General features: G+C 40.7%; 90 protein-coding genes and 1 pseudogene. 28 read left to right on the top strand and 63 right to left on the bottom strand.

The window, feature by feature from the left end; all coding sequences use genetic code 11:
• Positions 1–331 precede the first annotated feature (331 nt).
• From Q0R88_RS10080 to Q0R88_RS10060, 5 genes are all read right to left on the bottom strand, one after another.
• Positions 332–1,240, bottom strand: coding sequence for an ATP-binding protein (locus Q0R88_RS10080; RefSeq protein WP_295715655.1), 909 nt, complete (start codon positions 1,238–1,240; stop codon positions 332–334).
• Positions 1,241–1,297: 57 nt separating this feature from the next.
• Positions 1,298–3,310: a Mu transposase C-terminal domain-containing protein gene (locus Q0R88_RS10075; RefSeq protein ID WP_295715653.1), complete on the bottom strand. Its 2,013-nt coding sequence runs from the start codon at positions 3,308–3,310 to the stop codon at positions 1,298–1,300.
• A gap of 66 nt (positions 3,311–3,376) precedes the next feature.
• Positions 3,377–3,526 (bottom strand): hypothetical protein, encoded by a 150-nt coding sequence (locus Q0R88_RS10070; RefSeq protein WP_295715651.1) that lies wholly within the window; start codon positions 3,524–3,526, stop codon positions 3,377–3,379.
• Between the two features lie 18 nt (positions 3,527–3,544).
• Entirely contained in the window at positions 3,545–3,793 is a 249-nt protein-coding gene (locus Q0R88_RS10065) for a hypothetical protein (RefSeq protein WP_295715649.1), read from the bottom strand.
• Positions 3,794–3,804: 11 nt separating this feature from the next.
• On the bottom strand, positions 3,805–4,071 hold the full coding sequence (locus Q0R88_RS10060) for a hypothetical protein (protein WP_295715647.1): 267 nt from the start codon (positions 4,069–4,071) through the stop codon (positions 3,805–3,807).
• Positions 4,072–4,157: 86 nt separating this feature from the next.
• Between Q0R88_RS10060 and Q0R88_RS10055 the strand changes: the two genes are divergently transcribed.
• The 3 genes from Q0R88_RS10055 to Q0R88_RS10045 all read left to right on the top strand — a co-directional run bounded on the left by Q0R88_RS10055 (position 4,158) and on the right by Q0R88_RS10045 (position 6,556).
• On the top strand, positions 4,158–5,084 hold the full coding sequence (locus Q0R88_RS10055) for a S24 family peptidase (protein WP_295715645.1): 927 nt from the start codon (positions 4,158–4,160) through the stop codon (positions 5,082–5,084).
• A 136-nt stretch (positions 5,085–5,220) separates the two neighbouring features.
• Positions 5,221–6,030, top strand: a complete 810-nt coding sequence (locus tag Q0R88_RS10050) for a hypothetical protein (RefSeq protein WP_295715643.1) — start codon at positions 5,221–5,223, stop codon at positions 6,028–6,030.
• 226 nt (positions 6,031–6,256) lie between these two features.
• Entirely contained in the window at positions 6,257–6,556 is a 300-nt protein-coding gene (locus Q0R88_RS10045; RefSeq protein WP_295715641.1) for a hypothetical protein, read from the top strand.
• 222 nt (positions 6,557–6,778) lie between these two features.
• Here Q0R88_RS10045 and Q0R88_RS10040 read toward each other — a convergent pair whose 3' ends face one another.
• From Q0R88_RS10040 to Q0R88_RS10030, 3 genes are read right to left on the bottom strand one after another with little or no spacing between them, the layout of a single operon-like run.
• Positions 6,779–7,327 carry a hypothetical protein gene (locus Q0R88_RS10040; protein WP_295715639.1) on the bottom strand — a complete coding sequence of 183 codons (549 nt, stop codon included), beginning with the start codon at positions 7,325–7,327 and terminating at the stop codon, positions 6,779–6,781.
• Positions 7,308–8,054, bottom strand: coding sequence for an ImmA/IrrE family metallo-endopeptidase (locus Q0R88_RS10035; RefSeq protein WP_295715638.1), 747 nt, complete (start codon positions 8,052–8,054; stop codon positions 7,308–7,310). The genes Q0R88_RS10040 and Q0R88_RS10035 overlap by 20 nt, the downstream gene beginning before the upstream one ends.
• A complete protein-coding gene (locus tag Q0R88_RS10030) occupies positions 8,047–8,391 on the bottom strand; it encodes a helix-turn-helix transcriptional regulator (protein ID WP_295715636.1) in 345 nt (114 codons plus the stop codon). Before Q0R88_RS10030 ends, Q0R88_RS10035 begins: the two co-directional genes overlap by 8 nt.
• A 103-nt stretch (positions 8,392–8,494) precedes the next feature.
• Here Q0R88_RS10030 and Q0R88_RS10025 point away from each other — a divergent pair, with 103 nt between their 5' ends.
• Positions 8,495–8,641 carry a hypothetical protein gene (locus Q0R88_RS10025; RefSeq protein WP_295715634.1) on the top strand — a complete coding sequence of 49 codons (147 nt, stop codon included), beginning with the start codon at positions 8,495–8,497 and terminating at the stop codon, positions 8,639–8,641.
• 627 nt (positions 8,642–9,268) lie between these two features.
• Here Q0R88_RS10025 and Q0R88_RS10020 read toward each other — a convergent pair.
• From Q0R88_RS10020 to Q0R88_RS09950, 15 genes are all read right to left on the bottom strand, one after another.
• The gene (locus tag Q0R88_RS10020; RefSeq protein ID WP_295715632.1) at positions 9,269–10,123 is read right to left on the bottom strand and encodes a hypothetical protein; all 855 of its coding nucleotides are present in this window, start codon (positions 10,121–10,123) and stop codon (positions 9,269–9,271) included.
• A 7-nt stretch (positions 10,124–10,130) separates the two neighbouring features.
• Positions 10,131–11,219, bottom strand: coding sequence for a glycosyltransferase family A protein (locus Q0R88_RS10015; RefSeq protein ID WP_295715630.1), 1,089 nt, complete (start codon positions 11,217–11,219; stop codon positions 10,131–10,133).
• Between the two features lie 49 nt (positions 11,220–11,268).
• Positions 11,269–12,327 (bottom strand): glycosyltransferase family 61 protein, encoded by a 1,059-nt coding sequence (locus Q0R88_RS10010; RefSeq protein WP_295715627.1) that lies wholly within the window; start codon positions 12,325–12,327, stop codon positions 11,269–11,271.
• Positions 12,328–12,464: 137 nt separating this feature from the next.
• Entirely contained in the window at positions 12,465–13,460 is a 996-nt protein-coding gene (locus Q0R88_RS10005; RefSeq protein ID WP_295715625.1) for an NAD-dependent epimerase/dehydratase family protein, read from the bottom strand.
• A 51-nt stretch (positions 13,461–13,511) separates the two neighbouring features.
• Entirely contained in the window at positions 13,512–14,060 is a 549-nt protein-coding gene (locus Q0R88_RS10000; RefSeq protein ID WP_295715623.1) for a hypothetical protein, read from the bottom strand.
• Positions 14,061–14,067: 7 nt separating this feature from the next.
• Complete coding sequence (locus tag Q0R88_RS09995) at positions 14,068–16,251, bottom strand: peptidase domain-containing ABC transporter (protein WP_295715620.1); 2,184 nt, start codon at positions 16,249–16,251, stop codon at positions 14,068–14,070.
• A gap of 6 nt (positions 16,252–16,257) precedes the next feature.
• Complete coding sequence (locus Q0R88_RS09990) at positions 16,258–17,229, bottom strand: LLM class flavin-dependent oxidoreductase (protein ID WP_295715618.1); 972 nt, start codon at positions 17,227–17,229, stop codon at positions 16,258–16,260.
• Entirely contained in the window at positions 17,226–20,399 is a 3,174-nt protein-coding gene (locus Q0R88_RS09985; protein ID WP_295715616.1) for a lantibiotic dehydratase, read from the bottom strand. The genes Q0R88_RS09990 and Q0R88_RS09985 overlap by 4 nt, the downstream gene beginning before the upstream one ends.
• 17 nt (positions 20,400–20,416) lie before the next feature.
• On the bottom strand, positions 20,417–21,373 hold the full coding sequence (locus tag Q0R88_RS09980) for an LLM class flavin-dependent oxidoreductase (protein ID WP_295715614.1): 957 nt from the start codon (positions 21,371–21,373) through the stop codon (positions 20,417–20,419).
• Between the two features lie 3 nt (positions 21,374–21,376).
• Positions 21,377–22,555: a lanthionine synthetase LanC family protein gene (locus Q0R88_RS09975; RefSeq protein ID WP_295715611.1), complete on the bottom strand. Its 1,179-nt coding sequence runs from the start codon at positions 22,553–22,555 to the stop codon at positions 21,377–21,379.
• A gap of 2 nt (positions 22,556–22,557) precedes the next feature.
• Positions 22,558–23,742 carry a lanthionine synthetase LanC family protein gene (locus Q0R88_RS09970; RefSeq protein ID WP_295715609.1) on the bottom strand — a complete coding sequence of 395 codons (1,185 nt, stop codon included), beginning with the start codon at positions 23,740–23,742 and terminating at the stop codon, positions 22,558–22,560.
• A 211-nt stretch (positions 23,743–23,953) separates the two neighbouring features.
• Positions 23,954–24,145 (bottom strand): class I lanthipeptide, encoded by a 192-nt coding sequence (locus Q0R88_RS09965; protein WP_295715607.1) that lies wholly within the window; start codon positions 24,143–24,145, stop codon positions 23,954–23,956.
• Between the two features lie 458 nt (positions 24,146–24,603).
• Entirely contained in the window at positions 24,604–25,686 is a 1,083-nt protein-coding gene (locus Q0R88_RS09960; RefSeq protein WP_295715660.1) for a glycosyltransferase, read from the bottom strand.
• Positions 25,686–26,450 carry a LytTR family DNA-binding domain-containing protein gene (locus tag Q0R88_RS09955; protein WP_295715605.1) on the bottom strand — a complete coding sequence of 255 codons (765 nt, stop codon included), beginning with the start codon at positions 26,448–26,450 and terminating at the stop codon, positions 25,686–25,688. Before Q0R88_RS09955 ends, Q0R88_RS09960 begins: the two co-directional genes overlap by 1 nt.
• Positions 26,451–26,461: 11 nt before the next feature.
• Positions 26,462–27,394: a histidine kinase gene (locus Q0R88_RS09950; RefSeq protein ID WP_295715603.1), complete on the bottom strand. Its 933-nt coding sequence runs from the start codon at positions 27,392–27,394 to the stop codon at positions 26,462–26,464.
• Positions 27,395–27,677: 283 nt separating this feature from the next.
• Between Q0R88_RS09950 and Q0R88_RS09945 the strand changes: the two genes are divergently transcribed.
• A complete protein-coding gene (locus Q0R88_RS09945) occupies positions 27,678–30,086 on the top strand; it encodes an outer membrane beta-barrel family protein (RefSeq protein WP_295715601.1) in 2,409 nt (802 codons plus the stop codon).
• Between the two features lie 290 nt (positions 30,087–30,376).
• Here the strand turns inward: Q0R88_RS09945 and Q0R88_RS09940 are convergent, their stop codons facing one another.
• A complete protein-coding gene (locus Q0R88_RS09940) occupies positions 30,377–30,499 on the bottom strand; it encodes a hypothetical protein (RefSeq protein ID WP_295715600.1) in 123 nt (40 codons plus the stop codon).
• A gap of 396 nt (positions 30,500–30,895) precedes the next feature.
• Between Q0R88_RS09940 and Q0R88_RS09935 the strand changes: the two genes are divergently transcribed.
• Positions 30,896–31,354, top strand: a complete 459-nt coding sequence (locus Q0R88_RS09935; RefSeq protein ID WP_295715598.1) for a hypothetical protein — start codon at positions 30,896–30,898, stop codon at positions 31,352–31,354.
• A gap of 163 nt (positions 31,355–31,517) precedes the next feature.
• Here Q0R88_RS09935 and Q0R88_RS09930 read toward each other — a convergent pair whose 3' ends face one another.
• Positions 31,518–31,838, bottom strand: coding sequence for a hypothetical protein (locus tag Q0R88_RS09930; RefSeq protein WP_295715596.1), 321 nt, complete (start codon positions 31,836–31,838; stop codon positions 31,518–31,520).
• Between the two features lie 1,268 nt (positions 31,839–33,106).
• Here Q0R88_RS09930 and Q0R88_RS09925 point away from each other — a divergent pair.
• Together Q0R88_RS09925 and Q0R88_RS09920 are read left to right on the top strand one after the other, a co-directional pair.
• Positions 33,107–33,433, top strand: a complete 327-nt coding sequence (locus Q0R88_RS09925) for a hypothetical protein (RefSeq protein WP_295715594.1) — start codon at positions 33,107–33,109, stop codon at positions 33,431–33,433.
• A 3-nt stretch (positions 33,434–33,436) separates the two neighbouring features.
• Complete coding sequence (locus tag Q0R88_RS09920; RefSeq protein ID WP_295715592.1) at positions 33,437–33,874, top strand: hypothetical protein; 438 nt, start codon at positions 33,437–33,439, stop codon at positions 33,872–33,874.
• A gap of 808 nt (positions 33,875–34,682) precedes the next feature.
• Here the strand turns inward: Q0R88_RS09920 and Q0R88_RS09915 are convergent.
• From Q0R88_RS09915 to Q0R88_RS09905, 3 genes are all read right to left on the bottom strand, one after another.
• Entirely contained in the window at positions 34,683–35,588 is a 906-nt protein-coding gene (locus tag Q0R88_RS09915; RefSeq protein ID WP_295715590.1) for a helix-turn-helix domain-containing protein, read from the bottom strand.
• 63 nt (positions 35,589–35,651) lie between these two features.
• Positions 35,652–35,822: a hypothetical protein gene (locus Q0R88_RS09910; RefSeq protein WP_295715588.1), complete on the bottom strand. Its 171-nt coding sequence runs from the start codon at positions 35,820–35,822 to the stop codon at positions 35,652–35,654.
• Positions 35,823–35,884: 62 nt separating this feature from the next.
• Positions 35,885–36,463, bottom strand: coding sequence for an SDR family oxidoreductase (locus Q0R88_RS09905; RefSeq protein WP_295715586.1), 579 nt, complete (start codon positions 36,461–36,463; stop codon positions 35,885–35,887).
• 719 nt (positions 36,464–37,182) lie between these two features.
• On the opposite strand from Q0R88_RS09905, the gene Q0R88_RS09900 reads away from it, so the two are divergent.
• From Q0R88_RS09900 to Q0R88_RS09875, 6 genes are all read left to right on the top strand, one after another.
• On the top strand, positions 37,183–38,274 hold the full coding sequence (locus Q0R88_RS09900) for a PAS domain-containing sensor histidine kinase (RefSeq protein ID WP_295715584.1): 1,092 nt from the start codon (positions 37,183–37,185) through the stop codon (positions 38,272–38,274).
• A gap of 18 nt (positions 38,275–38,292) precedes the next feature.
• The gene (locus Q0R88_RS09895) at positions 38,293–39,759 is read left to right on the top strand and encodes a tetratricopeptide repeat protein (RefSeq protein WP_295715582.1); all 1,467 of its coding nucleotides are present in this window, start codon (positions 38,293–38,295) and stop codon (positions 39,757–39,759) included.
• Positions 39,760–40,171: 412 nt separating this feature from the next.
• Complete coding sequence (locus Q0R88_RS09890; protein WP_295715580.1) at positions 40,172–41,245, top strand: hypothetical protein; 1,074 nt, start codon at positions 40,172–40,174, stop codon at positions 41,243–41,245.
• Positions 41,235–43,382 carry a hybrid sensor histidine kinase/response regulator gene (locus Q0R88_RS09885; RefSeq protein ID WP_295715577.1) on the top strand — a complete coding sequence of 716 codons (2,148 nt, stop codon included), beginning with the start codon at positions 41,235–41,237 and terminating at the stop codon, positions 43,380–43,382. The genes Q0R88_RS09890 and Q0R88_RS09885 overlap by 11 nt, the downstream gene beginning before the upstream one ends.
• Before the next feature lie 229 nt (positions 43,383–43,611).
• Positions 43,612–44,346 carry a LytTR family DNA-binding domain-containing protein gene (locus tag Q0R88_RS09880; protein WP_295715575.1) on the top strand — a complete coding sequence of 245 codons (735 nt, stop codon included), beginning with the start codon at positions 43,612–43,614 and terminating at the stop codon, positions 44,344–44,346.
• A gap of 181 nt (positions 44,347–44,527) precedes the next feature.
• Positions 44,528–45,283 (top strand): HAMP domain-containing sensor histidine kinase, encoded by a 756-nt coding sequence (locus Q0R88_RS09875; protein ID WP_295715573.1) that lies wholly within the window; start codon positions 44,528–44,530, stop codon positions 45,281–45,283.
• 73 nt (positions 45,284–45,356) lie between these two features.
• On the opposite strand, the gene Q0R88_RS09870 is transcribed toward Q0R88_RS09875, so the two are convergent.
• The 18 genes from Q0R88_RS09870 to Q0R88_RS09785 all read right to left on the bottom strand — a co-directional run bounded on the left by Q0R88_RS09870 (position 45,357) and on the right by Q0R88_RS09785 (position 61,457).
• A complete protein-coding gene (locus Q0R88_RS09870) occupies positions 45,357–46,262 on the bottom strand; it encodes a hypothetical protein (RefSeq protein WP_295715571.1) in 906 nt (301 codons plus the stop codon).
• A gap of 1 nt (position 46,263) precedes the next feature.
• Positions 46,264–47,628 carry an MBOAT family O-acyltransferase gene (locus Q0R88_RS09865; protein ID WP_295715569.1) on the bottom strand — a complete coding sequence of 455 codons (1,365 nt, stop codon included), beginning with the start codon at positions 47,626–47,628 and terminating at the stop codon, positions 46,264–46,266.
• 91 nt (positions 47,629–47,719) lie between these two features.
• On the bottom strand, positions 47,720–48,100 hold the full coding sequence (locus Q0R88_RS09860; protein ID WP_295715567.1) for a VOC family protein: 381 nt from the start codon (positions 48,098–48,100) through the stop codon (positions 47,720–47,722).
• Between the two features lie 6 nt (positions 48,101–48,106).
• Complete coding sequence (locus Q0R88_RS09855) at positions 48,107–48,349, bottom strand: acyl carrier protein (protein WP_295715565.1); 243 nt, start codon at positions 48,347–48,349, stop codon at positions 48,107–48,109.
• Positions 48,350–48,370: 21 nt separating this feature from the next.
• Positions 48,371–50,095, bottom strand: a complete 1,725-nt coding sequence (locus Q0R88_RS09850; RefSeq protein ID WP_295715563.1) for an HAD-IIIC family phosphatase — start codon at positions 50,093–50,095, stop codon at positions 48,371–48,373.
• Positions 50,096–50,301: 206 nt separating this feature from the next.
• Positions 50,302–50,703, bottom strand: coding sequence for a nucleoside deaminase (locus tag Q0R88_RS09845; protein ID WP_295715561.1), 402 nt, complete (start codon positions 50,701–50,703; stop codon positions 50,302–50,304).
• A gap of 134 nt (positions 50,704–50,837) precedes the next feature.
• Entirely contained in the window at positions 50,838–51,716 is an 879-nt protein-coding gene (locus Q0R88_RS09840) for an alpha/beta hydrolase (protein WP_295715559.1), read from the bottom strand.
• Between the two features lie 141 nt (positions 51,717–51,857).
• Entirely contained in the window at positions 51,858–52,418 is a 561-nt protein-coding gene (locus Q0R88_RS09835) for a TetR/AcrR family transcriptional regulator (RefSeq protein WP_295715557.1), read from the bottom strand.
• Positions 52,419–53,021: 603 nt separating this feature from the next.
• Positions 53,022–54,095: an acyltransferase family protein gene (locus Q0R88_RS09830; protein WP_295715555.1), complete on the bottom strand. Its 1,074-nt coding sequence runs from the start codon at positions 54,093–54,095 to the stop codon at positions 53,022–53,024.
• A 413-nt stretch (positions 54,096–54,508) separates the two neighbouring features.
• A complete protein-coding gene (locus Q0R88_RS09825) occupies positions 54,509–54,667 on the bottom strand; it encodes a hypothetical protein (protein ID WP_366087044.1) in 159 nt (52 codons plus the stop codon).
• Positions 54,668–54,882: 215 nt separating this feature from the next.
• The gene (locus Q0R88_RS09820; RefSeq protein WP_295715553.1) at positions 54,883–55,479 is read right to left on the bottom strand and encodes a short chain dehydrogenase; all 597 of its coding nucleotides are present in this window, start codon (positions 55,477–55,479) and stop codon (positions 54,883–54,885) included.
• Between the two features lie 88 nt (positions 55,480–55,567).
• Positions 55,568–56,476 (bottom strand): NAD(P)/FAD-dependent oxidoreductase, encoded by a 909-nt coding sequence (locus Q0R88_RS09815; protein ID WP_295715551.1) that lies wholly within the window; start codon positions 56,474–56,476, stop codon positions 55,568–55,570.
• A gap of 73 nt (positions 56,477–56,549) precedes the next feature.
• Positions 56,550–56,774 carry a hypothetical protein gene (locus Q0R88_RS09810; protein ID WP_295715549.1) on the bottom strand — a complete coding sequence of 75 codons (225 nt, stop codon included), beginning with the start codon at positions 56,772–56,774 and terminating at the stop codon, positions 56,550–56,552.
• A gap of 96 nt (positions 56,775–56,870) precedes the next feature.
• Complete coding sequence (locus Q0R88_RS09805; RefSeq protein ID WP_295715547.1) at positions 56,871–57,728, bottom strand: AraC family transcriptional regulator; 858 nt, start codon at positions 57,726–57,728, stop codon at positions 56,871–56,873.
• Between the two features lie 357 nt (positions 57,729–58,085).
• Positions 58,086–58,907 carry an isocitrate lyase/phosphoenolpyruvate mutase family protein gene (locus tag Q0R88_RS09800; protein ID WP_295715545.1) on the bottom strand — a complete coding sequence of 274 codons (822 nt, stop codon included), beginning with the start codon at positions 58,905–58,907 and terminating at the stop codon, positions 58,086–58,088.
• 52 nt (positions 58,908–58,959) lie between these two features.
• Positions 58,960–59,388 carry a DoxX family protein gene (locus Q0R88_RS09795; RefSeq protein WP_295715543.1) on the bottom strand — a complete coding sequence of 143 codons (429 nt, stop codon included), beginning with the start codon at positions 59,386–59,388 and terminating at the stop codon, positions 58,960–58,962.
• A gap of 31 nt (positions 59,389–59,419) precedes the next feature.
• Positions 59,420–60,709 carry an NAD(P)/FAD-dependent oxidoreductase gene (locus Q0R88_RS09790; RefSeq protein WP_295715541.1) on the bottom strand — a complete coding sequence of 430 codons (1,290 nt, stop codon included), beginning with the start codon at positions 60,707–60,709 and terminating at the stop codon, positions 59,420–59,422.
• Positions 60,710–60,932: 223 nt separating this feature from the next.
• Positions 60,933–61,457 (bottom strand): Rrf2 family transcriptional regulator, encoded by a 525-nt coding sequence (locus Q0R88_RS09785; RefSeq protein ID WP_295715539.1) that lies wholly within the window; start codon positions 61,455–61,457, stop codon positions 60,933–60,935.
• Positions 61,458–61,882: 425 nt separating this feature from the next.
• On the opposite strand from Q0R88_RS09785, the gene Q0R88_RS09780 reads away from it, so the two are divergent.
• Together Q0R88_RS09780 and Q0R88_RS09775 are read left to right on the top strand one after the other, a co-directional pair.
• The gene (locus Q0R88_RS09780; RefSeq protein WP_295715537.1) at positions 61,883–62,374 is read left to right on the top strand and encodes a cupin domain-containing protein; all 492 of its coding nucleotides are present in this window, start codon (positions 61,883–61,885) and stop codon (positions 62,372–62,374) included.
• A 390-nt stretch (positions 62,375–62,764) separates the two neighbouring features.
• Positions 62,765–63,406 (top strand): response regulator transcription factor, encoded by a 642-nt coding sequence (locus Q0R88_RS09775; RefSeq protein WP_295715535.1) that lies wholly within the window; start codon positions 62,765–62,767, stop codon positions 63,404–63,406.
• Here the strand turns inward: Q0R88_RS09775 and Q0R88_RS09770 are convergent.
• Positions 63,401–65,188 (bottom strand): sensor histidine kinase, encoded by a 1,788-nt coding sequence (locus Q0R88_RS09770; protein ID WP_295715533.1) that lies wholly within the window; start codon positions 65,186–65,188, stop codon positions 63,401–63,403. The genes Q0R88_RS09775 and Q0R88_RS09770 overlap by 6 nt on opposite strands.
• Positions 65,189–66,014: 826 nt before the next feature.
• Between Q0R88_RS09770 and Q0R88_RS09765 the strand changes: the two genes are divergently transcribed.
• Entirely contained in the window at positions 66,015–66,626 is a 612-nt protein-coding gene (locus Q0R88_RS09765) for a hypothetical protein (RefSeq protein WP_295715531.1), read from the top strand.
• A 58-nt stretch (positions 66,627–66,684) separates the two neighbouring features.
• Positions 66,685–67,485 carry a hypothetical protein gene (locus Q0R88_RS09760; RefSeq protein ID WP_295715529.1) on the top strand — a complete coding sequence of 267 codons (801 nt, stop codon included), beginning with the start codon at positions 66,685–66,687 and terminating at the stop codon, positions 67,483–67,485.
• A 339-nt stretch (positions 67,486–67,824) separates the two neighbouring features.
• On the opposite strand, the gene Q0R88_RS09755 is transcribed toward Q0R88_RS09760, so the two are convergent.
• The 3 genes from Q0R88_RS09755 to Q0R88_RS09745 form a co-directional block, all read right to left on the bottom strand.
• Entirely contained in the window at positions 67,825–68,706 is an 882-nt protein-coding gene (locus tag Q0R88_RS09755) for an SMP-30/gluconolactonase/LRE family protein (RefSeq protein WP_295715527.1), read from the bottom strand.
• A gap of 64 nt (positions 68,707–68,770) precedes the next feature.
• Complete coding sequence (locus tag Q0R88_RS09750) at positions 68,771–69,541, bottom strand: SDR family oxidoreductase (protein WP_295715525.1); 771 nt, start codon at positions 69,539–69,541, stop codon at positions 68,771–68,773.
• Positions 69,542–69,550: 9 nt separating this feature from the next.
• On the bottom strand, positions 69,551–71,266 hold the full coding sequence (locus tag Q0R88_RS09745; protein ID WP_295715523.1) for an IlvD/Edd family dehydratase: 1,716 nt from the start codon (positions 71,264–71,266) through the stop codon (positions 69,551–69,553).
• A 124-nt stretch (positions 71,267–71,390) separates the two neighbouring features.
• Here Q0R88_RS09745 and Q0R88_RS09740 point away from each other — a divergent pair, with 124 nt between their 5' ends.
• Positions 71,391–72,254 (top strand): AraC family transcriptional regulator, encoded by an 864-nt coding sequence (locus Q0R88_RS09740; protein ID WP_295715521.1) that lies wholly within the window; start codon positions 71,391–71,393, stop codon positions 72,252–72,254.
• 208 nt (positions 72,255–72,462) lie between these two features.
• Here Q0R88_RS09740 and Q0R88_RS09735 read toward each other — a convergent pair whose 3' ends face one another.
• Positions 72,463–75,294: an FAD-binding and (Fe-S)-binding domain-containing protein gene (locus Q0R88_RS09735; RefSeq protein WP_295715519.1), complete on the bottom strand. Its 2,832-nt coding sequence runs from the start codon at positions 75,292–75,294 to the stop codon at positions 72,463–72,465.
• A gap of 327 nt (positions 75,295–75,621) precedes the next feature.
• Here Q0R88_RS09735 and hemA point away from each other — a divergent pair, with 327 nt between their 5' ends.
• The 4 genes and pseudogenes from hemA (at position 75,622) to Q0R88_RS09710 (ending at position 79,673) form a co-directional block, all read left to right on the top strand.
• Entirely contained in the window at positions 75,622–76,881 is a 1,260-nt protein-coding gene (gene hemA / locus Q0R88_RS09730) for a glutamyl-tRNA reductase (protein ID WP_295715517.1), read from the top strand.
• A 163-nt stretch (positions 76,882–77,044) separates the two neighbouring features.
• Positions 77,045–78,120, top strand: a pseudogene (locus Q0R88_RS27195) (alkene reductase).
• A gap of 36 nt (positions 78,121–78,156) precedes the next feature.
• Positions 78,157–78,660 carry a cupin domain-containing protein gene (locus Q0R88_RS09715; protein ID WP_295715515.1) on the top strand — a complete coding sequence of 168 codons (504 nt, stop codon included), beginning with the start codon at positions 78,157–78,159 and terminating at the stop codon, positions 78,658–78,660.
• Positions 78,661–78,686: 26 nt separating this feature from the next.
• Entirely contained in the window at positions 78,687–79,673 is a 987-nt protein-coding gene (locus Q0R88_RS09710) for an AraC family transcriptional regulator (protein WP_295715513.1), read from the top strand.
• A gap of 89 nt (positions 79,674–79,762) precedes the next feature.
• Here Q0R88_RS09710 and Q0R88_RS09705 read toward each other — a convergent pair whose 3' ends face one another.
• The 3 genes from Q0R88_RS09705 to Q0R88_RS09695 all read right to left on the bottom strand — a co-directional run bounded on the left by Q0R88_RS09705 (position 79,763) and on the right by Q0R88_RS09695 (position 83,331).
• Positions 79,763–82,351 carry a TonB-dependent receptor gene (locus Q0R88_RS09705; protein ID WP_295715511.1) on the bottom strand — a complete coding sequence of 863 codons (2,589 nt, stop codon included), beginning with the start codon at positions 82,349–82,351 and terminating at the stop codon, positions 79,763–79,765.
• Positions 82,352–82,453: 102 nt separating this feature from the next.
• The gene (locus tag Q0R88_RS09700; RefSeq protein WP_295715509.1) at positions 82,454–82,798 is read right to left on the bottom strand and encodes a winged helix-turn-helix domain-containing protein; all 345 of its coding nucleotides are present in this window, start codon (positions 82,796–82,798) and stop codon (positions 82,454–82,456) included.
• Positions 82,799–82,998: 200 nt separating this feature from the next.
• On the bottom strand, positions 82,999–83,331 hold the full coding sequence (locus tag Q0R88_RS09695) for a hypothetical protein (RefSeq protein WP_295715507.1): 333 nt from the start codon (positions 83,329–83,331) through the stop codon (positions 82,999–83,001).
• A gap of 685 nt (positions 83,332–84,016) precedes the next feature.
• Here Q0R88_RS09695 and Q0R88_RS09690 point away from each other — a divergent pair.
• Positions 84,017–85,501: an aldehyde dehydrogenase (NADP(+)) gene (locus Q0R88_RS09690; RefSeq protein WP_295715505.1), complete on the top strand. Its 1,485-nt coding sequence runs from the start codon at positions 84,017–84,019 to the stop codon at positions 85,499–85,501.
• A gap of 152 nt (positions 85,502–85,653) precedes the next feature.
• Here Q0R88_RS09690 and Q0R88_RS09685 read toward each other — a convergent pair whose 3' ends face one another.
• The gene (locus Q0R88_RS09685; protein ID WP_295715503.1) at positions 85,654–86,184 is read right to left on the bottom strand and encodes a hypothetical protein; all 531 of its coding nucleotides are present in this window, start codon (positions 86,182–86,184) and stop codon (positions 85,654–85,656) included.
• Between the two features lie 369 nt (positions 86,185–86,553).
• Positions 86,554–87,366: a hypothetical protein gene (locus tag Q0R88_RS09680; RefSeq protein ID WP_295715501.1), complete on the bottom strand. Its 813-nt coding sequence runs from the start codon at positions 87,364–87,366 to the stop codon at positions 86,554–86,556.
• Between the two features lie 238 nt (positions 87,367–87,604).
• Between Q0R88_RS09680 and Q0R88_RS09675 the strand changes: the two genes are divergently transcribed.
• Positions 87,605–88,624 (top strand): sensor histidine kinase, encoded by a 1,020-nt coding sequence (locus Q0R88_RS09675; RefSeq protein WP_295715499.1) that lies wholly within the window; start codon positions 87,605–87,607, stop codon positions 88,622–88,624.
• Positions 88,621–89,331, top strand: a complete 711-nt coding sequence (locus Q0R88_RS09670) for a LytTR family DNA-binding domain-containing protein (protein WP_295715497.1) — start codon at positions 88,621–88,623, stop codon at positions 89,329–89,331. The genes Q0R88_RS09675 and Q0R88_RS09670 overlap by 4 nt, the downstream gene beginning before the upstream one ends.
• A gap of 238 nt (positions 89,332–89,569) precedes the next feature.
• Here Q0R88_RS09670 and Q0R88_RS09665 read toward each other — a convergent pair whose 3' ends face one another.
• The 5 genes from Q0R88_RS09665 to Q0R88_RS09645 form a co-directional block, all read right to left on the bottom strand.
• On the bottom strand, positions 89,570–90,592 hold the full coding sequence (locus Q0R88_RS09665) for an asparaginase (protein WP_295715496.1): 1,023 nt from the start codon (positions 90,590–90,592) through the stop codon (positions 89,570–89,572).
• Between the two features lie 37 nt (positions 90,593–90,629).
• Entirely contained in the window at positions 90,630–91,397 is a 768-nt protein-coding gene (locus Q0R88_RS09660) for a TatD family hydrolase (protein WP_295715494.1), read from the bottom strand.
• A 48-nt stretch (positions 91,398–91,445) separates the two neighbouring features.
• Positions 91,446–92,435, bottom strand: coding sequence for an FKBP-type peptidyl-prolyl cis-trans isomerase (locus tag Q0R88_RS09655; RefSeq protein ID WP_295715492.1), 990 nt, complete (start codon positions 92,433–92,435; stop codon positions 91,446–91,448).
• A 61-nt stretch (positions 92,436–92,496) separates the two neighbouring features.
• Positions 92,497–93,462, bottom strand: a complete 966-nt coding sequence (locus tag Q0R88_RS09650) for an FKBP-type peptidyl-prolyl cis-trans isomerase (protein ID WP_295715490.1) — start codon at positions 93,460–93,462, stop codon at positions 92,497–92,499.
• A gap of 1 nt (position 93,463) precedes the next feature.
• Positions 93,464–94,474: a DHH family phosphoesterase gene (locus Q0R88_RS09645; RefSeq protein ID WP_295715489.1), complete on the bottom strand. Its 1,011-nt coding sequence runs from the start codon at positions 94,472–94,474 to the stop codon at positions 93,464–93,466.
• Positions 94,475–94,674: 200 nt separating this feature from the next.
• Between Q0R88_RS09645 and Q0R88_RS09640 the strand changes: the two genes are divergently transcribed.
• Together Q0R88_RS09640 and Q0R88_RS09635 are read left to right on the top strand one after the other, a co-directional pair.
• Positions 94,675–95,094: a nucleoside-diphosphate kinase gene (locus Q0R88_RS09640; protein ID WP_295715487.1), complete on the top strand. Its 420-nt coding sequence runs from the start codon at positions 94,675–94,677 to the stop codon at positions 95,092–95,094.
• A gap of 160 nt (positions 95,095–95,254) precedes the next feature.
• Positions 95,255–95,464 (top strand): hypothetical protein, encoded by a 210-nt coding sequence (locus Q0R88_RS09635; RefSeq protein ID WP_295715485.1) that lies wholly within the window; start codon positions 95,255–95,257, stop codon positions 95,462–95,464.
• 76 nt (positions 95,465–95,540) lie between these two features.
• Here Q0R88_RS09635 and Q0R88_RS09630 read toward each other — a convergent pair whose 3' ends face one another.
• Both Q0R88_RS09630 and Q0R88_RS09625 read right to left on the bottom strand, forming a co-directional pair.
• Positions 95,541–95,831, bottom strand: coding sequence for a DUF721 domain-containing protein (locus Q0R88_RS09630; RefSeq protein ID WP_295715483.1), 291 nt, complete (start codon positions 95,829–95,831; stop codon positions 95,541–95,543).
• The gene (locus Q0R88_RS09625) at positions 95,824–96,924 is read right to left on the bottom strand and encodes a DNA replication/repair protein RecF (protein ID WP_295715480.1); all 1,101 of its coding nucleotides are present in this window, start codon (positions 96,922–96,924) and stop codon (positions 95,824–95,826) included. Before Q0R88_RS09625 ends, Q0R88_RS09630 begins: the two co-directional genes overlap by 8 nt.
• Positions 96,925–97,194 lie beyond the last annotated feature (270 nt).

Below are 97,194 nucleotides of genomic sequence, written 5' to 3'. Positions count from 1 at the left end.
ATCGCCCATGTGCTGATGCAGGTAGGCAAAGGCCGCATCCATTACCAAACTGCCGTATTGCAGTTCGGTAATATCAAGCAGTTGCATAACCTTTTGGCGCGTTACCTGCTGTATGGTTAGTTGGCGTTTAACGTGGCTCATTTTTTAGTAATTAGTAGTTAGTATCAAGACGGGTTACATAATTTAACTGGCGGGTCCCAATTAGGCGCTATTTCGCACTGTTTGGCAATAGCTATGCTATAGATGTAATGCATTTGATACATTTTAGTCCATTGCTTTTTTAGCTTCCTCGATAGTCTGAAATTTCTATCGGGATAAACGGTTATATCTCTCACGCTGCTTCCTCCTGATCTTCTGCCTCCAATAGAGTGGCTTTTTTCTTTTGGGCCTTAACGCTGCTTTTAACCCGGCGCATGGTGTAGTTACCGTCGGTAGTTATACTGTCGTTTATGATGGCGTAGGCTTGGTTAAGGCCGGTTATACCGTTAGCCTTAATAACATCTAATAAGTCCTGTTCATTAGGCGCGGTGAGCAGTACCCATTTGATATTAAAGCGGTCAAAAAAGGTATTCCAGTTGGCTGTTTGTCGGACTATGCAGCCATCAGATATTTTTTTGAGTACCGAGGTGCCTAACACCACAAAAGGGCATATATCTTCAAGGCGGTTAAACATGTCAACTATCTGCGATACGATAGCGGTTAAAAACTTGCTGTGTACTCGCTCTATCTCGTCAATAATCATCACCGGGCTTTCCAGGCGTGAAACCACATCAACCACCTGCAAAAAAATGTCGTGCAAATTGTAACTGCTGGGTTCGTGGCCCAATGATTTTAGGATATCGCCATAAAACGAACGTACAGTCATCACCTCCACACATTTAACCACAATTACATTTTGATGCGTGGCTGCATAACGGTTTAGCGTATGCGTTTTTCCGCTACCTGGGTGGCATAGTATAGCCCGGCAGTTAACACCCAAACGGGCATTATCAAACAGCGCTGTTAATTCGATGGTTGGGCGTGTGTCAACATGATTCCAAACATCGTCAAGCCTTAAGCCTACGCCTGCCGCTATTTTGCGCCATGTGGCATCGCTTACTTTGTCAGCTTTATTATTAAGTATTTGGCTGATGTAAGCATGTGATACACCCAATGGCTTTTCGGCCTTTTTACCGCTGCCAATGTGCTTTACATATTTGGCTAACTCGGTTCTAATTTGTTCTTTTGTACTTAATTCCATTTTAATTAGCTTTTAATTGGTTTTTGAGCCGGGTACTGTGAGGGTCCCGGCTTTTTGTTATACTTTGTCGTAAATAGTTGCTTTTGTTGACTGCGGCTTGCGGGTAGTTTTCTCAATCGTTACCGCCTCAATCTCAACATCGTTATATCCGCTGATAACCTTTTGTGCCTGGTGATTAACCGCTTTAGTTAGCACACCGGCCTGCATCAGGCTTTGCGCGTCAATATCTGCACGTTGCTGGCGTTCGCTTCTTTCGGTTACCGCATCAATAAGCTTTTTGGTAATGGTGCGTTTCTCTTCCAGTCGTTCGTGCAGGCGTTCACCGTCGCCGGGTTTCATATCTGCTATGGCCGATGGCTGGTACTTGTAGGCATCGGCCACAAAGCGGATACCTTTATGATCTGTTACAAGCACCTGGCTCATATCGGCAGGGTCGTACATGATTTCTACCGATTTATTGTTGTGCTGCGGGAATAAGCTGGCCGGTATATCAAAACTGTATTTGATATTATTAAGCTGAAAGTTTAAGCCATTAACCTTTAAGCGGGCAGGCTCTTTGGGTTGATGCTTAACGCCCATTATTTCGAGTTTGCGCTCGTTGGTAATAGCACGACCCTTGCAAAACACACTGCTGTTGAATAATTGAAGCCATTGTTGTTGGCGGGTGCTGCCGTCGTCCATAACCGTGTGCCTTAAGGCATTTATAGCCATTTCAATTACGGCGGGTATATGCTTTTTGTCGGGGAAATATGCACTCCTTTTCTGTAATGCGTCGGGGTTTGGCCTTGCATTAGCGCCACGGGCCGTAATATTGGCACCGCTATAGTTAGGGAACACTTTGAGTATTTTATGCAGTGGCTTACCAAAAACACGCTCTATATACTTGCTTTGTGCTACAGATGCCGTAAAGTGCGTGGTTTCGCCACCCATTTTAAAGTAAGTAGCCAATTCGCCTTTTAACGCCGGGTCAATAGCCCACTTATCAGTTTTCATTTGTCCCCAAATGTGTGGCTGGCCGGTTATCTCAATAATGTGTTCCATTGCATTGCGGCATGCAGCTTTAATAAGGTCGATTGTAACAGTTTCGCCTATCGCATAACCCAGCGGGTAGTCGTTAAGGGCGTCTATAATCACATACATAACCGGGCGGTTATACCTGTTTTTGGTGACAGGGTCAATAAAAAATAAATCCAGTACGTTATCGTCACCATTTACCAGCATCAGCGGGGCCGTTGGGCGGCTCTGTTTTATCTGCATGCTGTATTTATTGTATGCTGCGGCCTTGCCTTCGCGGGCCATTATTACTTCGTGATAGTTGGTACGGCGGCGGTACCCTACAGCCTGCGCCGTAATGGTTTTGCGGCCGTTTTCAAGCGCCCAATTATTATAAGCCTCTTTAATAGAAGTATCGTCGTGTTTATTATCAAGCGCGATTAAATCCATCAGCGTATCTTCCGCTACCTGATCTTTTACCTTTTTGCTGTTATCATTTGCGAACCTGAAAGCTTCAATAAGCACCTCAAAACCGCCTGTTTTGTACGCGTTAACGCGTTCCCTTAACCGCTTTTGATTGGTTGGCAGAGCCACGTTTTCAGCCTTAATTACATCCGCAACTATCTCCCAAAACGACACCATATTAATATTAAAGTCACGTTTTAAAGCTAATTTGTCGGTTGTATAGTGGTTTATGCCATCCAAATACGTTGCCGCTTTGGTATACTTATCGCGGTACTCTTCGGGCAGGTTTAAACCGCTTGGCAGCTTATAACCCTTGTTATTGGTGTTATTATAAAAATCGAATGCTTTTTTGTTCCAGTTGATGTTTACCCACTCGGTTAAAGGCTGTTTTACAATGTATTTGTAAGGGTCGCCGTACTTTTCAACTACTGCCTTTTTGTAATCACCCGGCAGGGCTTCATAATCGATATATACCCCGGAACCATTACCACCACGGCCATAAACTACTATACGGCCACGCGAACGCGCCTTATCGTAATTGGGCTTAGTCATAAATTCAGGCACAAATTCCTCAAACGTGAGGCAAAGGTTATTTGAATCGTGGAATATCATTTTGTTAGTTAGGATGTTACAAGCCCCGGCCTCGAACCGGGGGGGCTGCCTGTCTGTAAGGGGTTATTATTGACCTATAATGGTGTTAACTATGGGGGGTATTATAGCGCCTAATCCAAAAAGCGTTATTGCTATAATTACAAATTGGATAGCTGTAATTTGATTGTTGATTGCAGCGTGTGGGATTGTTTTGATTTCTTTAATTAGCTTTTTCATGATTTTGAATTTTGAGGGTTAGGAAATTAGTTTTTGGATTTCAATAATAGCGCTGCTTAGTTTGTAAATAGCCGGTTCGGTAAACCTTGACTTCGTATTTTCCTGCATAGCGTCCAATTGTTTCAATTGCTCTTCAAGATTGTTCTTTATTGCTCTTAGGTCTCCAACAAAGCCTTTTTTAATGAGGCTGGTTATTTTTAGTGTCGGTGTCGATTTCGGAAAGTTTTTCTTTGCAATTTCCTTTGCTGCTTTGGTTAGTGCTTTCATGTTTGTGAGGGTTATTGTGAGGGTGTTTGTTTTTTTCCGCTGATGATCTCTGATACAGCTTGTACCAATACCTGCTGACCTTCCACTATGAGTTCGGTGCAGTATTTAATTAGCTGGGCGTTTTCGCTTTTGTCGTTACGATCACCGGTGTTAACTTTTTTAACCAGGCTTGCCGAAGTATCTGTAATAGCGGCGATTAGTTTAGCAGTTGGTCGTGGTAACACCAGGTTTGCACAATTTTTGGTACAAGTGGTTTTTTTATTTTTATCTTCGGTCATGTTTGTGTTACTTTGTTGACACAAACTTAGACATATATCTAATAAATACAAATTATGTTAGACAAAAATCCCATAATTTCTTAAATATGGAGCCTAACCGACCGATTGACAGGCTGTTAATTTATCTTGATACCAAACGAATTTCGCCTTTTAAGGCCGAAAATGAGTTGGGTATTAGTAATGGGTACATCAAAAATGCCTTAAAACGGGACGGAAGTATAGGAAGTCAGATTTTAGAGAAGATTGTAAACGCATACTTAGACATAAGTCTAAGTTGGTTAGTTACCGGCGGCGGCGAAATGCTGATAACTGGTAAAACATATGCAGATACCCCCGCCGTAGATATACACCTTAATGACGAAAAAGGGGAGTACACAACAATTACCCCCGCAGTCACAGGTAGAGGTAAAGACAAGAAAATACAAAAAAGTGTCCACCCAACTGTCCACCCAACTGCATTTTTAAGCCCTAAAATTGTAACTGTCGACAAATCGGGAAAAGAGAATATAGTGTATGTACCCGTTAAGGCTGCGGCCGGTTATCTGCTCGGTTTTGGTGATCCGGCGTACATAGAAACCCTGCCGTCGTTCTCCCTGCCGGGGCTTACAAATAGCACCTACCGCGCCTTTGAAGTAGACGGCGACAGTATGTTTCCAACGCTCGAAAATAAAGAAATGGTGATTGGTCAGTGGGTAGAAAAGTTGGAGTTTATTAGAGAGGATCGGGTACACATCATAGTAACTAAAAACCGTGGCGTTATAGTTAAAAGACTGTTGAACAGGATAGAAAAGTACGGTTACATCATAGCCAAATCAGATGCCATTGATAACCGTAACCTATTCCCAAATATTGAAATAGCACCCGATGAAGTTGTGGAAATATGGTATGCCGTATGGCACGGAAGTTTTAATTTTAAGTCCCCTACAGAACTTTACAAAAAGGTCAACAACCTGGAAGCTGATTTAACCGAGGTGTTACGGGTATTAAAAGCCAACAAGCTTTTACCCAAATAGTAGTAACCCCTTTAAATACCTTTAAATTTTCTTTTAAAATGGAAGGTAAATAGTAGCATATGGAACAAGTCGTTTTTATTCGACAATTCAAAAAGTGCCTTAATCGTACAAAAAACGGACTTTTTTATAATCTCATTTGGTACAAGTGGTTTTAACCCCCTTACTTTATACCGACGCATTTTCAGAACGCTGGCTACTTTACCGGATACTGGACAGCTTCTTCCCCGGTGATAATGTTAAGTATACCGGTTCACAGATGAAGGACAGCGGGCTCAATGCAGAGCCGGATTACTACGCCAGGAGGGATGAACACATGTATTTGTTCGAGTCAAAGGACATCCTGATCAATGCGGCTGTTAAGGAACAGTATGATTTCAGCCTGTTGGAGGCTGAGTTTAAAAAAAAACTATATTTCGAAGAGAAGGGTGGCCGCCGTTCCAATAAAGCAGTATTGCAGCTCATGGGCAACATTGGGCGTGCGCTCACCCTGCAATTTCCTTTTGACACAGCCTATGAACCGCAGACCATTAAAATTTATCCTGTATTGGTGCTTCATGACCATTCCTTCCGGGTACCGGGATTGAACCATCTCGTTAATAGCTGGTTTATCGATGAATTAGACAAACTCGCGGCAAAAGGATTCCCTACAGGCCGTGTCCGGAACCTCACAATTATCGACATGGATACATTGATCTACCGGCAAGACATATTTCGCGCAGAAAACCTTAACCTTGGTGAAACGATCAGCGATTATCATCAATATGTTTTATTACCGCGCAGATTGAACGAAACTGATAGCCGTACTGCCGGTCAAATCATGAATAATAAGTCTATTGCTTTTGGCACCTGGTTTGCAGGCCGAGTGGACAGAACCAGCTTGAACAAGCCTCCAGAAATGCTCGACGCAATGACTAAAATCATTTTCAATTCGGGGAATATGATTTGATCAGCACATCGTAAGCAAAGAGCGCCTTTTTTGTTGGTATTACGGGTTCGTAGGCAAGTGTGCGCCTCTAAGATTGTTGCACAGGTCCCTTTTCAAGGGTATCAAAAAATTGTCGGACAAAGTTATTTACCGCATGATCAACCATTGCAATTGTTGGATAAATTGATCCAATCGTAAATCGTTTAGTGTATCCATTATATCCATAACCTATTTCATCGTCAAATTCTTGTTCCCACCCTATCCTAATAAGCTCATCGGTCATGAAGGACTACATAACCTTTCTGGCGAAATTGATGAACTTCAGGCGGCTAGGACAATCCTTATTCATAAGCTCAATATTTGGTCCTATGAAGAAGAAGAACGGATTTTTACGACCGAAGGCTTCTACATACCCGTAGAAGTCGTGCAAGTAATCACCGGTCGGGTCATGAGTTCACAAGACTTTTCAATGGTCAGGGAACTGATCCAACGGATAAATCCAGCCATCCAAATCGTTCGCGCCGAAGATATCATGGAAGAAATATGATTGATACTCTACATCATTATAGAGAAAAGCACTGATCGATAAAGAAATCGCGGAACTGTTGCCACTGATGCGCCCGGTTTTTCAAATGAGCCACAAGTAGAATGACCTACAAGGAAATTGCCGAGGAATTACGTCCATAGGAAGCACCAGTTAAGAAACACTGGTGCTTTGAAAGTGCTGCGGGTAAAATTGGGGTACTGGTTACCGGCTGCTGCTGATTCACTATTGATCACAAAAACCGATATCCCGGCAAATATAATCTTGCATTTTGGTTACCGGCAACTTGTTTTTGTTGGATAATACCGCTTGGATAAAGGCGTTACAGCGGGCGAGGTCGAACACGCCGGTTTGAAGTGCACGGCACAAAAAATCCATGGTGGTCAGATAGTCAATCCGGTGCATTTTGCAATAACTGGCGATATCCTTTAAGTTACTGCTGGCCAATATATTTTCCGAATGCCGAGCTACTGCCATACAGGCGCTTTCTCCATCGCCTTTAAGCATTAATTTTTTGATATGGGCGTATTCCTTTTTTATCTCGGTATGGTCTTCCGGAAAATCGATCACCGTAATAATCTTCATATTCAACAGGTTTTCGACATATTGTTTGCGCTGCGGAAAACGGGCTAGTTCAGCATAAACTTTATCAAGTATATGGATCGGATTTGTGAAAATACCGCCTAGCGATAGGATCTCACCGGCATAGATGAAATGAGATACCACGTCGGCGTCGATAAGAATGACCCGATGTTTATTGCTCTTCGCCGCCATTTTCGAGGTTTTCAAGTTCGGTCACATTCATCCCCAAGTCAAGCAATAAGGAAAAGTAGTTACTTTCCGATATATCACCTTTTTCAAACAGACTTCGCGCCAGCGCGCCATAATCACCGATGACCAGATTGTCATTGCCAGGTTTATAGAGTTCGGTACTGTAACCAAATTCCAGCGCACTGCGCATGACCTGGCCGGCGTATTGCAGGCGCAACTCTTCGTCGATCAATTTCAAACCTTTCAGCCGGTACAGCAATGCGGCGCGAGACGAACAAAAAAAGTGTTCGATCTTTAAGATTGTTGGCATGGTGATTTTGTTTTTACCGAACTCGTGATCGGGAATCAGAGATTTGACGCCCTGTTCCGGCAGGAGCAGGTAAGAGGCGAACATGTCGGCATTATATTCTTCTCGGTCGGTTTTTAAATAAACCCCGGTTTCGCAAACGCGGGAGGTGAAATTTTCCTGGATATACAAATGATAGAGCTCATGGCAAATGGTGAAATGCTGGCTACCGCAGCTTTTTGCGCTGTTGACCAGAATAAAACGGTCGGTCGTTGTTCCATCATGGGTCTTCAGTGCCATACCAGACATATTTCCGCTCAAGGGTTTGAAAACCGTCATCACATCCAGTTTGTACAGCAAGCTTTTTAGCGGCATGGCCTCATTGAGGCTGATGCCGCAGCGGTAACGGAATTCATTCGCCCGTTTTTCCAGTACTTCATCCATTGGCGATGTGCTTTTTCATTTTCAAATAGTTCATGACGATCTTTCGGAAATCAGCGATATGGTTGAGGTCGGCTTCATTCAAAAAGTCAGCCCGGAACGCAAAAGCTACGTTAGCCTGGGCATTATCAGCAGCTTCTTCATACAGATCGTATTCATCGATACCAAATAATTTGGCAGCCTTAGCCAACACACCGGAAGGCATGTTACGTTTTCCGTTTTCATAATAGTTGACTTCAACGCGGCTTATATCGAGATAGGTTGCTAAATTCTCTTGGGTGAGGTTCAACTTTTCTCTGAAGCGGCGCAGATTAGCGCCTATGATTTCGTTTTGATCCATGGTTGTTGTTGGGTGGGAATGGTGTTACAAACATAGCAAAATTTAATTATTACTACAAATATGTAACATAAAAATTTTCAGCCGCGCTTAAAACGCATGCTGTTTGTATCATTCTTTCCATACCTTCGCCGCTTTGTTCCTGGAAAATGATGTTGACATTAAATACTATGACCGCCCGGATCAACTGGAAAAACAGAAAGAGAACATCGCGGAAAAACACCATAGAATGCAGTTTGCGACGGCCATGTAGTAAGCCGAATAAAGGATAACTGAACATTATCGAATAAATACATCGGCTGTATTCATCCGCTACAGCTTGCCAGAATACCTAAATCCTCACTTTGTTCAGCATTTAATTTAAGGCGAGATTATTGGTTTTATTATTGAAACTCAAAAAGCGACGGTGAACATAAGTGCGAATCGCCACGTCTAATTAATTGCTATTGGACTCTCATCACTACCAAGTCCGATACTAATCCGAGAATATTAATGCCAGTATATATTGCAGCAATTAACATTAATGGTTACTTTTACATAAGTCATTAGGAATCAAACGATATCAAATTATTTGTGAAAACTTCGGGAGTTCTCGCGAATCCAAATTTGTAAATTATTGAAAATAAGGATAGTACTAAACTCCGTTCGAGTCCCGTCCATTATTCCGCCAAAAGGGTATCAAAACCCTCTTAAACCGCTTAAATCAATGATTTAAGCGGTTTTTTTATGTCAAATCCGCACGTTGCAGACCAACAATTAATTAGCATAGGGTTGCGATGTACGTTATCGCTGAGTATAATTTTAGAGATGATTTTAAATTCGAATTCTCAGTTACCCCCTCGTTAAGATCGTTTCGTTGCAATATCAATAGTTTGAAATGCTATGGGTTACATAGCTTTGCGATATTCATGGATAAAATTCGCCTGTAATTTTCCGGAATGTTTAAAGTATCATATATACGATCAGATAGCTCATAGAAAAGCATGCTTTCAGAACCTATTCCAGGTTGCATTAGCAGAATTCGGCATAAGCTTTTCCATTCAAAAAGCCAATCATTTGTTTTGTGATCATTAGTCCACACTTCCTTTTCAATACTTCGAAACACTTCTATATTTTCAACCGTGTTCCAGTCCATCAACTCTTCCGAATGTCCTTCTTTAGAAATTACGGAAGGTTGAATTGCAGAAAGGAATTCGGCAACTTTACTACAAAATGTTTTTGCGTTAGCCGGTACCGGTGCAATAGACCTGATTAATGTAAGCAATAAAAAAAGGATTACGGTGATTGTATTTTCAGTGTCGATTTGCTCATCACTTAAACAAGCCAGGTAAATCTGCGTCAGAACACTGTCGACCTCACAGACTTTATCGGCTAAAACAATTACTGGAGCACCATCTTGTCCCGGAAAAACATCATAATGCACGGAATTTGAGGGAAAATCCATAAATAGATTCCGGGCGGGGCCTTCTGTCTTTTTGAAAGCTGGATATAGCATTAGGAAGCGATGTATGTCCCTCTGAAATAAGGTGGCCAGTAAACGCAGTTGCTGGTGATGTTCAACAGTGGGTGATACCGATATCCTGACATGATCTCCCCTTTGCCGGCCAAATTTTATAGCCAGCTTTACAGATATATCCGCTTCTTTGCACGCGGATATAAATCCTGGAATAAATTCTTTTAATAAAATATGCCAGTTGGACCTTGGATAAAAAACGTAGGCAAGAAACTTATTCATCTAAATATCATGACAGGCTAATAGAGTGGTTTACATTGAAATTTTTATAAACTGATGCATGGCCAAACCCGTTTGGATTGACTGTGAGGCAATTGTTTTCGTTGTTTAAGATCCATTTGTTTTTATTTGTTTGTTCGCAAAAAAACTGGATAATTTCGTCAACTAGCGCACTTGATGTTTTTACCTTTTCATATTTTATGGAACCGCCTTTCAACATGCCTGGAAAAATGGAGGAGGGCGATTCTTTCAAGGAATCTGACAATATTCCTTTATGATATAGGTTGATTTCCTTACCCGTGTGTATCCATTCTCCTTCAAGTAATTCATTGTTCTCCCTGGTTACCATAGGATTTCTAAAAGGTTTAAATATGAACGATGAATTAATGCCGTTGCTGTTTATTAAGTTTGCCTTAATAAAATTACCGTTATTTAAAAGAAACAACACTGTAGAACTTGAAGGCGTAAGTTGGCTCAGATAACAGTGTTCCAGCTGGTTTCTTAAAAACTCGTTGGCAACACGTTCAGATTTAGAATGGGAGATTGCATTAAGATATTTGTTCTCTTTGATATGTATATTAGTAAGCCCCTTGCGTTCCATACGGCTGATCAAATCATAATCTTCAAACCCATAATCAGCCATTTTTTCGTCATAGCCCCCCAAGCTGAGAAAGTCACCCCGCCTCATGATCACCCGCCCGGTAACGTCGGGATGAAGCGAACTGGATAAAAAAATGTTTTCTTGCCGGTTAAATTCTTCATTGATATATGCTGAAAATCCTTTACCGGTATAATTATCCGCGTCAAGATTACAAACGATTTCACCTTTGGCTAAACGGAACGCAATATTGCGTGAGTGACTGCGATGAAAGTATTTGGGTGCAGGGTTTTTGTAATAAATTAGTTTTTTTCTTTCTATTTCCTTCTTGAAATGGGCTTGAATATACTCATCCAGGCCGTCGCCGGAATTATAATTAAGTAAAATGAATTCGGTAGGACTATATGCTTCATTATCCTTAATGTTTTGCAAAAGTGTTTTTTGAATATGGTGTAACCTGTTCATGCATACAATGCAAAATGATATTTGATAGTGCTTCATGATTAGTTCGGGTTAATTTATTGACAGAGGCTAAAAAAGTAAAATTATCTCAGGCAGAGAGCATCAGCGCCAGATTTTCTTGCAGTAAAGGAATATCTATCTGGAAATCTCCGAAGAAATAGTCGTCGTCCGCAGACGTTTTACACGTCTGGTGGTAATAATTAAAATTTAGTGCTTCGGCCTCATACCAAAAAACAAAACTTGGTCTGTCCAACTCATTCGTCCGGGTTTTGTGAAGCTCCAGAATAGAGGAGCCTTCTTTCATAAACAGCATATTGGTTAAGCCGGAACCATGAATGGAAACCAGGTATTTCGCGTTGGCGTAAATGGCTATCTGCTCCAGAAAAGTATAGTTTTCATTCGCAAGCAGCGAAAAACCATGACTTAATAAAACCTTTTCAACTTCCTGTTCGTTGGTTACGTGCTTTCGTGCAGCTTGTTTGCGGGTTAAATAAATTTTATCACCTAAATTGATTTCTATTTGTTTTTCCCGTAGTACGTAGTTTAGATAGAAATCTCTTACCTGCCTTACCTGTTTGTAATTATAGGAATCTGCAATTGGTTTTATTTGCGGCAAACATAAATTTTCAATCAAAAGACTTTTGCGTGACGGGATAAAATAAATTTTATCAATTTTGAAAGGCTCGAGAGATCCCATAATGAAATCTGTGTTTCGGTAAGATTCCGGTAATACCAGTATCATCTCTCCGATCTTGTTCCGTATGGTCCAAAGCCTGAAGATTGATTCAAGCAACCAGTGATAATAATTAAACCAGGGATGATGGATGACCAGGTATTTAACCGGTCCGTTTAAAACAATTAATTCATTTTCATCGTCTTGTGTGCGCTGGAAATAAGCTCTCGCCTCTGTCAGGTAATCTTCCAGCTGGCCGGGATAATCATGGTGACTTTCCTTGATCAGGCCATTGTTATTGATGCACAGTCCTGTGTGTGTTACGAAAATATTTTTCAGGTTTTTAGTCCTAAGGCTTCTCAGTGGGTAAACAAGATAGGGCTCAAATAATATGAGGTTTTCTTGTTTAATATTAATGGGCAGGTTAACAGTGATATACCTGTTCTGGCTGTAAGATATGGTGTCAATAATCATATGATGGTGATCTAAATAATAAACTTGTCGTGATGCTGTTATTTAGTGAAATTTGTTCCGTTTTTTATTCTGATAAGAATTTGGATTTTTCCTATATGTTGAGGTTAGTGTCTTGGGCTAGATATCATACTGCAACTTTATTCAGAAGACCAGCCTTGCGGCAATTTTTCCTGGATTTCAATTTTTTCAAAATCTTTACTTGCCCGCGCCCCAACGGTAGTTGCCCATGCCGCCATTTTTGAGATGCCTGCTTTTAAACTTAGTCCGGGACGCATCTCAAAAATTGCTGTGGCTTTGGCATGGCTGCTGTGCGCATGAACTACTTCTTTCCGTGCTGCCAGGTGAACGATCTCTGGTTGCTTACCAAATTCTTCCGCTACCATACTTGCCAGTTCATTAACAGTGTAGGCATGGTCTGCTCCGATGTTAAAGACCTGGTTATATGCCTCTTTGATATTTACACTGTTCGCAATATAGGGCGCCACATCATCAATATAGCTGAATGCACGGGTCTGTTGTCCGTCGCCAAAGACAGTCAGTGGCTTTTTTCGAAGGATTTGATTCATGAAGATGCCGATAACATTACGGTATTTATCCCCAATATTTTGATTTTCTCCGTATACGTTATGCGGACGGAAAATAATGTAATTTAAATTGAACATTTTATTTGCTGCCTTTAGGTCCATTTCTACGGCATATTTCGCTATGCCGTAAGGGTCTTCCGGATGTGGAACCATGTTCTCGGTCAGAGGTAGCTGGCCAGCTCCATACACAGCGATAGATGATGTAAATACAAAGCATTTTATTTTGAAAATGATGGATAGGTTGATCAGGTTGACAGACCCGATTAGGTTGTTATTGTAATTAAACCTGCGGACAAAATGTGACAGGCCTTCTGCAGCGTAGGCGGCCAAGTGGAAAACATAGTCAAATTTATAATCAGCAAATATTTTTTGCAAAAGCTGAAGGTCATTAACTGAACCTTCAATAAATTCAGCCCCGAATGGAATGTGATCTCTGAAACCTCCGCTCAGATCGTCCAGAATAATAACTCTGTGCCCAAGATTTAAACAATGTAATGCGGTATGTGATCCTATAAATCCGGCGCCGCCGGTTACTAATGACGTTATCATATTTTTAATTAGGTTAGGTTCGTTGTTATCATAATTTTGCACTGGCCCGTATTAATCAGTTAAATGAAAAAGCATTTTGAACATACTCTGATCATTCCCGTCGAATCTGCAATTTCCAACCATTCCTTCCTTCAGAAGAATCTTCCTGCCGATGGATGTAGCCGAGGTAGCTTTCATGACCAGTATGACCGATGCTGTTGCATCCCGTGCCTCAAATCGCTCTCCGGCGGGATAAATAAGGGCCGAAACATTGCCATATGTTTTTTCGGGGTAACTGGCCAGGCTTACTTTAACAGTTTTTGCTTTGAAAATTTCCAATATTTCCTGCTGTTTTAGTTTTACGATGCCGAAGGCCTGGTCCTTCGTCGTATTTAAATTTTTGGCCGAATAGGTTAAATTTAGCGGGTCACGATAGGTGATGACTACTCCTGCGGATGTGGTACTGGGTACCTTTATAAAACACATCAACACCATCATAAAGACGATCACCCAGAAAATCACCAACAACACGTTTCTGATCGTATGTGTTGGCGGAGGACTAAAGGTTTCATTTACATCATGGATGTGAAAATCGATCTGGCTAATTTCTTCTTTTTTCATTTTACGATTACTCCCCCAGCTCTAACTGATCTTTAACTAGGTTATAATAGACACTTTTGTTACGAATTAAAGCTTCATGCCTGCCTTCTTCAATAATTACGCCTTTTTCCAACACGACGATCTTATCTGCTTTTTTGACTGTGCTTAACCGGTGAGCAATGATAATGACGGTTTTACCGGTAAATAATTGCTGTAAATTCTTCATGATCACCGTTTCGTTGGTTGCATCCAGTGCGTTGGTGGCTTCATCAAAAAAAAACAGGTTTGGGTTTTTATAAACACTCCTGGCAATCAGGAGTCGCTGTTTCTGTCCTTGGCTCAGGCCGCTTCCATCCATCCCGACGACAGAATTATAAGACAAAGGGAGGCTTTCCACATAATCCTGAATATTAGCAATTTTAGCTGCGTATACCAACCGTTGATAGTCTATCTCATCGTACCCGAGCGCTATGTTTTTTGCGATGGAATCAGAAAAAATATATCCGTCCTGCATGACCACACCGCAATGACTTCTCCAGCGCTTATGACTTATGCAGTTGAGATTTGTGGTGTCACAAAGAATTGCTCCATTATCAGGATCATAGAATTTCAATAATAATTTTAGCAAAGTAGTTTTTCCGCTGCCGCTCATGCCTACTATTGCTGTAGTTTTACCGTTTGGAATAACCAGATTGATGTTTTTGAGTACAGGCCTGTTACTGGTGCCAGGGTAGGAAAAGTTGACATTGTCAAGAATAATATCCTCTTTATCAAAATCGATTTCCAGTAGCCCGGAATTTTTTGATTCCTCGTCTTTAATCGTTTCGATCTCTGCAAGCCTTTCAAGACTGAGTTTTGCCTCCTGGTAAGAAAGCATAAATTGAGATATTTGATCAATAGGACCGTTCAACTGGCCGATGATGTACTGAATAGCAAGCATTGCGCCTAACGTGATTTTATTTTCTACAACAGACGTTGCGGCTAGATAGGTTATTAAAATATTTTTGCTTTCATTGATGATGCCACCGCCGGCCGTCTGGTACTGCCCAAAAGCAAGTATTTGCATGTTTAACCGAAAAATGCTTGCCTGGAGCTTTTCCCAATCCCATCTTTTATTGCGCTCGGAATTATTGACCTTGATCTCCTGCATTCCGGATACCATCTGAATAATATGATCGTGATTTTTACTTACAAGCTTGAAATGTTTGGTGTCCAGGGTTTTCTTGCGCTTTATAAAAAGTGCTATCCACAAAAGATATAGTATACTTCCCAAAAGAAATACGATAAAGATCAGTCCATTGTATTGAATGAGAACGATGGAGAAAATTAGCAGGTTAAGTAAGGCAAATAAAGCATAAGTGGAGGAACCGGTCAGGAAATGTTCGATCCGTGATTGATCCTGCGTTCGCTGCAGGATGTCGCCAATTTTTTTGGTGTCAAAAAAACTCAAGGGAAGCCGAAGCAACTTGTAAAGAAAATTAGAAATGATCGTCAAATTGATCCTCGAGGTAATATGTAACAGTATCCAGGTTCGTACAAGGTCCACAGAGGCCCGGCTCAAAAACAAAACAAGCTGCGCTACAAGTATAATGGTGATAAAGTTTATGTTCTTGGAGTTAATACCCTTGTCAACAATGCTTTGGGTCAAAAACGGAAGGGTTATCTGTAAAGCGCTTGCAAAGAGTATAGCGACCAATAATTGCAGCAACAGTTTTTTATAATGTAAAAAATAGCCAAAAAGGCGGGTCAGGTGCTTTTGGTCAACAGGTTCGTCCTCTTCCTGGTAAAATTCATCTTTTGGCTCCAGTAATAGACACAGCCCCTCCCGCTTACCCGAGTTAGCAGCGATGATCCATCCATTAAGAAAATCCTCTTCACTGTGAACCAATAAACCATGTGCCGGATCGGCAACATAAACATTACCTCTTTTGATCTTATAGACCACAACAAAATGTTTTTGCTGCCAGAATACGATGCAGGGAAGCAAAGCGTCTTTTAATTGCTCCAATGTAAGGCGTGCGCCCAGGGTATCGAAACCAATATTTTCTGCGGCCTGACTAATCCCAAGAAGACTAACGCCCTGGCGATTGATATTACATTTCTCCCGCAACGTGGAAATTGAATAGTTTTTGCCATAATGCTTTGCGACCATTCTGACACACGCAGGGCCGCAATCTTTTTCATCAAACTGCAGGTAGGATGTAAAGGCCATGTTGTGTTATTCTGATTTTACTGGTGAGGTATCCCCAACGGCACTCAACTCAAATGCGTCGCTAAGCTGTTCTATCGCATGCAGTTTGTCGTGCTGCACCAGGGCGGAATTAAAAAAAATAAACTCGTCAACGCCACTGATTTCTTGCATCTCGTTTACTCTTTCCAAAAATAAGGATGGGGGGCCAATGAGATAATTCGGTTCGGTAAGTAAATGTCCCGCATTTTTCGCATTGATAATTGCTTTTATGCGTTTATCATCTTTATGGCAGATTCCCTCAAATGCGATTGCAATTGAAGGCCTTTCGTGGTGTTTTTCAAAAAAATCATCACTGTAGGCCTGAAACTTTTCTTTATTTAGTTCAATATGCTTTTCGCCTAACGTTATGTGAAACGTGGACAGGCAAAAGTTATTCCGGCACTTGACTGCAAGATTCAAATTGTAATAGGACCTGCCTAATGACCAAACTTCAGGAATAGTTCCTTTGTAGGGGGGGACGATCAGACCGTTCTGCAAATTGACGCTTTCATGATGAAGAATATGGTAAAGTTCCTCCTGTTTTGCATTAAAACAGTTTTTTAAGGCTTGAAGATCTTTATGGTCCTCGCTGGATAACAGAGCTTGAGCAATATTGACCGCGGCCAGGCCGCGCGCCAGGCCGAGATCGATTCGTTCTTCAAACAAATTATGGAGCAGTTTAAATGACAGGGCAACCCGGTAAGCTGAATGGACACTGAGTAGTATGCCCGCAGCGCCTACCCTGATATCGTTGGTCATCCCGGCAATTATGGGAATAAGTACTTCGGGGTTATACCAGGGCCGTACCAGGTCATAGTGTTCTGCAAGCCAAAACCTTGAAAAGCCAAGATTGTCGGCTTCTCTGGCATATTCAATGACATTTTTAATCGTTGCCAACTCATGCTCCATAGCGGGAGCGTCGCCAAACTCCAAAAGGCCAATTTTAATGGGATTTTTCATGCTGGGATCGATTTGTTAATAGACTTATATTTTTGAAGGTTTATGAAATAATATTTCTCCAGCATGCAATACACCACAAATTCATGCAATCGCTGTTTGGAGGTAAAAAAGCGATTAAGAAACATATGCAAGTAACTTTGAAGGATGATATAGGATTGTCGCTTGTCTACCGAGTTTTTAAGCTTAACCAATGCAGACTGAATCTTTGCGTCCCTTTTACGCAGAATTTCATCCGTTGCTTTATTACCGGTAGAAACCGTCATTATCTGAAATATCCGCTTTTCATTCTCCTTGAATTTTCGGTTAACGACATTTTTAATTTTTTCTGAGTAATCAAATTCTGTTAGGAAACCATTTCGAATCTCTGTCATATAAACATGTTTCTGCTGAAGTGTAAAAGAAAAGCTATCCAAATAGCCATCAATGCTTTTTAATGCAATAAGCCAGGAGTCGTTCACCTGGGTGATGCCGGAAGTATTTGCAATGATCTTCATGCATGCCTGGCTGTCATAAAAAAATATGTCCTCAGTGTTCTCTATATTACTTAACCCATATCGTTCTATTTCACGTTCGTAAGAATCGAGTTGGATTTTCCAGATCAGGCCGCTTTCAATGTAAGGTTGTAATGCGGAGTTGAGTTGAGCAATAATGGATCCTAAAGCAGCGCTTTCCTGTAGATGCAGCCTTATTTTTAAATGAGGTTTGGGGTCAAGGTACCTGAGGAAAAACCATTTTGTTATTTTATTGACAACGAGTAGGTTATCTATAATAGGCTGAATGCACTCGGTCAGGATTCGGTTCGTAGACTTATGACTGACATATATCTTGAAATAAAGCCAGTTGTCTCCGGGAACGAATATTCGGTCTGCTATTAAATTATTAACACTGCCTGTGACTGGCCAGTCTACATTGACGGATGCGTTGTTTTTAAAAGAAAAAATGAACTGATTGGTGAAAAACGGTTTTTTGTTGCTTTCAAGCAAGACCTTTTGGCCTTTAAAGAATGATTCTATAATTCTGACGGTTTTCTTTTGCTTCAACTCCGTTACAAACAGCTTTATCGAATTTTCATCATCTAAATTAAGTAGCAGCTCATTGTCATGTTCGGCCATCAGGATGTATTGCGGCAGTTCATGAACTGAGCGAAATTCGCTAAATTTAGAAAATAGCTTATCCGGGGAGCAATTTTTGATGCCGCTTAAATCCTTTTCAGCAAAGTTCCATGTCTTCGGCAGCAGAACGGCATTTTTGTATCTGATTCGCGGGGTACATGTTGTGAGGCTGTTCACAACACCCAGGTTGATATATACAGACGGCAGCCTGTTTTGTAGCTGCAGGTCGCATAAAAACTGGTAAACCGGCAACGCGTTTTTCTCATAATTGTGGGCGGTTGACAACCTGGGAATGATTTCCTTATTATGTTTTCCTGACCGTAAAATCAGTCTTTCATTTTTAATGGAAATAAAAAGATCGTTGATATCAATCTGTTCAGAAATGTCCACAGTGGATTTAGCAAGGTAGGGGATCTCCATTTCACGCACTACCGGCCTGGAAAGTATGTTTCCTATTCTGGATTCAGGCAGATGGACGATCTCTGCGATCAATTTGCCCGAATAGATTTGCTTTTCAAATTCCGTAATTTCGTTTACAAGGTTCAGGATAGCCGCATCGTTGTGGCAAAATCTTCCTAAAAGATTGGCGGCGCTGCTTCCACCGCAATTATAAAAGTAGATGGAATGACCTTTTTCTCTTTCATTTTTATCCAGGGATATCATGGCAGAAAACGTGGCGGGCAGCTCAGTAGCTTTATTTTCCAGCAGCGTAAGGTCCTCCTGCCGAATGATAATTTCGTCCCGGCCCTCTTTAACGGCATCCAGATATTTAAATAACCAAAAGGACTGGATCGGCGTCATCTTAAATTCAGCCGGTTTTGCCGGCTTCTTAAATGCAGATTCAAAACCTTCTATGAAAGGGGTATAATCGAACTGTTCCAAAGCATCTGTTTTGTAGCCAATCCCAATATCGGTATCCAGCGCTTCAACTAATTTGATCTCACGCTCCTCGTATCTTTCATAAAAAGCATCCCTGAATCGCGATAGCGTAACTGGTGCGTGTCTTTCTGTAAAGTAGCTTAATACATTTATTGCTTCAAGTACATCGTCTGCAGTTGCTTTATCCACCAGGTTATTGCCAACAGATTTTACAAGATCTGTTTGAAAAATGTACTCCTTTTCAAATTTGGTTCCGAGGCTTTCCAATTGGCTCATAATAGAAATATAATCCTGAACATCGTTACCTGTACCGTTTTGGTCAAGCTGATTTAAGAGTGCCAATACCTTATCCAGGCAGATTACTATATTGTTGAGGCGTGAAAAGAGTGCTTTGTTTTTAACACGCCCCAAAATTGTTTTCAGATTTTTTACCAATACCTTGTCAAATTCCTCTCCAGTAACCGTAGGTTCAAGTTCACTAACCAGGACCTGGGCAGTAATCAGTTCGTTTATAAATTCTACCGCTTCGTCCCTATCTATTTCTGGTGACACCAGGCAGGTTGTAAGTTCAAAAATAGTAGCCCCTTTTTTACAAAACCTAAGTACCGTTGTCAGATATTCACTATTATCAACGGCAACCAGGTTGTGATTGCGCCTCTTGTTGATAAACTCATACTCAACAAACCTTACCTTATCGAAATTTTCGTAAATGGAATTATTGGGAAAGTATTTTAATTCGTACCGGATTTCCGGGTCAATCGATATGTCATTGACAAGCGCAGTCAGGTAATTCATGTCCAGCCGGGTATGCCTGCTGTGTTCATTTGTTTTAGCGGCACTTTCATTTTCCAGGTCAGCAATAATACCTGTACCGCAGCCGGCGAACAATCCAAAAGGGGTACACCTGTTGCTCATTCTTAAATAGTATTTCAGTAGTGAAATATGGAGCCTCTCTACTTTTTTCGGATCTGACTCTGCGCCGTTGATCCATTTTTCAAATGCGTTGTACAAATTTGGCGAAGCAAGAAAAATGGCTTCTTTAAAGAACGGATCAAGAAACAGCTCCGTAAATAAAACATTCAGATCCTTGTTCTGTATTTCCTGGATCTTTTTGAAGGGCCATGATGGTGACCGATGGGTAAATTGACCAAAATAGCTCAGCGTGGTGTTAGGTATCATGTTTTACGCAGCGTTAGTTATTGTTCAAGGCATGGCATAAGCGATAGTTCCTCACCTATTAAATTCAATGTTTCTTTTCTTTTCCCAGGTTCATCAGCGATATCGATAAAAATAAATTCTTCGGTACCATAATTTTCCGCCAGCTCATTCAATTTGTCTGCAAACTGGCTGGGGGAACCATAAACATAGCAGCTTGCATTTTTTTCAAAAGGCAAATAATAAGGGTTGTTTTTTAATAATGTCTTGAATTCCGATTCGGCACTTTGGGCACTTTCAGCACAATACCCCGCAATAGCCAGGTTAACCATTGGTTTCTTGCCGTACAGATCTTCAAATTTGTTTTTGTAAGCGTACAGTTTTTCCTTTTCGAAAGAAATGTTGGCCTTTTCATGAAATAATGACCTGGAATAATTCATCTCATTATCAAGCGCCTGGTTTAAGCCATTATTTGAAATGCTAAGGCCCCAGAGATTCGGCAAATCTCCCTTGTAAGGCGGCAGAATAATATTCCTGCCGGCGTACTCTTCTTCGTTTTTAAGGATACTTATGGTTTCTAACATCCGGTCGGTAAATAAATTTGCCCCCTCATCATTCATGTAACCACCAAGAAGCAGGGGAATTACATTTTTTTCGCCTGGTGTACCTTTTGCAAAGCCGAGATCAATTCTTCCCGGAAATAAATTGCTGAGCATTTTAAAACTCAGCGCCACGCGGTAGGGGCAGTGATACCTGATCAGTAATCCGGCGACTCCTACCGAAATATTATTTGTCATTCCGGCCAAAAGGGGAATCAGCGGTTCGGGGTTCTGCCATGCTGTATCTGCCGACACTGTGTAATGCTCGCCAAGCCAGAACCTGGAATATCCAAGACGGTCAGCTTCACACGCGTAGGCAAAAATATCGTCAATTTTTGAAAGGGTATTCAGTTTTTTCCTGACGCCAAATTCCAGTAAACCAAGTTTTAGTGATTTCATATCTTACAGTAAAAATATTTTATTCCAATTTTTATACAGGCTTTTGTCCTTACTTGCCAGCAAGGAAAGTATTGGGCCTGCCAAACCTTCCAGTATGCCATAATTGTTGGCAAAATGGTTGGTGAGCAGGTCATGGTTCAGGTATTCAACAGTCTTTTCATTCCAATAATGAAAAGCTTTTTCATAGCAGGAACGACCGCTCAGATTATAGAGGATACGGTAATAGGTGGCTAATCCCGAACTACCATGACAAAAGTGAGAATTGATTACAAGCGTGCTCTCTGACGTCATGCGTTCTGAAGCCACAGCCCCCAGGTTATCAGCCAGTGTCATATAGGATTTATTTTCAAATAGCATTCCTGCCCGGTATAATACATGAACAATATTGAGATCGCCGTAACACCATGCCAGGCGATTGCCGAAGTTCCATTTTTGATTATGGGTTGTAATGGAATAGGGATACCTGGAACAACTCAGGCTATCATTAGCCCCGTTTCCGAGCAACAATAGGTAATTGATTACGCTATCAGCAACAGCGGGAATAAGATCATTGCATATGCCACGTTCATAAAGATTTAACAACACCAGCAAAAACCCGCAGTTGCCATGTGATAGACTAATATTTACCTGTTTCTCTTCGAAAAGTGGGAGGTCGTTCAGGAAATAATATGGCCCTTCCTCTGGGATTGCCGCTAATAATTTACGTGTTAATTTGTTGGCAAGGCGGTACGCTGAAGAACCCGCCGGCATACTTCCGAGGAACTGTAATAAACCAAACAGCCCGTAAAAAAGATCCAGGACGTTATTTTCAAGCCAGGTATCTCCCATCTTTTCAAAAACCGGACAAAGTTCATCAACCGTTTCCAGGATGTCCGGATCAATCATGTCTTCCTCTGTCAGTATAATAAGTACCATACCCAGTCCGGATAACCCTTCGGCAAAAGAGGAATTCGAAGAAAAGAAATTTGAATGACTATTGATTATCGAGAACGATTCTTCGATCAAATCGTTCATTCTGTCAAAATGTTTTTGTTCTCCTGAATATTTAAATAAGTATAAATAATATAGGATCAAACCCGTTTTTCCACCATACAGGCCGTAATTGACACTTGCATCAGAAAAGTTATCATCAAAATGAACGATGGCCGCAGTTAACACTGGATCTGTGACTGTTGCTTCCATGGCTATCTGAAATTGTAAAACTTTAAAAATGAACTATCAGCACCTGGAACCGAGGCATAAATGAGAGCTATGCCAATACCAATAATACCCCCTGTAAACGAGAAATTATTACTGGGAATGGTTTGATTATAGACGAATTCATAGCCTGATGTCGTGTTTTCGGGTATTTTTTCTCCAAGTGCTATCGTTGTTTCCAGCCAATATTCAGCCGCTTGCATCAAAGCAGGCTCTTCCGATATCTCGAAAAGGAAACGGAAAAATGCCATCAGTCCTGCGGAACCGGTCTCCATTCCGGCGTGCTTGATTTTTGTCTCTTCATTGAGCTTGCGCCTTGAAGCACATTTCTTTAACAGTTCTAAAGCTGCTGCTTTTCGGGTGTCGTCGCTAAGCGCTGCTGCCGAACGATATAAGGTGTAGATAATACCTAAATCTCCATACGTAATATACAGCGGTGTCCGGTAAGTGCTGGCATCCAGCATATCGGGAAAACAACAGCCCATCATTTGATAGTCTTGCTCTTTTGACCAAAGAAAATCGGAGAACATTTTGATTAGCGGCCTTTCTTCTGCGCCTGATGACCACTGGTTAGTTTCCAAAAGATTTATCAGAAACATCAGTACTCCGGCAAGCCCATGGCTGATTCCCAGAAATTTTTTAATCGTATACGAATTAATTTCAGGAAGCGTGACCCGGTCTATCCCTTCCTTAAATTCATCTTTCAATTTTTGCAGCAGTTCCATCAAAAAAACAGATACAATTGGGTTTGACGCAAAACGATCAAGAAAATAATTGCCACAGGCAATAGCACCGTAGTGAGGGTCATAGTTTCTGGTGGCAAGAGTATCTTTGAATTGTTCTATTATTAATTTATCAGTGAGCTCTAAATATTCCCCGGATTGTATTGCAAGCTCGTCTGATTCGTGTAGGTAACATAAAAGCTTTCCATATTCACAAAGTTCCATCACGTAATAATCGGATGCATACCCGGAACATAACATGCGATTTACCGCATCCAGATTAGTTTTTACGGCGTCAAGGTTTGTCGCATTTTTGCCAAAATATCTGTATAAATAATAATGGTACAACATTTTTCCTGCCAGCCCCTGTAAAACACCCGGTCCGGTAAATACATTACCTGCACGTTCTGTATCTTTTATAATTTGCTCTACTTTTGGCGCAATATTCATAGTAAGATTAATGGGTTTGGTTTATTTGCAGTAAAAAAATCAAAGTAAGACTATAGAAAGTTTGAATAATTTCAATCAGAATAAAGATAAGATTTTAAGCGGACCGGCAGCCTGGTTAAATACTGTAAAATGGCCCGGCGGCGAATTGCCGCCGGGCAGCAGGTGCTATATTCAATAGCGAACAATTGTATTCAGAACCTGCAGAATGACCTTAGAAGCAGGAAATACCTCCGCATGAACAAACAGCACTCGGGCAGGTTCCTGAAGGGCATGTATAGGTACCGCCATCGCCACCTATTACCATTTCCATTTGTTCTGCCTGAAGCCTGCTAACAGTTTCCTTGTTAAGTTTCAGCTTTTTTCCAATCCTGATTGGGTTGAAATTTGATTTGTTTTCTTCCATTTTGATAGTTTGTTTAAAAAATAAGTTAACCTAACTTTCCTGCTGTAGGTATTTAGCACTATTCCTTTTATGCCGGCATAGTAGGCAGCCACTAGTAAGCATCTTTAGATGGCTCTTCACCATATATCGTTAAAAAATTGAGTCAGGAATTATGTTTTATTGGTTATCGGCAGGCTATTAAATAGTTTAGGCGTATATTCTATAGACCGATTTTCAATTATAAGAATTAATTCTTATAATTTATAATAATATATAAAATTAATTCTTAAATAATAATCTTATGCATTATTCTATAGTAATAGCCGTAAAGTTTACAGAGTTTTCCGGTGCTCCGGCGGAACTTTTTTTGTGCCATTGTGATACCTTAACAGTTATTGTGAATATTGGCATCGCAGATTTTGACGACTTGCTGAACCGCGCCGGGAAATACAGCGAAACTGGGATTTGGTATATACCTACTATAAAGCGGCAATATAGTTTAGCAGAGGTGTTAAACAGGCTTCCTGAGAAAAACGGGCAGTTACAAATTCCAGCGCGGTAGCGGATAATTTTAGGCGCAGCTCATAGCTGTCGATAAGCTGGAGTAAAAGCTCGGTGAAGTGTGTCATATCTTCTGCTACAAGGAATGCATTCCCGGCACCTGGTTCAAGCCCCCTTGCGCCGTGTCGCGTAGTAATTAGCGGCCGGCCATTTGCCAGGGCTTCAATATTTTTGATCTTAAGCCCAGCGCCGAAACGAACGGGGTTTATAATAATATCTGCTTGATTATAAATGCTTTCGATGTTGTGTGCATAATATTTTAGCACCACCTGAGGCGGAATTTCAAAATCAATTACCTTGCAAACATTGCCATAAATATTCAGCGTTACAGGACGACCTGGGGCGACCTGAGGCCAGCAATTAATAACAAAATTCTGGATGGCGTCTTTATTGGGCAGATATTCACTTCCCAAAAAATTAACATTTAACGCAAGTTTCCTTGTCGGATGGAATGATGGTATTGCCGGATGCGGACAAAGCATTACCCGCCCAGGGTCGGTCAATGCTTGAAGTTTTATAAGATCGGGTTTGCACAACACAATTACCCGATCATAGGCGTTAAGTATTTCAACTTCTGTGTACTGATCCAATTCGAACATAGTGCCACGGTAATTGAATTTTTCAAATTCCTTTGATCTCTCGCTGATAATGTCGTGAATATCCAAGATGACCACCTGCTCTCGTCTAAGGTAATTTAAAAAGACGCTGTTGTGGATATATTCTATAATAACAGCTTTAAATGTATTGTTTTTCAGATAACGCCGAAGCCGTTGACCATAAGCAACTGTACTGATAATTTTTTTATCATCAAGTATAACAAGCTCAACTCCATACTCTTTACTTAAATCTCCTTGAAGCAGGCTATCCATTACACCTATATATACCACAGTTAAACTAAGATGTGCACTCAGATAACTTATCATATCGGCAATCCTCATTCTGTGACCGGCACCTTTTATCCAAAAATTTACATCTGTAAGCAGTAACGTTTTATCTTTCATCAAACTTCGCGTACCATTTTAAAAAAAAACTCCTTGTAGGTTTCACCGATAGGGATTTGGTAATCATGAATGTAAATGGTGTTTCCGTTTACCAGTTTTATCTGCTCGAGAGAAACTATAAAGGATTTATGGACACGGTAAAAAGGAGGGGAAGGTAACTGCAATTCAAAGTCTTTAAGCGTCGTATATGTGATCAGCCTTTGATCTTTTGTGGAAACAAGGATATAATTTTTAAGTCCCTCAATATATAAGATATCTGCAAAATTCACTTTGATAAATTTATTCTTGCTGTCTGATTTAATAAATATATAATCGGCGCTTTTCTGCTGTGCCTTGTTAGTATCATTAGGTATCGGCAGCATTCCCTGATTTGATGCCTTATCAATCATAATTCCCGCGTGCATAATATCTGAAATTTTGTTTACGGCCTTCATGAAGCGTTCAAATGCAACGGGCTTTAACAGATAGTCCACAACATCCAGTTCATATCCTTGAAGGGCATATTCCGAATAGCCTGTGGTAAGTATAACTTTACATTTTTTTCCGCATAATTTCAGAAACTCAATTCCTGTGAGATCAGGCATAAGGATATCGAGGAAAACGAGATCTATGTCTCCGTTTCGAACAGCAGTTAGGGCGTCGAGTCCGCTGGTAGCTATGCCGGCCAGTTCAAGGAACGGTACTTTTCCAATAAAATCGGCGATTATCTTTGCAGCATAGGGTTCATCATCAACTGCCAAACATCTTATCTTGGGACCTTTCATATACAACAAGGTTAATTAAGCTTGATTAATAATTTAGAACTGTAAAAGCCATCTTTCTCTGAAATCAGTAATTTATATTGTTTGGGATAGATCAATTCGAGCCGACGATTTACATTGGCCAACCCAATACCGCTCGAAGTATCCTTGCGATTTGTATTGATCTTGTTATTTACCATGAAGTTGAGTTCATCCATTTGAATATGAAGTGAAATCACGATTGGAGTGTCCGGATCGTCCACAACACCGTGCTTAAGCGCATTTTCAACAAATGGTATCAACAATAGCGGTGCGATCAGAACCGGTTCACGGGAAAGATGAATGTCAAAATCAACAAAAAAAATAGTTTCAAAACGGAGTTTATAAATAGCAATATAGTTATTCAAATAATCTACTTCCTTTTGAAGCGGAACTCTTGCATTTGAACTGTCATCCAGCATATAACGCATTAAATGCGATAACTTTAATACCGCGCCTGTGATACCTGCAGATACCGGATAGGCCAACGAGTAAATATAATTTAACGTATTATAAAGGAAATGGGGGTTGATCTGCGATTTAAGAAATGCCAGCTCAGCTTTTTTATTTTCGTCTCTCAGCAACCTGTTTTCGTGCTCCTGCCTATAAATCCTCTGTAAACTCCAGAGCGCGATACTGAATGAGATGGTGGGTATACCCCGGTAAAGGTTATCGAGGATATAATAAGAGGTTGCTGTACCCTTAAAATAGTTATGGATGTTAAAAAAATAGGGATCTAAGATTTCTTCTATCAAAAACCGGAGCACAATAAAAATACAGGGTGCCGAGAGCAGACCAGCTGTAAGCAAGTATTTTTTTCCGTTTTGTGCTATAAGCGGTAAAATAAGAAGATAGGTATAGTAAAACGTTGTTACTTGGCAAATAATAAATCCAAAATGGATGATCAATGCACGTTCTTGTAATTCCACGGTTTTGGGAAACAGAAATACACCAAGCAAATCATAAATTATATATAAGAGCCACCCGATGCAGTGGAGTGTAAAAACCTTACTCTTTCCCATGTAGTAAAGCTAACATTCCATTAATAAAAAAAAAAAAAATTACACCAACATGCTTTTTGGACGGGCCAAACGATACTTTCTTCCAATACAGCTTTATCCGCTGTTGGTGTAATTTTCCATGAGGTAGGTATAATAAATTAGCTACAACGGTTTGCTGGTTGCAGATTTGTTGTAACTTAAATTACAGCACATGAAAAAGCTTTTCTTTTTGATCTCCGCATGCACGCTTTTGCAACTGGAAGCAGCGGCACAAAGTAGCATTGTACAAGGTAGCATCCAGAATTCAAAAAAAGAACGGCTGAGTGGAACAAGTATACTTCTGTACCGGTTTTTGGATAGTACTAAAATCTCGCAGCAGGCAAGCGATTCCTCGGGGGATTTTAAATTTACCCAGATTTCGCCTGGAGTTTACTATATCCAGGTAACCATGGTTGGGTATCTCCCGGTAATTACCACTCCTTTTAAAATATCAGGGACTGCCGTTCAGTTGCCGGCCCTGACAATGAATGAGAAAATCACCCATCTGTCAGAGGTGGTTGTTAATTCGAGAGTACCTCGACTGGAACAGAAAAGTGACCGGCTGGTTATAAATGTAGGCAATATGAATACTGCCGGAGACAATTCACTTGAGGTGCTCACCAAGGCGCCCGGTATACGGCTCGACAAGGATGACAATATACTTTTTCGCAATAATGGAGGAGTAAATGTAATGATCAATGGGAAACAGACATTTATGACCGGCAGTGAAGTAAGTAATTATCTGAAACTGTTGCCCGGTAACCTGATTAGTAAAATAGAGCTCATCGCAAATCCTCCAGGCAATTTTGACGCTGAAGGAACAGCGGGGGTTATTAATATCGTGCTCAAACGCAATAAAGTGGCCGGATACAACGGAAATGTAAATTCCACTGCCGGCTACGGAAGGTATGGAAAACTTTCGGGGGGGCTTAACCTTAATTATAACTCAGGAAAATTCAGTGTTTATACCAGGTTAAGTGAAGCTTATATAGACAGCTACAACCGCTTGACCATTAACAGGCAGATAGGTGACGAAAATTTCAATGAAGTCAATTTTTGGCACCCCAAAATTTATGCCACCAGTTATATTTTGGGAGCAGATTATTTTGCTGCAAAAAACCAAACGATAGGATTTATGTTCAAGGGGCTTAATTCGCCTCAAACGGTCAATGCAGTAAGCAATTCTGTAATTACTAACTCCTCCGGCGTTATTGGCTATGTTAATGGCAGTAATCCGCAAAAATCCGGCAATGACAGTTACAGTTTTAATTTTAACTATACTATAAATCTGGATACCATTGCTCAAAAGCTTGGCTTTGACGCAGACTACGTGAGTAATTCCGCGACTAATAATCAATCCTATCTTAATGAATACTTAAACGGAAATGGGAATCCCGCCACGGCACCGGTAAATTTGAGAAGCAGCAATCCTGTTGACTTTACTGTTTATTCCATCAAGATGGACTACAGCTATCTGTTTGCAAAGAAATGGACGCTTGAAGTTGGGCTCAAGAGCAGCTGGGTAAACACCAGGAGTAACATAGGCTTTGACTCCCTCAAATCAGCCGGTTATATCACGGACACAGTAAGAAGTAACGATTTTAGGTATACAGAAAATCTTAATGCCGCTTACATTAATCTGGGCACGAACTTAGGGAAGAAATGGGATCTTAAAGCGAGCATACGCGCTGAGCAAACGGTATCCAAAGCCAATTCTATAACACATAGACAAGTTATTGACCGTAATTACTGGCAGTTGTTTCCAAGTTTGTTTTTAACATTTAGGCCAAATGATAATAGTCAGTTTAATGCATCCTTTAGCCGGAGAATTACCAGGCCGAATTATAGTACGCTTAATTCCGCGATCCGGTATACCGATCCATATACAGCTTTCCAAGGAAATCCTTATTTACAGCCCTCAATTTCTGGCTCATTTATCTTTAATTATACTTATCACAATTTTCAGATACTCAGTTTAAGCTATCTTAAGATAAATGACGCGGTGAACAGTGTCCTTTTCCAAAACGACCAAACCAGGGAAAGCATCAACCGTTATGAAAATTTAGGATCCACCAATACTTTCAGCGCTACCAGTTCGGGAAATTTTAACGTGACGAAATGGTGGAATATGAATGCAGAAATAGATGTTCTCTATAACAATGTTAAAACAGTGGTGGCCGGAATTCCTTACCGGAGCTCAAAATACTCATGGACTGCTAATACACAAGAAGAAATCACTCTTCCTAAAAGTTACCGATTGCAGATCTCTGCATTGTATTTTTCACCATCAATAAACGGGTTGGCTCACACGCTCGCAGGCACTCAAATAGATGCGGGGATTGTAAAAAGCCTGTTCAGCGGAAAATCGACTATTAGTTTTAAAGTACGCGACATATTTTTTGGGAATCGTTATCGGAGCATCCTGCAATATAACAATATAAATACGCGGTGGCAAAATGAATGGGAAAGCAGGCGCTATTCCTTGTCATTTTCTTATTCTTTCGGCAATTCTAAAATAAAAGTGGCGAGAAATCGCCGTACGGGAACGCAGCAGGAGGAGGGAAGAATGCAGCAACAATAAGCTCGCAATTGAGTAAGGCAATCTGCTTATCTAAATGAAATTCAGCCCTCGTGTGGTTAAGTATCGTTCCTATAATATTATTTTTATTTTGCCACTCACCTCAATCAGCCCGATGTCTGAATATGTATTAATCAAGCGGCGGGGCGTTCTCCAAACAACCGCGTTTATCTCCAATCCCAATTTATAAAGAGAAATTCAAGTGCAGTTGTTGTCATTTTCCCCTTGTTCAAGCTACTCTTTAGCGAATCACGATTGCGCTGATAACCAAAAGCGAATTTCTGTATTTTTTGCTATAATGTTTTACCCTGGAATACCTGTTCGGCCTGTTGTGATGGAAAATAGGCATGCTGCAATTGTTTGTAAGGAGAACATTCCTTAAAAAGTGAACATGCTGTATCACTGGTTGGGTACATTGCCTGGTATATTAGGTTGAAATGTTATTTCTCAGAATTTTTACAATGCTTTCGAGTACATCATATTTATGATCTTTCTTATTGTTTGGTTTTAGATGAGTGGTAAATAAAGATAGTACGCTTTCATATTTCTCCACTTCACCCTTGTGAAAGTTGATTTTTTCCAATACATGAATTATCATATCGTTTTCGTTAATCGCTGCCATATTAATCGGTTATATTAGTGATAAGATCTTATGTTTTTCCTTTTCAATCCTTGTCACCTTGAAAAGTCTTACAAAGGCCATAAGTAACAAAATACGCTTTAAAACATGAAAAAAATTACACCAAATTAGGTTTTGTCTATATGAAATCGTTTTTTTCAGCAAAAAACACGATAATTGAAAAAAGATTTATATGGTAGAGATTACAGAGCAAGATATAGTCAATCATTTAAAGTCAAAAATAAAATTCCATGAAATGGAAATAAAAAAGATAGAGCAGGTTCTTTCTACTTTGTCAGCAACTCCGGGTAGTTTGAATAACGATGCGAAAAAGAATGCGAAGGGAAATTCAGCGGGGAATAACAAGCAACCCGGCGTTGCTGAAAAACCCCATAAAGAACTTGTTGTGCCTTCAAAATTCTCACCAGACCTTACTTCAGTAGCGAAGATCACTTATGTTTTAAATGAGATTGGGGATGGTTTTAAGGAAGATATTGCAAATAAAATCGCTGCGCTTGAACCGGGAATAGACCCGATAAAATTAGGACGGGATATTTCCGGCATACTATCTACATTGAAGAATAAAGGCTTGGTAGCAACTATTAAGATAGGCAGAAAACACCGATATTCTTTATTAGCCATACACAGTTAACCCGGCCTTTTAATAAAATATCGAATTCATCCGTTGGCATCGTTATTGATAAAGTCTGCAACTCTATTGCTTGCTGAATGAATTTTAAATCACAATCACCTGATAGATAGTCGGAGATAAATTTGATCAACGTAGATGTCCTTGTTAACTTCCACCGCCGTTGTTAACTTCCACCGTCCAGGTTAATAACTGATTGTTCCGTTTTAATTTTAATGACCCCGCAAATTTTTCCAGCATCAGAAATAGTAGTTTTCAGTTTCTTACTTTGCAAATATTTTGGATTGTTTACAAAATGTACTTTTTTTTCTTCCTGCACTTGTAAAGTCATATAATCTACAGCCAAAATATCTTTCGTACCCGGCAATAAGTCAAAGCTGATATTTCGCTCCCTCAAATTTTTTTCAAAAGCACGATAAAAATCTATGTATTTTATAGGTAAAGTGTCAGCAAGGAAAATATTATTGGTTTGCGAGTAGGTAACCATTTCAAAAATTCCGAAACAAAGTCTATTTTAATTTCAGATACAGTTTTTGTGTGAATTGAGTCTGCAAATCAGGGGCGGTCTAAGTCTTGTCTTTATGTTTTTGTGTGAATATTGCTTACCGAAGCTTGATCATAAGAAACATAGAACTTTTTTCCTTTGAACATACGGCGGCACCTTTATTAAGCCCCCATTTTGCCAAAGTGATTATCATTAGATCGGAAAATATTTGCTTGGATCTCGAAAGCTCTTGAAGATTTGAACGGATTTCTGTTTTAACGTTCAACCGGCCATGTATTTCTTTTCAATAAATTGCACTTCACGTTGTTAAGTCCGCACAAAAAAATGGTCAAAACTTTTTTTATCGCCTTTTTATTATCTTAGATACATAAGAAAGCCTGACTCTTCAATTATTTTTCAGAATAATTATGTTCAAAAATATCATTTTGCTTATTTGACCTTAAACAGAACTTAACTAATTTTATTCAAATATTTGCTACCAAAACTTACTATATGTTTATTGAGTCACCAAGTGGGTTTTTCCGATAAATGCGATAAAAACCGCATTTAAATTATCATGTGGACCTATAGCACGATTCTCGTTGGATGTATAATCATTTAATCAATTAACACTTTTTCCTATTTCCTTGAAATACAATTCAAAATTCAGTAATTTTACACTATAAGCCATTCGCGCTATTTGGTTGAATTTGGAGGTGACCTATTCGGTGACCCTTAAAGATTTTTGAAAATGTAACTTACTGATATAGAGACTAAAAATAACCTACGGTTGTTCCCTCCCTCTCCGCCAGAAAAGTTCGGTAGCACTTGAAATTACTGAAAGAATTTAAAACATTTTATAAGGCTGTTTCTTTGGAGCAGCCTTTTTCTTTTATTTTAATGGTACGGTGATAACACCGACCATAGGCTAAAGGCCGTTTTTGCCATGGTAGTGAGTATACTTACCCTCAAAATCAGGAATAATATTAGGAATTTACTTAATTTCGTAAATCAGTTCTACTATTGGTAATAAGCAAATGAAATCGGAAATTAAATACATAGAATTAAAATCAGGCTATCATGATGACGGACCCGCTTAGATCGGTATGGTTGAATTTTCCTAAACGGGACAAACTATTTATTTTAATGGTCAAGCCTTTAAAGGTAATGGTCATGGATCTTGCTTTAATATAGAAACTAAGGAGTCATATTGGATTACTGGGGTTAAAAAAGATGGCCAAAATCGGCACTGGGCCGGTAAAGGAAAAATTATGATTGATAAGCTTTTAGTAGATGACTATTTGAAGCTTAAAGAATGGTCAAGTCTCGATTTAAATAAATATGAGTTAGTTGAAATAAAAAAAACAGACAAGCAAAGATTTGCTGCTATTGAAAATGGATCATTAGAAACCGTTAATGTTTTAGATAAATATCCAGACCTTAAAAGTTTATCAATAGAAGAGCTAAAAGATGCTGTCGAATATCTTAGAAGAAAAGAAAGTTACACGAACCCAAATAACGGTGTAAAGTTTATAACCGTCAAAAAACTTGAAGCCGAAAGACTTTTAGAACAACTTGAGGCGAATTCTAATTATTAAGGAATGAATATTCATAAAGGAATTCAAATAGATGAGCCAAGTATTTTTGTGCCGTGGGAAATTAGTGAGGAAAACCTTGTGGAGTTATTTAATGGTAAACACTTAAAACACATAACTGACGGTTACTACACAATTAAATGTACATTATTTAACGGTTTAAATTGTATGATCGGTTTTCACTTTGAACCGGGACTAAATGGGCATCTTTCAGAATTTGAATTTTTCAGAACAAATTATGATGATCAACAAAGTTCTTTCAACGAATTTCAAAAATATTTTGTGCAAGAATTTGGAGAGCCGTCAAATATTACCCCAGGCAATGAAGGATTTAATAACTATGATTGGATTTTAGATAATATTAAAATTATTCATTTGGTTTATGATCGTTTTGGACCAGAAGAGCATATGAGAATTAAGAACATGCTACACAATCATGGTTAGCAGATAATATGTTTATTCCATTGCAACCACCGGGAGCAATGGCAAGTTTGCCCCGAGCCGAAGGCATCGGGGTAGTTTTTGTGGTAACAAAAACACAAACTTGCTTCCTATTAGCGGACTACTTTATAAAACGGGCATAGTCGTTCAGGTGATCTTCTGTTAAGCAACAAAAAGCGGAAGAAGACAGGGCTGTCAAGGGAAAGTGGAATAAATGGATATGTGCGTGAAAGGGCTGTGGGTTTATGCCGCGAAAGCCCTTTACTGCCTTGGCTTCGCGGGCTACCTTTGCGGTTACAGATGATCAGCATAATAAGCTCCAAATAATCTGTTTTACGAATGCATAATCCCTATATTTGTATTATAAGATTTGCAATTAATCTGTACAAAAAAAGTGGTGAGTATTTCGGTGAGTAAGAAATAAAATACGCCTAACATATTGAATATCAAGTCGGTTTAAGAGGTAAACAAATCCCTCCCTCTCCGCCAGGTAGACTTTAAAAACAACAAAAACGCTGTAAATGAATAATTTACGGCGTTTTCTGTTTATATCAAAAGCCAAAATAAACCAAATAATTGCATACTTCTGGCTACCTCTGGCTGACCTGCCGAGGTCAAAAAGCAAAAGGCCACTACAAATCCTATAAGAATCTGAAAATCAATATTTTCAGCAACTAAACATCTTGATTTCAGTATGGTTAAAAACTACCTTTATTCACTTAAAAAGCAGGCCGCTATGAGCACATCTTTTGCGCTACTCTTTTACGTAAAGAGACCTAAAACTACCGGTGAAGGCTTGATAAAAATAATTTCAGTTTAATAACCTGTACTCACTCGGCGATTTCCCTGTTTTTGTTTTAAATATTTTTGTAAAGTGCGATGGGTGCTCAAACCCAAGTCCGTAAGCAATTTCGCTGATGGACTGATTGCTGCCCCACAGCATGGTTTTTGCTTTATCTATCAACTCCAGATGAATATGTTCCTGTGTGGTTTTACCCGTGAATTTACCCAACAGATCTGACAGATAATTAGGCGACAGGTTGAGCCTGGAGGCAAAATAACCCACGTTGGGCAGGCCGGTTTCTATGAGGTTGTTTTGAGAAAAATAATCTTTTAATAATTTTTCAAACTGTTGTACCACATCCGAATTAACCTTTGCCCTGGTATAAAACTGGCGGTCATAAAATCGGTTGCAATAATTCAACAGCAATTCAATATTACTAACGATAAGGCCCTGCGAATGCTTATCGATGTTTTGCGCGTACTCTTTTTCGATCTTGGCCAAACAGTCTTTAATGATCAGTTTTTCCTCTTCCGAAATGTGCAGCGCCTCGTTTATCTCATAATTAAAAAACGAATACTGATGTATCTTTTTGCCCAGGTCGGTACCATGAATCAGGTCTGGATGGATGAACAGCGCCCAACCTTCTTCCACCTGAACATCAGGTCCGGGTCCAAGAACCTGGTCGGGAGCGGTAAACATCAGGGAACCCTCATTAAAATCATAATGTCCCTTACCGTATTTTAACACTCCGTCAAACTTTTTACACGAAATGATATAAAACCCAAACCGGTAAAACACATCTGCCTTAGGATTATAGCTTTTATAAAAGTCGCAATGATTTATCACACTCACCAGGGGATGCCTGGGTGAGGTGTATTGTACCATCCGGTGCAGATCGCTGATCGATTTGATTTCAATATATTTATCCGGCATGTTTTTATTGTAAAGTTAAAGCAAAAAATCATTGGCTGCCCCAACCCGGGCAGCCAATGATTTTTAAATGCCCATTTGGCCCACTATCATGTTTTTGAAATCCACATCATCCATTTGATGCCTTGCCTCAATTATTGGCCCGGCGTCATGACCTACGGGGTAACGCAATTTTTCGGCACCATCGGTGGCTGCCTCATAAATGGCTTCAGCCACTTCGCCAATATTTTCAGACATCGGCCATTGCTCTACCGCGCTGATAAATTTATCAAAGGGAGCCTGGTAATCGCCTGATTCGCCTACGCCGAAAATGGATATCGAACGACCTGCGAACTCGGTTTTATAGCCGCCCGGTTCAACAATTTTAACCGGATACCCAAAGGGTTGAGTTCGTATTGTATAGATTCAGTTAAACCTTCCACCGCGAATTTAGTGGCATGGTAAAGCGACGAAAATGGAAAGGTAACTTTGCCGCCTATAGAGGAAACATTGATGATAACGCCCGATCTTTGTTGACGCATAACCGGTAATAAAGCTTTTGTCACTTCGATCAGTCCAAAGAAATTAACGTCGAACTGTCGTTTGATCTCAGCTTCGGTAGCGGCTTCCAATGCGCCAAATGAGCCATAACCCGCGTTGTTCACCAATACATCAATCTGGCCAAACTTTTCGATGCCGGCTTTCAAGGCGTTCTGTATGCTGGCTTTGTCGGTTACATCTAATTTAGTTACCAAAACCTGGTCAAGTGCCGATAATTCTGTTTCTTTTTCTGGTGAACGCATGGTAGCGATCACGTTCCAGTTGTTTTTATGAAATAATTTAACGGCCTCTTTCCCAAAACCTGATGAAGCGCCGGTTATTAATACTGTCTTTTTCATTGCTTTTATATTTAATTGCTGAAACAAAGGTGCGGCGAAAGGCGATGGCTGATTTATACTTTTCTACTGATCACTTATACATTTCGGGGATTATCACCCAACTACCGAAGAACAGTCAAAAAGCCCCCTTCAGGCTGCTTTTTTTCTGAGATTTTGTGCGATAACAGGTAAACCCCATTAAATCGTTACTTTTTCCCGGTTAGCTTTCAATTTATGACAGGCACCGTTTAGCGGGCAATTCCTGCAATTCCTGGCCTGGTATCTTTTTGCATTCTGTTCAAATCGGGTGCTGGTTTTCCTGCTGTAATTTTAAATAAAGTCCATCCGCTGGCCCATCGGGCAGATGTAACAATCCTTTTCCTGTTTATAAAAGTGGGAGCAAATGCAGCGATACAGGATTAAAGCAACAAGAAATTGAGCTTAATAAAAAAGAGGCTGATCATGACTTATGATACAGCCCCCTTTTATGGTTTATCAAAATTGGAGGTAATAAACCTGGTTGTTTTTTTATAAAAAGAAGCTTTTTTACTCACGCCTCCTGAGCTTTTTTTGGTCTGTTAGTTTTTTCATTTCATCGCCTGTTTCTTCCTTTCTGTCGCTTTTTCAGAATTTAATTGAAGTATTTCTTTACTTACGTTGGGTTTGAATGGGGGCGAAGATTTATTTAAAGATGAAATAGAGATTGAAAATTCTACCGGGATTTACATAAATTTCTTATTATGAATGGTTTAAGCAGGAGTGCTTTTCTTGAAACTATGGATCAGGCTATTACTCCAATTATTATAGTTGATGATTGGGCAGGCGCAAGCGCACTTTATTTAAACAAGGTTTTCTGTGCGGAGATAGGATACGATATTCACGCAATCCCTGACAAGGCAAGCTGGTGGTTAACAGCCTATCCCGACCCTGACTACCGGGCAGAAATAATGCTTGCCTGGAATACAAAGCAAGCATTGGCCGAAAAAAGAGGCGATCCTCATTTTAGTTTAACAGCAAGAATACGCTGTGCCGATAGCTCCATGAAATGGTACGAAGTTCATTGTGTAGAAGTTTATTGTTTAACTATGGGGCGGGTGAAAGTGGTCACCTTCCTGAACATTAACCGAATAAAAGAGAGAAACGAAAAACTGATTAATGTAATTCAGCAGAAGGCGTTATTGTTTTCTATCCTCACGCATGATATCAGATCGCCTTTAGGTAACATAAAGTCGATTTTGGATGGTTATGAGATGAATTACCTGAACAAGAATGAAATTTGCGAAGTAGCGGTGACATTAATTGATCAGATTGGTTACCTGCTAAATATGATAGATTCTACCCGGTTACGTGTTGGCAGCGAAAGGGGTACGTTTAAGTTTCGATCTGAGGAAATAAAATTGAATGTTTTTTTAGATAGTTGCCGGCACGTATTCAGCAAAGTGCTTAGCAATGCTCAGATCAATCTAATTTTTGAAATTCCCGAACCCGCCATCATTTATTATGATCAGTTTATACTGGAGATCATTTTCAGGAATATTATTGATAATGCTATAAAATATACGCCTAAAAATGGGGTAATTAAAATTTCGTTGATTCATCATGAAAAATATTCCAGTTTGGTTATCACCGATTCGGGAAAAGGAATGACGTCTAAACAAATTGATGCTATAGCCCATAACACCAATCAAAGAGCCGCCAGTCGGGAAATTGTTGATGGTTTTGGTTTAGGCCTTATAAGTGCGAAGGAAATCTTAGAAAAACACAGAGGTAAACTGGCTATTTCCAGCACGCCGGCAAAAGGTACCTCATGTGAGATAATGATATACAATTAATAGAACTAATTAGTGGTTGTGCAGAGCAGGAAGGTAATTGCGAGGTTATTATGTGTTGTTTTTGTTTTGGCTGAGCGTAAAAGCTACGCACAGTACAGGCAGAAACAGATTGACAGTATGCTTAATATAGCTACCCAAACAATTGACATTCAGCAAAAAGAAAAATTAGGGGTTGCAATTTACCAGGCATCTAAAATCATAAACTATGATGAGGGTATAGCCAAAGGGCTAATGATGCGCACCGGCGCCTGTTTTAACTCCGGCCGATATGAAGAAGCTTTCAAATACGTTGTTGAGTCGGAAAGCGCAGCCCAAAAAATACATGATGTTTTATTGATTACACAGATCCAGACAGCAAAAGGAACTATATACAATAAGCTTGGCTATTATAAGGAGGGCTGGCTAACGTTGAATAGCGCCATTGTTGTTGCAAAAAAGATAAATGATCCAGGTTCGCGGCATTACTGGTTAGGGAACATTTATACAGGCCTGAGTCAATGTAAAGAGAGTTTAGACCGGGATTCAAAAGACCCGCTCTTTTTTATCAGAAAAAGTTACCTGGAGTTTAAAAATGTAAGCACCAACGCTAAATATGTTAGAGGTTATATACTGGCCACCTATAACATGGGCAGCATTTTTCTGGAACTTCACCAAATTGACTCAGCCTCGTTTTATTTACACAAAGCAGCAACCCTTGCCGAAAATTATAAAGACGATAATGTATGTGCCTTTACTTACAAAGAACTTGGTGATCTTTATTATACACTAAAGCTATATGCCTGGGCCGAAGATTATTACACCCTGAATATTGGGGTATCATCCCGTTTAAATAACGCGTACCAGTTAAGGGATGCTTACAAAGGCCTGGCTAACGTTTATTTCATGTTAAAGAAAACAGATAAAGCCGCCAATTTCCTGGAGCGGTATACTACACTTACAGATAGCCTGAATATAGTTGATAAATCGGCAGCAAAGGCCCCCCTGGTTTACCTCCTTAAAACACAGGACGAAAAAACCAATAAAAATAAAAAGCAGTTGGCCTGGCTCATCGCAGCTATATCACTTATACTTAGCATAGTAGTTTTTACAGCACTGTTTATATCTGGTAAGCTAAGGAGAGAATTGAACCTTAGTGTTGCAACGGTAGATAAGCTGACTAAAGAAACTGAAAGTAATATTGCAAAAAGGAAAAAGGAGGATTTGAGTGAAATTTTACATCTGGCCATGGAAAATAATCCTCTTTTTTTAACCAGGTTCAATCAGTACGATCCCGAATTTGTACAAAATATACTTGATAAAGCTCCCCATATGGTTGCGGCAGAAGTTGAGATGTGTGTGTTACTGCGGATTAATTTTGACACCAAAGAAATTGCCCGTTTTACACAAAGTTCTGTTCGTTCGGTAGAAGGTAAAAAGCGCCGGATACGGAAGAAGCTAAGCATTCCATCGGCAATTGATATTAATGTTTGGATGGCGAATGTTTAATAAAAAAGGCGCCCCCAATAAATTTTATAAGTTAAAATACAGGCGATACATCATCAATGATGTATCGCGGGTAAATGTGGGTAGTGATTATTCACTCCCCCAAATTTTATAATTAGTTTTTTTGCACTTAATAAAATAGCCTTTAAAAGGCGTTAACCGAATTTTATGAATTACAACGATAGACCCTTTATCCGATGCCGTAAGTGTTCAGCTCCCTTTCATTATAAAATGCCGAGAAACTGGGTTGGGCGCAATTTGTTTTTTTTTCTTCCGGTTAAACGTTTTTTTTGCGCTAAGTGCCTCAAATCCCGTTATCGGATTATGACGTTGGAGCAAGAGCGGGCTTTTAAAGTGTGAACCTTATTGCCTTTTTATTTTTGAAATAGTATAGTGCTTACTTAATCCACCTACCTTGGAAAATATCACTAATTCTGACAGTTTTTTAAAAATTGCGGATATTATGGTTATGCCTGTTATGATCGTTAATAGTTCCGCTTCCGGCAATGATTATTTATACAGTAATAATGCCTTTTTAACGGAGATCGGTTACAATCTTCACGGTTTACAAGATTGGTTTGAGAAAGCGTATCCTGATCAGGACTACCGGAAAGAGATCATCTGCAGTCGCGACAAACGGCAGGAGATTGCTAAAAAATACGGGCACTCGTACTTCCATCTGGAGACAAAGGTTTGTTGCGCAGACGGATCATATTATTGGTACGATATATATGAAACCCGGATAGACAATTTAACCGTATTTACTTTTTTGAACATCAATGAGCTGGAAATAGAAAATAACCGGCTTAAAGATGCCGTTGAGGAAAAAAACCTGCTGCTTTCCCATATTGTGCAGGATGTGCGTGATCCATTATTAGTCATCAGAACGTTGCTTGATAACCTTTATCATAACAACCAGGGTTTAGAGAAAAAACAGTTTGATAATATACTTTCCGATTTGGGTTTGCATGTTGGGCACGCCACAAACCTGCTCAATGCAGCGCTTTTTCGTACCGGAATTGAAAGGGGGGCGTTTAGTTTCCAGCCAGATTTAATTGAACTCGAATCTTTTTTAAAAAAACGTTACGAAAGTTTAAGGCATCGTCTTACAAAAAAAAATATACGATTGCTTTTTAAGCTGGATTTTCATAAAATTATATTTTATGATCGCTTTATACTGGAGATAGCTTTTGTAAGTATTATCAATTACATTGTTTTGACCGGTAAACAGGATGGTGACATTGTTATTTCTAATATCGACGAAAATTATTTTCAAAGTTTGATCATCGCAGATGAGCAAACGTCATATGATTTAGAGGGCAAACCAGGAACCCCAGGTAACACCAATTTGAATACAGATGGATTTAATGCAGGATTACTTAATGCAGAAAAGATCCTTGAAGAACATGGCGGCAAATTATTAACTTACAAAAAGCCTTATAATACTACTGTCTGGGAAATCAGAATAAACAAATACAATGTTTTATAAAAAAGACTCAACCTCCACCAAAATTAAAAGTATTTCAAGAAAGATCCTGCTCGCGTTTATAGCGTTAGCAATCGCCCTTGCAATAATTGCCTTGTTCGTAAATACTTCTATATCCAACCGGCTAAACGCATTATCAAAGCTCACACTAAACCTTGAATATGATCAGGCAAAATCACAAAAGGCTTTACTGTTGTTGCATGAAGCCGAGGATGACTTTCAGGCATCACTTTTAACCCCCAACGCTTTAAAAGACAAAGGCTACAAAACAAAGCTTTCAGAATCCTTTACCCTTATTGATAGTTTGCTTAAAGACAATGTAGATACCGCAAAATTAACAGCGGCGCAGCGTGCCAAAGTTAAATATCTGTACATAAAGAAGCTAAAGCTCTCTGGCAGCCTATATGTTTTAAAGCATAGTTTTGATTCGCTTTTAACAGCGGCATCAGGCTTAAGCACTTTGAACGATAGTGCGGGCGAATACTCCACCACTGTTTACCGGAAAAAGGGAAAGAGGATGGGAAGCAGCGATACGGTAAAAAAAGAAGCCCAGGTAAAAAAGAGAGGGGTTTTTGGCAGGATAAAAGATGCGATTGCCAACAAAAATGCAAATGCGGGAGTATCCAATTTAACAATCATCAACCGCAATCGAACTGACAGAATAATTGACTCTGTGAACAGGGGAATAGCCCGGCGCGACAAAGATCTATACAGTCAAAAACTACAGCAGCTGCAACGGCGTAATTCTAAATTATTCACCACGCAAAAGCAAATGGTTGTTCTTAATATGCACATTAATAGCGAACTGGAAAGGATTGTTAATGAAGTAAACAGCATGAATGCTGGGCTTATTAATGAGCTTAAAGAAAACACGCTTAAAAACTACCGGGAAACAACCTCATTATTAAATAAGTTTTATCTCTCTTCGCTTTTTCTTGTTTTGGTGTTTGCTACCCTGCTTATTATATTTATAATTAACCTTAACCGTGCCGAAGTTTACCTGCTTCATGAGAATGAGCGGTCTGTAGCTATGGCGCAGCAAAAAATGGATCTGTTACTGCACATGAGTCATGAAGTGCGTAATCCGCTTACGGCAATAAATGGTTTTTTATACATTTTTAGCCGCTCAAACCTTTCGGCAAAACAGATTGATATGCTTGGCTCCATCAGGCTTTCGTCAGAGATGTTGTTGCATACCCTTAATGACACGCTCGATGCCGCGAAAATGGAAACCAGTGAATTTAAGATCAACAAGGATCCTTTTAATCCGAATCATGTACTGAAAGAAGTATTGGAAAGCATGGAATTTAGCGCTGCTAAAAAGAAACTTGAGTTGGATTACAGTTTCGAGGGTAATAAAGTATCCATGGTGCTTGGCGATAGCTTCCGGCTTAAACAAATCATGATCAATTTACTAAGTAACGCCATAAAATATACCCAAACCGGAAGTGTTAAAGTGAACGCAAGTCTTACGGAGATAAACGGTGCCGATAAGTTGCAAATAAGAATAACAGATACCGGTCCTGGCATTAGTATACAGCAGCAGGCAAGGCTTTTTTCAAAGTATTATCAAACAAATTCGGCCAGGGGGCAAACAGGCACCGGTTTGGGACTCTACATCTGTAAGCAGCTTGTTCAATTGCAGGATGGCGAAATTAACGTAGAAAGTAACGAAGGTACCGGAAGCACTTTTGATTTTTACATAACCTACAACAAAAGTACAGACGAAGTGATTGAAAATGCTGAGGATAACCTCTTGTGGAAATTAAACGGCCTAAGCATTTTAGCGGTTGACGACAATGAGCTTAGCCTAACTTTCCTTAAAATGATGACAAGTAAATGGAACATTAAGTTTTACCAGACATCCGGCGAAAAGGAAGCCCTGGAAATTCTATCCAAAGAAACCATAAATGTTGTGCTGGCCGATTTAAGTATGCGTGAAACAAGTGCAGAGCAATTGGCAACAAGTATAAAAAAATCAAAAAGCCTGTTAAGCAAGCCACCCGTAATTGCCATCAGCGCCGAAGAGCTATCATTGCAAGGAGAAAAATACTTAAAGCAAGGTTTTACAGGCATTTTAGAAAAACCTTTTACAGAGGCCGAACTAATTAAACAGGTTGTATCTGCACTTGAACGGTAAAAAAGCAGCATCGCAAATTGTGGAAAGCGGTGCAATAATTGAGTAAAAAATACACGCTTTTGATTTCTTAGCGCGTAGTCAGACTTTTAACTGTCGATCATATATTAAACTAACAGATAATTTTAATTATATAATGCGACTGACCGCCAAAAATAAAACCATATTTATATATCTTTAATCAAAGGTTGGTTTTAGTTTTGTTGACTCCTTATTGTTTAAATGTTCTCCTATGTCAATAAATTGTATCATTGTAGATGATGACGAATTTGCTATCACTCACCTGAGGGTGTTTGTTAATCAAATTCCGTTTTTTAATTTACTGGCATACTATCAATCACCTGCCGAGGCACTTTCGGCAATGGAAACAAATGATGTTCAGCTTATATTTATGGATATTGATATGCCTGAAATGAGCGGGATGGAATTTGCCAGGATATTACAATCTGCACACGGTGCCGCCGCGCCGCGTATCATTTTCATTAGCGGTTATGAAAGGTTTGCGCTGGAAGGTTACAAAGTAAATGCGCTTGATTATTTGCTTAAACCGGTAGTGTATGAGGATTTTTTAAAATCAGCCTACAAAGCAAAAACTTATTTTACTGAAAAAGAGAAACAAACCCCTGCTACAGAAAACTACCTGTTGAATGAGTTTATCTTTTTAAAAGTAGAGTATGAAATGGTACGTATTTATTTAAAGGATATATTATATGTGGAAGGGTTTAAAGATTATGTTAAAGTGTATTTAACAGGCGATTTAGGATACGTAAAGGCCCTTACCACGATGAAAGCCATGGAAGAAAAACTACCTGCTAATGGCTTTATACGGGTACATCGCTCGTTTATTGTTGCTGTTGACAAAATAGATGCCCTTACCAAAAACACCATTAAAATCAGAAAAACGACCATCCCGGTAACAGAACAATTTAAGGATGAGTTTAGGAAGTTTGCGCATAAGTGGCTGTAAATAGTTTATTTTAAAGTTTTCTCCCCGTAAATTATACTTTAATACTGGTCTGCTATAATGACCATTCCGTCGGTTGTAGTAAACAATCTGTCGAACCTTTTTTTTCGTTGTATGATCTTGTTTTTCTTTGCTGGTAAACCGCCTTATTTGAGGGCCAGGTTATGTTACTATCAGCTAAAATATGAGGACTAAGGAATTAGAAATATCCGATAATTTCAGTAAAACCCTGATTGCCATTTTGGCTCATGATCTGCGGCAGCCTTTCGCCACCCTGGTGATGACCGCGGATATGATTAAACACACCAGGAAGTCGCTATCTGCCGGAGAAGTTCATTTACTTTTTGAAGAGTTGCGCAATACTGCATCTAAAAGCATTGACCTGCTTGACGGCTTGCTTTATTGGGCAAAATCAACAAGTCTCGATTTTTCAATCAAAACAGAACCATTGCTTCTTCATGACCTTCTTCACGAAGCCAACAGCCTGTATCTTTATGATCAGCTTAATAAGCATATTATATTGTACAATATCGTTCCGGAGCATCAGCTGGTTTATGCGCATAAAGAGATGCTCCAGTTTATCAACAGGAATATTTTAAGCAATGCTACCAAGTATTCTCCGGATGGAGGGGTAATTGGTGTAACGTGCAGCGAAGACGATAATTGGATAACGGTTGCTTTTACCGACCAGGGAAAGGGAATGACCGACTCCCAACTTCACGACCTTTTTCATTTAAAGGATAATCTTTCTGATACAGGTGACCTTTTAAAAGGAGCGGGAATGGCCATGAGTATTTGTAGTGATATGATAGCGCAAATGAATGGCAGGATCTGGGCAGAATCATCAGTTGGTGAGGGGACCACTTTTTATTATACTTTACCTAAGCTTTTATCAGATATTACCGCTGAAAATAGTCCAAAAATGACAGCTGAAGTGTGAACTTCCCGAAGCCATTACAACGCTGTTTCTATTTAATAAGCCATCGAATCCCGTTGGACTTTCGTTATATTTTTTATTTGATTATTTTTTTAATGTCCACAACAAGCTGCCGGGTAAAAACTCTACCGCCCGCGGCCTGGAGATGATACTGATCAAAAAACAGGCTATCAGTAAAAACAGCAGGGTTATGGTAATTCAGATAAACGCCTGCATGCTTTTCAATAATGGCCTGGCATTGATCAAAATGATGCTGCAATATCTGTTTTGATACCGGTGTATTGGCATATGATGCCTTGATGGGTACCTGGACGAAAATAAGCTTGATATGTTGTGCCTGGAGCCATATACCAAGGCTATCCAATTCATGATATTGGTAAGCGGTATATTTTGTGGGGAATATATTATGCTCATTCCATTTTTCCCGGTTGATGTCTTTGGCTTTAACGGTTAGCAGGGCACCTCCCCAGCTATCAAGCTGAACGGGAAAAGCGGTATGTTTTCTGCGAATGATCTGGTGTATGGAGTTGTAATTTTTAAAATAAAAAACCTCCGGGAAGTTTTTTCTGATATAGGTACCGGTATTTACGTAGTTGAGATAAGTTTCATTTAACGGCGCTATAAAATCGCCGATAGAGGAGCCAATGATAACATACCGGGGCCGGTAATCCTTTGCAAAACTTTTCACAAGCGTCCGTATATCGCCTATCTGCAAACCCCAGGAGGCGAAATTATAATAAGATGTGTGCAGATTTTGTAAGATAATGTCTGAATTAAACTCATACAAACCTACCGAAGAACCAATAGACATCACTTTTACACGCTCAATATGCTGCTTTTGCAAACGGATCATCTTTAGGTCGAAAATGGTAGAATTGGTGATGATAGGAAAGTAACCCAGGCGAAATAGCACCTCAAAAACAAGCAGTACCGGCAGCGCGAACAGCAGCGTTTTAAACAGGAATTTGACCGTGCTTTTCATGTTAAAATTTAAAGTAAATAAAGTCGCTGTTACGGGTAGCTGTAAACGTGATAATAATAAGTATTAAGCCATAGTATATGATAACCCTCACCGGCGATTTTTTTATAAAATCGATCTGCAAGGCATGCTGTTTATCGCGTTGCAGCCACTCGGCGGCCAACATGATCACAATACAAACCAGCGTTGCGGCGGTATTCACTTTTTCTATAATCACCGGGGCCGTGAACATAGAGCGCGAAAAAAGCCTCTGGTAATAATCAAAAGCCTGGGCTAAACTATCGGCACGGAAGAGAATAAAAGTGAACATGACCAGGGTGAAAGTGCCGGCCACTCCGAGCAAAGCGGGTAACGCGGGCTGAAGCTGGTCTGTTATCTTTTTCTTTTTATATAATGTCCCGCGCAGTATAAGCGGGATGTAATAGCAGCCGTTTAAAAAGCCGAAAAGAAAAAAGGTCCAGTTGGGGCCGTGCCAGATCCCGATGGCAGTAAAATTGATCACGATGGCCAGTATGAGTCCCGTTTTTCCCAGGTCTCTGAAATAGATGGTAAGCGGGGCAAAAACATAATCCGTAAGCCAGCCCGTTAGGGAAATATGCCAGCGCCGCCAAAAATCGGCGATATTTTGGGCAAAAAAAGGTGTATTAAAATTACGGGTAACTTTAATGCCAATGATGTTGGATAAACCAATAGCGATATCTGAGTAACCCGAAAAATCTGCATAAACTTGTATGGTGTACAGAAAAGCGCCGAATAAGAGAGAGCTGGCCGGTAGTGTTTTGTAATGCTCAAAAATATTGTCGGTAAATACCGCGCAGTTATCAGCAATCACCATTTTTTTGAATACCCCCCAGAGTATCTGGCGCATACCATCTGTTGCCTGGGCGTAATCAAACACCCTTCGCCGGGTTAACTGGGGGATGAGTGTTTTAGGGCGATCAATGGGCCCCGATATAACACACGGGAAAACGGACACATAACAGAAAAATACCACCCAATCTGTAGTGGGCTTAATTTTGCCATGCTTAATATCCAGTAAATAACTTATAGTACGGAAAGTATAGAAACTTATGCCAAGAGGCAATATGATGTTGAGCGTATAGGTATCCAGCCTGATGTTAAACGTAGCAAATGCGGAAATGGTAGATTTTACGAAAAAGTTGAAATACTTAAAAAAAAGCAAGGTGCCCAGCCCCTGTAGCAAACCTATCCAAAGCAACAGGCTACGTTGTTTTGTTTGCCGGGCTTTATATATACCGATGCCTAAAAAATAGTTGAGGGAAGAGCTGGCAATTAGCAGGGGCAGAAAGCGCCAGTCCCACCAGGCATAAAACACATAGCCGCCTGCCAGGAGCAGGAGGTTTTGCAATTTAAAGTTCCGGTTAAAAACAAACCAGTATAAAAGAAAAAACAGGCAGAAAAAAATAACGAATGTGATGGAGGTAAACAGCATCCCGATATTATTTTGAGCTTAATAATTCAATTAATCCATAGGAAACCTGCAAAAAGACAACTGCCCGGTTGTTGAACAATATTGCCGGTTTTGGAGGAGAAACTAATAGCGCCCCCTCGCAGCTCAGCCGCTCAATCTCAGCATAGATATCATCAACTTCGAAGCACAAATGATAATAGCTGATGTTTTTTTTCACAATTATTTCTACCTGTTTGCCCGCAATCAGTTCAATTTGGGTTCCATCGCTTAGGGTAAGTAAAGCCAGCTCGGCATCTTGTTCCGGGTCAAAAACAGTGGCGCTTATGGCTGTAACAGTATGGAGTTTAGTGATACTGTTTATCTCCGTCGCTATATTTTTGCAGGCTACCCCTATGTGATGAAGTTTCATATGTTGCTAATTGATCTTATTGCTTATGGTGTTGATCAGTTCGCCAACTTTGTTCCAGCTTTGAATTTCCCATGAGGTAAACCTGATCCCGAATTGTTTTTCAATGGCCACTACCAGCTGGATATGGTTTAAAGAATCCCACTCTTCCACATCGTTTGCGGTTGTTTCATAAGTTAGCATAATGTTTTCGTCATCCAGTACATCAATAAAAACATCGTTTACGGTTTTTAATATTTCGCCTTTATCCATGTGTATGTGGTTGTTTTATGTTTATGAGGAGGCTTTCACGTAGTTTTTCTTCGGGATGCAGGTTTGGGTATCCAGTATCCAATGCCCGTCATGTTGCTCAAAGCCCAAATCCCGGTAGTGATGTTTTACAATTTCGTTTTTGGGGGTTTGCAGGTATTGCCCTTTTAAATACCTAAAACCCTTTGCTTTGGTAAAAGCTGCAATAGTGTTTAAGGTAAAGTGCTCCATGCCCCTTTTTAACACCCGGCAACTCATAAACCAGTTATCGATGAATAAAGTATCTATAGATTCTTTCTTTAAAATGATTGCGCAGATGAGCCCGTTATCGCCAAATTTATCGGCTAACGTAAACGAAAAGCTAAAGGAATCAATGGAATCTGCAATGGCTTTAATATCGGTTTCGGTATACCTCACCGTACGTAAATTGAACTGGTTGGACCGTTGCGAAAGCTGAGCCACTCTTGGTATATTAAAGCTGTTGAAAGGTTCTATCACAGATACCATGTTCAGGCTTTGCAAAAAGGCGTCTTCATCAGCATATTGCTGCTGATCCGTATTCCGTTTGGCTGCGCTTTGATACTGCTTTGTACGTTCAGTATCTTCGTTGGTAAGTGATATGGTTTCAAACAGGTTCAGGGTATACAGGTATTCCAGGTAATTTGCCGGATCTTCTGGCAGTTCGGGAACGGTAATGTTTGGTATACACTCACGTACCATAGCTCTTTCAAAAGGATTATCATCCAAAAACACCATAGCGTCAAAGCCTATATTTAATTCGGCCTGAATTTGCCTGATATTATCGGTTTTGTTATCCCAGTTAATTTTAAAAATCGCTATATCATCACGGCTCAACACCATATCCGGATGCTTTTCAAAAGATTCCATGGCGATGGCTTCGGTGTTTTTACTGCAGATAGCCAGGATTACGCCCCGGTTTTTTAACTTTTTTATCCAGTGCTGAAACGCTGTAAATGCTTTGCCTATGCCCAGGTTTCCAAGTTGGATGTTTCCTATTCCGTCATCGCCAATTACACCGCCCCACAAGGTATTATCCAGGTCAAGGATCAGGCATTTTTTTAACCGGCCATACATAGACCCAATCAGATCGGCTGTTTGGGCGGCCACCCAGGGTAATACATCTATACTTAGCACCATCTCCGCATTTATATACAGTGGTGGCTGGAAAAAGGTTGCCTTGCCTAACTGATTTTGTATGGATGAAATATCACAGATGTAAAAATTATCTTGCCCCATGGCATAGTGCATCAATTCATAATTGAGTTTCCGCAATTGAAACAGGAATGACGACGCTATTTTGCTGGCACCATTACCAAATACCGCATCATTTATTTCGGTGTAGTTATAGTAAATGATCTTTGCGTTCAGACTGTTATTTAAAGCATTATGGAGATCGCCGATCAATGTTAACCTGTTTTGGGCCAGGCTATCGTATTCCGCTGGGTTTAGTTTATTGTATTTGGCTAATAATTGATGCGAAGAATGGAATATGACAACCACTTCGGGAGCAAAAGCATATAGTGCGGATTTAGGGTCGAATACCTGTAGTTCTACCTGGTTAAAATCGGCTTCCCATATCAGAAAGTCAAAATCCATATCAAAGCCTGTGCCCCTGAGCGCCTGGGTGAATAATTGTGTGGAGGTATCGCCGAGGAGTGCGATTTTAACAGATCTTAAAGGCGAAAAATCATTCTTTAAGTTTTTTTTCAATTCCGAAAAGATCTTCATGGGCATTTTTAATAATGATGAAGGCAGGCAATGTTTTGCTTCGCTATAAAATTAGATACTTTACCTGATTGTAGAAAGTGAATATATTAACTATTGACTTATTAAAAAATCGGCTGCTTTCAGAAGGGTGGTCATTGGAAGCACAAATGACGATTGATGATATCATAAATTACAAACCCTGCAAATGCGCCCTTGGTTGCCGCAGTTTAGTTATTTTTAGTAGAAGTATCGTCGTAAACATGAACGGCAGGCGCAGCTTTCCAACTCTTGATTACATTAGTTGTCAGAATATTGAATTTTTCAACGGTTCCTCCCAATTCTCCGCAGTATTTTCCAAACACTACCGAGGCAATTTTATGATGCCTGATAACATAAGAACAAAGTATACAGGGTTCTATATTTGAATACAATACAGCCTCCTTACAGGTTCCCCGCTTTTGTACAGCATCCAATATGGCTACTACTTCGGCATGGCGGGTAACATCTTGAAGCTGACGACTTTTTTCGTAACCTTCTCCTATAATTTCACCGTTAAGTACAACAACACTGCCCACCGCGCTTTCTCCCTGCGATGCCGCTATTGCAGCCAGTTCAAAGCAACGATCCATATATATTTTATGAGGGTTTGCATCCATAACGTGTATTGAAGATATTTGATCTTAAGGGGTGTTATTAAAGGTACTAAAAATGATAAAACATACCATCGATGTTTACTGATCAATGGTATGTTTTTATGGTGATATTATTTTTGAGTTCCTGTTTTTTTATCAAGGAACTGCCTTATTGCGGCGGCTATTTCGTTACCGTTACTTTCCAAAGCAAAGTGGCCAGCATCGTATAGATGATATTCGAGGTTTTTGATGTCTTTCTTATAAGCTTCAGCGCCGGCAACCGGGAATATATAATCGTTTTTACCATACACAATCAGCATCTCTGGGTTATAGGTACGGAAGTATTCCTGCCATTTAGGATACAAATCAACATTGGTGCGGTAATCGTAAAACATATCCAATTGTATTTGGTCGTTTTCTGGTCTTTCCAGGTGGCGCAGGTCAATTTCCCAATTATCGGGGCTAATTACACTTTGGTCGGGTACGCCATGGGTATACTGCCATTTCAATCCGTTGGCATCATGAAATCCTCTTAATGTGGTTTCGGCTTCTTTGTTGTTCCTGTCTTTCCAATAAGCTTTAATCGGATCCCAGAAAGCTTCCAGGCCTTCGTCATAAGCACAACCATTTTGAACAATCAGGGTATCTATTCTTTCGGGGTGGTTTGATGCAATACGCCATCCAACAGGTGCGCCGTAATCCATCAGGTATAAACTGTATTTTTTAATATTAAGCTGATCTAATAGTCCTTGTACTATTACAGAGTAGTTTTCAAAGGTATAAGCAAACTCAGCGATGGGCGGCTGTTCGCTTCTGCCATAACCAGGATAGTCGGGGGCAATTAAATGGTATTTGTCCGATAGGTCATTAATAAGGTTTCTGTACATATGCGATGAACTTGGGTAGCCATGCAGTAATACTAATACAGGTGCATCTTTAGGCCCTGCTTCACGGTAAAAAATGTTCACTCCATTGATCTTAATGAAGTGGTGTTGGGTTTGATTTTTCATGTTATTTAAATTTTAAGTTATTCAGTTATTGATACTTTATTTACCGAACGTTCGGTAAATAATAAAAATGCAAAAATCCTTTTCTGTGATTAGTACCACTCATTTCATGATTAGTACTACGATTGTTTGTATTAGATTAAATTATGCCGCTAATAATGCAGGTATTTTGGCCAGGCTGTTTTTAAAATAGTTTTTATCGCTGGTGGCGCCGGCCAGTACAAGTGAACCCTGGATCAGGAGATTAATAAATCTTGCCTGTTGCTCCGCGGCTTCTGGCGATAAACCAAGGTCAATGGCAATATCTGCAAAACCATCTGCCAGCAGATTAAAGCAACTGTTCACATTTTCTTTAAATGCATCAGCGTCTGTACCAACAGTTAATGTCCTGAGCAGGCAATTGTTTGCTCCTCCATTATACAATTCATCAATAGAAGCGATAACCTTTTTGAGCCGGGCTTCTGGTTTTATATTTTTATTTGCCGATACCGAAACAATATTTTGCTGAATCCATTCCTCAACAATGCTCAGGGCATGTTGCGCCATTTCCTTTTTTCCATCGGGGAAACGGTGGTATAAGCTGGCTTTCTTTAATCCTGTTGCCTTTGCCAGCAGTTGCATCGATGCTCCATCATAACCCAACTTACTAAAGGTTTCAAACAGCTTCAGATCTACATTTTCAGGATCAACTTTTTGAGTACGCATATTTTAAAATTGTTTTTTTAATATAAATGAATTCTGTTATTATGAGCTCCATTTGATATTGCTTTTTGAATTACCAATCAAATGTACTGAACGTTCGGTAAATAAAAATAATTTTAGCATTAACAACGAAAAGTGCCACATAAAAGTTGAATAATACCACAAAAGGAAGTTTACCTGGCAGTTTCAAAGTAAAATATTAATCCATACTGCCGAAGCAAGGTGTGTTAACTAAATTTACCTTGATGCATTTTGATGATGGCGAGGAGGTTGAAATAAGAAATTGGTATGTATCGAAGTTGAAAGCTTAATTCAATTTAGTAAACATATAAGTTATGAGAAGTTCGGATTCGAAAACATCATTCTTTATCCGCGGGATTTGAACACTTAAAAAAGCATGATTTATTAATCTACCATTAAATAAATATTGTTAATTATTATCTAATGGTAGATTTTAAAAGATGACTTAGTAAAAGTTTGATGATTTCGACCCGACCCTGCCATAAATAATCCAATTTTTATTTGGCTAATAATCATCCACATCAAATTTCTGCTTTTTGTAATAATAGTGTCAGTCTTCCTCGGTAATATCCATGTATTTCTTAATTATCCTACAAGCCATTTACTTTTCGGCAAGAGTGAAAGTAATTTAACCAGCACACAAGTAGTAATAAATGTACAAAAGGCAATTAGCGGGATTTTGACCGCCGCGGTATCAAAATATTGGTTGAGTAAATGGTAATAAATATTGAGCACCATTATATGCGCCAAATAAATTCCATAACTAATGGAAGAAATGCCGGCGATGAGTCGTACAAAAAAAGAGTTTGTGTTTTTAAAGCTAATATTTTTAAAAATAAGGATCGCTCCTGCCGTCATCATCGCTACATTAATCGTATCAAATCCCCAGGAAAGCTCGAGGGTACTAACCATTTTCTCGGTACCTAAACGTTGCTCAAATACCAATGCAGTGATGGCGTAACCGATGATAATCAGCACTATTCCTAAAGGGAGGTCCAATGGTTTGGGCGCCATATGAAATTTTTTAATGTAGCTGGCCAAAATCACATAGCCAAGCAAGCCCGAAAAGTAATAAAGCAATGGCGTACGGTTCCAGGCACATTCGCCTAACACTTCGGGAAATATTAAGTGAATAAATGGTAGGCTTAAGGCAATCGCCCATATTACCAAATAAAGTTCCATCCCCCTTCGATCGGCTTTTTCTATCCACGGCGATAATATAGGTGCGAATAAGTAAATGCCGATCAACATATAGACAAACCACAGGTGCCCAATCTCAACGCCGTAGTTCACCGGAATATGCAAGATATGGATCATTGTTGTTTTCAAATCAGCACCTGCAGTAAAGTGATAATAGAACGCATATAGTATGCACCAAAGAACAAAAGGTACAACTACCCTGCTTAACCTCTTTTTTAAAAATGTTTGTGTATCACCAACCGGAAAAAGGAAAAATCCCGAGATCAACACAAACAAAGGAACGCAGATACGAAAAAACGAGTTGTACCAACCTACAATATGCGCGTCTGGCGTATTTAAAACATTGCCGGTCGGTCCTATATAATAAAATTCACCGGTATGTATCTGCATTACCATGTAACAGGCAATAACACGTAATAGGTCTATGCCGTAATTTCTAGGAGGTTTAACAACAGTCATTGGCTTTTTTAAAAGGAGGAAGATATTGTTTTTATCAAAAGCCAACAACTCCTTTAGCCAACATTATTTGCCACCCTCTTTTGAGCCCAAAAGCCCGTGACAGAAAAGGCTTGGTTTTTATGCGATTTTTTATGGAATGGAAAATAGAAAAGCCCTTTAATGTGGAATTAAAAGACTTTTTGATGCTTTTGTTAACGTTCTCAGCGGAGAGGGGGCGGATTCCGATCGAACACCTAATACCATTTTTTACATTTTAGAGATTTTAAAAATTCAAATCGACTTTAAAGCCGTAATCAAATCTTATTAATTTATAAGTATGTTATTACCCTAAATTCAATCCTTATGAACAAAATGGTTTGCTTAACCTGATGACATTGGACTCGGCAACATGTAAGGAACCGCTTTTTATTCGGTTAAACTTGCCCGTTATAATTTGGGTCAAATTCCACAATCAATTCAATACCATATTTGTCTCTAAACATTCCGGCGTATGTACCCCAGGGACTGTCGCCAATGGGGCCTTCAACATCTCCGCCTGCCGACAGTCCGTTAAATATTTTGTCTGCTTCCATTAGAGCGTGGCGAAGGTTTGTATATTAGAATATCTCATAAGCTCCATAGTGCTAATTTAAGTATTTGCTTTGATGAGGGAAAGTATATCAACAAAAAGGGGCAGTATCAAAAATCTACACTGCCCCAAAAAATTAGACACTATTTGGGGGCATTTTTATTGCCATAACTTTAATGCCCGTAAATTGGCCCGGCTACCGCTTTCCCCCAATAAAAATTAATAGGGCTTTATTACTTGTCCTGTGTTTGCACCGAACACACTTTTGCGAAAGCCATATTCCAGTTGTTTCATGGTTACGGGAATATCACCATGGAAAAAAGCAAAATATTGCGGAGAATCTTCAATCACTGTAGGACTAACAGCATTGATACGAACACCATTTTCCAGCTCTATGGCTGCTGCGCGCACAAATGCTTCAACCGCGCCGTTGGCAGCCGATGCGTTGGCGAATTTCAAAACCGGCTCATGCGTTAAAGCGCCGGTGATTAATGTAAATGAACCTTTAGGATTGATGTAGTGTTGCCCAATGAGTACTAAATTAACCTGCCCCATCAGTTTGCCGTCGATACCTCTCCTGAATTCCTTATCCGTCATGTTTTTCCAGGGACCAACATACGTAGGCCCAGCTGTACATATCAGCGCATCAAACGGACCAGCCTGCTTAAACATATTTTCTATGGATTCGGGCGAGGTAATATCTGCCTGAATATCTCCGCTTTTGGAGCCTACTCTTATTATTTCATGATCTTTTTCCAACACACTTGCCAGGTGCTTCCCCATGGTTCCTGTTGCGCCTACTATGATAATTTTCATTCTTTTTATAAATATTTTACTTTGTTAAGCTTGCATGTTTAAACCCCTGAAGTACGCTTTACCCCAGGTTTCACTCATAACTGTTAATTTAAAAACCCTCCGAAATCATTTTTCTGCTCACCGTTATACCGGCTGTTGTTCCCATGGCTACCGCATTTGCCACTGTACGAATGCGCGTTGTGTTATCGCCACAGGCAAAAACTCCATTAACTGTAGTTTCTTGAAAAGAATCAACCTTAACGTAGCCATCTTCAGTTAATTCGCACCCCAAAGACTCCGGTATCCGGCAATGTTGTTCAAAAGGGCTCCGTGTGTATATAGCCTTCACAGAAGATTTTGTGCCGTCGTTGAAGATCATATTTTGAAGATACCCGTTGATGTGTTCTAATCGTTCAACTTCCTTGTTTACTATTTTGATCTGATGTTTTTCAAGTTTCCCGGTTTGTTCGGCGGTCAACGTTGATGGACCATCGGTAAAAAGCGTTAAATCATTTGTCCAATTTGAAATAAGGCTGGATAATTCATACCCATCTTCTCCATTGCCAAGGATGCCGGTTTTTTCATTTCTCACCTCGTATCCATGACAAAAAGGACAATGAAGAACCGAAATGCCCCAACATGCTGCAATGCCCTCCATGTCAGGCAAAAGGTCCCTGATGCCTGTAGTAAAAATTAATTTCTGTGCGCTAAATGTTTCGCCCGATGCCGTCTGAATTTCAAAACCATTTTCGGTCTTAGTGCTGTTTATGGCCAAATCGTTTAAAAACGTTACGGTGTGATACATTTGTACCTGCTGTTTTCCAAGAGTTGCAATTTCTGCGGGGGTTTTTCCATCCTGGGTAAGGAAGTTATGCGAATGAGGTGTTTGCTGGTTACAAGGTTTTGCGCTATCAATAATTAAAACCTGCTTTAATGCCCTGCCCAAAGCCATACCTGCTGCAAGTCCTGAATAACTTCCTCCAACGATTATTACGTCAAATTTTTTTCGGTTTGTCATTTTATGATATTTTTAAAATTGTATTAATTGAAGCAAAAAAGCGATGACGATTCTCACCGGTGATCATCGCATACTACTTGTCGTTATCCTTAGATGAAACCAGGCGGATAATAGAATCCACCAAAGGTACGCCGGCAAACACTATCCATGGAACTAATGGAATGGTCAGTAACAGTGTTCTTTGATACAATGGCAATACCGATAACGGCTTACCAAACAAATAAAGGAATAATGTGATAGAGGGGTAGATTACTATCCAAACCTTTAAAGATGCTATTAACTTAGCTTTTGTTTTCATACTTTAGAAATTACTTTTCGGGAAGCGTTTTGCTCTGTACAAAGGTAATTTCAGCGGTAAACTGAAGGGTAGGACAAAAATGTGATTGTGTAGGATTTATCTAAAGTTATGCCTGAACGCCTCGGGCGAATATCCCGTGTGCTTTTTAAAAAACCTGATAAAATAAGAAACATCTTCGTACCCCAGGTGGTATGCTATTTCATTTACCTGGTTAGAAGTTGCCAGAAGGTATCTCTTGGCCTCCAATATAATATGCTCATTAATAAGTTCGGAACAGGTTTTGTTTAAGGTTACCTTAGTGATTGCATTAAGCTGATAGGTGGAAAGATTCAGCATAACAGCATATTGAGATACTTGCTTATGGGTAAAGATATTTGCCTCTAAAAGTTCTAAAAACTTTTCAAGTCGTTCCTGGGTATAAAGACTGACATCCCCGGACGGAGCGCTGCTGTTTTGCCGGATAAGCTCGATAAAGAAAATACCCATATTTGCTTTGATAACCTCTTCATATCTTTCTTGCTTATCGGCATATTCCTGAAAAATATAGGTCATTATAGTAAGTAACTTTTGTAACCCAGCTGCTGTAAGCTGATAATGATTGGCGTTACTGGCTTTGTGTAATAGCTGGTTTGATACCCTATCATGAGGGAAATAAAATTCATCTCTAAATTGCATCAAATACCCGGTGCTCCCTGCTTTTAGCACCAATTGGTGTACCTGGCCCGGGCGCATAAAGAAAACAGAATTATCATCAACTGTGTATGGTATAAAATCTATTTCATGGTGGCCGGCCCCTTTTTTTAAAACGAGAATATAAAAAAAATCATGCCGGTGAAGCTCCTGAACCATGTCTGCCCCGGCAAGTAAATTATGAATATCCCGGATGCTAAAGCTTCCAGAAAAATCCGGCTCCTTTTGCGTTACATTAATATGTCTTATTGGTATTCTGTCCATTTTAACTTAAATACTAAGAAGCTGTTTAACTTTGATTTATTAATTTTTTATGCTTATAATGAAGCACTTAACCACCCGTCATTGCGAGGCACGAAGCAATCCCCACCTTACAGAGTAGCTTTACAAATCCGATCTGTACAGTTTGGGATTGCTTCGTACCTACCTATGATGTATTCGCTAAAACCCCTTTTGTCATCCTGAGGAACGAAGGATCTATTCGCAAACTGTACAGGGCGAAGAAGCACGGTGGAGAGTAGATCCTTCGTTCCTCAGGATGACAAACTTTTTTAACCTCATTTCTCCTTCAGTGTCTCCCGGATTTTGTCACTCGCAATGACGTGCGGGTATGTACTTCATTTAGACCAGGCTGCTCATCACGTCGAAAGTAATCTGCCCTTCCTTAAAAAACTCGTCCGTACTATAGTTCAGTAAGCCTTCGGCAGCCTGTTTCATTTGCGATAAGGCCAATTTTAATAAACCCGGGCCTACACTAACCCTTGATACGCCAAGACTTTCCAATTCTTTCAGGTCGCGGATTTGCCCATATAACAGGATGTTGATGGGTACATCTAAGTTTTCCAGCAATTGAGCTATTTCATGATAACCAGGAATTACAATAGGGTACACGCAGTCGGCTCCTGCCAATTGGTAAGCTTTTGCACGTTCAACAGCCAGGTTCACAGTATCCTTTTGCACCGGCTGAAAAAACAGATCGGTACGGGCATTGATGACTATCGGCACATTATATTGAATGCCTACTTCCCTTATGGCTTCTATCTTCAAACACTGTTCGTGAATGGGCGTCATCATTTTACCATGATCGTGGCTGTCTTCTATATTTAAGCCGATGGCGCCGGCATCCAGCAGCATTTTTATATTATCCTTCAATTGCGCTATGTTATCAGCAAATCCGCTTTCCAGGTCAACAGACACAGGCAAATCAACAGCAGCTGTTATGTGCGATACATTTTCCATTAACTTTTTGTACGGGATATGTTCGCCATCGGGAAAGCCTGCGATAAGGTTCGTAGCGACGCTTGCTGTAGCCAGAGATTGGTAACCAAGTGATGCGATAAGTTTTGCACTTAGCGGATCCCATATATTAGGCAGGATCAATAATTGCGGTGCCAAATGCTGCTGGCGAAATAAATCCGCTTTTTCTTTTTGTGTTAACAACATGGTAGTCTGTATTAAGTTAATAAGTTTTTAATATTTAGCTGTTTAGGGGCGATCATAAATTATCCACACTCCACTTATAAGCAGGAATAGTTGATAACAATAATGAGCCTGCACTTACAGCAAATACCGAATAGTTAAATGGTGATTTGACGCCGAAAAAAAGTGCCATACACAAGGCAAAAGTTAATGTGAGCACAAAACTGCCCAATGCCATAATTCTTGTTTTATAGCCGGTAATCAGTAATACCCCGAAGATGACTTCTAAAAAAGTGGCCAGCCAGCCCATAACATCAGATACTGATTTAGCCAGGAAAGGTAGCAATGCATGAACATAAGTGAGGAAACTACCCCAGTTACCCCAGTCAACATTATGCTGACCCGCCGGCCCAAGCCAGCCAATACGATCCAATACGGGATAGATAAAACCAATCCCGAGCGCGAGCCGCAGATAAAGCTGGGCATAAACAACATGTTTTTTCATTTGCTATAATATAAATAGATATTTGGTTTTATTAAGTACCCCGGTTTTCTGAACGGAAGATCATCCGTAGTGCCTGGTCCCTGGTTGTATAGGCTACCAGCCAGCTATACAAGGTTTTGATCTTGTTATTATAATTAACCAGCGATATGAGGTGGATAAATAACCAGCTGAACAAACCTAAAAAACCGCTAAAGTGGAGTTTGTGTTTAAGCAGATCAGCAACCGCCGTATTTCGCCCTATTATGGCCATATCCCCGCGATCAAAATATTTAAATGGCTCCATAGGTTTTCCTTTGGCAATAGCCAGGAAGTTTTTAGCTAATGCCTTCCCCTGCTGTATGGCAGGCTGCGCCAGTTGCGGATGCCCTTTAGGATAAGCAGCATCTGTTTCCTGTATGCTGATATCGCCTATAGCCCATACATTGTCCAGGCCTGTTACCTGGTTATATGCATTGGTAACCATCCTGTTGCCAGCTCCAAGACTGGTTTCAGGAATACCTTCAAAAGTATGCGAGGTAACACCGGCCGCCCAAATGAGGGTTTTTGTTTCAATCTCCCCGCCATCAGAAAGCTTCACTATATGACCATCATAGCTGTTTACGCGTGTATTTAGTTTAATCTTCACGTCGAGTTCTGTCAACGCCTGATAGGCTTCTTTATGGGTTTTATCACTCATTGGGGCCAGTAATACAGATGTGCCATCAACAATATGAATACTCCCCCCGGCACCTTTTAGTTCGGGGTAGTCTTTGCCTAAAATATATCGTTTCATTTCGGCCAGCATGCCGGCAATCTCCACCCCGGTAGGGCCACCACCCGCCACAACAATAGTTAATAACCTCTTTCGTTCGGCCGGGTCGGTTTCAATAACGGCCTTTTCCATAGTTTTCATTAACTCATTTCGCATATACAATGCGTCATCAATTCCTTTTATCGAAATAGCCTTTTCCCTGATACCCTCGTTACCAAAAAAATTTGTTTTTGTGCCGGCCGCAAACACCAGGTGATCATATGAAAGTGCACCATCACTCAATTGGATAGTTTTATTTTCTGTATCAACCCTTAATAATTCTGCCATCCTGAAACGGACACCTTTGTCCCTAAACATCTTACGAAAAGGGTAACTGATGCTTGACGGATCAAGAAAACTGGTGGCCACCTGGTAAAGCAGGGGCGTAAAGTAGTTGTAATTATTTTTATCAACCAGCGTAACCTGGTAATGCTTGTTTTTGAAAAGCAGCCGTGCAAAACTTAAGCCTGCAAAACCGCCACCTACTACAATGATCTTTTCCCTGTTGTCAAATTCTTTTAAATTTTCCATATAGTATTAATTTATGAGGGATCAGTAGGGCAGGTATAGGCATTGCTTACTAATCCTGGTATTTGATTATTAATGTGCCCCAAACTTATTGCGGTAGTCATGGGGTGTTACCGTCGGCAAAACACAGTTCGGTTAATTACTACCACATGGGCAGCCTTAACAGAAGGCTTACCTTATAATAGGTACTATCCTTCAAGTGTGGATTCAGTAGTAAATAACCAGGTTACGAAAGCTCCTTTTTGGATGTTTTAAACACATTATCCTCAAACCAGCCTTTTGTTGCCCCCGTTAATTCAGGGGATGCTTTTTTATTAATCGTATCAAAAACCCATTGCAGATTTTTTTCGCCGAGAGACTCCTTGATCTTATTTTCGGTATCAATCATAGCCTTATGAATGGTGCAATAGTCGCCCTTTTTCCAGGGCAGATTTTCCTGATCTAATAAGATGCAATTGTCTCTTATCCCATTACATTCAAAAAAAGATATCTCGCCCTCAACCGCCAAAACAATATCCAAAAAGGTAATTTCGTCTGGAGCCCTGGCCAAAGAATAGCCGCCTTTTACGCCGATATTCGACTTTACAATTCCCGATTTTTTGAGTTTGGTAAAAGTTTTGGCGAGATACGTTTCAGATATATTCTGAAATTTAGCCAGATCGCGAACGGTGATCGTACTCCCTTTAGGATTACCTACAAAATACACTAAAGAGTGTATCGCATACTCCACATTTTTTCCTAAAGTTGGCATCCGGTTAGTTTAAGTGATGTTTTTGTTTATTGCTCAAAAATAAGCAATTGATTACTATGCTGATCGTATGTATTCTAATATACAGGCATTTCCGTAAACGAATCGCCCAGGGCCTGTTCTAAATTCTCAGCAAATCCGCCTCCAATAATTAGCAATTGTTTTACCATTTTTGTTTAATTTAGATAATTACGATAATACTTATCGCAAATAACGATAAATAAAATCAAGTATTTATTGCCGTCCATTTGTAAACCCCGTATTTGTCAGAAATTGACGTAATTATGTCAGAAACAGCGGCGCAAAGTCCTTTATCGATTAATTAAAAGCATAGCTTCCTAACTTAGCGGCGGCAGCAACTCTTTCTGGCTGCAACCTATTAAACAATCCTGTATTGTTTTTTTAAAACAAGCCTTAAGTTTGTAAACATGACCATGGAAAACGCAAAAGGCTGGATCGCCCATTTAAAGCTCCAACCACATCCCGAAGGCGGATATTACAAAGAAACATTCCGATCAAATCAAACAGTGTTTAGGAAAACCGGCGGGCCTCTTAAACAGGCCTGCACTTCTATTTATTATTTATTGGAAGGAAATGATTTTTCCGGGTTCCACCGCTTATCGTCTGATGAGATCTGGTATTTTCATAAGGGAACTCCGTTGCTGATCCACGTTATTGATCACGATGGTAAGCTGGGGAGCTTTGAGCTATCGGATATAACAACGGGCAGTTTATCTTTAGCCATTGAGGCGGGTTGCTGGTTTGCCGCAGAAACCATTACACCCCATGGGTTCTCCCTTGTTAGTTGTGCGGTTGCTCCCGGGTTTGATTTTAGCGAATTTGAGATGGGTAAAAAGGACGTGCTACAACTGCTATACCCGGAGCATAAGAACATTTTAAACAGGCTTTGCAGGGATTAAATGTACCTGTAAAAGAAAGTAAACCAGGAAGCACCAGTATATTACTGATGCTTCAGGTTACTCCCAGGTTTTAATGGTTTAGGCTTTGATCTCGAGATACTTGTTGTGTTTTCTGAGGATCTGTCCTGGGCTAAAGCTGTTATGCAAAACAGCATGATTATAAGTGTAGCGATAAGGTATTCCATTGTTTTTGAGGTTAACAAGTGCTTATAAATTGTATATTGTACCTGTTATTCCCGGTTGTAAACAGGCTTAACAGACGCTATTTTTTATTTTCCCTTTTTTGTTTTGGTAGTACAATTTTATGGAGCAGCCAGTCAGTACACAATACAAAGCTGTTGGTATTTTTTGCCGCATGAAGAAAAAGTAGATTTATAAATAATTACTACGATGGAAATGACAGCCGAAAAAATATCAGTGATCATAGCAGATGATCATACCCTATTTATAAACGGACTTTGCATGCTATTGCAAAATGAGCCCGATATTGAGATCATGAATATTGCCGCTAATGGCAAAGAGGTGTTGGGCCTGTTACATACCAATACACCCAACCTGTTATTGCTCGATATAAATATGCCGGGCATTAATGGCTTCGAGGTGCTTAAGCGGGTAAAATCCTATCATCCTAAAATTAAAGTGATCATGCTTTCCACCTATAATGAAGAGCACCTGATTGAAAAAGCAAAAGCCGCCGGCGCCAACGGCTACCTGTTTAAAAATGCCGAAAAGAGTGAATTGTTAAAAGCTATGCGCCTGGTGGCGCAGGGCGAACTATGTTTTCCATACAAACAACCGGTTACCAATTCAACGTTTAATGAATCGGATCCTTTTTTAAAACAATTCCAGCTTACCAAAAGAGAAGCCGAACTATTACAATTCATTAAACAGGATTTCACCAATCAGCAAATGGCCAATCACCTTCATTTGAGCATTTATACGGTTGAAACGCACCGTAAAAACATCATGCAGAAACTGAATTTAAAAAACCCGGTAGAGCTTACCCGGTTTATACTACAGTATGATTTATAGGGCTTTATTGATAACGGGAATATAAACTGATACCAAGGTACCCTTGCCCACCTGCGAATCAAGCTCAACCTTACCATTTAAAAAATTGATCCGCGATCGCAGGTTGCTCAACCCCATCCCTTTGTTGATGCCGGGATTGCTGGCATCAAATCCTTTACCATTATCTTCAATAGTTAAGCTGATATTATCCTTGTCTCTTATCAATGAAATATCAAGCCTGCTTGCATTAGCATGCTTCATTACGTTATTTACACTTTCCTGTAGCACCCGGTATAAAATAATTTCTGTAGTATCATCAAATGGCGCATCAAAGCCCCTGCTAAAGAAATTTATAGCGATGGCTTCGTTTTCAATATTCTCAATAAACTGTTTAACCACCTGCGCCAGGCCTGTTTTATGAAGCGCCCAGGGCATCATGTTGTGCGATATTGTTCTTACCTCCTTAAAGCCATAATCAACCAGGTTAATTACCTTCTCAAACCGTTTTCGTTGTTCATCGTCTACGAAAGGCAATTCGCCGCCAATAACTGTCAGGTTAATTTTTGCTGCAGACATCGTTTGGCTTACGCTATCGTGCAAATCCTGGGCTATTCGCCTGCGTTCGCTTTCCTCCGCTGCAATGATAGCCTGCATGGCGATGTTGCGTTGCTTAAGCTGTGTTTGCTTATAATAAATAAACCCTATTACAAGTATCAGCAGTATAAAAATAACGATGCCCGTCATCCAGTAATTACGCTTTGTTATCTCAAACTGCTGTTGCAGTAGCTGGTCTTCCCGTTGTGTTATCTCGTATTTAGTCTGTAGCTCATCAATGCTTTTTGAATTTTTGGTGTTATTCAAAGCATTTAATGCCAAGCGCTTTTTTAAATAAATAAGCGCTTGCCTGTAATCGCCTGTTTGCCCGTACAAATCAGCTATCTCGTTTACGGCGCTGGCTTGCATATCTGTGTAATTTATTTTAGTGGCATATTGTAAACAGCTTTGTAAGGCATCAAGTGATTGGGGGTACATTCTTTTACTCTTATAAACCAACCCCAGATTAAAATAATTGATGGTAAGCGCCAGGGTATCGTTTAAAGCTTTTTTGGTATCGATAGTTTTTAAAATATCCTGGGCAGATTCATTTTTCTGTTTAATGCTCCCCATAACATCAACCATAAAATTATGGCTATAAGCTTCGGATGTATTTTCTTTTGCTTTTTTAACAAAATCCAAAGAGTCGCTTATATCAAAAGACTGCCTGAAATAATTTAAGGCCTCGCGGTAGTTATGTTTGGTTTCATACAACAATCCAACCTGGTTTAAAGCAGTCATCAGCACGCGCCGCGACCCGGTTTTAGGGGCGTAGGAAATTGCCCTGCTGTAAAACTCCAGCGCTTTATCGTAATTCTTTAGTTTAGCATATTGCGTTGCCAGCTCATTATAGTTGTCTGCTAAAATATCTGCCTGGTTTATTTTACTCAGAATGCCCGCGGCCTTGTTATAATAGTAAGCCGTAGAATCATAGCTGCCTGTTAAATACCAGGCTTTTCCAATATCTCTCCATATTAAGCCGAGCGCTTTTTTATTATTTAATTTGGTTGCAAGGCCTAACCCTACCTTTGCAATTGCAAAAGTTTCATTTGGATTTTTTAGTGATGAATAGCTTGTAATTTGCGTAGCAGCGTTTAACCGTTTTTGAGCTGGGGACTTACTGAAAACTATTTTTTTTAAACTATCAATATTTTGACCGGAACACGGAATTACGGCTAAAATAAACAGAACTAAAAAAGAGTATTTCATATCCGGGTATATGTTCCCAGCTAAAGATAGTGATTTATATGCTGTCGGAAAAAAACTGCAATTGTGTAATAATAATTATCAAAGCCGATAGTATAGCCAGTAAAGAGAATAGCGTTTGCCGTTGCCTTGCGTCAATAATGTCTGGTATTTTACCCGTACTCTGCAATCTTTTACATCTAAGCCTGTACCTGTATGCTAATACTATAAATGGGATGGGGATACAGTAAATCAAATATTCCAAATAGCTGCTCATGACATTTTTCTTTAGGTTAAAAAATCTGTTGTTATAGCCCTGTGTTTAATAAAGTCATCAATTTTCCATCGTGACTTTTGGCTGTTTTTTATAACACAATTTTATGGACCTGCGCCAAGGCCTACAATACAAAGCAATTGGTATTTTTTGCGACCCTGGTAAAACGTAAGTTTACCAATGGTGAGTAGGGTGGATAAAGACAGAAATAAGCGAGCGGAATGATGCTATCAAAAAGTGCAGATGCTTTTGGCATTAATGCACCTATAACCCGCGAATTAATAAAAAAGATTAACTTTAATAATGAATGATTTGGAATGAATTTGAAACATCTGGTGGGTATAAAACCGTTTAAAAACACATTGACTTTTGGTTTTTGAATAAAATTTCCTGGATATCCATCAGCTAACCAAATTCATCATTGATAACGGTGTTGCCCGTCTTCTATAAAAAGATAATTATTGAATGAAAACATCATACCCACAAAAAAAAACGGAAAGAATCCGGGGTCGCACTAAATTACTGCCGATCTTGATTTTGACGTTTATAGCTCTTGCCTGCTCCTTAAATGAGGCAATGGCCCAAAAAAGTAATTTATCGGACTGGAACGTTCCGCCACCATTGCCACCCCGCAACCTGCCAAAAGGAAATACAGGGAAATTGGTACCCGGTAAGCCAATTGTACTAACGCTTAAGGATGTTCCTGCAATTTCGCTGCCACCCGGACCGGCCGTGCAGATGCAGGCCCTGGCTGCTATTGCCACTACATCACCATTGGTAAACGCCCCCGACCAGCCAACTATATTGGGTATTGAAACGGGATCGGCAGCAATACCATTGCCCGGCGTGCCCCATGCACCACCGCTGCCGCGACAATCGCCCCAGGACGTACCGGTTACCTCCACTTTTGATCTGCCTGTTCCGGAATCCCCAGAGATGCCGGTTTCTGCCAAGGAGCCTACACCATCGGGGCAAGCCTCAACTGTAAAGGGACCACTTCCTGTAATGCCGGATGTGATGAACCAGCCTACCTCCGTGTTACCCCAGGGTAACGGCCCGGCTATATGGTCTACTCCCGGTATCCTGGAAAATGTAAGCTTTAAGCTGGTAAAACCGGCAGCAAAAAAAGCGAGCAGATCCCGCGGTAAAAGCGCAAAAAAAGTTAAATCTCCATCACCCAAAAAGTAATGGCAATAATGGCATAATGTCAATAGATACCTATAGGCATTATTACAAAAACACAAAAATGAAAACTACACCAATGGGGTTTAAACATATATTAATTATAATATTAACATTGATTAGTGGTGTTACATCTGCGCAGATGAGATTTAAGGCGGGAGATGAATTTCAAAGACATGTAATTACAAAATCAAACTGTGTACTGCAGCGCGGCAGCCAAACCTTACATGTTGGCTCAGTTTCTATAGTTGTTAAAACTTACAAAGTAACCGATGCTTCTCCAAAGGCAGCCTCATTTACAATCACCACAGATAAGCTTGTTGATACAATAAATGCCATGGATCAAAACCTGGTATACAATTCAGGCAAGCCAGCCGACCCTAATTCAGTTATTCAAAGCGGTTTGCAGAAAATGGTAAATGCCCAATCAATGGTTTCGGTAAATAACAAAGGCGAAATATTGAATTTAAAACGCCCTGCTTTTGTAAATGATACGCTTTTGTCGTTCACCGGGATACAGCCAGAGCATTTGTCGCCAGGCAGCACGTTACAATTCATGGTAGATTTCCCGGTAAATCCCACGCTGAAAAAGGGCTATTCATGGGCCGATGTTACGCCATCAGCAACAACCAATTATACAATTTACGCTATAAATGGCCTAACCACTACTATAACCTACAAAACCTCCGTTTTAGGCGGTAATTTAAATAGCCGGATTAATGGTTCATTATTAATAGATAATAACACCGGTGTTGTTTTAAAACGATATTCGCAAACCGTTTCTACCGGGTACGAAATGGTAAATGGCATCGTGTACACCGCCACCCGCAGAACCGCCATTACGGAGGTCAGCATTAAAAAATAAATATCATTATACCTATCCCGGGAAGTAATTGTTAAAGCCCTTTTTGTCATCCTTTGTTCCTCAGGATGACAAACTTTTCAAACGTCATTTTCCTTTCAGTGTTCCCCGGATAGTAAACCTACCCATGACGTATTGGATTTTGAGGCGTTTGGACCTGTCAGTCTGAGCCTGTCGAAGACTCGCGCGGAGAGGCCTTTGCCCGCTATCCTTCGACAAGCTCAGGATGACAGCCTTTTTTTGTTACGTCATTTTCTCCTTCAGAGGCCACCAGATTTTACAACTCGCAATGAAGATCTATTTTTTTTAAACAGCCTCTAAGAGATAGAAAAATCCATCATCCTATGCTATCGTCTTTTTGTATTCAACGGCTGCCATACCGGTGTAACCAGTATTTTTCCACACGAAGAGATTACCCGCAAGTGGCTGCTGTTTAAGCTCATCCTCTGTCAATCCTTTTTTTGCAGTAGTTATATACAAATCCTCAAAATTTGAACCTCCAAATGTGCAGGATGTCACGTTGGCTACCGGCAGGGGCAATGCAAATAGTTTTTCGCCTTTAACAGGGTCCCAACGTGTTACCTGCCAGCCATTCCAATGGGCAATCCATAGCATGCCTTCATTATCTATAGTCATGCCATCAGGGTAGCCGTCCCTTTCCTCAATAACAATAACCGTTCTTTTGTTAGTTATATTCCCGGTGCTTAATTCAAAATCATAGGCAACCACATTCATGGTAGGCGTATCTATAAAATAAAAGGTTTTATTATCCAGGCTCCAGGCCAGGCCATTGGATATTGTGGTATTATCAATTTTAAGGATAATGTCGTTATTGAGATCCAACATGTACAGGCTTCCCGCATTTGGCTGTTCGTCAATCGCCATTGAACCAATCCAAAATCTCCCAACAGGATCACATTTGCCATCATTAAACCGATTCTCCAACAAATGAGATTCGGGGTGAGCAAACAGGCTAAGATTTCCGTTTTTGCGGTTAATGATACCCAAACCATTTTTTAACGCCACCAGGAAATCCCCATCGTTACAGATAGCTACCGCGCCAATCATCTGCCCAACATGCAACGTTTTGCAGGTTTCCGTATCCGGGTTAAATTCGTGAATATGGCCGCCCAGTATATCTACCCAACACAAGGTTTTAGTTTTATCATCCCAAACCGGTCCCTCTCCTAAAAAGCATTCACTTTTAAAAGCAACCTCTACCATAGCTTTATTTTGATTAAGTATTTTTTTAACCTATAACCTGCCTGCAGGCAATCGTAAACGCCTTTTATTTAATTCCGTTGGGCAAAGCGCTTACTGATGTCCACCCACCATCAACAATAAGGCTTTGGCCGGTAATATGTTTGGCCTCGTCAGATACTAAAAACAAAGCGGTGTTTGCTATATCAGCCACATAAGCAGGGCGACCCATCGGGGTGATGTCCGACCAGACGCGTTCATAGTCGGCCTCCTCCATAGTACGCTCGGTGAGTGTTGCCCCCGGCGCTACCGTGTTTACGTTAATTTTATATGGCGAAAGCTCAATAACCAGGTTTTTGGCCAGCATTTCTAAAGCGGCTTTGGTCATGGCATAGGCCGCAAGGCTTTTCAATGCCTGGTGACCAACTACCGAAGATGTGAACAGGATAGCGCCCCCGTTTTCCTGCTGTTTCATTTGCTTTGCGGCCGCCTGGGCTAAAAAAAATGAGCCGCCGAGGTTAACATCCATTACTTTAGAAAAAGATTCTTTAGTATAGGTAAAAAAATCACCGTACAGGGTGATGCCCGCATTTGCTATAACGATATCCAATCGTCCGTAGCGCTCAACAGCGGTTTCCACCATTTTGTTGATAAAGGATAGATCGCTTGAGTCACCAACCATGGCTAAACATTGATCGCTATTGTTTTCATTAATCAGTATTTCTGCTTTGTTAGCCAGGTCGGCATCAATATCGTTCAGGATTACCGTGGCTCCTTTTGCAGCAAGTATTTTACAGATCTCGAAGCCAATACCCTGACCCGCCCCCGTTACTATAGCTACTTTATTTTTAAAACTCATTTTATAAAATTAATGCGAATCCCTTAAAACCTTACTCCCGGAACCACCGATCAAAAAGTCCATATCGGCGCCTAAATGCGCCTGCTGAACATGATCTGTATATAGCTTTACATATCCACGATCTGTAATAGGTGGGGGTGGCAAATATTGTTTTTTTCTTTCCGCAAGTTCCGCCGGGCTAATGTCAACATTTAATAGCCGGTTTGGCACATCAAGCGTTATCAGATCGCCGGTTTTAATCATGGCAAAATCCCCTCCGGTTGCAGCCTCCGGTGATACATGCAATACCACGGTGCCAAATCCTGTGCCGCTCATCCTGCCGTCAGAGATGCGCACCATATCCGTGATCCCTTTTTCCAGCAATTTTTTAGGGATACCCATATTGCCAACTTCGGGCATTCCGGGGTATCCTTTTGGGCCAACATTTTTTAATACCAGCACACTATTTTCATCCACCTCCAACTCATCCGTATCAATACGTGCCTTAAAATCTTCTATATTTTCAAAAACAACAGCTTTACCCGTATGCTGCATCAAATGCGCGCTTGCTGCAGATGGCTTGATAACCGCTCCCGCTTCGCACAAGTTCCCGGTTAATACAGCAAGGCCGGTGGCTGTATTAAATGGTGCGTCAACCGTAGTGATCACATCACTGTTGTACCCAATTACATTACTATAATTATCGCTGATGGTTTTTCCGTTCACGGTGATACAATCGCGGTGTAGTATATTATCCAGCGCCTTTAATACAACCGGTAAGCCACCTGCGTAAAACAGATCTTCCATGAAATATTTGCCAGACGGCTGAAGGTTTGCGATCAGCGGGATGTTCTTCGAGAGGTGATCAAAATCTTTTAACTCCAAAGGCATGCCGATCCTGCCAGCAATGGCCAGTAAGTGGATCACAAAATTGGTTGAACCGCCGATGGCTGCATTGGTTTTTATGGCATTTTCAAAAGCGTTCCTGGTCAATATATCCGATAGCTTCAGGTCTTCCTTAACCATTTCAACAATCCGCAGCCCCGAAAGCTGGGCCAAAACCTTACGCCTGGAATCGGCAGCAGGGATAGCGGCATTGCCAGGCAGCGACAAACCTAATGACTCAACCATACAGGCCATAGATGATGCTGTACCCATAACCGCGCAATGCCCCTGGCTGCGGCACATGGCCGATTCAATGGTCAATAGTTCCTCTTCCATTATTTTGCCGGCACGTACATCATCATGATACCGCCAAACATCGCTGGTGCCAATCTGCTTGCCTCTGTGGTTGCCGGTTAACATTGGTCCGCCAGATACAACTATGGTTGGCAGGTTTACGCTGCAGGCACCCATTACCAATGATGGCGTTGTTTTATCGCAACCACACAGCAGCACCACCCCATCCAAAGGATTTGCCCTGATGGATTCCTCTACATCCATACTGGCCAGGTTACGGTACAGCATGGCCGTTGGCTTCATTAACGTTTCGCCCAATGACATTACCGGGAACTCCACCGGGAAACCACCGGCTTCCAAAATGCCCCGTTTTACAGATTCGGCGAGTTCACGAAAATGGGCGTTACATGGGGTTAACTCACTCCAGGTATTACATATCCCAATTACCGGTTTACCGTTAAATTCATAATCAGGGATACCCTGGTTTTTCATCCAGGCACGGTATATAAAACCATCTTTCCCTTTGCGGCCAAACCAAGCCCTGCTTCTTAATTCTTTGTCGTCCATTGTATAATTGGGGTTTTATACCTATTCAAATTTATAGAAGCAGAAGTGGCATAAAAAACACAAATTTTGCCATTACTGATACAATATTTACATTTGTTTTAACCAATATCCAAAAAAACATCATTTGAAGAAGATTTTACGTGAGCTTTCACTTTCTACAGATGCAAGTTTTGTAGTTAAAGAAGAGATCACTTCCCAGTTTGCTGCGCCCTTCCATTTTCATGAGGGATATGAATTTACCATTATTGTAAAGGGACATGGGAAATTTTACGGTGGCGATAGGATCATGAATTTCACCGAGGGTGATATGTACATTTTCGGGCCGGGCTTTCCTCATTATTTCATCAATGAAAAATCTTTTGTTGATTCCGGAGAATTGGCCCATTCCATCATCATCCAGTTTAAAGAGGATTTTTTAGGGCATGACTTTTATTTGAAACCCGAATTTAAAATTGTAAAAGAGCTGTTTAAATTGGCCAAAAGGGGTATCAGGATCAATCACCCAACAACGCAGTTAAAGAAGCTGATTTTTGAGATTCACAAACAGAAAGGATTAAAAGCCTTAATTACGCTGATGCAACTGCTGGAAAACGTTTCTTCTCTCCAAAAGGATAAAATTACCATGATCAGCTCCGAACAGTTTAAAGAGCCGACCCGTGCCCGGGAGGGTGAAAACCGGTTAGAGGCGGTTTTCACCTATGTGCTTGAAAATTTCAAAGAAGATGTTAATACCAAGAAAGCAGCTTCGCTGGCATGCATGAATGAAGCCGCATTTTGTCGCTATTTTAAACGGCGCACCCATAAAACGCTATCGCAATTTATTAATAACGTCAGGATCACTCACGCTTCATCTTTACTGGCCGAAAAAGAACTAAGCATATCCAAGGTAAGTTTTGAATGTGGGTTTGATAACCTTTCTTATTTCAACAGGCAGTTTAAAGCTATAATGGGCAAAACACCATTTGCGTACCGCAAGCAGTTTTTGTAGGCAATTGAGTTTACACGGGAAATCGCTTTAAAAAGGTGGCACCTACGGAGCCAAAAAACGAGATATTCTTTCACTATAAACACGTAACTCCGCTGGAGTTAATGATCTATCCACTTCCAACTCCGTAGGAGTTACGTGTTTATAGTACAATAAAATCGCAAAGCCGGGCTCTGTAGGTGCCTCCTTTTTAAAAGACTTTTCCCAGAGTTTATATCGCCTCATCTATCAAATAAAGAATTGATTCGTAATTTTGAGCAACAGCTTTTGACATGGCCATTTCGCAGGTTTTTGTTGAGGAATAATACCCATCATAATTATTTTGCTTTACTTCCAGCGCCTCGGCCATAGTTGCTGAGTCAGTAAGCTCGGGAAACAAAAATCCCCGGTCGCCGGCCATACCACAGCAACCTCCATGCTTTGGCACGGTTACGTCTGCCGCAAAATGCCTGGCCAGCGCTACAAATTTATTTACCGTTTTCATTTTCTCCAAAGAACAAACGGTGTGCACAGTAATACTGCCTTTCTTTTGTTTTACAGTGACGATAGGCTTCACATGATCATGAAAAAAATCGACGCTATCCAATATGCGGAGTTTATCAAATTTTGCCTGGTTATCTGCACTGAGTACTCCCCGCATATTGTGCAAAGTGTAAGCACAAGAGCTCACATCTGTTACTACTGGTAATTGCCCATCATTACTTGATGCCCATAGTCTTTGCACAATATCATTAGCGGTATGCTCGTAGGCGTCTTTAAATCCTTTAGACGAATATATCTGACTGCAACAGCTGCCACTCAGGTTGTTTAATACACGTACTGCTACACCGGCTTTAGCGCACACGCTCATAAAGGTATCCATGATATTCTTCTCCTTCCCTTTATAAGTGCCCAACATCCTCGAGATACAGGCAGGAAAATACACAATGGTATTTGCCGGGTTTGCATGAGCACGGTTATTTACAGGTTTGCTAAAGGAAAGATGAGGGGGATAGGTCATTTGATCTGACCATAAAGGCATTGCCGGTATAACCCGCTGCCCAAATTTGGTAAGCCTATACATGGCTTTATCCCCAAAAAACTTATTGATCCCGAAGCCTATCTTCAAACCTGTACGAATGCCCCACTCCACCGTTTTAAAGTTTTTGGCAACAATGAGTGCGAGCTTGTTTTGAAAGGAAGAATGATTTTCTCTTCGTAAGCGCTTAACCAGATCGCCGGTATTGATGTCAACCGGGCAAGCGGTAGCGCAAAGGCCATCAACGGCACAGGTTTCCAAACCATCGTACTGGTACTGATCAAGCAGGAGTTTATATTTAGATTCATCACCTGCCTTTTGCAGTTTCTTTAGCACCCTTCTTATTACAATGCGCCGCCGTGGTGTGGTAGTTAAATTGCGGCTTGGGCATTTATGCTCACAATACCCGCATTCTATACACTTGTCTACTTCGCTTTCCACAGCCGGCATCTCTTTTAAATCTTTTAGATGGGCTTCTGCATCATCATTGATGATCACGCCCGGGTTTAAAAGCCTTTTAGGGTCAATGGCCTGCTTGATGATTTTCATGATATCGTAAGCTTCGCCACCCCATTCGGTTTCTACAAACGGAGCCATGTTGCGGCCGGTACCATGCTCGGCCTTTAAGCTGCCGTCGTATTTATCTACCACTAAAGCAACAACCTCCCGCAAAAACAAATCATAGCGTTTTACTTCTTCGGGTTCATCAAATGATTGCGTTACTACAAAGTGGATATTGCCATCCTTTGCATGCCCGAAGACGATGGCATTGGTGTAATTGTATTTTACAAACAACTCCTGCAGATCTAAAATGGCATCGCCCAATTTGCTTACCGGGAAGGTAAGGTCTTCCAGGATCACCGTAGTGCCGCTTGCGCGTACAGCGCCTACCGCCGGGAAAAGCCCTTTTCTAACTTTCCAGAAAAAATCCTGCTCAATTGGGTCGCTCGTAAAAACGGGGGCGTTTAATAATAAAAGTTCTGTTACTGATTGTAAAAAACCATTCACCTTAATTTCCAGCTCATCATAGGTATTTTCCTGAAATTCAATCAGCAATGCGGCCGCGCCCGGGGGCAATTCCTTTACAATTGCAGGCATCCCGACCATATTTTCAACAGATCGTAATGATGCTCTGTCCATCAATTCTACCATCAGGGCCCCGGCATCAGCGAGCGGTATAATAGCCTGGCAAGCCGAATAAATATCAGGAAAATAAATCAACGCGGTTGATTTGCACGGATAATCGGGAACGGTTTCTAACACGGCTCCGGCAATAAATGCCAATGTACCTTCGGCGCCAATTAATAAATGCGCAAGAATATCTAACGGGTGGGTATGATCAATAAAGGCGTTCAACGAGTAACCAACTGTATTTTTGGTTTGATATTTATTCCTGATCTTATTATACAAAGCGCTATTTAATTCAATACGCGCCTTCAGCTCTGTCAATACCTGGTACAGTGCGGCACATTCATTTTTAAACCGGGAGTAGTCGTTTACGTCTTCGGTACTAAACACCTTGCCATCTGGTAAAATAAACCTTATAAATTTGGTAGTGTGGTAGGAGTTAAGTTTAACACCGCAACACATACCGCTGGAGTTGTTGGATAAAATACCACCCATCATGGCCGCGCTGATACTTGATGGATCGGGGCCTATTTTCCTGTTATATTTTTTCAGGAAGGTATTAACCATTTGCCCCGTAATACCCGGCTGTACCCGCACCAGGTTTCCGGATTCTTCTATGGTGATCTTATCCCAAAACTGACTAAGATCAATCAATATACCATCCGTTATTGACTGGCCCGAAAGACTTGTACCACCGGTACGAAAAACCAGCGGGATATTATATTGATGTGAAAACTTAAATAATGCAACAATCTCTTGCTCGCCGGCAGGTTGAACTACAGCGTTTGGTACTAAATAATAAAAGCCGGCATCTGATGCAAATGATACCAGGTCAATATACCGGGTTTTGATACGGGCAGCGGGTAGTATCTTTTTTAATTCCTCCTCAATTTCCATCACAGTTTTAGTCGCGTAATTTATCCAAATCTATACTTTCAAAATCCATTTTCTTAAATTCTGGTGAATCAAATTTATTCAACTATCAAAGCTATAAAAAACACTGGGTTTGCTATTTATAGTACATTATTTACATGATGCATAGCCTATCATGATACAGATCATCAATAATTTTTACCTCCCAATTTGTGACCTACGTCATTATTATTACTGACACCTATCATACATACATCAACAGGTTTAATGAATCTTTGTGCTGTTGCTTACAGCAGGTTAAGTAATGTTTTTCGATACTTAAAAGATGCTAAAAAGCACATTTTACTATTTATGGATACGGATCTAAAATTCTTGAATATAACCACGCCCTGTAACATTGGCGGCTTCTTTATTGCAGGTATCAATTACAAAAAAACGGATGCTTCTATGAGGGGCATGTTTACAATCAGTCATGATCAGTATGAAAATATAATAAACCTGGCACCTGCTTTTGGTATATCCTCTTTATTTATTATTTCCACCTGTAACAGAACAGAAATTTATGGCTTTGCAGACCAACCTGCACAACTGATTAATTTACTATGTACCCAAACCCTGGGCAACGCCGCCTCATTTAAACAGCTTGCCTACGTAAAAAACGGAAAGAAAGCCATTGAACATTTGTTTAATGTAGGGGCAGGGCTTGATTCACAAATATTGGGTGATTATGAGATCATAGGTCAGCTAAAACAAGCCGTAAAATTTGCTAAGGACAGGGATTTTATCAACTGCTTTTTGGAGCGTTTGGTTAACGATGTACTGCAATCATCCAAAACAATAAAAAATGAAACATCGCTGAGTGATGGAACTGTTTCTGTATCGTTTGCCGCCATTAAATATATCAAGGAAACGGTAACCAACTTAGCCGATAAAAAGATCTTATTGCTGGGAACTGGTAAAATAGGAAGTAACACCTGTAAAAATATGGTAGACTATCTTGGTGCCACCGATATCACCCTGATTAACCGGACCGAAGAAAAAGCCATAAACCTTGCAGCAAAACTGAACCTGAAACATGCTCCAATGGACCGGTTAGATGAGTATATTGCATCAGCCGATATCATTATAACTGCCACTAATTCAGAAAAACCAACCATCCTTTACACCCAGCTTGAAGCATCCGGCCCCAAATTAGTGATAGATCTTTCCATCCCCTATAATGTGGAAGCATCATCCAGGAAGCTTTCAAACATTAAATTGGTAAACGTTGATGAACTATCAAAACTAAATGATGTTACCATAACGCAACGCCAGGCCGAAGTACCTAAGGCAAAAAAAATCATAAATACCTATATCAGCAATTTTTTAGCCTGGAACCAGATGCGCAAAAACGCGCCGATGCTAAAAGCCATTAAAACTAAATTAAACGAGATAGCAACCTTAAGAGACGCTGGTTTTAAAACCGGAGAAACTAATTACACCCCAATACCAAATGAGCAGCTAATACAAAAGGTATTAAAGTCCACAGCTAATAAAATGCGACATCACAATCATGGGGGCTGCTATTATATCCAGGCGATTAATGAATTTGTCAAAGCCGCTTATCAGTAATACTTAACAAGCATCAAATGCTAATTATAATATCAGGCACAATTAGGGCTACCCGGCTACCAAAAGCCGACCGATCGGACTATTTTTAAAACTTTTGCGGCTATTTTAAGTATCTTCATACATCTACATTTGTTGTGTATTTATATACTTAAATAAAAATAGCATGAACAATATCTTAGCACCCTATCACCAAAAGGGATTTCAATTAAAAAACCACCTGGTGATGGCCCCTATGACACGCAGCAGGGCAACAGGCAACATCCCTAATAACCTTATGGCTCAATATTATGGCCAGCGCAGCGGCGCCGGTTTAATTATAACGGAAGGCACCTCCCCATCGCCCAATGGATTGGGCTATGCCCGTATCCCCGGTATTTTTAGTAACGAGCAGGTTGAAGGCTGGAAAAAAGTAACTACCGCGGTACATGATGGCGGCAGTAAAATATTTGTTCAGTTAATGCATACCGGCCGGATAACTCACCCCGATAATTTGCCCCCAAACGCCGACGTGGTAGGCGTTTCGGATATTAAAGCCGCCGGGCAAATGTATACAGATAGCCTGGGCCTGCAAGATTATCCTATACCCGTAACCTTAACAACACAGGCAGTTAAAGCCACTATAGCGGAGCATGTAGCTGCCGCCAAAAACGCCGTTGAGGCCGGGTTTGATGGCGTTGAAATACATGGTGCCAACGGTTATTTGATTGAACAGTTTTTAAACCCAATACCAACAACCGTACAGATCAATATGGCGGTGATTTTAAAGCCCGGGCATCATTCGGGCTTGAAGTAGCACAGCAAATTGCCGATGCCATCGGTAAAGAAAAGGTAGGTATCCGTTTTTCGCCGTTCTCAACACTTGGCGACCTACAGGAATATGATGCAGAAGAAATACATAATACCTATGCTTACTTGGCGCATGAATTAAACAAAATAGGTATCGCTTATATTCACATCTGCTTTTCGCCAAAAATCGCTCAAAAAACATTCGATGAAATCCGTGCGGGGTTTAGCGGTACCATAATTATTTGTAATGGTAATACACCCGAGAGCGCGGCTGACACCTTAGCTAAAGGTTTTGCCGACCTTGTTGCTTTTGGCCGCTCGTTTTTAGCAAACCCCGATCTGGACGTTCGCATTGCAAACAACACACCGTTAAACGCGGTTGATTTTTCAACACTATATACACCAGATGCACAGGGATATACTGATTATCCAAAGCTGGCGGTAACTGCTTAATCTTTTATAAACAATGCACTATATATTTAAAGCAATATGGAAAATTTAAATAAAACGGTAACAATTGTTGGCCCGCAGGATGGGCAAGGCTTATCAATTGCAGGCAATTCATACCGGGTAATCATATCAGGCAAGCAAACTGATGGCAAGTATGCGCTTATTGAAATGCTGGTACCACCCGGTGGCGGCCCAGGTCCTCATGCCCACGCCGATATACAGGAAAGTTTTTATGTGGTCGATGGCGAGGTTGAGGTAAAATCCGAGGCCGGTAATTACACCGCGCGCAAAGGCTCTTTCGTTAATATTCCCTTTGGTGGTATTGTTCACTGCTTTCATAACAATACGGATAAAATTGCGCAGCTGCTTTGCACGGTAACACCTGCCGGCCTCGAACTTCTTTTTGAAGAAATAGGCCGGCCGGCCCCTTTCGGTACTTTTTTACCGCCGCCCCCGATGGATGACGAATTAAAGAAAAAATTAGGAGCCATCGCCGAAAAATATGGACAGAAACTTTACCCGCCAGATTACCTTGACCGCTAAACCATATCTTTATAAGGCATAAAATCATGGCAATAGAATTTGAGTTTGAGGTAGATAAAGGTTTTCATTTTGCCGAAGCCTTCGCCGGTCGTTTTAATGTTGATGTTATACACAACCGGGTAAACCTGCCGGGAATGCTTGGCGAGGGCTATATACAGGAAGTTTTTCTTAATAATGGGCTCTCTTTATGTATTCACCATTACCATTTAAAAGAGGAATTGGTATTGCGTCGCATGGATACATCATCCTCGACTATGCTTACTATGAAGTTTGATTGCAGGCGGATCCCTGCAGGCCAAAACAATTTACCACATGACCCTCTGTTTACCGGCAGCAATGGCAGCGAGGTAGAATTGGGTACCGGTAATTTTTTCACTGATCTTATTATACCGTCCAATCAGCATATTAATTTCCTGGTTATTGGTGCATCGCGCCAAGCCTTGCTTGATATTTTAAACCTCCGGGAAGAAGGCTGCCCGATAGAATCCCTGATCAGGGATAGCCATTCATTTGTATTGCATGAGGTAATGACCCGGGAGATGGAAAATACGTTAAAACAACTGAGCCACGTTGATCAAACCGCCCCATTGGCCATGTTGCTTTACAAAACAAAGGCCGAAGAATTGATGTATCTGTTGTTCTCCAAATTAATGACCCGGGCCGCAAGCGCCTCCATCACGGTAGATCAGGCCGATGCAGAAAAAATATACAAGCTTAGAGCAGCTATTTTAACCGACCTCAGTTTAACACCCCAGTTGCCAGAATTATCTGGCAGGATAGGCATCAGTCTTACTAAAATGAAACAGCTTTTCAGGCAAATATTTGGCGATAGTATTTACAACTACTATCAATCGGCAAGAATGAATGAAGCCGCCCGCCTGCTCGGCAACCTTTCAGTTTCCGAAACCGGCTACCAGCTTGGCTTTAGCAACCTGAGTCATTTTGGGAGGCTATTTGAAAAGCATTTTAAAATAAAGCCCAAGAAATATAAGGACGGGTTAGAAGTGAGATAGATTGTAATTGTCTATAAGAAAATTAATAATCCGTTGACCCTCCCAATGGATCAACGGAATAAACTTATACTATGACAATAGCCTGTTTTCTATTTCAAGTTGAGCGTGAGCGTAGTATAATAAAAACCACCTATGGCCGGTCCGCCTAAAAACGAGTAATAGTATTTATTGGTTAGGTTGCTCGCTCCAATTTTCACGTTGAGCCCTGTTTTCAGGAAATCATAATTAACCTGTGCATCAATAGTGCCATAGGCCTGCACGTTGCCATTAACTAAAAACGATTGCCAGTAAAAGCCGCTTTGCCATTTATAGGTTGCATTAAACCCAAAATTGCCAATCACCCGGTTACCGCCGAAAGAATAATTAGTGATCCATCGCGGTGTGTTAAACCCATCTTCTAAGGCATCCTCATTGGCAGTACGCTGTAGTTTGGCATACGATACATTGCCCGCCAGGATAAACTTTTGCCATATTTTGTATTGCAAACCTAAACTGCCGCCAATGTTGTAAACCGTACTTTGCGAATTTGTCCAGGCGCGGTAACGGGCCTGTTTGGTTTTATCGTTCAGGTAATAGGGAATGGAATCTGCCTTTTGGGTGTTGGGTACGTTAATTTCAATCTGCCCGATGAAATTGTTGTACCTGTTATAGTAAAAATCGGCATCCACACTCAGGTCGCCCTCAAAAAACAGAGATTTATAGCCTGCCTCAAAAGAGTTAATGTGCTCTGGCTGCAGGTAAGTATAAGTATTCTTTTTAAGCAAGCCTTTTTCCTTTTCAATGGCCGCGCTGGTGCTGCTGCCCGCGTTAAAGTCGTTTTTAACAGCCGCCTGAAAAGCATCGATAGAAGTACGGATATAGGAGTTTTCAAATACCCCGCTTGATACCACCCTTAAACCGCCAACCCGTTTTACGCCGCCACTATTTACGTTGGAGAAAGCCTCAAAAATACTTGGAAAACGGTAGCCGCTCTGGTATGATATCCTGAAATTTTGCTCGGGAACCGGCGAAAAAACAGCCGTAAGCCTTGGATTTAATTTCAAACTAAAATAATCATTCCTATCGGCACGCAGCGTGGCCGAAAGTTTAAGCTTACTATCAAAAAACGATTTGCCTACCTGTACAAAGCCACCGGTTTTGCTGTAATCAATATTACTGTACTCTTTGCCCTTTACGTAATTAATAAAGTAGTTACCATCAGGGTGAATGATATAGGTACGATGATCAAATCCGGCTAAAAGTTCAAGTCCGGTTGTTTTTTTAAAGGTTGATGAAATAGCATTGGAGATATCAACCTGCCCCTCCGCATGCCACATGTCATCCTTTACCCGCAGCGCCGATCCAATATCCCAGTTATTGATATCGGCCAATTTATCAAGCGTATTTTTAAAAGCTGCTGTTCCCGGTTGGTAACGGCCGGCATCAGCCAATTGACGGGCCTGTTGCAAAGCCTGCGGCACGGTTGCACCACCTGTTGTTGCCGTATTAAAACCTTTTGTAAAATCGGCGTACCAGGTATTATCATCTTTATAGTTACGATCTACGTTTTCACCTGCCGAGCGCAGGTTATATGATTTGCCGGTGTTCTCGCTCGTCCAGTAGGCGCGTAACTGGTAAATGTTATTTTTTAGTTCGAGTGCATGCTGCTGCAATATATAACCCGATAGCCTGAACCGATTGGCGCGCTGGTAAATATTATCCAGATCGGCAAAGCGATAGGTGTAGGTTAAACGGGTATCATCATTAATTTTATAAACCAGGCCCACATCAACTTTCACGTTGTGTAAATTATAGCTGGTTACATCCTTTTCGGCATAGCCGGTACGGGCAATAGAATATTGTTTGCCACCAAGGGTAACGGTTTTCCTGTCGGATGATTCATTGCCGTAGCCATTAACCGGGTCGTACCCCGGATTATCCACCCCACCGGGAATCCCGAGTTTAGCATTGGCAGCCGCGTTCAGGTCGGTACGGTTGTCGGCTATCCAATCATAACCTGTGGTGTAGGTACCATTTATTTTAAAGGCGAATTTTTTTGAGATAGCTTTTGCCAACCGGAAACTGGTTTCTGAAAACAACTTAGCCGATGTTTCTGAATCGCCAAGATGATTGATGCCCGTTTTTTGTTGGATACTGATGCCCTGGCTGGTAAATGGATCTTTGGTTATAAAATTAGCCAGCCCATTAATAGCATTTAAGCCATATAAAGCGGATGCCGTACCGGGGATGATCTCCACGCTTTCGATATCCATGTCGTTTGGCCCCATGGCATTACCTATCGGAGCACCAATATGTGGTGCCTGGTTATCAACACCATCAACCAGCTGGGTAAAACGCACATTGGTGGTATTGGCAAAGCCCCGGGTGTTAATTATCCTGAAACCGAGACTGGGTGTTATCAGCTGCACGCCCTTTACATTCTCCAGCGCATCAAAAAAAGATGGCGCGGCCGAGCGCCTGAAATCGGCAGCGGTTATTTTTTCAATACTCACCGGCGATCGTAATATGCTTTCGCTGATGCGCGATGCGGATATTACTACCTCACTAAGTTCCTGTTTTTTTATCCGCGTAGTATCGCTTTTTACAGCAGTTGTATCTTTTGCTTTTCCGCTTTTTTGCGCAAAAAGATGGCCGCAGGTAAACGCCATCAACAATATTAAGGAGTAAAATTTCTTCATATAGCCGCAAGTTACAAATCGATATGCTTTTATTTATATAACGACAAATAAAAATAAACCGGTCCAAAAGACCGGACTATAAATTTATGCTCCCCCGCCTGGTTAAATCTGGATAAGCGGACTGTTAGTTTTTAAAAATTCCTGGAATTTTTGTTGAAACAATTTAAACTGTTCAATTGCCTTAAGGCCTTTTTCGGTAAGCTCGGCACTGCCGCCACCCTTACCGCCGCGGTGCGAAATAACCACCGGCGCCCCAAAATGTTCATTCATATAATTGATCATATCCCAGGCCTGGCGGTATGACATTTTCATTTGCAAAGCCGCCTGCCTTAATGATCCCGATTGCTGTATCCGCTCCAACAACTCCACCCGGCCGTGACCTAATAACTTACCATCGGGAGTTTCAAACCAAATCTTTCCGTTTAAACTCAATGTCTTGTCTAACATGTTATAAATTGAAACTAAACATGGTACAAATATATCATTAACAGCACATCAGAGGTTTTGAAATTTGCAGATCATTTTTAAACACCCCATGAGCAGCAAAGTTCATTTCACAAAAAAGCGCCCCCAATTTAAAAAAGGTAGCGCAATCAGTATTTTAAAGCCCCAAAAGGGAAATGCTTGTTTGAAAGTTAAATCAATTATTAGGTTCTTGGTCTTTTAGGATTAAAGGCAACCAGGTAATTAAGCTCCTCTGGTACAGCAACCCCACGACCATCAGTCTTAGGCTCTTCTTTCTGGAACGACTGGTTAAGTCTTGTTTTAATAGTATGAAACACCTCCATCAAAATTTCGGGACCAACTTTGGCGGCAATCGTTGGATAATAATCTTTTTGAATCCTTATTCTTTCGGTATTGGTTACCATGCTCAGTTCCCAACTGTCTTCTGCCTTAAAGCCAAACTCTTTGGCAGTGTTCAGCAAGTCGTACATATACATGCGGGTTTCGGTTTCAACAGATTCTTTAGCAGCTATCATGAGAATTTTTTTATGGTTGTTGCAGCCTGCAGCAGGCTGGTATTATGTTAAAGCTTAACTATCACCGTATAAGAAAATGGCAATGTCTAAGTATTTAGCGGGAAGGAATTTCTTAAAGGTAGCTTTAATTTACCAAAAAGTGGCAGGTTTTAAATATTAATTAAAACATCGGGCGCTGGAGAAAGGTAGCTATGCGTTATAAAATTAAAAAAACTCTTTCCGGCTGTTGTGAGAATACCATAGCAGTTCGAAATATTCATTCACATACCCTTGGTTATTAGGTGGATGAATCTCTTTATTCCCATTTTGTATTAAAATCGTTGTCATTTCGAACGAGGTACGAGGAGAAATCTTCTACGACATGCTTGATCTATGTATGGCTTAGAGCAGGGTGTAGAAGATTTCTCCTCACCCAGTCAGTCGCGCAATTCCCACCCGGTTCGTTCGAAATGACAATCGGTTTTAAGGATTGAAAAGATACGCACGGCAGCCCCTTGAGAGAAAATTAAAAAACCTTCCGAACATCCAAAGTGACCACACAAACCCCAACAAAATAGCCTCTCAAAAAAGGCAAAATCCTGTTACTACCAGATAGAAAATATCCACAGCTTTAGCCCCACTTTAAATATATTTGCTTAAACATATAACGGTGCAAACCGTTCTTAATTCAAAACAAACATCTGTCATGGCTAATAATTTTAAAGAAGCAAGCGTTGAAGAAATAAACCAGGTAATGCAGCAATCGCAGGCAGCGTTTGAGGCTTACCAAAAAACAAGCATCGAAGAAAAAAGCTTATTTTTAGAGGCTATCGCCACAGAAATTGAAGCTTTGGGCGATGCCTTGCTTCAAAAAGCATCCGAAGAAACCAACCTGCCAATTCCACGCTTAACGGGCGAACGCGCCCGCACAACCGGTCAGCTCCGCATGTTTGCAACCATGCTGCGCGAAGGCAGCTGGGTGGAAGCCAGCATTGATACTGCCATACCAGACAGAGCCCCGCTACCCAAACCCGACATTCGTAAAATGCTGATCCCCCTGGGGCCGGTAGTAGTTTTTGGTGCCAGTAATTTCCCGTTCGCTTATTCAACCGCCGGGGGCGATACTGCAAGCGCGTTAGCGGCAGGCTGTTCTGTAGTGGTAAAAGCACATCCGGCACATGCGGAAACATCAGAGATGGTATATACCGCCATCCGCAAAGCCATTACAAGCAGCAATATGCCTGAGCATATTTTCCAGCATGTGCATGGCACTTCGTTCGAGAGCGGCAAGGCTTTGGTACAGGCAGCAGATACAGCTGCTGTCGGCTTTACCGGCTCAACCGTAGGCGGCAAGGCTTTATATGATTATTCGTCACAACGTAAAAACCCTATCCCGGTATTTTCTGAGATGGGCAGCATAAACCCGGTTATATTTTTACCGGATACATTAAATAAAAACGCGGCCAGTCTTGCAGCGCAATACGCGGGTTCCATTACCTTGGGCATGGGCCAGTTTTGCACCAATCCCGGCCTCATGATAGCTATTGAAAGCGATGGCCTTTACAGTTTCCTGGATAGCCTGGGCAAGGGCATTGAGGCTGTGCAGCCAGCAAGAATGCTGCATGCCGGCATCCATTCGGCCTATGAAAAAAAGAGCCACGCCGCTTTGGAGCAGGATGGTGTAAAAGTGATTCAACAATCAGCCACCGAAGCAAAGGATATTGAGGCCTTGCCAACCGTTGCATTGGTTAGCGGCCAAACATTTTTAGAAAACCCTTTATTGCACGAAGAGGTTTTTGGTCCTTACTCCCTCATGGTGAACTGCCAGGATGAGCAGGAATTGCTTAAAGTATTAAAATCAGTATCTGGCCAGTTAACTACCACGGTAATGGGTACCGATGATGATTTCGCCGGTCACTCCCGCCTGCTGCAATTATTGCCATCCATTGCCGGCCGCATCCTTTTTAATGGTGTGCCAACCGGTGTTGAAGTTTGCCACAGCATGGTACACGGTGGGCCTTACCCGGCAACTACCGATAGCCGTTTTACCGCTGTAGGCACCAATGCCGTAAAACGCTGGGTACGCCCGGTATGTTTTCAAAGCTGCCCTGATGGTCTGCTGCCACTGGCATTGCAAAACGCTAACCCAACAGGGATTTGGCGCTTAGTGGATAATGAGTGGAAGAAGTAAATAACGAGGTTTTAGCATTTTTTTTGTCATCCTGGAACGCAGTGAAGGATCTATTATTCATCATGCATCTTCGCCCTGTACAGTCTGTTATAGATCCTTCGTTACGTTCAGGATGACAAATCTTTAAGAAGGAAAAATCAATTTCCACCGCTTTATGGCGTAGTCACAACCGTATGCGTACCATCAGGATTTACAACAATAGTAGTATTTCCGCCTGCCTTGATCCCGACGGTATGTGTACCATCCGGGTTTACAATAATAAAAGTTGATCCGTTATCGATCATGGTAGAATGTGTTCCGTTTGGATTAACAATAGTACTTGTTTGACCATTTTTTATTACAACAGAATGCGTACCGTTTGGATTGACTATAGTAGCCGTAGCACCATTATCTATCCATAACGAATGAGTGCCATCAGCGTTGACCACCACGGATGTTTGACCTGTTTTAGTGATCAGGGTGTTGCTACCATCCGGATTAACAATTGTGGACATCATGCCATTTTTGATCACTACCCCAGGTTTGCCGGTGGGATAGGTAAAAGTAAAGGTGTACGCACTATCCCTGCTTGATGCCACAGCATTGTAAACAGCTAAATCATTTAAATTAAATGTATCTTTTTTTTGCGCAAACGCATGGCAGGCAAACAGCATTGCTGACAGGACAAGGATAGGTTTTTTCATGATGTGGCGGTTTTGTAGTATGACGACTGTTAGCCGCTAAGGTTTAATGGGTTGCAGCAATATTGGCTATTTATTATATTGCCTTCTCTTATAAACCACTTATGCTTTGAAAGATTTGTCGTTCTGAGTTGATAAAATTCGAAAAACTCTAAAGGGTGGAAATGAAAAGCGGCGAAAGACTTACGAAGTTTTTAAAACTTCGTAAGTCTGGGATTCAACAACTTGTCATAGGTAACGCTGTGAAGGATCTATTATTCGCCATACTTCTTCGCTCTGTACAGTCTGCAATTAGATCCTTCACTATCGTTTAGGATGATAAATTTCTTTACTAATGTATTCGGTATAACACTTTGCTGTTTTGGTATTATTCTACTTCACAAACCTCGCCAACACATCAGGCGCGGCACCTATCATCTTTATTTTATAGCGATAGCCACCGTCAAAAAAATCTTCTTCTTTTAAAAACTCATGGCCTTCTTTACTTATCCAATAGGTTTCGGTAAAATGGCGGCCCTTGTAATCGCTTTCGGTAAATAGTTTCCAGCAATCGGTTTTATCTCCTGCCGATGTGGTTATCACCTCGCTGCCTGTCACTTTATAAAGCACATATTGCGGCACATCAATTCCTGCATCGTAAAAGTTAATGGCAAAAGTTTTGCCTGCTTCAAGGGGTAGCATCTCAAAAGTTTCAATATCCAGGTTCCAGTTAAAATTTGGTAAGGTAAAATCAAGCTTAAAGTTTTTTTGATCGTTACCGGCAACGGTATCGGCACCCGTAATTTTATCCGTTTCCCAGTTATAGGCTTTTGTTTTTTTGCCAATGGTTTCCGCGTGATAAACCGGTGAAAAATCGGCCATTTTATTAAGCGAATAAACAGATCGGTACGCCGCGCTATCGGCTCCATACCAGTGCTGGGCAATTGCAAAGTAATTTACTTTATTACGTTTCTCAATTTCCACATTGCGCAGCCAAAGCGAAAAACGCATCCGGCGACTGTCTTTTACATTTTGATAATAAACCAGGTATTGTTTAAGTCCGGGCTTTAGGGCCGAAGTGATAAGGCGCAAGTCCTGTAAGCGGATGGTATCTGTTTGTGCGAATACCTTTGGTGTATGCGACAACAGCAACAATACTGTTAAACTGATGGCTATAACTTTTTCAACAATCTGTTCGGTTTTCATGGCAATTTAATGATAGGTGATCGATTGGTTAATTTTGTTGGTTAACCAAATTTGCCTTGCAATCACCTTTACAAAAAATCAATTCAACCATTGTTGGTCTTTATTTAACAGGTGGCACTATTTATTCAATAAGGTATGTTTTAGGCTCTCCGTTTAAAGTTTAGAGGCTTTTATTGAATAAACTGCGGCATCCGTTTAAAACAGGTGCTATCAATCAAAAAGCTTTGTATTTTTAAGCATGCAACTGTTAAAAACCAGGCCAACCACTCTGCAGCTACAGTTATTGGTTTGGGTATCCGTCATCTTTATCCTCTTTTTTTCTTTATTGCCGATGGACGGCTTTAAGCAATCGGCTATTTATACCATTGTAAATACTTCGTTTTACGCGATTACTATATACGGCAACATTTTGTTTCTGTATCCGCGGTTTTACCAAAAAGAGAAATACGTATGGTATGTGGTGCTGGTTATCCTGTTTTTATTGGCTATAGGGCTGATAAGGGGTTATACAACCATGTGGCTATACAATCAATTCTTTGCCAAAACACCCGAGTTAATTACGGTAAAAACACTCCTCAACTTTATCTCGGGCGGGATACTGATATTTATCATGAGCCTTATTTTCCGGATAGCGCTGGCCTATTTTAAACTCAAGCAGCAAACCGAAGAGATCATGGTACAAAAAAGCCAGGCCGAGCTCAATTTGCTAAAATCGCAGGTGCAGCCTCATTTTTTGTTTAATACATTGAATAACATCTATTACGAGGCTTATAAAGAAGCCCCACGCACGGCGGCACTCATAGAGCGGCTATCAGATATCATGCGGTATTTTGTGGATGAAAGTCCGAAGGATGATGTGGCTATTACAACAGAAGTGCAATTCCTCGAAAATTATATCGAGCTGGAAAAAATCCGCATCAGGCATGGGGTAGAGGTCAGTTTTGAAAAGACATACAATTCAGATCTGCGCATTCCACCTATGTTGCTGATGACGTTTGTAGAAAACATTTTTAAACACGGCATTGATAAATCAAGTATCGAAAACCGGGTTTCCATTTCACTAAAGCAGCAACAAGGCTACCTCCTTTTTAAAACCAGCAATTCCATTTATGATGTACCTTTAAATAACCAGCCCAACGGATTTGGGATTGCCAATTTAAAAAAAAGGCTCACCATGCTTTACGGCGAAAACTTTGAACTTGCCATTGATAAAAATGACCGGAATTTCAACACGTTTTTAAAAATACCATTAGCATGAGTTTAAGCTGTATTATAATAGATGATGAGCCCAATGCGGTAAACCTGCTGGAAATGCTAATACAGCAAAGCACTCCCTGGCAACTAAAAGCCAAGTGCTACAATGCTTTGGAAGCACTGGCATTTTTAAAGGGCAACAAGGTTGATTTTATATTCTTGGATATCAATATGCCTAACCTTACCGGCATGGAACTGGCCGGCCTGTTGCCGTCACAAACCAAAATTGTGTTTACAACAGCGTACTCAGAGTACGCCGCCGAAAGCTATTCCTTTCAAACAATAGATTACCTGCTAAAGCCTATAACCCTTAAACGCTTTTTGGCAGCGATGCAAAAGATAGAACATTATTTTGACAAGCCGGGGCATGTTGCAACCGAACCGTCTGCGCCAAACCAGGAATACTTCTTTGTAAAATCGGGCAAGGAGCTGCGTAAGATATTGCTTGATGACATCCTCTATTTTGAAGGCGAAAAGGAGTATGTAAGACTGGTTACCGCGCAGGAGCAATTGCTGATTTACCGCCGCTTAAAAGACATTGAAGAGCAACTGTTGCCACCCTTTGTGCGGGTCCACAACTCCTATATCGTAAACACCAAACAACTGATAAAAATACAGGATAATCATATTTTTATAGGCGATAAGCGCATCCCGGTAAGTGAAAAGTTTAAGGATGGGTTTATGGCGGTGATTAATAAAAGGGTGTTTTGAGGGTCCAAATTAAACACGTCGAGGTACGAAGCAATGACAGGTTCGCAGAAAAACTTTTTGTCATCCTGAACGCAGTGAAGGATCTGTTATCCGCCATACTCTTCGCCCTGTACAGCCTGCGATTAGATCCTTCACTTCGTTCAGGATGACAAACTTTTTAAATCGTCAATTCTCCTTCAGAGTCCCTGGATTTCGTTCGCAACGACGTGGGGAAGAACGGGAGTTTACGGCACCTATCCTACGATACCGTAATCTCGCCCCTTAAATCCGTTTCCATATAGTGTTTCACCATAGCCGGATCGTCAAACTCGCCTAATAAGTACATCATTTTGGTTACGGCCGATTCAAAGGTCATATCGTATCCGTTGGCTACTCCTATATCCTTCAATTGCTTGCTGGTTTCGTAGCGGCCAAGCTCAACGGTACCCACTTTACATTGGGAAATATCAACAATAACTTTACCTTCTTTAATGGCTTTCTCCAGCAGATCAATAAACCAGCTGTCGGTTGTGGTGTTACCAGCACCAAAGGTTTCCATTACAACGCCTCTTACATCGGCATTTAAAATGGCTTCAACCACTTTGGGGCCAATGCCGGGGTACAGTTTCAGTACAGCTACTTCACTTACCAGGTTGTTATGAATAATTAATTTTTCACCATCCAATGGCTGCCTGATATCATTTACATTAAACTTCAGGTGCACGCCAGACTCGGCCAGAATAGGATAGTTTGGCGAGCGAAAAGCTTCGAATTTGGATGAATTATATTTAAACGCCCTGTTACCACGAAATAATTTGTAATCAAAATAGATACAAACCTCGGGCACACGTGAACGCTCATTCTTTTTGGCCTTGGCAATTTCAATGGCGGTCATTAAATTTTCCTTGGCATCGGTACGTATCGCGCTTATAGGCAGTTGCGAGCCGGTAAAAATAATGGGCTTCTCCAGGTTCTCGAGCATAAAACTCAATGCCGATGCCGTGTAGGCCATGGTATCTGAGCCATGTAATATTACAAAGCCGTCGTTTTCATCGTAGTTAGACTCAATCAAGCCCGCCAGTTGGCTCCAGATTTCAGGATTCATGTTTGATGAATCAATGATCTCCTCAAAAGAGTGCACCTTAATTCTACAATTAAGCTTCTCCAGCTCGGGCACGTTATCCATTATCTGCTCAAAGTTGATGGGCTTGAGCACCTTTGTTACGGGATCACTCATCATACCGATTGTCCCCCCGGTATAAATGATCAGTATCTGACTCATTAATTAAGGTTTATGCTGTTTAAATCAATTGCTGTTATTATATACCAAACACCTGCCTGGAGTTTTGCGTGGTGATAAAAGCCACCTCCTCCACACCGGTTTGGTGCAGATCCGCCACCTTTTGGGCTATGTAAATCAAGTATGAACTTTCATTAGGTTTACCACGAAACGGAACGGGCGTAAGGTACGGAGAATCTGTTTCTAAAACTATATGCTTTAAGTCAATTTCAGATACTACTTTATCCAAACCCGCATTTTTATAGGTAACAACGCCACCTATTCCCAAATAAAAGCCCAGGTCAATTACCTGTTTAGCCTGCTCCAGGTTGCCCGAAAAGCAATGGAAGATACCGCGCAGATCTTCGTCACGCTCCTGCTGCAATACTTCGTATACCTCGTTAAAGGCATCGCGGCAATGTATTACTATAGGCAGCTTTAAACTTTTTGCCCAGTTAATCTGCTGCCTGAAAGCTTCAACCTGTTCGGTTAAAAATGTTTTATCCCAATACAGATCAATACCGATTTCGCCGATGGCATATATTTTATTTTGCTGATGGGCTGCTTTTATTGCTGCCAGTTCCTGCTCCCAATCGGCCTTTACAGAGCAGGGGTGCAGGCCGAGCATGGGGTAACATAGCTCGGGGTAGGCTTTTACCAGGTCATACACCAGGGGTACCGATTCGGCATCCACATTGGGTAAAAACAGCCTGTTGATATCATTATCAATACAGCGCTGTACCAGGGCCGCGCGTTTATCGGCAATAGTTTCGTAGTATAGGTGGGTATGCGTATCTGTTAAAACCATGCTGCAAAAGTAAAAAAGCCTTCCCGATTTATCGGGAAGGCTTTTTGCTTAATTTTTCTTTTTACTTACGGCTGTTTTTTTGCCGGCAGCTTTTTTAACCGGATGTTTAACGCCTGGTTTTGCAACTGCAGGAGCATGTTTGCCTGGTTTTACCTTTACAACTTCTATATCAAATAAAAGGGTGCTGTATGGCGGGATAACCTGGCCTCCACCTTTTTCGCCATAGGCTAAGGCAGATGGAATGACGAATTTAGCTTTTGAACCTTCGTGCAATAAGGCTAAACCTTCGTCCCAGCCCGGTATTACCTGGCCCTGACCCAACACTACGCTGATAGGCTCATATGGTCTGCCCGGCTGATCAAGCCCTGAAGCTTTTGCCACAGACTCGATGCTGGTATCAAAAACTTTCCCGTTTATTAAACTACCCACATAATTTACCAATACCGTATCACCAGCCAAGGCCTTGCGTAGCGCCGAGGGCTTTGTAACTGTATATTTCAAACCCGAAGCTGTAGTAACAAGCGCAAGCTTATTAGCAGCAATATAGGCATTGACATCAGTAGCTTCCTGTTGTTTTAGTTTTTCACCTGCTGCAGTTCTTTCTGCCATAGCCGCTTCTAACGATTGCACCTTAGTTATCTTAATAATAAAGGTTAAATAGCTGCTTTTAGGAAAAAACGGAGGGCGGGCCTCTTCATGTCCTTTAAAAATAGAATCGGTAGGTACCTTTACCATGGCGCTATCATTAAGGGCAAGCAAAGGAAATATATCCATTAAATCGGCTACATTCTGAGAAGGATGGATCTGCGCCTGTACGGTATGACCCGCTACGTATGAACTAAATAAAACAGAATCCTTATCAGTTTTCTGGATGTAATGAAAGGTGATTACATCGTTCTGTTTTACCTTTTCGCCAGGGTTATGGGTAAATATCTGGCATTGCACACCTTTGGCTGTAGTTTGTAAACCACCTTGCGCATGAGCGGCTAAAGTAGCTATCCCCAACAGGGGGGTTAAGAAATAAAAAATGCTTTTCATAAATAAAAATAAAAAAGCCTTCCCGACAGGTTGTCAGGAAGGCTGTAAAAATTCTTTTTAATTACCTTGTTGTTGGTGGAGCCATCTGCGGCATAACCGGTTTTGGCGCGTTTGGATTCGGGTGAACAATATCAACCATTTCCATTTCAAAAACAATTGGCGTGTATGGACCAATTGGGCCTACACCTTGTTCTTTATAAGCGATATCAGAAGGGATAACTAAAACAATTTTCGAACCTTTGTTCATCAATTGCAAGCCTTCATCCCAACCTGGTATTACTTTACCCTGGCCAACAGGGATACGGATAGGCGCGTATTGACGACCTGGCTCCATAGGTTGTTTTTCTTTAATGGCTACTTCTTTAACGCTGGTTTCAAATATTTTACCATTTGGAAGCCTGCCTGTGTAATTTACAACTGCGGTATCGCCAACTGCTGGTACCGGACCAGTACCTGGTGTAGTGATCACATAATTTAAACCTGATGGAGTTTTAGTAGTTTTTAAGTTATGATCAGCAATGTATTTTTTGATCTTACCTGGCTCCTGGTTTTTCATTACATCAGTAAGGGTTTTTAAATAATCGGTAACCCTGCCGCGGAAAACCTGCTCAGTAAGCGCGCCTTTGGCAATTACTTTATTGATGTTAACCTGGAAGATTAAAAATTTACCTTTAATGTTTGGTGGACGCTGCTGACCGCCTTTAAATATAGAATCAGTAGCTACTTTAAATGTAGCGCTATCGCCTTCGCCAAGCATTTCAATACCTGCGTATACGTCACCTTTTGATTGTGGTTTTGGCATTGGCATAATAATAGGCCTGCCTGCTTCGTAGCTGTTAACCAATATGGAGTCGCCATCGGTTTTTACAACCATGTTAAGACTCACGAAATCGCCTTCTTTAATATGCACACCACCTTTTGAGGTGTGGATGTTGTAAAGCAAGCCTGCATCTCCTTTTTTAAAGCCGCCGTTACAACTTGCAAATCCAATTGCAGCAATGGCTAAGAACATTAATTTTTGTTTCATTTTATTGTTTTAATAGTTTTTTATATTCGGGTAATAGGGTTTTAAATTGTTGCACAACCTGTTCAAGGCTATCTGTTGAGAATCCGCCGGCCGCATTGCGGTGACCGCCACCACCAAAATATTTTTTACAAATTTCATTTGCGGGGAATTCTCCTTTTGAACGTAACGAAAGCTTTACCTTATCCTTACGCTCTACTATAAACGCAGCTAACTTAATGCTGGCCATTGATAGCGCATAGTTTACAATGCCCTCCGTATCGCCGGTATCAACATCGTATTTCTCCAAGTCTTCTTTATTAACGGATATTATGGCCGTATTGTATTCGGGCAAAACTTCAAGGCAGTTTGCAAGGCAATGCCCCAGGAACCTTAAACGGCTTTCTGACGCGCTATTGTATACTAATTCATGTATCCGCCAGTTAACAGCGCCTGCATCAATCAGGTCGGCTACTATGCGGTGTACGGTTGATGTTGTATTTGGCAGGCGGAATGAGGCAGAATCGGTCATGATGCCTGTATAAAGGCAGGTAGCCACATCTTTATTCACCAGTTCTTGATGATGCAGCTCATTAACTATAAAATCATAAATAAGCTGAGCAGTTGCGCAGGCATTTATATTCCAATGCCTGTAATCGTCAAAATCCTCGGGCTCAAGGTGATGATCAATCATTATTTTATAGGCCTTGCTCTCGCCAACCAAAGCTCCCATTTCGTTAATACGGCCTAAAGCATTAAAATCAAGGCAAAATATAAGCGCTGCATTGGCAATAAGCGTGGCAGCCTTTTCAGGTTGCTCGGTATATATAATTACCCCATCGTTGCCGGGCATCCAGCTTAAAAAGTCGGGGTAATCGGTAGGCGCAACAACGGTGGCATGGTGCCCCTGCTGTATTAAATAATTATATAAACCTAAAGACGAACCCATAGCATCTCCATCAGGTTTATGATGGGTAGTGATCACTATTTTTTGAGGGCTTGCTAAAAGTTCCTTAAGCGCGGCTAAATCTAACATCAATTTTAAAAAAGAGTTGCAAAGCTAAATAAATAAATTAAATACAAACCATCTAATTTAATTCAAAAAGCTTTATCATACAGATGTAAAACGCTACTTTTGCGCCAATTTTAAACAAACAGATAAAATATCATAAGCTACTTCTAAACAATAGAATATGCTTGCGATAAACATTACCCACAAAGAAACAATTAAAAATAATGGCAACTAACAGAACCTTTACCATGATAAAGCCCGATGCTGTAGCAAACGGGCATATTGGTGCAATTGTAGATAAAATAACCAAAAGCGGCTTTAAAATCATCGCGCTTAAATACACTTATTTAAGCCCGGAAAAAGCTGGTCAGTTTTATGAAGTACACAAAGAGCGTCCTTTTTATAAAGACCTGGTTAGCTTTATGTCATCTGGCCCCATCGTAGCTGCTATATTGGAGAAAGACAATGCAATTGAAGATTTCCGCAAGCTGATTGGCGCAACTGATCCTGCTAAAGCAGAAGAAGGCACCATCCGCAACTTGTTTGCAAAATCAATTGATGCAAACGCCGTTCACGGATCAGATTCTGATGAAAACGCCGCTCTTGAAGGCAGCTTCTTCTTCTCGGCTTTCGAAAAATTCTAACAATCAACAATTTACGGGTGTAACATCAATATTACATCCGTAAATTATTTAGTTGTTTGTTTGTTATTTGATTTTAAGGTTTGTAACTTTACCAAACGGGGTTTACTTTAGCCTCGCATTAAAATTAAACGTAACCTTTTCCTTCTAAAGCATAAATATTATGAAACTGTTATTAAAATCAATCATTTACGCCCTTGTAGTGGTGTGTTTAATTACAGCTTCCATATTGCTTTACAGGGTTCACCCCGAAGTGCAGTTAGCCTTTATAATTCCAGGAGTATTTATTTTTGTATACTCGCTCATAACCGATGATATGGGCATAAAACAACATGTACGTTCCCGTAATTTTCGTTTTTCAAGAGGCAGATAATCACTCCTGCAACGCCAGCGGGCTTTTTTATAAAAACACTATTTAACCGGGAACACCGGTTTTTTTATGCCTGAATTTATAAAAAGATAATCTCTGTTATTAAAATCCCCTTTGCCTCTTCGTTTATCTTATCAATTATCTGGGTACGTATCATCATCAATTCGTTTTTTATAACCGACGATTCTATCCGCAGAAACAATTTCCTGTCTCTTATAAACAATTCCTTGGTACGGTTGGCTACCGATTTGCCCACCAGCTCGGGCCATGCTGCCACAACGGCCGTTTCATCATACCGGCGCTTAATTTTATATACATTAAGCATCTGCTCAATGGCTTCTTTTAATGGTTTGTCGTTAGTTTTACGCATCGATAGCTCCTTTAGTTACATTAAACAATTTTACATCCACAGTTATTTTAGCAAATATCTGCTCCACACGGCTCACACTGGTATCCGTAATAAACACCTGCCCAAAATCGTTATTACTTACCATCTTCATCAACTTGGTAACACGCTCATCATCAAGTTTATCAAAAATATCATCAAGCAACAGCAATGGTTTAAATCCTTTTTGCTGGTACAGGAAAGTGTATTGCGCCAGCTTAAGCGCTATTAAAAAGGATTTTTGCTGCCCCTGCGATCCAAACTTTTTCATGGCCATACCGTGAATGCCAAACTGCAGGTCGTCTTTATGAATCCCCACCGTAGTACGCTCCAGCACCCTATCCCGCTCAACCGTCTTTTTTAGCAATGCGGCAAAGTCGTCATGAATTAATTGCGACTCATACACCAGTTCAACCAGTTCGGCATCGTCACTTATAAAGCTATAATGCTTATTAAAAATAGCAGTAAAACCCTCCATAAAAGCTTTGCGCCGCTCATATATCCTATTGCCCGATAGTACCAACTGCTCATCAAGCACCTCCAGCAAATGAGGATCATAACGGCCGGTATCGGCTATCAATTTTAACAAGGCATTGCGGTTAGCCAACACCTTATTATAGGTAATCAATTCATCCAGGTAATGGTTATCCGTTTGCGATATTACGTTATCAATAAACTTACGGCGCTCCTCACTCCCCTCGGTAATAATACTGGTATCATACGGCGATATCATCACCAGCGGTAATAAACCAATATGATCTGCCAGGCGCTGATAGTCTTTTTTATTACGCTTAAACTGCTTTTTCTGGTTCCGTTTTACAGAACAGGCAACGGCTTCGTTCTGTTGGTTTTTGTTAAAAAGCCCGGTAATTATAAAAAAATCAGTCCCCTGTTTTATTTGCTGGCTATCTATCGGGTTAAAATAACTCTTACATAAAGATAAGTAATGTATAGCATCGAGCAGGTTAGTTTTACCCGCGCCATTATTACCTGTAAAAGCATTAACACCCTCACTAAAAACAAGTTCGGCCTCTTCGTAATTTTTAAAATTAATAACTGATAGTTGCTGCAAATACATGGGGTTACAAAGGTAAGGTTTTTGGCTTGGTTTGAATTGATTTGCAAATGGAATATTAAGTTGGTTAGGTTGGTTAGGCTGGTTAGGTTGGTTAGGTTGGTTAGGTTGGTTAGGTTAGGTTGGTTAGGTTAGGTTGGTTAGGTTGGTTAGGTTGGTTAGGTTGGTTAGGTTAGGTTGGTTAGGTTGGTTAGGTTGGTTAGGTTGGTTAGGTTGGTTAGGTTGGTTAGGTTGGTTAGGTTGGTTAGGTTGGTTAGGTTGGTTAGGTTGGTT

This window comes from Mucilaginibacter sp. (genome assembly GCF_025362475.1).
In the GTDB taxonomy this organism is placed as follows: Bacteria; Bacteroidota; Bacteroidia; order Sphingobacteriales; family Sphingobacteriaceae; genus Mucilaginibacter.
This window is presented reverse-complemented; position numbering and strand designations above follow the sequence as displayed.

What these genes read in the sequence shown, in the direction of transcription:
- Q0R88_RS09810 (WP_295715549.1), bottom strand. Translation starts at nt 56,774, where the DNA reads ATGAAAACAAAAGCTAAGTTAATAGCATCTTTAAAGGTTTGGATAGTA.
- Q0R88_RS09625 (WP_295715480.1), bottom strand. Translation starts at nt 96,924, where the DNA reads ATGTATTTGCAGCAACTATCAGTTATTAATTTTAAAAATTACGAAGAG.
- Q0R88_RS10005 (WP_295715625.1), bottom strand. Translation starts at nt 13,460, where the DNA reads ATGATAACGTCATTAGTAACCGGCGGCGCCGGATTTATAGGATCACAT.
- Q0R88_RS09835 (WP_295715557.1), bottom strand. Translation starts at nt 52,418, where the DNA reads ATGCGTACTCAAAAAGTTGATCCTGAAAATGTAGATCTGAAGCTGTTT.
- Q0R88_RS09675 (WP_295715499.1), top strand. Translation starts at nt 87,605, where the DNA reads ATGCAACTGTTAAAAACCAGGCCAACCACTCTGCAGCTACAGTTATTG.
- Q0R88_RS09920 (WP_295715592.1), top strand. Translation starts at nt 33,437, where the DNA reads ATGAATATTCATAAAGGAATTCAAATAGATGAGCCAAGTATTTTTGTG.
- Q0R88_RS10035 (WP_295715638.1), bottom strand. Translation starts at nt 8,054, where the DNA reads ATGGATGAAGTACTGGAAAAACGGGCGAATGAATTCCGTTACCGCTGC.
- Q0R88_RS09750 (WP_295715525.1), bottom strand. Translation starts at nt 69,541, where the DNA reads ATGAGTTTTAAAAATAAAGTAGCTATAGTAACGGGGGCGGGTCAGGGT.
- Q0R88_RS10020 (WP_295715632.1), bottom strand. Translation starts at nt 10,123, where the DNA reads ATGAATAAGTTTCTTGCCTACGTTTTTTATCCAAGGTCCAACTGGCAT.
- Q0R88_RS09695 (WP_295715507.1), bottom strand. Translation starts at nt 83,331, where the DNA reads ATGATAGCTGCTAAAGAATCTGTTGAAACCGAAACCCGCATGTATATG.
- Q0R88_RS09700 (WP_295715509.1), bottom strand. Translation starts at nt 82,798, where the DNA reads ATGTTAGACAAGACATTGAGTTTAAACGGAAAGATTTGGTTTGAAACT.
- Q0R88_RS09785 (WP_295715539.1), bottom strand. Translation starts at nt 61,457, where the DNA reads ATGCCAACTTTAGGAAAAAATGTGGAGTATGCGATACACTCTTTAGTG.
- Q0R88_RS09815 (WP_295715551.1), bottom strand. Translation starts at nt 56,476, where the DNA reads ATGACAAACCGAAAAAAATTTGACGTAATAATCGTTGGAGGAAGTTAT.
- Q0R88_RS09925 (WP_295715594.1), top strand. Translation starts at nt 33,107, where the DNA reads ATGATTGATAAGCTTTTAGTAGATGACTATTTGAAGCTTAAAGAATGG.
- Q0R88_RS10075 (WP_295715653.1), bottom strand. Translation starts at nt 3,310, where the DNA reads ATGATATTCCACGATTCAAATAACCTTTGCCTCACGTTTGAGGAATTT.
- Q0R88_RS09985 (WP_295715616.1), bottom strand. Translation starts at nt 20,399, where the DNA reads ATGATACCTAACACCACGCTGAGCTATTTTGGTCAATTTACCCATCGG.
- Q0R88_RS09940 (WP_295715600.1), bottom strand. Translation starts at nt 30,499, where the DNA reads ATGTACCCAACCAGTGATACAGCATGTTCACTTTTTAAGGAATGTTCT.
- hemA (WP_295715517.1), top strand. Translation starts at nt 75,622, where the DNA reads ATGGATACGGATCTAAAATTCTTGAATATAACCACGCCCTGTAACATT.
- Q0R88_RS09825 (WP_366087044.1), bottom strand. Translation starts at nt 54,667, where the DNA reads ATGGAAGCAGACAAAATATTTAACGGACTGTCGGCAGGCGGAGATGTT.
- Q0R88_RS09820 (WP_295715553.1), bottom strand. Translation starts at nt 55,479, where the DNA reads ATGAAAATTATCATAGTAGGCGCAACAGGAACCATGGGGAAGCACCTG.
- Q0R88_RS09965 (WP_295715607.1), bottom strand. Translation starts at nt 24,145, where the DNA reads ATGGAAGAAAACAAATCAAATTTCAACCCAATCAGGATTGGAAAAAAG.
- Q0R88_RS09900 (WP_295715584.1), top strand. Translation starts at nt 37,183, where the DNA reads ATGAATGGTTTAAGCAGGAGTGCTTTTCTTGAAACTATGGATCAGGCT.
- Q0R88_RS09915 (WP_295715590.1), bottom strand. Translation starts at nt 35,588, where the DNA reads ATGCCGGATAAATATATTGAAATCAAATCGATCAGCGATCTGCACCGG.
- Q0R88_RS09970 (WP_295715609.1), bottom strand. Translation starts at nt 23,742, where the DNA reads ATGAATATTGCGCCAAAAGTAGAGCAAATTATAAAAGATACAGAACGT.
- Q0R88_RS09905 (WP_295715586.1), bottom strand. Translation starts at nt 36,463, where the DNA reads ATGAAAAAGACAGTATTAATAACCGGCGCTTCATCAGGTTTTGGGAAA.
- Q0R88_RS10000 (WP_295715623.1), bottom strand. Translation starts at nt 14,060, where the DNA reads ATGAAAAAAGAAGAAATTAGCCAGATCGATTTTCACATCCATGATGTA.
- Q0R88_RS09650 (WP_295715490.1), bottom strand. Translation starts at nt 93,462, where the DNA reads ATGAAACAAAAATTAATGTTCTTAGCCATTGCTGCAATTGGATTTGCA.
- Q0R88_RS09715 (WP_295715515.1), top strand. Translation starts at nt 78,157, where the DNA reads ATGGAAAATTTAAATAAAACGGTAACAATTGTTGGCCCGCAGGATGGG.
- Q0R88_RS09930 (WP_295715596.1), bottom strand. Translation starts at nt 31,838, where the DNA reads ATGGTTACCTACTCGCAAACCAATAATATTTTCCTTGCTGACACTTTA.
- Q0R88_RS09875 (WP_295715573.1), top strand. Translation starts at nt 44,528, where the DNA reads ATGAGGACTAAGGAATTAGAAATATCCGATAATTTCAGTAAAACCCTG.
- Q0R88_RS09765 (WP_295715531.1), top strand. Translation starts at nt 66,015, where the DNA reads ATGGCCCAAAAAAGTAATTTATCGGACTGGAACGTTCCGCCACCATTG.
- Q0R88_RS09830 (WP_295715555.1), bottom strand. Translation starts at nt 54,095, where the DNA reads ATGACTGTTGTTAAACCTCCTAGAAATTACGGCATAGACCTATTACGT.
- Q0R88_RS09870 (WP_295715571.1), bottom strand. Translation starts at nt 46,262, where the DNA reads ATGAAAAGCACGGTCAAATTCCTGTTTAAAACGCTGCTGTTCGCGCTG.
- Q0R88_RS09665 (WP_295715496.1), bottom strand. Translation starts at nt 90,592, where the DNA reads ATGAGTCAGATACTGATCATTTATACCGGGGGGACAATCGGTATGATG.
- Q0R88_RS09760 (WP_295715529.1), top strand. Translation starts at nt 66,685, where the DNA reads ATGAAAACTACACCAATGGGGTTTAAACATATATTAATTATAATATTA.
- Q0R88_RS09945 (WP_295715601.1), top strand. Translation starts at nt 27,678, where the DNA reads ATGAAAAAGCTTTTCTTTTTGATCTCCGCATGCACGCTTTTGCAACTG.
- Q0R88_RS09795 (WP_295715543.1), bottom strand. Translation starts at nt 59,388, where the DNA reads ATGAAAAAACATGTTGTTTATGCCCAGCTTTATCTGCGGCTCGCGCTC.
- Q0R88_RS09805 (WP_295715547.1), bottom strand. Translation starts at nt 57,728, where the DNA reads ATGGACAGAATACCAATAAGACATATTAATGTAACGCAAAAGGAGCCG.
- Q0R88_RS09685 (WP_295715503.1), bottom strand. Translation starts at nt 86,184, where the DNA reads ATGAAAAAACCTATCCTTGTCCTGTCAGCAATGCTGTTTGCCTGCCAT.
- Q0R88_RS09635 (WP_295715485.1), top strand. Translation starts at nt 95,255, where the DNA reads ATGAAACTGTTATTAAAATCAATCATTTACGCCCTTGTAGTGGTGTGT.
- Q0R88_RS10010 (WP_295715627.1), bottom strand. Translation starts at nt 12,327, where the DNA reads ATGATTATTGACACCATATCTTACAGCCAGAACAGGTATATCACTGTT.
- Q0R88_RS09645 (WP_295715489.1), bottom strand. Translation starts at nt 94,474, where the DNA reads ATGTTAGATTTAGCCGCGCTTAAGGAACTTTTAGCAAGCCCTCAAAAA.
- Q0R88_RS09880 (WP_295715575.1), top strand. Translation starts at nt 43,612, where the DNA reads ATGTCAATAAATTGTATCATTGTAGATGATGACGAATTTGCTATCACT.
- Q0R88_RS10015 (WP_295715630.1), bottom strand. Translation starts at nt 11,219, where the DNA reads ATGAAGCACTATCAAATATCATTTTGCATTGTATGCATGAACAGGTTA.
- Q0R88_RS10070 (WP_295715651.1), bottom strand. Translation starts at nt 3,526, where the DNA reads ATGAAAAAGCTAATTAAAGAAATCAAAACAATCCCACACGCTGCAATC.
- Q0R88_RS09705 (WP_295715511.1), bottom strand. Translation starts at nt 82,351, where the DNA reads ATGAAGAAATTTTACTCCTTAATATTGTTGATGGCGTTTACCTGCGGC.
- Q0R88_RS10080 (WP_295715655.1), bottom strand. Translation starts at nt 1,240, where the DNA reads ATGGAATTAAGTACAAAAGAACAAATTAGAACCGAGTTAGCCAAATAT.
- Q0R88_RS10065 (WP_295715649.1), bottom strand. Translation starts at nt 3,793, where the DNA reads ATGAAAGCACTAACCAAAGCAGCAAAGGAAATTGCAAAGAAAAACTTT.
- Q0R88_RS09980 (WP_295715614.1), bottom strand. Translation starts at nt 21,373, where the DNA reads ATGAAATCACTAAAACTTGGTTTACTGGAATTTGGCGTCAGGAAAAAA.
- Q0R88_RS09975 (WP_295715611.1), bottom strand. Translation starts at nt 22,555, where the DNA reads ATGGAAGCAACAGTCACAGATCCAGTGTTAACTGCGGCCATCGTTCAT.
- Q0R88_RS09990 (WP_295715618.1), bottom strand. Translation starts at nt 17,229, where the DNA reads ATGAAAAATCCCATTAAAATTGGCCTTTTGGAGTTTGGCGACGCTCCC.
- Q0R88_RS09790 (WP_295715541.1), bottom strand. Translation starts at nt 60,709, where the DNA reads ATGGAAAATTTAAAAGAATTTGACAACAGGGAAAAGATCATTGTAGTA.
- Q0R88_RS09955 (WP_295715605.1), bottom strand. Translation starts at nt 26,450, where the DNA reads ATGAAAGGTCCCAAGATAAGATGTTTGGCAGTTGATGATGAACCCTAT.
- Q0R88_RS09855 (WP_295715565.1), bottom strand. Translation starts at nt 48,349, where the DNA reads ATGGATAAAGGCGAAATATTAAAAACCGTAAACGATGTTTTTATTGAT.
- Q0R88_RS09660 (WP_295715494.1), bottom strand. Translation starts at nt 91,397, where the DNA reads ATGGTTTTAACAGATACGCATACCCACCTATACTACGAAACTATTGCC.
- Q0R88_RS09745 (WP_295715523.1), bottom strand. Translation starts at nt 71,266, where the DNA reads ATGGACGACAAAGAATTAAGAAGCAGGGCTTGGTTTGGCCGCAAAGGG.
- Q0R88_RS09690 (WP_295715505.1), top strand. Translation starts at nt 84,017, where the DNA reads ATGGCTAATAATTTTAAAGAAGCAAGCGTTGAAGAAATAAACCAGGTA.
- Q0R88_RS09680 (WP_295715501.1), bottom strand. Translation starts at nt 87,366, where the DNA reads ATGAAAACCGAACAGATTGTTGAAAAAGTTATAGCCATCAGTTTAACA.
- Q0R88_RS10040 (WP_295715639.1), bottom strand. Translation starts at nt 7,327, where the DNA reads ATGGCGGCGAAGAGCAATAAACATCGGGTCATTCTTATCGACGCCGAC.
- Q0R88_RS09780 (WP_295715537.1), top strand. Translation starts at nt 61,883, where the DNA reads ATGACCATGGAAAACGCAAAAGGCTGGATCGCCCATTTAAAGCTCCAA.
- Q0R88_RS10060 (WP_295715647.1), bottom strand. Translation starts at nt 4,071, where the DNA reads ATGACCGAAGATAAAAATAAAAAAACCACTTGTACCAAAAATTGTGCA.
- Q0R88_RS09960 (WP_295715660.1), bottom strand. Translation starts at nt 25,686, where the DNA reads ATGAAAGATAAAACGTTACTGCTTACAGATGTAAATTTTTGGATAAAA.
- Q0R88_RS10030 (WP_295715636.1), bottom strand. Translation starts at nt 8,391, where the DNA reads ATGGATCAAAACGAAATCATAGGCGCTAATCTGCGCCGCTTCAGAGAA.
- Q0R88_RS09910 (WP_295715588.1), bottom strand. Translation starts at nt 35,822, where the DNA reads ATGTCTGAAAATATTGGCGAAGTGGCTGAAGCCATTTATGAGGCAGCC.
- Q0R88_RS10055 (WP_295715645.1), top strand. Translation starts at nt 4,158, where the DNA reads ATGGAGCCTAACCGACCGATTGACAGGCTGTTAATTTATCTTGATACC.
- Q0R88_RS09640 (WP_295715487.1), top strand. Translation starts at nt 94,675, where the DNA reads ATGGCAACTAACAGAACCTTTACCATGATAAAGCCCGATGCTGTAGCA.
- Q0R88_RS09655 (WP_295715492.1), bottom strand. Translation starts at nt 92,435, where the DNA reads ATGAAAAGCATTTTTTATTTCTTAACCCCCCTGTTGGGGATAGCTACT.
- Q0R88_RS09860 (WP_295715567.1), bottom strand. Translation starts at nt 48,100, where the DNA reads ATGAAACTTCATCACATAGGGGTAGCCTGCAAAAATATAGCGACGGAG.
- Q0R88_RS09735 (WP_295715519.1), bottom strand. Translation starts at nt 75,294, where the DNA reads ATGGAAATTGAGGAGGAATTAAAAAAGATACTACCCGCTGCCCGTATC.
- Q0R88_RS09840 (WP_295715559.1), bottom strand. Translation starts at nt 51,716, where the DNA reads ATGAAAAATCAAACCCAACACCACTTCATTAAGATCAATGGAGTGAAC.
- Q0R88_RS09845 (WP_295715561.1), bottom strand. Translation starts at nt 50,703, where the DNA reads ATGGATCGTTGCTTTGAACTGGCTGCAATAGCGGCATCGCAGGGAGAA.
- Q0R88_RS09850 (WP_295715563.1), bottom strand. Translation starts at nt 50,095, where the DNA reads ATGAAGATCTTTTCGGAATTGAAAAAAAACTTAAAGAATGATTTTTCG.
- Q0R88_RS09755 (WP_295715527.1), bottom strand. Translation starts at nt 68,706, where the DNA reads ATGGTAGAGGTTGCTTTTAAAAGTGAATGCTTTTTAGGAGAGGGACCG.
- Q0R88_RS09630 (WP_295715483.1), bottom strand. Translation starts at nt 95,831, where the DNA reads ATGCGTAAAACTAACGACAAACCATTAAAAGAAGCCATTGAGCAGATG.
- Q0R88_RS09995 (WP_295715620.1), bottom strand. Translation starts at nt 16,251, where the DNA reads ATGGCCTTTACATCCTACCTGCAGTTTGATGAAAAAGATTGCGGCCCT.
- Q0R88_RS09800 (WP_295715545.1), bottom strand. Translation starts at nt 58,907, where the DNA reads ATGTTGTTAACACAAAAAGAAAAAGCGGATTTATTTCGCCAGCAGCAT.
- Q0R88_RS09885 (WP_295715577.1), top strand. Translation starts at nt 41,235, where the DNA reads ATGTTTTATAAAAAAGACTCAACCTCCACCAAAATTAAAAGTATTTCA.
- Q0R88_RS09670 (WP_295715497.1), top strand. Translation starts at nt 88,621, where the DNA reads ATGAGTTTAAGCTGTATTATAATAGATGATGAGCCCAATGCGGTAAAC.
- Q0R88_RS09775 (WP_295715535.1), top strand. Translation starts at nt 62,765, where the DNA reads ATGGAAATGACAGCCGAAAAAATATCAGTGATCATAGCAGATGATCAT.
- Q0R88_RS09770 (WP_295715533.1), bottom strand. Translation starts at nt 65,188, where the DNA reads ATGAAATACTCTTTTTTAGTTCTGTTTATTTTAGCCGTAATTCCGTGT.
- Q0R88_RS09935 (WP_295715598.1), top strand. Translation starts at nt 30,896, where the DNA reads ATGGTAGAGATTACAGAGCAAGATATAGTCAATCATTTAAAGTCAAAA.
- Q0R88_RS09710 (WP_295715513.1), top strand. Translation starts at nt 78,687, where the DNA reads ATGGCAATAGAATTTGAGTTTGAGGTAGATAAAGGTTTTCATTTTGCC.